This is a genomic window from Thalassospira xiamenensis M-5 = DSM 17429, from assembly GCF_000300235.2.
In the GTDB taxonomy this organism is placed as follows: Bacteria; Pseudomonadota; Alphaproteobacteria; order Rhodospirillales; family Thalassospiraceae; genus Thalassospira; species Thalassospira xiamenensis.
Genome location: NZ_CP004388.1, coordinates 225,172 through 337,883 on the forward strand (window position 1 = coordinate 225,172; position 112,712 = coordinate 337,883).

Annotated in this window: 108 protein-coding genes and 1 riboswitch (1 of these 109 running past the window's edge); of the genes, 46 read left to right on the forward strand and 62 right to left on the reverse strand. The window is 56.3% G+C overall.

Annotated features, from left to right (window positions below):
• Nucleotides 1-61 precede the first annotated feature (61 nt).
• Both TH3_RS01015 and TH3_RS01020 read right to left on the reverse strand, forming a co-directional pair.
• Nucleotides 62-1,207 carry an amidohydrolase family protein gene (locus TH3_RS01015; protein WP_007089268.1) on the reverse strand — a complete coding sequence of 382 codons (1,146 nt, stop codon included), beginning with the start codon at nt 1,205-1,207 and terminating at the stop codon, nt 62-64.
• A gap of 227 nt (nt 1,208-1,434) precedes the next feature.
• Entirely contained in the window at nt 1,435-2,118 is a 684-nt protein-coding gene (locus tag TH3_RS01020) for a methyltransferase family protein (protein ID WP_007089267.1), read from the reverse strand.
• A gap of 366 nt (nt 2,119-2,484) precedes the next feature.
• Here TH3_RS01020 and TH3_RS01025 point away from each other — a divergent pair, with 366 nt between their 5' ends.
• Genes TH3_RS01025 through TH3_RS01035 form a run of 3 tightly spaced genes read left to right on the forward strand, consistent with a single transcriptional unit; the run spans nt 2,485 to nt 6,451 of the window.
• Entirely contained in the window at nt 2,485-3,867 is a 1,383-nt protein-coding gene (locus tag TH3_RS01025; protein WP_007089266.1) for an SIR2 family protein, read from the forward strand.
• Nucleotides 3,864-4,397: a hypothetical protein gene (locus TH3_RS01030; protein WP_007089265.1), complete on the forward strand. Its 534-nt coding sequence runs from the start codon at nt 3,864-3,866 to the stop codon at nt 4,395-4,397. Before TH3_RS01025 ends, TH3_RS01030 begins: the two co-directional genes overlap by 4 nt.
• Nucleotides 4,394-6,451 carry an AAA family ATPase gene (locus TH3_RS01035; protein WP_007089264.1) on the forward strand — a complete coding sequence of 686 codons (2,058 nt, stop codon included), beginning with the start codon at nt 4,394-4,396 and terminating at the stop codon, nt 6,449-6,451. The genes TH3_RS01030 and TH3_RS01035 overlap by 4 nt, the downstream gene beginning before the upstream one ends.
• 105 nt (nt 6,452-6,556) lie before the next feature.
• Here the strand turns inward: TH3_RS01035 and katG are convergent, their stop codons facing one another.
• A complete protein-coding gene (katG, locus tag TH3_RS01040; RefSeq protein ID WP_007089263.1) occupies nt 6,557-8,743 on the reverse strand; it encodes a catalase/peroxidase HPI in 2,187 nt (728 codons plus the stop codon).
• A 397-nt stretch (nt 8,744-9,140) separates the two neighbouring features.
• On the opposite strand from katG, the gene TH3_RS01045 reads away from it, so the two are divergent.
• From TH3_RS01045 to TH3_RS01060, 4 genes are all read left to right on the forward strand, one after another.
• Nucleotides 9,141-10,073: an L-lactate dehydrogenase gene (locus TH3_RS01045; RefSeq protein ID WP_007089262.1), complete on the forward strand. Its 933-nt coding sequence runs from the start codon at nt 9,141-9,143 to the stop codon at nt 10,071-10,073.
• A 123-nt stretch (nt 10,074-10,196) separates the two neighbouring features.
• Nucleotides 10,197-11,138 carry an alpha/beta hydrolase gene (locus tag TH3_RS01050; protein ID WP_007089261.1) on the forward strand — a complete coding sequence of 314 codons (942 nt, stop codon included), beginning with the start codon at nt 10,197-10,199 and terminating at the stop codon, nt 11,136-11,138.
• A 165-nt stretch (nt 11,139-11,303) separates the two neighbouring features.
• Complete coding sequence (locus TH3_RS01055) at nt 11,304-11,717, forward strand: universal stress protein (RefSeq protein ID WP_007089260.1); 414 nt, start codon at nt 11,304-11,306, stop codon at nt 11,715-11,717.
• A gap of 66 nt (nt 11,718-11,783) precedes the next feature.
• Nucleotides 11,784-13,415 (forward strand): BCCT family transporter, encoded by a 1,632-nt coding sequence (locus TH3_RS01060; protein WP_007089259.1) that lies wholly within the window; start codon nt 11,784-11,786, stop codon nt 13,413-13,415.
• Between the two features lie 68 nt (nt 13,416-13,483).
• On the opposite strand, the gene TH3_RS22195 is transcribed toward TH3_RS01060, so the two are convergent.
• Both TH3_RS22195 and TH3_RS23395 read right to left on the reverse strand, forming a co-directional pair.
• Complete coding sequence (locus TH3_RS22195; RefSeq protein ID WP_007089258.1) at nt 13,484-13,948, reverse strand: META domain-containing protein; 465 nt, start codon at nt 13,946-13,948, stop codon at nt 13,484-13,486.
• 107 nt (nt 13,949-14,055) lie between these two features.
• Complete coding sequence (locus TH3_RS23395; protein ID WP_267958669.1) at nt 14,056-14,181, reverse strand: hypothetical protein; 126 nt, start codon at nt 14,179-14,181, stop codon at nt 14,056-14,058.
• Here TH3_RS23395 and TH3_RS01070 point away from each other — a divergent pair.
• The 6 genes from TH3_RS01070 to TH3_RS01095 all read left to right on the forward strand — a co-directional run bounded on the left by TH3_RS01070 (nt 14,180) and on the right by TH3_RS01095 (nt 19,653).
• A complete protein-coding gene (locus TH3_RS01070; protein ID WP_040060362.1) occupies nt 14,180-15,172 on the forward strand; it encodes an Ldh family oxidoreductase in 993 nt (330 codons plus the stop codon). The two genes, TH3_RS23395 and TH3_RS01070, sit on opposite strands and share 2 nt — an antisense overlap.
• Nucleotides 15,173-15,474: 302 nt before the next feature.
• Nucleotides 15,475-16,314, forward strand: coding sequence for a phosphonate ABC transporter ATP-binding protein (gene phnC, locus TH3_RS01075; protein WP_007089256.1), 840 nt, complete (start codon nt 15,475-15,477; stop codon nt 16,312-16,314).
• 74 nt (nt 16,315-16,388) lie between these two features.
• The gene (gene phnD, locus TH3_RS01080) at nt 16,389-17,405 is read left to right on the forward strand and encodes a phosphonate ABC transporter substrate-binding protein (protein WP_007089255.1); all 1,017 of its coding nucleotides are present in this window, start codon (nt 16,389-16,391) and stop codon (nt 17,403-17,405) included.
• Between the two features lie 66 nt (nt 17,406-17,471).
• Nucleotides 17,472-18,284 carry a phosphonate ABC transporter, permease protein PhnE gene (gene phnE, locus TH3_RS01085; RefSeq protein ID WP_007089254.1) on the forward strand — a complete coding sequence of 271 codons (813 nt, stop codon included), beginning with the start codon at nt 17,472-17,474 and terminating at the stop codon, nt 18,282-18,284.
• Nucleotides 18,285-18,287: 3 nt separating this feature from the next.
• Nucleotides 18,288-18,935 (forward strand): LbetaH domain-containing protein, encoded by a 648-nt coding sequence (locus TH3_RS01090; RefSeq protein WP_007089253.1) that lies wholly within the window; start codon nt 18,288-18,290, stop codon nt 18,933-18,935.
• Nucleotides 18,936-18,957: 22 nt separating this feature from the next.
• Entirely contained in the window at nt 18,958-19,653 is a 696-nt protein-coding gene (locus tag TH3_RS01095) for a DUF1045 domain-containing protein (protein ID WP_007089252.1), read from the forward strand.
• 60 nt (nt 19,654-19,713) lie between these two features.
• Here TH3_RS01095 and phnN read toward each other — a convergent pair whose 3' ends face one another.
• Genes phnN through phnG form a run of 8 tightly spaced genes read right to left on the reverse strand, consistent with a single transcriptional unit; the run spans nt 19,714 to nt 26,141 of the window.
• Nucleotides 19,714-20,340: a phosphonate metabolism protein/1,5-bisphosphokinase (PRPP-forming) PhnN gene (gene phnN, locus TH3_RS01100; RefSeq protein ID WP_007089251.1), complete on the reverse strand. Its 627-nt coding sequence runs from the start codon at nt 20,338-20,340 to the stop codon at nt 19,714-19,716.
• On the reverse strand, nt 20,337-21,479 hold the full coding sequence (locus tag TH3_RS01105; RefSeq protein ID WP_007089250.1) for an alpha-D-ribose 1-methylphosphonate 5-triphosphate diphosphatase: 1,143 nt from the start codon (nt 21,477-21,479) through the stop codon (nt 20,337-20,339). Before TH3_RS01105 ends, phnN begins: the two co-directional genes overlap by 4 nt.
• Nucleotides 21,472-22,176 (reverse strand): phosphonate C-P lyase system protein PhnL, encoded by a 705-nt coding sequence (gene phnL / locus TH3_RS01110; protein ID WP_007089249.1) that lies wholly within the window; start codon nt 22,174-22,176, stop codon nt 21,472-21,474. Before phnL ends, TH3_RS01105 begins: the two co-directional genes overlap by 8 nt.
• A 10-nt stretch (nt 22,177-22,186) precedes the next feature.
• On the reverse strand, nt 22,187-22,969 hold the full coding sequence (gene phnK / locus TH3_RS01115) for a phosphonate C-P lyase system protein PhnK (RefSeq protein ID WP_007089248.1): 783 nt from the start codon (nt 22,967-22,969) through the stop codon (nt 22,187-22,189).
• On the reverse strand, nt 22,969-23,898 hold the full coding sequence (locus TH3_RS01120; RefSeq protein ID WP_007089247.1) for an alpha-D-ribose 1-methylphosphonate 5-phosphate C-P-lyase PhnJ: 930 nt from the start codon (nt 23,896-23,898) through the stop codon (nt 22,969-22,971). The genes phnK and TH3_RS01120 overlap by 1 nt, the downstream gene beginning before the upstream one ends.
• A 5-nt stretch (nt 23,899-23,903) precedes the next feature.
• Entirely contained in the window at nt 23,904-25,046 is a 1,143-nt protein-coding gene (locus TH3_RS01125; protein ID WP_007089246.1) for a carbon-phosphorus lyase complex subunit, read from the reverse strand.
• 1 nt (nt 25,047) lies between these two features.
• Nucleotides 25,048-25,656: a phosphonate C-P lyase system protein PhnH gene (gene phnH, locus TH3_RS01130; protein WP_007089245.1), complete on the reverse strand. Its 609-nt coding sequence runs from the start codon at nt 25,654-25,656 to the stop codon at nt 25,048-25,050.
• Nucleotides 25,653-26,141 carry a phosphonate C-P lyase system protein PhnG gene (gene phnG / locus TH3_RS01135; RefSeq protein WP_007089244.1) on the reverse strand — a complete coding sequence of 163 codons (489 nt, stop codon included), beginning with the start codon at nt 26,139-26,141 and terminating at the stop codon, nt 25,653-25,655. Before phnG ends, phnH begins: the two co-directional genes overlap by 4 nt.
• 132 nt (nt 26,142-26,273) lie before the next feature.
• On the opposite strand from phnG, the gene phnF reads away from it, so the two are divergent.
• Nucleotides 26,274-26,987 carry a phosphonate metabolism transcriptional regulator PhnF gene (phnF, locus tag TH3_RS01140; RefSeq protein ID WP_114093873.1) on the forward strand — a complete coding sequence of 238 codons (714 nt, stop codon included), beginning with the start codon at nt 26,274-26,276 and terminating at the stop codon, nt 26,985-26,987.
• A gap of 9 nt (nt 26,988-26,996) precedes the next feature.
• Here the strand turns inward: phnF and TH3_RS01145 are convergent, their stop codons facing one another.
• Nucleotides 26,997-27,632, reverse strand: a complete 636-nt coding sequence (locus TH3_RS01145) for a trimeric intracellular cation channel family protein (RefSeq protein WP_007089242.1) — start codon at nt 27,630-27,632, stop codon at nt 26,997-26,999.
• 276 nt (nt 27,633-27,908) lie between these two features.
• Between TH3_RS01145 and TH3_RS01150 the strand changes: the two genes are divergently transcribed.
• Entirely contained in the window at nt 27,909-29,576 is a 1,668-nt protein-coding gene (locus TH3_RS01150; protein ID WP_007089241.1) for a GGDEF domain-containing protein, read from the forward strand.
• A gap of 65 nt (nt 29,577-29,641) precedes the next feature.
• On the forward strand, nt 29,642-30,391 hold the full coding sequence (gene map, locus TH3_RS01155) for a type I methionyl aminopeptidase (RefSeq protein ID WP_007089240.1): 750 nt from the start codon (nt 29,642-29,644) through the stop codon (nt 30,389-30,391).
• Between the two features lie 92 nt (nt 30,392-30,483).
• Here map and TH3_RS01160 read toward each other — a convergent pair whose 3' ends face one another.
• Together TH3_RS01160 and TH3_RS01165 are read right to left on the reverse strand one after the other, a co-directional pair.
• Entirely contained in the window at nt 30,484-32,676 is a 2,193-nt protein-coding gene (locus TH3_RS01160) for a malate synthase G (RefSeq protein WP_007089239.1), read from the reverse strand.
• A gap of 206 nt (nt 32,677-32,882) precedes the next feature.
• Nucleotides 32,883-34,259: an MFS transporter gene (locus tag TH3_RS01165; RefSeq protein WP_007089238.1), complete on the reverse strand. Its 1,377-nt coding sequence runs from the start codon at nt 34,257-34,259 to the stop codon at nt 32,883-32,885.
• A 446-nt stretch (nt 34,260-34,705) separates the two neighbouring features.
• Here TH3_RS01165 and TH3_RS01170 point away from each other — a divergent pair, with 446 nt between their 5' ends.
• Together TH3_RS01170 and TH3_RS01175 are read left to right on the forward strand one after the other, a co-directional pair.
• Nucleotides 34,706-35,668: a TAXI family TRAP transporter solute-binding subunit gene (locus TH3_RS01170; protein ID WP_114093872.1), complete on the forward strand. Its 963-nt coding sequence runs from the start codon at nt 34,706-34,708 to the stop codon at nt 35,666-35,668.
• A gap of 21 nt (nt 35,669-35,689) precedes the next feature.
• Nucleotides 35,690-37,513: a TRAP transporter permease gene (locus tag TH3_RS01175; RefSeq protein WP_233421824.1), complete on the forward strand. Its 1,824-nt coding sequence runs from the start codon at nt 35,690-35,692 to the stop codon at nt 37,511-37,513.
• Here TH3_RS01175 and TH3_RS01180 read toward each other — a convergent pair.
• The 4 genes from TH3_RS01180 to TH3_RS01195 all read right to left on the reverse strand — a co-directional run bounded on the left by TH3_RS01180 (nt 37,510) and on the right by TH3_RS01195 (nt 40,785).
• Nucleotides 37,510-37,989, reverse strand: coding sequence for a GFA family protein (locus tag TH3_RS01180; RefSeq protein WP_007089235.1), 480 nt, complete (start codon nt 37,987-37,989; stop codon nt 37,510-37,512). The genes TH3_RS01175 and TH3_RS01180 overlap by 4 nt on opposite strands.
• A 138-nt stretch (nt 37,990-38,127) precedes the next feature.
• Complete coding sequence (locus TH3_RS01185) at nt 38,128-38,310, reverse strand: PLD nuclease N-terminal domain-containing protein (RefSeq protein ID WP_007089234.1); 183 nt, start codon at nt 38,308-38,310, stop codon at nt 38,128-38,130.
• A 120-nt stretch (nt 38,311-38,430) separates the two neighbouring features.
• The gene (locus TH3_RS01190; RefSeq protein ID WP_007089233.1) at nt 38,431-39,615 is read right to left on the reverse strand and encodes a BaiN/RdsA family NAD(P)/FAD-dependent oxidoreductase; all 1,185 of its coding nucleotides are present in this window, start codon (nt 39,613-39,615) and stop codon (nt 38,431-38,433) included.
• Between the two features lie 69 nt (nt 39,616-39,684).
• Nucleotides 39,685-40,785 (reverse strand): GGDEF domain-containing protein, encoded by a 1,101-nt coding sequence (locus TH3_RS01195; protein WP_007089232.1) that lies wholly within the window; start codon nt 40,783-40,785, stop codon nt 39,685-39,687.
• A 159-nt stretch (nt 40,786-40,944) separates the two neighbouring features.
• Between TH3_RS01195 and TH3_RS01200 the strand changes: the two genes are divergently transcribed.
• Complete coding sequence (locus tag TH3_RS01200; RefSeq protein WP_007089231.1) at nt 40,945-41,895, forward strand: TPR end-of-group domain-containing protein; 951 nt, start codon at nt 40,945-40,947, stop codon at nt 41,893-41,895.
• Nucleotides 41,896-41,982: 87 nt separating this feature from the next.
• Here TH3_RS01200 and TH3_RS01205 read toward each other — a convergent pair whose 3' ends face one another.
• The gene (locus TH3_RS01205; RefSeq protein ID WP_007089230.1) at nt 41,983-42,657 is read right to left on the reverse strand and encodes a D-lyxose/D-mannose family sugar isomerase; all 675 of its coding nucleotides are present in this window, start codon (nt 42,655-42,657) and stop codon (nt 41,983-41,985) included.
• Here TH3_RS01205 and TH3_RS01210 point away from each other — a divergent pair.
• The 4 genes from TH3_RS01210 (at nt 42,631) to TH3_RS01225 (ending at nt 45,326) form a co-directional block, all read left to right on the forward strand.
• On the forward strand, nt 42,631-42,885 hold the full coding sequence (locus TH3_RS01210) for a hypothetical protein (protein WP_076519503.1): 255 nt from the start codon (nt 42,631-42,633) through the stop codon (nt 42,883-42,885). The genes TH3_RS01205 and TH3_RS01210 overlap by 27 nt on opposite strands.
• 16 nt (nt 42,886-42,901) lie before the next feature.
• Nucleotides 42,902-43,636, forward strand: coding sequence for an SIMPL domain-containing protein (locus tag TH3_RS01215; protein ID WP_007089228.1), 735 nt, complete (start codon nt 42,902-42,904; stop codon nt 43,634-43,636).
• An 80-nt stretch (nt 43,637-43,716) separates the two neighbouring features.
• Nucleotides 43,717-44,433: an rRNA large subunit pseudouridine synthase E gene (locus tag TH3_RS01220; protein WP_076519514.1), complete on the forward strand. Its 717-nt coding sequence runs from the start codon at nt 43,717-43,719 to the stop codon at nt 44,431-44,433.
• 5 nt (nt 44,434-44,438) lie between these two features.
• Entirely contained in the window at nt 44,439-45,326 is an 888-nt protein-coding gene (locus tag TH3_RS01225) for a 23S rRNA (adenine(2030)-N(6))-methyltransferase RlmJ (RefSeq protein ID WP_007089226.1), read from the forward strand.
• 89 nt (nt 45,327-45,415) lie between these two features.
• On the opposite strand, the gene TH3_RS01230 is transcribed toward TH3_RS01225, so the two are convergent.
• Both TH3_RS01230 and TH3_RS01235 read right to left on the reverse strand, forming a co-directional pair.
• Nucleotides 45,416-46,120: a ChrR family anti-sigma-E factor gene (locus TH3_RS01230; protein WP_007089225.1), complete on the reverse strand. Its 705-nt coding sequence runs from the start codon at nt 46,118-46,120 to the stop codon at nt 45,416-45,418.
• Complete coding sequence (locus tag TH3_RS01235; RefSeq protein ID WP_074624797.1) at nt 46,117-46,707, reverse strand: sigma-70 family RNA polymerase sigma factor; 591 nt, start codon at nt 46,705-46,707, stop codon at nt 46,117-46,119. The genes TH3_RS01230 and TH3_RS01235 overlap by 4 nt, the downstream gene beginning before the upstream one ends.
• A 211-nt stretch (nt 46,708-46,918) precedes the next feature.
• Here TH3_RS01235 and TH3_RS01240 point away from each other — a divergent pair, with 211 nt between their 5' ends.
• The 5 genes from TH3_RS01240 to TH3_RS01260 all read left to right on the forward strand — a co-directional run bounded on the left by TH3_RS01240 (nt 46,919) and on the right by TH3_RS01260 (nt 52,275).
• Nucleotides 46,919-48,262: an NAD(P)/FAD-dependent oxidoreductase gene (locus TH3_RS01240; RefSeq protein ID WP_007089223.1), complete on the forward strand. Its 1,344-nt coding sequence runs from the start codon at nt 46,919-46,921 to the stop codon at nt 48,260-48,262.
• The gene (locus tag TH3_RS01245; RefSeq protein WP_007089222.1) at nt 48,259-49,080 is read left to right on the forward strand and encodes a DUF1365 domain-containing protein; all 822 of its coding nucleotides are present in this window, start codon (nt 48,259-48,261) and stop codon (nt 49,078-49,080) included. The genes TH3_RS01240 and TH3_RS01245 overlap by 4 nt, the downstream gene beginning before the upstream one ends.
• A gap of 7 nt (nt 49,081-49,087) precedes the next feature.
• Complete coding sequence (locus TH3_RS01250) at nt 49,088-50,365, forward strand: SAM-dependent methyltransferase (RefSeq protein WP_007089221.1); 1,278 nt, start codon at nt 49,088-49,090, stop codon at nt 50,363-50,365.
• Nucleotides 50,352-51,698 (forward strand): MFS transporter, encoded by a 1,347-nt coding sequence (locus TH3_RS01255; protein WP_007089220.1) that lies wholly within the window; start codon nt 50,352-50,354, stop codon nt 51,696-51,698. The genes TH3_RS01250 and TH3_RS01255 overlap by 14 nt, the downstream gene beginning before the upstream one ends.
• Nucleotides 51,699-51,783: 85 nt before the next feature.
• Nucleotides 51,784-52,275 carry a DUF3833 domain-containing protein gene (locus TH3_RS01260; RefSeq protein ID WP_040059414.1) on the forward strand — a complete coding sequence of 164 codons (492 nt, stop codon included), beginning with the start codon at nt 51,784-51,786 and terminating at the stop codon, nt 52,273-52,275.
• On the opposite strand, the gene TH3_RS01265 is transcribed toward TH3_RS01260, so the two are convergent.
• The 3 genes from TH3_RS01265 to TH3_RS01275 are packed head-to-tail and all read right to left on the reverse strand — an operon-like array spanning nt 52,238 to nt 54,226.
• Nucleotides 52,238-52,684, reverse strand: coding sequence for a nuclear transport factor 2 family protein (locus TH3_RS01265; protein ID WP_007089218.1), 447 nt, complete (start codon nt 52,682-52,684; stop codon nt 52,238-52,240). The two genes, TH3_RS01260 and TH3_RS01265, sit on opposite strands and share 38 nt — an antisense overlap.
• Nucleotides 52,677-53,453: an SDR family NAD(P)-dependent oxidoreductase gene (locus tag TH3_RS01270; protein ID WP_007089217.1), complete on the reverse strand. Its 777-nt coding sequence runs from the start codon at nt 53,451-53,453 to the stop codon at nt 52,677-52,679. Before TH3_RS01270 ends, TH3_RS01265 begins: the two co-directional genes overlap by 8 nt.
• Nucleotides 53,450-54,226, reverse strand: coding sequence for a DUF6134 family protein (locus tag TH3_RS01275; RefSeq protein ID WP_007089216.1), 777 nt, complete (start codon nt 54,224-54,226; stop codon nt 53,450-53,452). The genes TH3_RS01270 and TH3_RS01275 overlap by 4 nt, the downstream gene beginning before the upstream one ends.
• 190 nt (nt 54,227-54,416) lie before the next feature.
• Between TH3_RS01275 and TH3_RS01285 the strand changes: the two genes are divergently transcribed.
• On the forward strand, nt 54,417-55,226 hold the full coding sequence (locus TH3_RS01285; RefSeq protein ID WP_007089215.1) for an RluA family pseudouridine synthase: 810 nt from the start codon (nt 54,417-54,419) through the stop codon (nt 55,224-55,226).
• Here the strand turns inward: TH3_RS01285 and TH3_RS01290 are convergent.
• Nucleotides 55,152-56,078, reverse strand: a complete 927-nt coding sequence (locus TH3_RS01290; protein WP_007089214.1) for an AEC family transporter — start codon at nt 56,076-56,078, stop codon at nt 55,152-55,154. The two genes, TH3_RS01285 and TH3_RS01290, sit on opposite strands and share 75 nt — an antisense overlap.
• A 24-nt stretch (nt 56,079-56,102) precedes the next feature.
• Here TH3_RS01290 and TH3_RS22200 point away from each other — a divergent pair, with 24 nt between their 5' ends.
• Both TH3_RS22200 and darG read left to right on the forward strand, forming a co-directional pair.
• Nucleotides 56,103-56,903 carry a DUF4433 domain-containing protein gene (locus tag TH3_RS22200; protein WP_007089213.1) on the forward strand — a complete coding sequence of 267 codons (801 nt, stop codon included), beginning with the start codon at nt 56,103-56,105 and terminating at the stop codon, nt 56,901-56,903.
• Nucleotides 56,900-57,940, forward strand: coding sequence for a type II toxin-antitoxin system antitoxin DNA ADP-ribosyl glycohydrolase DarG (darG, locus tag TH3_RS01300; RefSeq protein WP_007089212.1), 1,041 nt, complete (start codon nt 56,900-56,902; stop codon nt 57,938-57,940). The genes TH3_RS22200 and darG overlap by 4 nt, the downstream gene beginning before the upstream one ends.
• 4 nt (nt 57,941-57,944) lie before the next feature.
• On the opposite strand, the gene TH3_RS01305 is transcribed toward darG, so the two are convergent.
• The 12 genes from TH3_RS01305 to TH3_RS01360 all read right to left on the reverse strand — a co-directional run bounded on the left by TH3_RS01305 (nt 57,945) and on the right by TH3_RS01360 (nt 72,179).
• Nucleotides 57,945-58,391, reverse strand: a complete 447-nt coding sequence (locus TH3_RS01305; RefSeq protein ID WP_007089211.1) for a methylglyoxal synthase — start codon at nt 58,389-58,391, stop codon at nt 57,945-57,947.
• A 910-nt stretch (nt 58,392-59,301) separates the two neighbouring features.
• Entirely contained in the window at nt 59,302-59,673 is a 372-nt protein-coding gene (locus TH3_RS01310; RefSeq protein WP_007089210.1) for a type II toxin-antitoxin system RelE/ParE family toxin, read from the reverse strand.
• Between the two features lie 3 nt (nt 59,674-59,676).
• On the reverse strand, nt 59,677-59,985 hold the full coding sequence (locus TH3_RS01315) for a type II toxin-antitoxin system ParD family antitoxin (RefSeq protein ID WP_007089209.1): 309 nt from the start codon (nt 59,983-59,985) through the stop codon (nt 59,677-59,679).
• 363 nt (nt 59,986-60,348) lie between these two features.
• Entirely contained in the window at nt 60,349-61,755 is a 1,407-nt protein-coding gene (gene lpdA, locus TH3_RS01320) for a dihydrolipoyl dehydrogenase (protein WP_007089208.1), read from the reverse strand.
• A 24-nt stretch (nt 61,756-61,779) separates the two neighbouring features.
• Complete coding sequence (gene odhB, locus TH3_RS01325; RefSeq protein ID WP_007089207.1) at nt 61,780-63,072, reverse strand: 2-oxoglutarate dehydrogenase complex dihydrolipoyllysine-residue succinyltransferase; 1,293 nt, start codon at nt 63,070-63,072, stop codon at nt 61,780-61,782.
• Nucleotides 63,073-63,177: 105 nt separating this feature from the next.
• Nucleotides 63,178-66,090: a 2-oxoglutarate dehydrogenase E1 component gene (locus TH3_RS01330; protein WP_007089206.1), complete on the reverse strand. Its 2,913-nt coding sequence runs from the start codon at nt 66,088-66,090 to the stop codon at nt 63,178-63,180.
• Between the two features lie 69 nt (nt 66,091-66,159).
• Entirely contained in the window at nt 66,160-67,035 is an 876-nt protein-coding gene (gene sucD, locus TH3_RS01335) for a succinate--CoA ligase subunit alpha (RefSeq protein ID WP_007089205.1), read from the reverse strand.
• Nucleotides 67,036-67,037: 2 nt separating this feature from the next.
• A complete protein-coding gene (gene sucC, locus TH3_RS01340) occupies nt 67,038-68,267 on the reverse strand; it encodes an ADP-forming succinate--CoA ligase subunit beta (RefSeq protein WP_267958671.1) in 1,230 nt (409 codons plus the stop codon).
• A 138-nt stretch (nt 68,268-68,405) separates the two neighbouring features.
• A complete protein-coding gene (mdh, locus tag TH3_RS01345; protein WP_007089203.1) occupies nt 68,406-69,356 on the reverse strand; it encodes a malate dehydrogenase in 951 nt (316 codons plus the stop codon).
• Between the two features lie 207 nt (nt 69,357-69,563).
• Nucleotides 69,564-69,860, reverse strand: a complete 297-nt coding sequence (locus TH3_RS01350; RefSeq protein WP_040059426.1) for a hypothetical protein — start codon at nt 69,858-69,860, stop codon at nt 69,564-69,566.
• Nucleotides 69,861-69,953: 93 nt separating this feature from the next.
• On the reverse strand, nt 69,954-71,078 hold the full coding sequence (gene zapE / locus TH3_RS01355) for a cell division protein ZapE (protein WP_007089201.1): 1,125 nt from the start codon (nt 71,076-71,078) through the stop codon (nt 69,954-69,956).
• 111 nt (nt 71,079-71,189) lie between these two features.
• Nucleotides 71,190-72,179 (reverse strand): zinc transporter ZntB, encoded by a 990-nt coding sequence (locus TH3_RS01360; RefSeq protein ID WP_007089200.1) that lies wholly within the window; start codon nt 72,177-72,179, stop codon nt 71,190-71,192.
• Between the two features lie 154 nt (nt 72,180-72,333).
• Here TH3_RS01360 and TH3_RS01365 point away from each other — a divergent pair, with 154 nt between their 5' ends.
• Nucleotides 72,334-74,925, forward strand: coding sequence for a mechanosensitive ion channel domain-containing protein (locus tag TH3_RS01365; protein WP_139328120.1), 2,592 nt, complete (start codon nt 72,334-72,336; stop codon nt 74,923-74,925).
• A gap of 18 nt (nt 74,926-74,943) precedes the next feature.
• Here the strand turns inward: TH3_RS01365 and TH3_RS01370 are convergent, their stop codons facing one another.
• The 3 genes from TH3_RS01370 to nadA all read right to left on the reverse strand — a co-directional run bounded on the left by TH3_RS01370 (nt 74,944) and on the right by nadA (nt 77,312).
• Nucleotides 74,944-75,351 (reverse strand): NUDIX hydrolase, encoded by a 408-nt coding sequence (locus tag TH3_RS01370; protein ID WP_007089198.1) that lies wholly within the window; start codon nt 75,349-75,351, stop codon nt 74,944-74,946.
• 15 nt (nt 75,352-75,366) lie between these two features.
• Complete coding sequence (gene nadC / locus TH3_RS01375) at nt 75,367-76,218, reverse strand: carboxylating nicotinate-nucleotide diphosphorylase (protein WP_420823191.1); 852 nt, start codon at nt 76,216-76,218, stop codon at nt 75,367-75,369.
• Between the two features lie 71 nt (nt 76,219-76,289).
• On the reverse strand, nt 76,290-77,312 hold the full coding sequence (nadA, locus tag TH3_RS01380; RefSeq protein ID WP_007089196.1) for a quinolinate synthase NadA: 1,023 nt from the start codon (nt 77,310-77,312) through the stop codon (nt 76,290-76,292).
• A gap of 276 nt (nt 77,313-77,588) precedes the next feature.
• Between nadA and TH3_RS01385 the strand changes: the two genes are divergently transcribed.
• Nucleotides 77,589-77,828 (forward strand): hypothetical protein, encoded by a 240-nt coding sequence (locus tag TH3_RS01385; protein ID WP_233421825.1) that lies wholly within the window; start codon nt 77,589-77,591, stop codon nt 77,826-77,828.
• A gap of 418 nt (nt 77,829-78,246) precedes the next feature.
• Nucleotides 78,247-78,573: a hypothetical protein gene (locus TH3_RS01395; protein WP_007089193.1), complete on the forward strand. Its 327-nt coding sequence runs from the start codon at nt 78,247-78,249 to the stop codon at nt 78,571-78,573.
• 46 nt (nt 78,574-78,619) lie between these two features.
• Here TH3_RS01395 and TH3_RS01400 read toward each other — a convergent pair whose 3' ends face one another.
• The 7 genes from TH3_RS01400 to fsa all read right to left on the reverse strand — a co-directional run bounded on the left by TH3_RS01400 (nt 78,620) and on the right by fsa (nt 84,126).
• A complete protein-coding gene (locus tag TH3_RS01400; protein ID WP_139328119.1) occupies nt 78,620-80,017 on the reverse strand; it encodes a glutamine synthetase family protein in 1,398 nt (465 codons plus the stop codon).
• Between the two features lie 33 nt (nt 80,018-80,050).
• The gene (locus TH3_RS01405; RefSeq protein WP_007089191.1) at nt 80,051-80,542 is read right to left on the reverse strand and encodes a class I SAM-dependent methyltransferase; all 492 of its coding nucleotides are present in this window, start codon (nt 80,540-80,542) and stop codon (nt 80,051-80,053) included.
• Nucleotides 80,543-80,642: 100 nt separating this feature from the next.
• A complete protein-coding gene (locus TH3_RS01410) occupies nt 80,643-81,248 on the reverse strand; it encodes a glutathione S-transferase (protein WP_007089190.1) in 606 nt (201 codons plus the stop codon).
• Nucleotides 81,249-81,356: 108 nt separating this feature from the next.
• Nucleotides 81,357-81,650, reverse strand: coding sequence for a YrhK family protein (locus TH3_RS01415; protein WP_007089189.1), 294 nt, complete (start codon nt 81,648-81,650; stop codon nt 81,357-81,359).
• 73 nt (nt 81,651-81,723) lie between these two features.
• Nucleotides 81,724-82,686 (reverse strand): tyrosine recombinase XerC, encoded by a 963-nt coding sequence (locus TH3_RS01420; protein WP_007089188.1) that lies wholly within the window; start codon nt 82,684-82,686, stop codon nt 81,724-81,726.
• Nucleotides 82,665-83,354: a DUF484 family protein gene (locus TH3_RS01425; RefSeq protein ID WP_007089187.1), complete on the reverse strand. Its 690-nt coding sequence runs from the start codon at nt 83,352-83,354 to the stop codon at nt 82,665-82,667. Before TH3_RS01425 ends, TH3_RS01420 begins: the two co-directional genes overlap by 22 nt.
• Before the next feature lie 115 nt (nt 83,355-83,469).
• Entirely contained in the window at nt 83,470-84,126 is a 657-nt protein-coding gene (gene fsa, locus TH3_RS01430) for a fructose-6-phosphate aldolase (protein ID WP_007089186.1), read from the reverse strand.
• A 186-nt stretch (nt 84,127-84,312) separates the two neighbouring features.
• Here fsa and TH3_RS01435 point away from each other — a divergent pair, with 186 nt between their 5' ends.
• Nucleotides 84,313-86,559: a primosomal protein N' gene (locus TH3_RS01435; protein WP_007089185.1), complete on the forward strand. Its 2,247-nt coding sequence runs from the start codon at nt 84,313-84,315 to the stop codon at nt 86,557-86,559.
• 13 nt (nt 86,560-86,572) lie between these two features.
• Here TH3_RS01435 and TH3_RS01440 read toward each other — a convergent pair whose 3' ends face one another.
• Nucleotides 86,573-87,415: a substrate-binding periplasmic protein gene (locus TH3_RS01440; protein ID WP_007089184.1), complete on the reverse strand. Its 843-nt coding sequence runs from the start codon at nt 87,413-87,415 to the stop codon at nt 86,573-86,575.
• Between the two features lie 68 nt (nt 87,416-87,483).
• Here TH3_RS01440 and TH3_RS01445 point away from each other — a divergent pair, with 68 nt between their 5' ends.
• Nucleotides 87,484-87,804 (forward strand): pyrophosphohydrolase domain-containing protein, encoded by a 321-nt coding sequence (locus TH3_RS01445; protein WP_007089183.1) that lies wholly within the window; start codon nt 87,484-87,486, stop codon nt 87,802-87,804.
• Nucleotides 87,805-87,861: 57 nt separating this feature from the next.
• Here the strand turns inward: TH3_RS01445 and TH3_RS01450 are convergent, their stop codons facing one another.
• Entirely contained in the window at nt 87,862-88,347 is a 486-nt protein-coding gene (locus TH3_RS01450; RefSeq protein ID WP_007089182.1) for a hypothetical protein, read from the reverse strand.
• Between the two features lie 426 nt (nt 88,348-88,773).
• Here TH3_RS01450 and TH3_RS01455 point away from each other — a divergent pair, with 426 nt between their 5' ends.
• The 5 genes from TH3_RS01455 to atpC are packed head-to-tail and all read left to right on the forward strand — an operon-like array spanning nt 88,774 to nt 93,701.
• Nucleotides 88,774-89,331: a F0F1 ATP synthase subunit delta gene (locus tag TH3_RS01455; RefSeq protein ID WP_007089181.1), complete on the forward strand. Its 558-nt coding sequence runs from the start codon at nt 88,774-88,776 to the stop codon at nt 89,329-89,331.
• Entirely contained in the window at nt 89,331-90,863 is a 1,533-nt protein-coding gene (gene atpA, locus TH3_RS01460) for a F0F1 ATP synthase subunit alpha (RefSeq protein ID WP_007089180.1), read from the forward strand. Before TH3_RS01455 ends, atpA begins: the two co-directional genes overlap by 1 nt.
• Nucleotides 90,864-90,893: 30 nt before the next feature.
• Entirely contained in the window at nt 90,894-91,784 is an 891-nt protein-coding gene (locus TH3_RS01465) for a F0F1 ATP synthase subunit gamma (protein ID WP_007089179.1), read from the forward strand.
• 51 nt (nt 91,785-91,835) lie between these two features.
• Entirely contained in the window at nt 91,836-93,254 is a 1,419-nt protein-coding gene (gene atpD / locus TH3_RS01470; protein ID WP_007089178.1) for a F0F1 ATP synthase subunit beta, read from the forward strand.
• 42 nt (nt 93,255-93,296) lie between these two features.
• Entirely contained in the window at nt 93,297-93,701 is a 405-nt protein-coding gene (atpC, locus tag TH3_RS01475; RefSeq protein WP_007089177.1) for an ATP synthase F1 subunit epsilon, read from the forward strand.
• A gap of 122 nt (nt 93,702-93,823) precedes the next feature.
• On the opposite strand, the gene TH3_RS01480 is transcribed toward atpC, so the two are convergent.
• From TH3_RS01480 to TH3_RS01490, 3 genes are all read right to left on the reverse strand, one after another.
• Nucleotides 93,824-94,270: a response regulator gene (locus TH3_RS01480; protein ID WP_007089176.1), complete on the reverse strand. Its 447-nt coding sequence runs from the start codon at nt 94,268-94,270 to the stop codon at nt 93,824-93,826.
• Nucleotides 94,271-94,641: 371 nt separating this feature from the next.
• Nucleotides 94,642-95,901 (reverse strand): c-type cytochrome biogenesis protein CcmI, encoded by a 1,260-nt coding sequence (gene ccmI / locus TH3_RS01485; protein WP_007089175.1) that lies wholly within the window; start codon nt 95,899-95,901, stop codon nt 94,642-94,644.
• 8 nt (nt 95,902-95,909) lie between these two features.
• Nucleotides 95,910-97,889, reverse strand: a complete 1,980-nt coding sequence (locus tag TH3_RS01490) for a heme lyase CcmF/NrfE family subunit (protein ID WP_007089174.1) — start codon at nt 97,887-97,889, stop codon at nt 95,910-95,912.
• Nucleotides 97,890-98,097: 208 nt separating this feature from the next.
• On the opposite strand from TH3_RS01490, the gene TH3_RS01495 reads away from it, so the two are divergent.
• Together TH3_RS01495 and thiC are read left to right on the forward strand one after the other, a co-directional pair.
• Nucleotides 98,098-99,108: a cation diffusion facilitator family transporter gene (locus TH3_RS01495; protein ID WP_007089173.1), complete on the forward strand. Its 1,011-nt coding sequence runs from the start codon at nt 98,098-98,100 to the stop codon at nt 99,106-99,108.
• A gap of 53 nt (nt 99,109-99,161) precedes the next feature.
• A riboswitch (TPP riboswitch) is annotated at nt 99,162-99,277 on the forward strand.
• Nucleotides 99,278-99,407: 130 nt separating this feature from the next.
• Nucleotides 99,408-101,231, forward strand: a complete 1,824-nt coding sequence (gene thiC, locus TH3_RS01500; protein ID WP_007089172.1) for a phosphomethylpyrimidine synthase ThiC — start codon at nt 99,408-99,410, stop codon at nt 101,229-101,231.
• Between the two features lie 65 nt (nt 101,232-101,296).
• Here thiC and TH3_RS01505 read toward each other — a convergent pair whose 3' ends face one another.
• The 5 genes from TH3_RS01505 to TH3_RS01525 all read right to left on the reverse strand — a co-directional run bounded on the left by TH3_RS01505 (nt 101,297) and on the right by TH3_RS01525 (nt 105,613).
• Nucleotides 101,297-102,061, reverse strand: coding sequence for a PhoH family protein (locus TH3_RS01505; protein WP_007089171.1), 765 nt, complete (start codon nt 102,059-102,061; stop codon nt 101,297-101,299).
• Between the two features lie 337 nt (nt 102,062-102,398).
• Nucleotides 102,399-103,631 carry an organoarsenical effux MFS transporter ArsJ gene (gene arsJ / locus TH3_RS01510; RefSeq protein ID WP_007089170.1) on the reverse strand — a complete coding sequence of 411 codons (1,233 nt, stop codon included), beginning with the start codon at nt 103,629-103,631 and terminating at the stop codon, nt 102,399-102,401.
• A 10-nt stretch (nt 103,632-103,641) separates the two neighbouring features.
• Nucleotides 103,642-104,658 carry an ArsJ-associated glyceraldehyde-3-phosphate dehydrogenase gene (locus TH3_RS01515; RefSeq protein ID WP_007089169.1) on the reverse strand — a complete coding sequence of 339 codons (1,017 nt, stop codon included), beginning with the start codon at nt 104,656-104,658 and terminating at the stop codon, nt 103,642-103,644.
• A 58-nt stretch (nt 104,659-104,716) separates the two neighbouring features.
• A complete protein-coding gene (locus TH3_RS01520; protein WP_007089168.1) occupies nt 104,717-105,235 on the reverse strand; it encodes an arsenate reductase ArsC in 519 nt (172 codons plus the stop codon).
• Between the two features lie 36 nt (nt 105,236-105,271).
• Nucleotides 105,272-105,613, reverse strand: coding sequence for an ArsR/SmtB family transcription factor (locus tag TH3_RS01525; protein WP_007089167.1), 342 nt, complete (start codon nt 105,611-105,613; stop codon nt 105,272-105,274).
• A 156-nt stretch (nt 105,614-105,769) separates the two neighbouring features.
• Here TH3_RS01525 and TH3_RS01530 point away from each other — a divergent pair, with 156 nt between their 5' ends.
• Complete coding sequence (locus TH3_RS01530) at nt 105,770-107,365, forward strand: peptide chain release factor 3 (protein WP_007089166.1); 1,596 nt, start codon at nt 105,770-105,772, stop codon at nt 107,363-107,365.
• A gap of 80 nt (nt 107,366-107,445) precedes the next feature.
• Here TH3_RS01530 and TH3_RS01535 read toward each other — a convergent pair whose 3' ends face one another.
• The 3 genes from TH3_RS01535 to TH3_RS01545 all read right to left on the reverse strand — a co-directional run bounded on the left by TH3_RS01535 (nt 107,446) and on the right by TH3_RS01545 (nt 109,845).
• Nucleotides 107,446-107,772 (reverse strand): AzlD family protein, encoded by a 327-nt coding sequence (locus tag TH3_RS01535; RefSeq protein WP_007089165.1) that lies wholly within the window; start codon nt 107,770-107,772, stop codon nt 107,446-107,448.
• A complete protein-coding gene (locus TH3_RS01540) occupies nt 107,769-108,557 on the reverse strand; it encodes an AzlC family ABC transporter permease (RefSeq protein ID WP_007089164.1) in 789 nt (262 codons plus the stop codon). Before TH3_RS01540 ends, TH3_RS01535 begins: the two co-directional genes overlap by 4 nt.
• Nucleotides 108,558-108,711: 154 nt before the next feature.
• On the reverse strand, nt 108,712-109,845 hold the full coding sequence (locus tag TH3_RS01545) for an AraC family transcriptional regulator (RefSeq protein ID WP_007089163.1): 1,134 nt from the start codon (nt 109,843-109,845) through the stop codon (nt 108,712-108,714).
• A 115-nt stretch (nt 109,846-109,960) separates the two neighbouring features.
• Here TH3_RS01545 and TH3_RS01550 point away from each other — a divergent pair, with 115 nt between their 5' ends.
• A complete protein-coding gene (locus TH3_RS01550; RefSeq protein WP_007089162.1) occupies nt 109,961-112,078 on the forward strand; it encodes a methyl-accepting chemotaxis protein in 2,118 nt (705 codons plus the stop codon).
• A gap of 276 nt (nt 112,079-112,354) precedes the next feature.
• Nucleotides 112,355-112,712 carry the 5' portion of an efflux RND transporter periplasmic adaptor subunit gene (locus TH3_RS01555; RefSeq protein ID WP_040059432.1) on the forward strand. The gene runs 776 nt beyond the window's last position, so only the first 358 of its 1,134 coding nucleotides appear in the window; it begins with the start codon at nt 112,355-112,357; its stop codon lies beyond the right edge, outside the window.

Genomic DNA, 112,712 nt, shown 5'->3' on the forward strand with positions numbered 1-112,712 from the left:
GGTCGGGAATAAGAAACCAGCCTGCCTTAGGCGGTGTTATGCGTGATCCGGTGCGGATGCGTCAGACCTTTATGCGAAACAGTTTTTCCGCATTTCGGAACGCAATTTTTTCCTTGGCTTCACGGGGCAGATCGACTGCGCGAAACCAGTCGGTGCCCTGCTTCATGTCGGCAAACGGATAATCGGTTCCAAACATCACGCGGTCCACACTGATGTATTTCAGCAAAAGATGAAGCAGTTCATCCTGGAAAAATGCGCTGGTCGTGTACCAGAAATTGTCATTGAAGTACTGGCCGATAGGCTTGTTTAACGAGCCTTCGGTCACATCGCCCAAATCCCCGACGATACGCTCGTAATAGAACGGAAGGCCCTCTCCCATATGGCCGATGATCATCTGCAGTTTGGGGAATCTGTCGAACGTTCCGGTCATGATCAGTCGAAGGCATTGCGTAAGCACCTCCTGGTGCCAGCCATATCCCGAACCACTGAGAATGTAGTCCTGATACTCGTCATTATATCCCGGCCGCGCAATGCGGTAGTAAATGTCGAAGACTTCCTTGGGCGGGAAACCCGGATGCAGGTATATCGGCACCCCCAGTGCTTCGGCACGTGCCAGAAGGGGCTCGAAATCGGGATGGTCGAGAAACTTTTTGCCAATGAAGCCATTGGTCATGGCGCCGACAAAGCCATCCCTGCTAACGGCGCGTTCCAGTTCGTCTGCTGATGCCGCCGGGTCCTGTAGCGGCAGGGTTGCATAGGCCCGGAACCGCCCCGGATAGGTGACCATCGGGCCCGTGGCAATCATCCTGTTGAGGCGATAGGCAAAATCGATGCCTTCCTGACCCGCGAGATCCTGCACGCCCGGCGTATGTGCGGAGAGGATCTGAATATTGATCCCCGCCTGATCCATGGCCCCGATGCGGCCAGGGCCGAGTTCGGCAAGGCCGGTTTCCTTAAGGTATTCCACGTGATCATCGTTAATCGCGTTGAGCGCGATAAGCTCGTCGGTGGTATAGGTTTCTTCGGTGGCAATAAAGGGCAGGTCGTGGTCTCGTAACGCGATGATCGAGGACGCCTCTGTCGCGGCCGCGCGGGAGATCATGGCAGGTGCGGCCAATCCGGCACCAACACCAAGTGCCGCCGCGCCACCCAGAAAGCTGCGGCGTCCGATTGCGAGGCTATGTTGGGGTTTTTCGGTCGGTTTCATGTTAATTTCCAATCCGCTATTGTTGTGTGGGGCAGTTCGGGTGCTGTTTTCGTCATCATGTTGGCGTGAAGGGGGGCTGGCCGCCCGTGTGCGCACCAGACATCGGATCAACGGGCAAAAGAAATGCTCCTTCGGGGGATTGGCACAGGCCGCAAGACCGCAAGGCGGGATAAACAGGACATCTATCCGCGGCTATCAGCCGCCCAGTTGCTTCGGGCTAAACCCACCTAGGGCAGATGGATCAACGGTGTCAGCCATCCCTTTTCCTGCATCAGCTTGATGGCTTCAAATATCGGCCCCGCCGCCAGGAACCACATCGCATCGCGTGTTGTGGTTAAAAACAGTGCCGGTTTGCACAGCAGGTTTTCCTCATCGCGCCAGCGAAACCAGGTCGGGCGAAAGCGCGGGACGGTATTTTGATAGTACCGGAATGCCTTGCCAAAACGTTCCGATAGCAAGGCCTCTTCGTGCGCGACAACATTGCGAAACACCATCCAGCACAGGCCGGCAAACAAACAGCCAAGCACGATACTGCCGGTCTGTGCGCCGACACCGAATGCGCCGATCATGTTGAAAACGTAAAGTGGATTTCGGCAGCTCGAATAAGGCCCGGTGGTGACAAGCTCTGTTTTCTTGCGCCCGCCGATATAAATGGAGCACCAGCCACGCCCGAAGATGCATAGGCCAATCGCAAACAGCCCGGTGGCTTCGATCATGTCGTGAAGCTCGCTCTGGCGCTCCGCCATCGCCTGACTTCCGGCCACAAGAACCAGAAGCACGACAACGCCAATCCGAAGGATACGTTTTCGTCGGCGCTGTATGGTGCGCAGGGCCGTGCCTTCGGGAAGCACCCCCGGCGTCTGGTTTGATGGGTCTTTACGGGCGGAACCGAGTTCGGCCGAACGCGACATGAAATTTACTCCTGCAAGATCAAGCCGCAGAAGTCATATCGTCAGGGGCTGGTTCTGGCGTCCGATACTGCATATCCGGTCGTTCGGGTGGCCCTCCCGGACGTATCGCTGCCGAAATATGCCTTTACCGGGATTGAAGGCGCGTCGTCGGCGATCACTGAACTCGCCGACGAGATTCGGAAATCCATCCTGTAGAATTCCTGATTATTGGTCGGCTGGTGGTGGCCTTTCAGGCCTTTGGCTAACGCCCGAAGTTTGTCAGGGCTTTATCGGTTGCAGACTTGGCAGAGAAATGGACTAAGGCGTTTTTGCGGTTGCGACAGTTTCGAAAGTTGAGTTTTAGCTGAAGCTCAACAACTCTATTAGATGGAGTACGAAGGAGGTGCTACACTTAAAGCGATTAAAGCGTTAAGGGCATATTTGCGGGGGCAGATGGATCGAGAAGTTAAGGCGAAATTACTGGGATCAATTCGTGCTCAGCGCTTGGTTGTCGTCTGTGGAGCTGGTCTATCAATGGCTCCGCCAAGTAGCTTGCCTTCTGCCAATCGCGTATCAGAGGCGTGTTATGAGACTGTTCGGATCAGTATTGATTCAGAGATTCCAGAAAACTTGAAGTTTGATCTTGAAGCTCTTGCAGAACATTTCAAGCAGTCAGGGCAGTTGGAGAAAGTTTTTATCGAGGCGGTAGTGCCTTGGGCGATGTTCGAAACTCAATGGAATCCGGGTCATGCGGCCATCGCAGATTTTTTGATCACAAAAGCAATGGCATCGGGAATTTCTGCAAATTACGACTGCTTGGTCGAGCGTTATGCGCAGAGTTGCCATTACGATTTCAAAGTTGCACTAGATGGCGACGAAGCTAATCTTGCCAACCGTACCCAGTCACCGTTTTTGAAATTTCATGGATGCTCATATAGAGACCGCCCAGCAACTGTTTGGACTCCGTCACAGTTGGGAGATCACATAATCCAGTCACGAATTAACAAAAGCACTAACTGGATGAATGGGCATCTCCGTGAAAAGGACTTGTTGTTTGTCGGCTTCTGGTCGGATTGGGCTTACCTAAACACAATTCTGGAAAATGCGCTTGAAGGTGTATCGCCAAACTCGATAACCGTAATAGATCCAAGCGATATAGGGGAGCTGCAACGAAAGGCCCCCAAACTTTGGGAGCTCTCGCAAAGTCCTGGCGTGGGCTTTAGCCACGTTCAAGAGTCCGGTGCTGACGCGCTAGATGAGTTGCGGCGTGCCTATTCTAAAAGTTACTTGCAGCAGGTGCTAGATGCTGGGCGGGAGGCGTACGTAGATCAATTCGGTGATGAGGCACTCGATTTGAGCCTGCTAGAGCTCAACAGTGAAGAATATTATCACCTTAGAAGGGATGCAGAAGGTGTTGGTGTGTCTGGGCCTGCAAAGTGCTTCGTGCCTGAGCGGTGTGAACAATTAGGCTATTTTCATCTTATATTAAGAGCCGCGGGGGCAGAGCAAACTGCCTTTGGCTATGACTACAATGGAAATGCTATCCGCGTAGTCAATGGTTCAGGGATGATGATGGCTACCCTCAAAAAAAGATATCGTGAGCCTCCCGCTGCCAATCCGTCGGATATGGTAATTGCCGTTGGTGCTCAGGAAACAAGTCTCCCCAATAATGTCGTGCGTGCGGGGAGGGAACAGGATTTTATCAGGCCAGAAGAACCCGCAGGCAAGTGGTTTACAGTAGAGAGAGCCAGAGAGGTTTTGGAGATATGACAGACCTTTCAATAGAAGTTGCAAGAACTTTTCAGGATGCAGGGTATGATACTTGGGAAGTGACAAGTGATCGGGGTAAAATCGTTTGTTTTGAGAATGTTGTGCTGTGCGGTTTTGTTTATTTTTTTGATACTGTTGATGAATTGCTTGGTGAGTGGAAGGAGCGTGAGGAGAGAGTTATTCGGCGTTTTTCTCCCTCTCTTCGGCAGATTGGAGAAAAGGCATGGAATACATATTCTGTATTTCTGACTGCTGATTCAAACCCTTCAGCTTCTTGGGCTATCGGTGCAATTGAAGAAGACTTTCAGCTTACCCGAAAAATTACAAGAATGGGCTTAACTGATAGTGGGAGCGTGAAACAAGCCTTGCTTCCTCTGCTGCCGCTTAGTTCGGCATTAGAGTTGGGTTTAGTGGATTTTGAACAACGGCTTAAGGAACGTTTGAGAAATCTTCCAGATACGGCAGTTGATGCATTGTTCAGAGGAGCAGATGCCCGACGAGTCGCTGACCTGTTGAGGGGGCACAAATGAAACTGTCGTCAATTGAATTCTGCGGATTTCGCGGGTTCCGTGATTTAACTAAGCTAGAATTTGGGTCTGGATTCACGATCATAAATGGTCGCAACGGTGCGGGTAAAAGTACTATCTGCGACGCTGTGGAATTTGTTCTTACAGGTTCCATTAGCAAATATACAATTGAACAAGCAAACAAAGAAAATATCCAAGACTACCTTTGGTGGCGGGGCAAAGGGGAGCCTGATCAGTTCTATGTTAAATTGGAGCTAATAGATGATGGCGGAGAGATAGTCTCGATAACTAGGGACAGAGATCAAGGCTGTAGCAATACGGCTGAAGAGATTGAAAGGATGCTCTGCACTCCGTCTTGTCCAAAGAATGCAATAGAGCAGCTATGCAAAACATCTTTAATTCGCGATGAGCTAATTGCATCATTAAGCATCGATATTTCCGAAACCGAGCGATTTTCATTAGTGAAGTCGGCATTAGGAGTATCGGATGGTGTTAGATTGGCCGAGCACGCGAAAACTGTCATCACTCAAGCAGTTGCAGCTTTAGATCGTGTTAGAGGGACTTATGAAGCGCTTCACGAAAAGGTTTCACGCAAAGTTGCAGAAATAGCTAGCGCAAAAAATGCCTTAAGTAATAATGGAGATTTAGCTCAAGCTATCGAGTTTCTGACCGACAAGATCCAGAGTGAAGATGCCTTGAATCTAAACTCTTTGGTGCAATTAGGGCAGCGTTTAGCTGAGGAACTCAAAAAGAGAATATTCGCACTAGAGAATGTTATTGAACATGCATCTAGTGTTTTTGAGAGTGAGAGAGTTCTTCAATCTGAAGAGATTTTGAAAAGAAGGGCCGCAGTCTCTGAGGACCTAGCAAAAGTTCGAGCCGATACCGTTAAAAAGTCTGAAGTCTTAGAGCAACTACAACTGGCACTTAAACGTGAAGAAGCTGCCAATGCAATGGCGGCCTCACTGGCGCTGTTGGTTGAGCATGGTGAACGACTGGGTTTAAACGGTGAATGTTGTCCGCTTTGCGACGCCAAGCAAAATGAAGCACAATTTGAAGAAGGGGTTGCCGCCGCAAAACTAAGAATAGCAGAGCTTTCTGAGGGAATTCAGCCTGCCCGGACTGCGGTGATTGAAGCCAAAAGTGCGCTGGCGGAGGCTATTGCACAGGTGAATAGAACTGAAAACGCTTGGTCAGAATTGGAAGCAGAACTCAGCGAGTTCGGAAGACAAAAAAGTGAGCTTGATGATAGGCTTTCTGATCTTGGGTTTGCTGTAAGTTCAGAAGTTGAGATAGGTGATATTGTTGAAGCTACTGAAGCAGAGCGGATTAGTTTACATAAGTTAGAAAGTTCAATTGCGGCAATCAAGGTCTCGCAAACAGCAAGCAGTATCTCCAAATTGGAGGCTGAACTAGCTGATCTTATGGTCGAGCGTAATCAGGCCGGTGTATCTGTGGAAGAACATGATCGAGCCGTTACAAACGCGAAGCAAATTGAAAAAGGAATAAGGCGCGTCAGTGCGGAGATTATTGATGAGCGTTTATCTCAGATGAGTCCTTTGCTTAATGAGTTTTACCAGAGACTCAGACCGCACGTGGACTGGAAGAATATTGATTACAGCATTAGAGGCGATGTTCGAAGGTTCTTGTCGTTGCAGGTTGGAGAAGGTCTTAATCCTCAGTTTGTATTTAGCAGCGGCCAAAGGCGTGCAGCCGGTATAGCGTTTCTGCTCTCGGTCTACGTTGCAAGATCATGGGCGAGGTTCAATTCCTTAATTCTGGATGACCCCATCCAGCATATTGATGATTACCGTTCGTTACAGATTGCAGAGGTGCTGTCTGCGCTTAGGTTTGACGGTCATCAAATTGTATGCGCTTTAGAAGATAAAGCTTTGGCTGATTTATTTTGCCGCAGGCTGGTATCTGATGCTTGTTCTGTTGGTGTTCGATACGAAATAGCGGCAATGCCAGAAGGCGTTAGCCAGGTTGTCAAAAAGGAATACATTTATCCACATTCTGGTAGTACGCTAAAGACTGCGCTGAGAGTTGTCGGATAGAAGTAAATGTAGGAACTAAAAAACACCCCCAGCCTCACGACCGGGGGTGTTTCTCGTTCAGAGCCAAAAAGCTCCAATCCAGATCATTTCAAAGGTGTTAAGCCTTTACGCGGCCAGATCAAACCGGTCGGCGTTCATCACTTTGGTCCAGGCCGCGACGAAGTCCTTGACGAACTTCTCGTGGTTGTCGTCCTGGGCGTAGACTTCGGCATAGGCGCGCAGGATTGAGTTGGAGCCAAAGACGAGGTCAACGCGGGTGGCGGTCCATTTGGTTTCGCCGGTTTTGCGATCAACGATGTTGTAAAGGTTGTCGCCCGCCGGTTTCCAGCTATAGGCCATGTCGGTCAGATTGACGAAGAAGTCGGTCGTCAGTTTGCCGACACGGTCGGTAAAGACGCCGTGTTTGGTGCCGCCATGGTTGGTGCCAAGAACGCGCATGCCGCCGACCAGTGCGGTCATTTCCGGTGCGGTCAGGCCCATGAGCTGGGTGCGGTCCAGCATCATTTCTTCGGGCGAGACCACATAATCGTCTTTTTGCCAGTTGCGATAGCCATCGGCCAGCGGTTCGAGCGCATCGAAGCTTGCGGCATCGGTCATTTCGGCCGTCGCATCGCCGCGGCCCGGTGCGAACGGGACGGTGATGTTGACACCGGCATCCTTCGCGGCCTTTTCAACCGCCGCGGTGCCACCGAGCACGATCAGATCGGCAAGGCTTACTTTCTTGGCAAGGCCGGCCTGAATGCCTTCCAGGGTTTTGAGAACCTTGGCGAGGCGTTCGGGCTCGTTCCCGGCCCAGTCCTTTTGCGGGGCCAGACGGATGCGGGCGCCATTGGCACCGCCGCGCATGTCCGATCCGCGATAGGTGCGTGCACTATCCCAAGCGGTGTTGATCAGTTCTGCACTGGTGAGGCCGGATGACAGCAGTTTGGATTTCAGATCGGCGATTTCGGAATCCGAGAGGGTGTAATCGACGCTCGGAATCGGGTCCTGCCAGATCAGGTCTTCCTTGGGCACGTCCGGGCCGACATAGCGGACCTTCGGGCCCATGTCGCGATGGGTCAGTTTGAACCATGCGCGGGCAAAAGTTTCGGAGAAATATTCCGGGTCCTTCATGAATTTCTGGCAGATGGCGTTATAGGTCGGGTCGACCTTCATCGCCATATCGGCATCGGTCATGATCGGTTTGCAGCGGATCGAGGGATCCTCGACATCGACCGGCATGTCTTCTTCCTTGATGTCGGTCGGTTCCCACTGCCATGCGCCAGCCGGGCTTTTTTTCAGCTCCCACTCGTGACCGAACAGCATATCGAACCAGCCCATATCCCATTTGGTCGGGTTGGACGTCCATGCGCCTTCGATGCCCGAAACCATGGTATCGCGGCCAATGCCACGGCCATTGGTTTTCATCCAGCCGATGCCCTGATATTCGACGTCGGCGGCTTCGGGTTCGGGGCTGAGGTCCGAGGGCGAGCCATTGCCGTGCGATTTGCCGATGGTGTGACCGCCGGCGGTAAGGGCCGCGGTTTCCTCGTCATCCATCGCCATGCGGGCGAAGGTTTCGCGGACCTGTGCGGCGGTTTTCATCGGGTCGGGCTGCCCGTTCACGCCTTCGGGGTTTACATAGATCAGGCCCATCTGAACAGCGGCCAGCGGGTTTTGCATGGTGTCGGGGCGGGTGATGTCTTCATAACGGCTGTCGCTTGGTGCCAGCCATTCCTTTTCCGCACCCCAATAGGTGTCCTTTTCCGGGTGCCAGACATCTTCGCGGCCAAAGGCGAAGCCATAGGTTTTAAGACCAGCGACTTCATAGGCAATCGTGCCGGCCAGGATCATCAGATCGGCCCAGGAGATTTTGTTGCCATATTTGCGCTTGATCGGCCAGAGCAGACGGCGGCCCTTGTCGGTGTTGACGTTATCAGGCCAGGAGTTGAGCGGGGCGAAACGCTGGTTGCCGGTGCCACCACCCCCACGGCCATCGGCCAGACGGTAGGAACCGGCGGAATGCCATGCGACACGGGCGAACATGCCAACGTAGCTTCCCCAGTCGGCGGGCCACCATTCCTGGCTTTCATTCATCAGCGCGCGAAGGTCGTTTTTGAGGCCTTCGACGTCGAGCTTTTTAAGCTCCTCGCGGTAGTTGAAATCCTTGCCCAGCGGATTGGTTTTCATGTCGTGCTGATGCAGGATGTCGAAGTTAAGCGCGTTCGGCCACCAATCCATAACCGTGGTGCCCAGTGCGGTCATACCGCCATGCATGACCGGGCATTTCCCTGCTGTGTGTTTTCCGTCCATTTTTCTCTCTCCCGTAATGGCTGGCTGTTCTTGCTTTCCTGACCTGATCAGGTGTCTCTCTCCGGGCGGGTCGTGAGTCGGTCATATTGACCGCAGGAAATTTTGAACATTCTGGTGAACATTTCGGCGTGATGCTTTCCTGTTCAAGGTAATGTCTAAACTTGTGATCGCAACAAGACGAGATTGTTAAATCATTGGGCGTCATGTGAGGCGATGCTGTCAAGCAGGCTAACGCGGTTTGGGTGCATAGGTTAAATAGTTATTTATGAAATTTTCGATAGATTTTATCGATGGTATTGCGGGCTGATTTTGGGTGCCTCCGGTTTTTGCTTTTAATCGGCGGGGCGGGGCCGGATAATCGGCCCGCGAAATAATGCTGTTTTGACAGGGGTTTGTGATGAAGGTCGGGATTGTCGGGGCGGGAATGGTTGGCAGTTCGGCGGGTTATGCGCTTGCCCTGATGGGGATCGTCAGTTCCGTCGTTCTGGTCGATCATAATGCCGAACTTGCGATTGCACAGGCCGAGGACATTGCCCATGCGGTGCCGTTCATGTCGTCCTGCGTGGTGGAGGCCGGGGATTATGACCGGCTTTCAGGTGCGTCGGTCGTGATCCTTGCCGCCGGGGTCAGTCAGAAACCCGGCGAAACGCGTTTGGCGTTGCTTGAACGCAATGCGGCGGTGTTTCGCGATGTGGTGGGCAATGTGTTGCGGGTTGCACCCGATGCGATTTTGCTGATTGCATCGAACCCGGTTGATATCATGACCCAGATCACGGTGCGGCTCTCGGGGCTTCCGGCCGCCAAGGTGATCGGATCGGGCACGATCCTTGATACCGCACGGTTCAGGAGTTTGCTGGGGCGGCATCTGGGGATTTCGCCGCAATCAGTGCATGCCTATGTCCTTGGCGAACATGGCGATAGCGAGGTTCTGGCATGGTCGAATGCGCGGGCCGGGTCGCTTTCACTGGCCGGGTTTGCCGCCCAGGTCGGATCGGCGATTACCGCCGATGTGCGGGCCCGGATTGATGATGGGGTGCGCAATGCGGCCTATAAGATCATCAAGGGCAAGGGGGCGACCTATTACGGGATTGGCGCGGGGCTTGCGCGGATCGTCAAGGCGATTGCGCAGGATCAGCAGGAAGTCCTGACGGTGTCGATGGTCAATCGCGAGATCGAAGGGGTGGCCGATGTCGCGCTTTCGATTCCGCGTGTCATCGGGGCCACGGGCATCATGACCGATCTTTTCCCCGATCTGGATGGCGAAGAAAGGGCGGCCCTTCATCGCAGTGCGGCGTTGCTGAAAGCAACGGTCGAGGCGGTTTCGCTTTGATTCCGCTTTGATCTTGTGCGGGGCTGAATTTCAAAAGACATAATTGCCCGCTTTTCACGGCAGGGGCGAACGCGTTAGGCTTGCGGATAGATCAATCAAACATCATTGGGGAAGTTGTGCGACATGGACGGGTCCGATCAGGCGGTGCCGGATATCGCCTATAGCCCGATGCCCGACGAAGCAGGCATCCGTGACTTCATCGCCAGATGCGACCGGCTTTATCCGCCCGATGCGGTTGCCGCCGATATTGCGCAGCAACGCAGATGGTATGGCGCGCTTTGTGATGCGTTTGCCTATCCCCATCCGCCGGGGCTTCTGAGCCGTGATGATCATATTGCCGGGGTGGCGGTCAGGATGTATTACCCGGCGAAGATTCGCACAACGCGGAAGTTGCTTTACCTGCATGGCGGCGGGTTTATCGTCGGATCGCTTGATAGCCATGATGCGATCTGTGCCGAGATTGCCGAGGCGGCGGGGGCGGAAATGATTTCGGTCGATTACCGGCTGGCCCCCGAACATCTTTGGCCAGCGGCGCATCAGGATGCGTTTGCGGTTGCGCGCGATGTGCTGTCGCGCGGTGCGGAGATCGTCCTGATTGGCGATAGTGCCGGGGCGACATTGGCAGGTGGCCTTGCGATCCGGGCGCGCGACGAGGGGCTTGGCGCGGGTGTTGTCGGGCAGGTCCTGATTTATCCGGCCCTTGGCGGGGACCTTGGCTGGCCATCCTATGGGCAGATGGCGTCCGCCCCCGGATTAAGTACCGATGATGTGATTTATTATCGCGATGTCCTGAAGGCACCGATGGATGATCCGGTGGCCTATCCGCTTTCGGCGGAGGATTTGCGCGGGTTGCCGCCGACCTATATCACCGCGGCCTATTTTGATCCGCTGCGCGATGACGGGCGGGAATATGCCGCGCGGCTGGCCCGGGCCGGGATTGACGTGACGTACCGCGAAGAACCGCAGATGATCCATGGCTGGCTGCGTGCGCGGTATATGAGCGACGGGGCGGCGACCGGGTTCCGGTTTTTGTGTGACGCGATAAAGCGCATGGCCGCGGAATAATGTGCCCGATAGTGCTGCGAATTTGTTCGTGTCTTCACCGGTGACGTAAAATCCCTGCGCGATGGGGGTTTTGATCATTTCCTGTTCTGGTGATAGTCTTGGTCGCCTCATCTGTTTCGAAGGTGTGTTTTGCCCGTTAGGGCACCCGTAGAACGGAGGCAGGGAATGTATCGCAAGATCATGGTACCCGTGGATCTGACGCATATCGACAGGCTGGAAAAGGCGCTTTCGACGGCGGCGGATCTGGCAAAGCATTATGGTGCGGAAATCTGCTTTTTCGGGGTCGGGACAAATACCCCATCCCCCATTGCGCACAATCCGGCAGAATATGATCGCAAGATGGCCGCCTTTGCCGAGGAGCAGGGCAAGAAGACCGGTATCAGCTGTTCGGGCATGACCCGCATTTCACATGATCCGGCGATTGATCTGAGCGAAATCATTGTTGATGCGGCAACGGAGGCCAGGGCGGATGTGATCGTCATGGCATCCCATGTGCCGGGTATTGCCGATCATATTTTTGCATCCCACGGCGGATATGTTGCGTCGCATTGGGATCATTCCGTGTTCCTGGTGCGTTAATAGCAGGCAAATCGGAAAAATTGCGGCCGGGGGTGGCCGCAAATATGCTTTTCAAGGGAGATTTTCATGGGATCGAATGCCGAGACGGGCATCGAAAGCCCGGATGGTGCCGCCAATCCGATCGAGACCGATTATGAAATCGGGCAGGATAACTTCACCACACAGATCGGGCCGTTCGGGCTTGATGTGCACAATCCCGTCTTTCTGATATCGGGTTTGTCGATTGTGGCGTTCGTGTTTCTGACACTGGCGTTTCAGGACAGTGTGGGGCCGATGTTCAATGACATGCGGGGCTGGCTGACATCGACGCTTGACTGGTTTTTCCTGTCTGCGGCGAATGTGTTTGTTCTGTTGTGCCTGTTTCTGATCGTCTCCCCGCTGGGCAAGGTGCGGCTTGGCGGGCAGGATGCGACGCCCGATTATTCCTATAGCGGCTGGTTTGCCATGCTGTTTGCGGCCGGCATGGGCATCGGCCTTATGTTCTATGGCGTGTCAGAACCGATTTCGCATTTCACCACCTCGATGGGGGGTGCGGTTGTTGGTGATGGCGGGGCCCGGACGGACTGGGCACCGCTTGGCGGGGCGATGGGCGATGCGGATGCCGCCTTTGACCTTGGCATGGCGGCAACGATTTTCCATTGGGGCCTTCATCCGTGGGCGATTTATGCCACCGTTGCGCTCGCACTTGCGCTGTTTTCGTTTAACAAGGGCCTGCCATTGACCATGCGGTCGGTGTTTTATCCGATCTTTGGCGAGCGTGTCTGGGGCTGGACCGGGCATGTGATTGATATCATGGCGGTATTTGCCACCCTGTTCGGGCTTGCGACGTCGCTTGGTTTTGGGGCGGAACAGGCTAATGCCGGGCTTCAATTCCTGTTCGGGTTACCGGAATCCGACGGATCGAAGGTGTTCCTGATCATCGGGATTACCGGGATTGCGTTGATTTCGGTTCTTGCCGGGCTTGATGCCGGGGTCAAGCGGCTTTCGGAAATCAATATGGTTCTGGCCGCCCTGCTTTTGCTGTTTGTGGTTCTGGTCGGGCCGACCATGGATATCATCAAGGGCTTTTTCACAAGTCTTGTCGCCTATGTCGAATATCTGCCGGCGCTTTCGAACCCGGTCGGGCGCGAGGATGCCAATTTCAGCCAGGGCTGGACGTCGTTTTACTGGGCGTGGTGGATTTCCTGGTCACCGTTTGTCGGCATGTTCATTGCGCGCGTATCGCGGGGCCGGACGGTGCGGGAATTCATTACCTGTGTTCTGATCATTCCGTCGCTGGTGTGTGTTTTGTGGATGACCGCATTTGGCGGCACGGCGGTGCATATGGTCAATGAAGGTGTTCAGGCGATTGCCGATGCCGCCCTTCCGATCAAGCTTTTCACCATGCTTGAACAATTGCCGTTGCAGGCGATCACGTCGTTTATCGGGATTGTTCTGGTGATCGTGTTCTTTGTGACCTCGTCGGATTCCGGGTCTTTGGTGATTGATACGATTACGGCGGGCGGCAAGGTCGATGCACCGGTGCCCCAGCGCATATTCTGGTGCACGTTCGAGGGGCTGGTTGCGATTGCGCTGTTGCTTGGCGGGGGGCTTGGTTCCCTGCAGGCGATGGCGGTTTCGACCGGGTTCCCGTTTGCCATCGTGCTGTTGCTGGCGTGCTATTCCATCATTCAGGGATTGCGCAGCGAGCCCCGTTGAATGGCAAACCGATAGACGTAAAAAGGGGCGCAAAACATTGCGCCCCTTTTGTGCAGGTGTTGGCCGGTTTACGGTTTGATCTGCTCGAATGTCATGATTGACTTGTTGCTGGCGTCGACCAGCATCAGATCGCCTTCCTGCAATTTCCAGCCTTTGACATCTGCCATGGCGGCGATAAAGGCATCCTCGACCTCCATCGCATTTTCCATGCACATCATTTTGGTGCTGCCCAGCGGTGACACTTCAAGCGCGGTATCCTTGCGGGTGTAGCTGCCGAAATAGCGGTTGCAGCCTGTCGATCCGGCAATCTTTCCGTCATCGGTAAAGTTGACGCTGGCAAGGATCGGGCTCATCGGGGTCAGGCTTTTGTCTTTCGCCTCAATTCGCATCAGTTGCCAGTTGTGACCGGCAATTGCAGACCAGTCGGCGGGGGATTTTTCCTCGGCCGGTTTGGTCGTGGCTGCACAACCGGCAAGCCACAGGCTGCTGGCGATGCCAAATGCGGCGAAGGTTAAAGAGGTTGCTTTGCGCATTGGAAATATCCTGTGTTTGGAGGCTGTCCGGGTCTGAATGCCGTGTTTCGGGCAGCATGAACCATGCCGGGATACTCATACGACTTTGCGGCGAAATTTTAGCAGGGTTACAGCGCATTTTTATCGTTCTGTCGTAAGGGTTTGGCAGGGTTGCGGTACACAAGACCTTTGCGCTTGGCGGTGTCGGGGGCTATGGTATCCGGGCCCGCCACCATCTTTAAGGTCATCATCATGAAGCTTACCCTGTCTGACGCACATGCGCTTGTGTGTGATACCCTGCTGCGTTGCAAGGTTGACCCCGACAATGCCAGATCGGTGGCAACCGCCCTGATCACGGCCGAGGCCGCAGGCCAAGGCGGGCACGGTTTGCGCCGCGTTCCGGCCTATGCCGCGCAGGCCCGTGCAGGCAAGGTGGACGGGTTTGCCAAACCGGTTGCCGATCAGCCGTTTCCCGCCGTGTTGCGGATTGATGCGCAGTTCGGCTTTGCCTATCCGGCACTTGACCTGATGATCGAACGATTGCCCGATATCGCGCGTAGTCAGGGGATTGCGGTGGCGGCAATCCATAAATCCCACCATGCCGGGGTGATGGGGCTTACCGTGGAAAGACTGACTGAGGCGGGGCTGGCGGCGATGATGTTTGCCAATGCCCCGGCCGCGATGGCGCCCTGGGGTGGGCGTCGTCCGATGTTTGGCACCAACCCGATTGCCTTTGCCACCCCGATTGGCGATGGCGATCCGATCGTGATTGATCTGGCATTGTCCAAGGTGGCGCGCGGCAAGATCATGGCGGCCAAGCAGAAAGGGGTTCCGATCCCCGATGACTGGGCATTGGATGCAGACGGCAATCCGACCACCGATGCGGTCAAGGCGCTTGAAGGCACGATGGTTCCGGCAGGCGGGGTCAAGGGCGCGGCCCTTGCCATGATGGTCGAAATGCTGGCCGCCGGGTTGACCGGCGCGCAATTCGGGCATCAGTCATCGTCGCTGTTTGATGACAAGGGTGCGCCGCCCGCACTTGGCCAGATGGTTATTGCGATTGATCCGGTTGCGGTTGGCGGGGCGGGGATACTTGATCATTTGCGCTATATCGCAGATGAGATCGCGCTTGAGGAAACCGTGCGGTTGCCGGGGCGACGCGGACAGAATGCGCGGCGGGATGCGGAAATTCAGGGGCTTGATATCGAAGATGATGTCATCGCTGCGATTGAAGCCATCAAGTAAATCCAGACGCGATTATGCGAAATACGAGACCCCGGCAGTTTCTTTCTGTCGGGGTTTTTCGTGATTTGGCCCGCCTGTATCGCTATTTGTGAACGCGGTCACAAGTAATAATTGAATTATTACACTGCCATTTCTTGGGTGAGCATTTTTTTATTTGAATAATATCTTGATGTATAGACAAGTTTGATTGTTGTCGGTGAAATGAAGGCGTCGTAATCATCGAACTGTAACATCATCGTCACCATAGAGTCGCGGTTTGTGCGTAGCTTCTTGACCAGCGAAACACAAGCAGGCGGACTTTAATGCTGGTCGTAGATATTTCCGGACTGAACAAGAGCTTCTCGCGCGATAAACGGGCATTGAACAATGTCAGTTTACAGGTCCGCGAGGGCGAGATGGTCGCGCTGATCGGGGCGTCCGGTTCGGGTAAATCCACCCTGATCCGTCATATTGCCGGTTTGCTGCGCGGGGATCGCGATGGTGGCAAGATCGAAGTATTCGGTGAAGTCATCCAGCAGAACGGCCGCATTGCAAGGGGTGCGCGCAAGGTGCGCGCCGATATCGGCGTTGTGTTTCAGCAATTCAATCTGGTCAGCCGCCTGACGGTTCTGACCAATGTTCTGACCGGGATGCTGGGCCGTGTGCCGGCATGGCGCGGGTCGCTTTGCCTGTTTACCAAGGCTGAGCGCATTCGGGCGATGACCGCGTTAAAGCGGGTCGGCATTGACGGGCATGCGATGAAAAAGGCGCGCAACCTTTCGGGCGGGCAGCAGCAGCGTGCCGCGATTGCGCGCACGATCACGCAGGGTGCACGCCTTATTCTGGCCGATGAGCCGATTGCATCCCTTGATCCGGCGTCATCACGCAAGGTGATGAATACGCTTGATCGTGTGAACCGCGAAGACAATGTCACCGTGATCGTATCGCTGCATCAGGTCGATTATGCCCGTGATTATTGTGCGCGCACGATTGCGATGCGTGATGGCGAAGTCGTTTTTGACGGTCCATCCACCGAACTGACGCCGGAATTCCTGCGCGAACTTTACGGCGAATATTCTTCCGAGCTTTTCGCACCTGCCCCGGATGACGTTCCGGCCAAGAGCAGGGTCGCGGAGAAGGATCTGGCTTTCGTTTCAAGCTAGATCAGGACGATTTCTCTCTGCCTTACATCTCTTTTTATTTCACCTCTACCAACCAACCTGACGGGGGACTTCCCATGATCCGCAAGACAATTGCATCCGCAGCCCTTGCTGCCAGCATGCTCGTAACCGGCATGGCCTATGCCGATGTCGAATTCAAGCCGCTTGAAAAAGACCCGGAAACCATCGTGTTCGGTTTCATTTCGACTGAGTCGAGTGCCAACCTGAAGGCACAGTGGCAGCCGATGATCGACGATATGGAAGAAGCGCTTGGCAAAAAGGTCGAGGCATTCTTTGCCCCGGATTATGCCGGCATCATCGAAGGCATGCGTTTTGGCAAGGTTCACGTTGGCTGGTTTGGTAACAAGTCGGCGATGGAAGCCGTTGATCGTGCGGGCGGCGAAGTTTTCGTCCAGACGTCCAAAAGCGATGGTACGAACGGCTATTATTCCCACATCATCACCCAGGCCGATAACGACAAGCTCAACACGCTTGCCGATATGCTGAAATGCGACGGCACGCTTAACTTCGGTATCGGTGATCCGAACTCGACCTCTGGCTTCCTGGTTCCGACCTATTACGTCTTTGCGCAGAACGGCGTTGATCCGAAGAACTGCTTCAAGACCGTTCGCAACGCGAACCATGAAACCAACCTGATGGCGACTGCCAATCATCAGGTCGACGTTGCTGCCAACAACTCCGAACAGCTTGCGCGCACCCAGATGGTCAAGCCGGAAATCACCGACAAGGTCAAGGTTATCTGGACCTCGCCGCTGATCCCGTCTGATCCGATGGTTTATCGCAAGGATATGTCGCGCGAACTGAAATCCGAAATCAAGGCGTTCTTCCTTGGTTATGGTCGTCTGGGCAATGTTGAAGAAGCCAACAAGGTTCTTGGCGGCATTCAGGATGGCATGGGCAAATTCATGGAAAGCAGCAATGCGCAGCTTTACCCGATCCGTCAGCTTGAACTGTATAAAAACAAGCTGAAAATCGAGAACACCGCCGAACTGTCCGCCGACGAGAAAGCAAAACGCGTTTCTGAAATCGACAAGAAACTCGCAGAACTCGATATCCTGGTTTCTTACGAGTAACCGGCATCCGAACGGGGAGCCCCGCATAAGGGCTCCCCGTTTGTTTTTATTTCCCGGGAAAAGCACATGAACAGCAGCCTTTCGACATCGGCCGTAACCGCCGCAGAACTTCCGCCGCGCGATCTGAAACGTTCAGGCGCAAGTTTCCTTCTTTGGGCGTTCATTCTGGCCATTCTGGCCCTGTCCTGGGAGGGGGCCGACATGCGGCCCATGGCCCTGATTGAAAACAGTGGCAACATGGTCGATTTCGCGGACGGGTTTTTCCCGCCGGATTTTCTGATGTGGAAAACCTATGTCAGTGAAATGTGGATCACCATCCAGATTGCGATCTGGGGTACGGCGCTTGCGATTGTCTGTTCGATCCCGTTTGGCATTCTGTGTTCTGAAAACATCGTTCCGTTCTGGGTTTACCAGCCGGTACGCCGCCTGATGGATTCCTTCCGCGCGATCAATGAAATGGTTTTTGCCATGCTGTTTGTGGTTGCGGTTGGTCTTGGTCCGTTTGCCGGTGTGCTTGCGCTTTGGATCCATACCACCGGCGTTCTGGCAAAGCTGTTTTCAGAAGCCGTCGAGGCAATTGATCCTGAACCGGTCGAAGGTATCCGGGCCACGGGTGCCAACGGGTTGCAGGAGGTCATCTTTGGGGTGATCCCGCAGGTTCTTCCGCTTTGGATTTCCTATTCGCTGTACCGGTTTGAAAGCAATGTGCGGTCGGCAACCGTTCTTGGCATCGTTGGTGCGGGTGGTATTGGCATGGTTTTGTGGGAATATATCCGCGCATTTTATTACGCGGAAACCGCAGCGGTCATGATCATCATCATCATATCGGTTAGTCTGCTTGATGTGATTTCGCAGCGTCTGCGCAAACTGGTGACCTGATCCATGACGTTCAAGATTACGCAGGCCAAACCGGCAATGAAACAATTGTCGGAGGCCCCGACGATTGATCCGAGTGCGGTGGTGGTTGATTGCGAGTTTGGTGTCTGGACCGAAATTGGCCCGAGCACCAGCATCCGCGAAAGCGTGATGGGTGATTATTCCTATGTCGTCAATGACAGCGAGATCATCTATTCCGACATCGGCAAATTCGTAAATATCGCGGCCCATACACGGATCAATCCGGGGCAGCATCCGATGGACCGGGCATCGATGCATCATTTCCAGTACCGGTCGAGTGCCTATCAGCTTGGCGATGATGATCCGGCATTTTTTGACTGGCGGCGCGAAAAGCGCGTCAAGCTTGATCATGATGTCTGGATCGGGCATGGCGCGATTGTTCAGGGCGGGGTCACCATCGGGATCGGGTCGGTGGTTGGATCGGGTGCGGTGGTGACCAAGGATGTGCCGCCCTACACGATTGTGACCGGTATTCCGGCCACGCCATTGCGCCCGCGATTTGACGCGGAAATTGTCGATGCGCTGCTTCGCATTTGCTGGTGGGACTGGGATCATGCAACATTGGCAGACCGGCTTGACGATTTTCGTCGTTTGCCGGTACGGGATTTCTGTCTGAAATACGATCTGCGATAAATCGAAAGCCAGTCGAGGCCACATGACCGACTATCAGCGTTATGCTGTTTATTATGCACCGCAAGCCGACAGTGATCTGGCGGATTTTGGCAATGCCTGGCTGGGGCGTGATCCGGCAACCGGGCGGGAAATCGCGCGCCCGGATGTTGCAGGACTTGATCGGGACGAGATCGCATCGATCACCGTTTCCCCATCACGATACGGGTTTCATGGCACCCTGAAACCGCCCTTCGCCTTAAAGGACGGGCAGACACGCGCGCAGCTTGAAAGCGCGATTGCCGACGATTGCGCCGGGGCAAGCCCGGTTGCGTGTGGTCCCCTGATCCTGAAAGCCATCGGAAGTTTTATCGCACTTGTCCCGACCGAACCGGTCGGCGGGCTTGGCGATCTGGCATCCGGTCTTGTGAAGGTGCTTGACGGTTTCCGGCAGCCCGAAGACGAAGCCGCGATGAACAAACGCCGTGCATCGGGACTAAATGATCGACAGGAAGAATATCTGGTCCGGTGGGGGTATCCCTATGTGATGGAAGAATTCCGTTTTCACCTGACCCTGACCGGCAAGCTTGATCCGGATCGGATGATGCGGGTGCGCGATGCGGTGGCCCCGATTGTTGCACCGTTGTGCGATGCACCATTTACGATCAGCGATGTCTGTCTTTTTGGTGATCCGGGGGATGGAAAGCCGTTTGATTTGTTGCGGCGCTTTGCGCTTGGATGATGGGCGATTGCGCCCCGGAAGTTAAAAAATGCTGCAGTGTTTTGCTGCAGCATTTTTTGTTTAGACTGCCCGGTTTCCAGGCGCTTGGTCCGTGTGTGCCGTGCGGTGGAAAATGGCATCAATGAAACGGCCAATACCGGTTTCAAGGTCATTGTCATTTTCAACGGCGATCACGTTGGGACCATCGACCTGATAGGCCGATGCGCGCCGCAGGCGTTGTTCGATATCGTCGGAACTTTCGCGGCCACGGGCCACAAGGCGTTGGCGAAGGGCATCTTCGTGGGCCCGGATGCTGATGACCCGGACGTGATCGGGACCCAGAAGATCGCGGGCATCGTCAATCACGCTGCGTGATGCGTTGACGACAACGATTTTGCCGTTGGCGACGTCGTTTTGGACATGATTGGGAATGCCGTAACAAAGATTGTGCGCCCGCCAGCTCAGCAGGAAGGCACCCTGCTTTGCCATCGAAGCAAAATCCTCGGCCCGCACGGGAATATGGATTTCGCCAACCGATCCGGCCGGGCGGGTAATGCAGCGACGGGGAAACAGGATGGTTTCATCGTCGTGCAAACGTGTCCTTGCCGCATCCAATAGGGTATCCTTGCCAACCCCGCTGGGGCCGACGACAAGAATCAGCAATCCATTTTCCGAAACGCCATGAGGGGTGTCATGGCGCGCGATCATGACACGCGGATTCCCAGACGCCACACACCGCGCACAATCGGATGGTGCGGTGAATGATGGACCCGGATCAGATCGCCGCGTTTGCCAACCGCAATTTCGCCCCGGTCATCAAGGCCGACCTGTTTTGCCGGGGTCAATGTTGCGGTGCGGACCGCACGCGGCAGGTCATAGGCATCGAAATCATCAAACAGTTTCATGACGCCGTGCAGCAGGCTGTGCGGGACATAGTCACTTGAGATAATGTCGAGATAGCCGTGCTTTGCCAGATCGCCCGCGGCGACATTGCCGCTGTGGGAGCCGCCGCGCACAAGGTTCGGCCCGCCCATCATCACGCCAAGCCCGCCTTCGTGTGATGCCTTGGCCGCCGCCAGTGTCGTCGGGAATTCGGCGACAGTCATTTTATCGGCGACGGCTTCGGCAACGTGTTCCTCGGTCGCGTCATCGTGGCTTGCCAGTGCAAGGCCCCGGCTATGGGCGACGTCGACAACGTGGCGGCGGTGTTTGGCGGAATACAGTTCGGAATCACGTTTGCGGCTGGCGACGAATTTACGCATTTCCTCGTCCGAGAGGCCGTATTTGCCCTGATAATAGGTGTAATAGGCATCCAGACTGACGAATTGGCGTTGGCCCGGCGTGTGATCCATCACCGAGAGCATCTTGACCAGAGGCAGATCAACCAGATTATCGAGCGCCTCGACCAGCCCGCCATAGGATGTTTCGCAGCGCAGATGCAGTTTGTGATCTGCGCGCAAAAGGTTGTTCTCGAGCGCATGCTGAAGGGCGGTCACCGATTCAACCAGTCGTTCGATCCGTTCTGATCCGTCTGAGACGTCGCCGACAGAGATGGCATCAAAGACCGTTGTGATGCCGGCACTGGCGACCTGATTGTCGTGCGCAATCACCGCAGCGGTAGCGGGCCAGCGGGTTTTGGGACGCGGGGTCAGGTGTTTTTCGAGATTGTCGGTATGCAGTTCGACCAGTCCGGGCATCAGATAATCGCCACCCATGTCTTCGGCACCGGGCAGGTTGGACGGGCGGTCCGAGATATCGGTGATCAGGCCATCCCTGATCTGAACGGCACCTTCGATGACATCATTGGCCAGGACAATTTTGGCATTGGTAAAAATCTGTTCAGTCATTGGCCCCAACTTTAAACGAAGTCACATCAAACGATCCCGTGCAGACCGCATCGCGGGTGTCGTGATCATGGAAAATACCGGCAATGGCAGCGCCGCGTGCCTTGGCTTCTTCAATCAATGCCAGAACCGTGGCACGATTTTGGGTGTCAAGCGATGCGGTCGGTTCATCAAGCAGCATGATCGGATAATCGGCGATGAAACCGCGCGCGATATTCACGCGCTGCTGTTCGCCCCCGGAAAAGGTCAGGGGGGAAAGTTGCCACAGACGTTCGGGAATGCGCAAGCGGGTCAGAAGATCGCGGGCCTTTGCCAGTGCCGTTTCGCGGGCCGTACCCAGCGCGATCAGGGGCTCGGCGACGATTTCAAGCGTTGGCACACGCGGAATGACGCGCAGGAACTGGCTGACATAGCCCATGGTGCGTTTACGCATATCAAGGATCGCATGCGGGCTTGCGGTGGTGATATCAAGCCAGTCGCCATCGTGCAGCACGCTGATCGAGCCGCTTGAACAGGTGTAATTGGCATAAAGCATGCGCATGAAGGTGCTTTTCCCCGATCCGGATTCACCGGTCAGCGCAATGCATTCACCGGCATTCAGGCGGAATTCGACCCCTTCGAATACCGGGATCGTGACGCTGCCCTGAGTATGCAGGGTAAAGCCCTTGGCGACGTTTGTGGCGTGAAGCATTTCAGACATTTCAATCGCCCTAGTTTTGCAGGATGGAAGAAACAAGCAACTGGGTATAGGCGTGCTGTGGATCGTCGAGCACCTGATCGGTCAGGCCGCTTTCGATCACTTCGCCGTTCTGCATGACCATCAGGCGATGCGATAGCAGGCGGGCAACCGCCAGATCGTGGGTGACGATGATCACCGCCAGATTAAGGTCGTGAACCAGCCCGCGCAGCAGATCGAGCAGGCGGGCCTGAACCGAGACGTCCAGACCACCCGTGGGTTCGTCCATGAAAACGAGACGCGGGCTGGTTACGAGGTTGCGGGCAATCTGCAGGCGTTGCTGCATGCCACCCGAAAAGGTTGAGGGCAGATCATCAAGGCGTTCGGTGGCAATTTCGACCTTGCCAAGCCAGTTTTCGGCGGTGCTTCGGATATTGCCGTAATGACGATCACCGACCGCCATCAGGCGTTCGCCGATATTGGCCCCGGCACTGACATTCATGCGCAAACCATCGCGGGCATTCTGGTGAACAAACGCCCAGTCGGTGCGCATCAGCAATCGACGTTGCGCTTCGGACATCTGATAGACATCGCGGATGCCATCAATGCGGGTATGATATTCAACCATGCCCTTTGTCGGTTCCTGCCGGGCGGAAATGCTGCGCAGCAAAGTTGATTTTCCGGACCCGGATTCACCGACGATGCCAAGCACTTCGCCGGGGCGGAGTTCAAAACTGACATTGCGGCAACCGACCCGGTCGCCATACATCATGGTCAGGTCGGAAACGCGCAGAAGCGGTTCATGTGAGCGGGTCATTATTCTGCGGCCTTTCCGTTGCTGTGGCTGGTGCCAAGGGGCTGGTCATGATGTTGCGGGCCGCGATGGCCGGCGTCCTGCCGTTCGCTGCAATAATCGGTGTCCGAACAGACGAACATCCGGTTGCCCCTGTCATCGAGGATGACTTCGTCAAGGTAGCTGTCGGTTGCGCCGCACATGCCGCATTCGTCCTTCCAGCTTTGCACCTCGAACGGGTGATCTTCGAAATCGAGGCTTTTGACCTTGGTGTAGGGTGGCAGGGCATAGATGCGTTTTTCACGGCCGGCCCCGAAAAGTTGCAGGGCGGCCATCATGTCCATTTTTGGATTGTCGAATTTTGGCGTCGGCGACGGGTCCATGACATAGCGATCATCGACCATTACCGGATAGGCATAGGTGGTGGCGATATGGCCGTGACGCGAAATGTCTTCATAGAGCTTCACATGCATCAGGCCATATTCTTCGAGCGCGTGCATCTTGCGGGTTTCGGTTTCGCGCGGTTCAAGGAAGCGAAGCGGTTCGGGGATCGGCACCTGATAGACAAGGATCTGGTCTTCGCGCAGTTCCTTTTCGGGAATGCGGTGGCGGGTCTGGATGATCGATGCCTCGGCGGTTTTTTCGGTGGTGGCGACATTGGCGGTCTTGGCAAAGAACTGCCGGATCGACACGGCATTGGTGGTGTCGTCCGCGCCCTGATCGATGACTTTAAGGGTATCGTCCGGGCCGATGACGGCGGCCGTGACCTGCACCCCGCCGGTACCCCAGCCATAGGGCATCGGCATTTCGCGACCGGCAAACGGCACCTGATATCCGGGGATGGCAACGGCCTTTAGCAGTGCGCGCCGGATCATGCGTTTGGTTTGTTCGTCAAGATAGGCAAAATTATAGGCCGAAGATGCTTCTGGCGGATTATTTACGGTCTGTTCCATATTGGTTACTCCGCGGCTTCGGGTTGTGATCTGGCGTTTTTGGCATCGGCTGCATCCGCCTTTGCCAGACGTTCAAGCACTTCGGCACGCATGCGCCGGACAAGTTCAAGTTCGCCCTGGAAATCGACATAGTGCGGCAGCTTGATATGTTCGACAAAGCCGGTTGCCTGCACATTGTCGCTATGTTCCATGACGAATTCCTCGTCCTGGGCCGGGCCCATGACCTGTTCGCCCATTTCACGCGCACGCATGGCGCGATCCACCAGCGCCATTGATATGGCCTTGCGTTCGTTCTGACCGAAGACAAGCCCGTAACCACGGGTGAATTGCGGCAGCTTGGTTTTGGAACCCTTGAATTTGTTGACGGTTTCGCATTCGGTCAGCTCGATATCGCCGATGTCGATGGCAAAGCCGAGTTCTTCGGGTTCGATTTCGACCGCAACGCTGCCATAGCGGATTTCACCGACAAAGGCGTGGCTGTTGGCGTAGCCGCGCTGGGTGGAATAACCCAGTGCCAGCACAAAGCCCTCGTCCCCGCGGGCGAGGTTTTGCAGGCGCAGATCACGGTCGGCGGGGAATTTGACCGGCTCGCGCGTCAGATCGGCGACCGGGGCGTCATCATTGGTCGGGTTGGGTTCGTCTTGTATCAGGCCCTCGTAATTCAGAAGGTCGTCAAGAACGCGGGGCATGGTTTCATCCACCGGATGATCGGCGGTGTGGGCGGTTGCCGGTTCCTCGCCATTGGCCATCAGGGTGAAATCAAGCAGGCGGTGGGTGTAGTCAAATGTCGGGCCGAGAATCTGCCCACCCGGCAGATCCTTGAAGGTTGCCGAAATGCGGCGTGCGATATCCATTTCGGCGGTTTTGACCGGCTTGGAAAAGGCAAAACGCGGCAATGTGGTGCGATAGGCGCGCATCAGAAAGATTGCCTCGATCAGGTCCCCGCGACCCTGCTTGATGGCAAGGGCGGCGAGATCGCGGTCATAAAGCGATCCTTCGGCCATGACGCGGGTGACCGACAGCGACAATTGCTGTTCGATCTGGCTGGTTTCGATTTCGGCAACGTCCCTGTCGCCACGGCGTTTTTCGGCAAGAAGCCGGTGGGCATTGTTGATGGCGCGTTCGCCACCTTTGACGGCTACATACATTTTATCTGACCTCGATCCGGGTGGTGCGCGGAAGGGCGGCGATTTTGCGATCTGCGGCAAAGACGACATCGACACCGCAGGGGAACAGATGATGGTTTTCAGAACGCCATGCGTGGAAGGCGGCGGGCAGGCCGGGCACGGAAAGGTTCTGACTGTCCTTGATGCCGGGGCCCCGCAGGATCATGTCGGCCTTGTCCGATATGTCTTCGACCATCAGGATCAGGGTTGCCGACTGATCGGGATATTCGGCATTGCCAAGCGCCAGATCGGTGATGAAACCAAGATCTTCGCCAAGGTTGACCACGGCAAAATCGGCAGCGGATGGTGTTCCGGTGATCGGGCTGCCGCAATGGAATTTAAGATGGGTATTGGCAGCATTTGATGCGCAATCGGGGGAGAGCCAGATTGTCGTATCCATATCGGCCATCGCCAGCAGAAAGGCGGTTGCGGATTTGTTCAGCCCGGCCGGTGCCGGGAGATCAAGCGGCAGATCGTAAATCCGACCGGGATGCGCCATGGCATCCAGAAGGGTGCGAAACACGGCATTGGACTCAAAGGCGGCATTTTCAAAACCGCGCAGCAATTCGGGGGTCCGGGCTTGTGGGGTCATTCGTCTTCTCCGCGGACAAGGGTAAAGAAATCGACCTTGGTGGCCGCAGCCTTGCGGGCGGCTTCGCGTTTTGCCTCGGCCTGCTGGCGGGCGAGCATGTCGATGAAATCGGACGCGGCGTCGTCGCGTTGCATGATGGCATCAAACAGGGCGGCATATTGCGCCTGTATCTTGTCGCGTCCCTTGACATAGGCATGACCGACGGTGCCGTCGGACAAAGTGACCGCGCAGCGTGTGACGGTCATTTCGCCAAGGTTGAAGCGCTGCCCGGCCCCACCGGCGCGACCGCGCACCATGACCATGCCGATTTGCGGTTCGCGCAGGTGGCTCCATTGCACATCGGCAAAATGATCGTGCCATTCCTGTTCAAGAATTGTGCGGTCCGTGCGGGCCAGCACCGCCATCCAGCGTTGGCGTGCCTGTGTGGCGGGATCGATGTTCGATCCGTGGTCTGATCCGGATTGCGGGGCGGGTTGCGCCGTCATCTGTCTGATCCTTCTATGCGGGTGTCGACAAATTCAAAATTTGTCTAGACGTCTATACATATTCACGTTATAAGACGATTACGCGGGCTTGGCAAAGGCCTTGCGGTGAAAGTTTTGTGAATGGGGATTTCGATGGATTGGGAAGCAGGGCTATCTATCTGGAAGCAAATCGAAAAACAGCTTCTTGCCGATATTGCCAGCGGGGTGTTCGCACCCGGCGATAAAATGCCGACCGAGATGGAACTGGTCCGCCGATTCGGCGTGAATCGCCATACGGTGCGACGTGCGATGTCAGCCCTTGTCGATGCCAATGTCGTGCGTGTCGAACAGGGGCGGGGGGCATTTGTTCAGGAACAGATTCTGGATTATCCGCTTGGTGCCAAAACGCGGTTTTCCCAGATCGTATCGGGCCGTCATCGATTGCCCGACAAGAGATTGATTTCGTCTGAAATCCTGAAAGCCAGTGCAACCATCGCCCAGTTTCTGGATGTCAAACCGGGGACGCGGGTTGTCGAACTGTTTTCCGTGTCGGAGGCCGATGGCATTCCGCTGGCGGTGGCGACAAGCTATCTTCCGGTTGCCCGGTTCGAGGGGATTGTCGAGATATTTACCCAGACAAAATCCCTGACCGAAGCTTTCAAGCATTTCGGGATTGATGATTACAGCCGCAAAACCACCCGCATCAGTGCCCAGTTGCCATCATCACGTGTGGCAAGCCTGCTGAAACAGGCCAAAAACCGGCCGGTGATATCGACGGAAAGTGTTGATGTCGATTCTGCCGGTGTACCGATTGAATACGGGATTACCGCCTTTTCCAGTGACCGGGTGCAGTTGATTGTCGAGTAGCAGACAGGTTCAGTATTCCCGCCCCGGACGGGCCCTATAGACCGGGAAGCTCAGTTTAAACCATATGGCACTTGCGCGCAGGGCGAAGGAACACAGGAACGCGATCAGGGCGACCGGGGCACGGGGAAGCGACAGTATATCGGTGCCGATCACATAGATTGATGCGCCGAGAAGCGCGCAGGTGATGTAAATTTCAGGGCGCAGGATCAGCGGAATTTCGTTACACACCACATCACGGACCATGCCGCCAAATGTGGCCGTGATGGTGCCAAGGATGATGGCAACCAATGGCGATACGCCAAGGTTAAGGCCGATAGCCGCCCCCGTCACGCCAAACATCGCAAGACCAAGCGCATCAAGCCAGATCAGCGCGACATAACGCCGTTCAACCAGATGGGCGGTGAAATAGGTGAAGACGGCACTGCCGATACAGGTAATGACCCAGGCCGGGTCCCTGATCCAGAAAACCGGTGTGGCGCCGGTGATCACGTCGCGAACCGTCCCGCCGCCGATGCCGGTAAAGGTCGCGATCAAAACGAAGCCGACAATATCCATCTGGCGCCGCGATGCTTCCAGCGCGCCGGTCACGGCAAAAACGGCAACGCCGGTCAGTTCGAGCCAATAAATAATCTGGGTAATTGTCATAATGTCGCTTCAACACCGTTTCAGATATGCAGTCTTATCGGATCGATCTGACTTGCCGGATGGCATAGAATTTCAGTATCACCGATTTTTCAGTATGTTTGGTGCCATCATGCCAAACGTAAGATGGCTTTGGAAAATGTTTTCCCCGTTCGTCTTAAAAAGCCGAGAGCGCGGTCTTATATGCAGCACACGATAAGCCGCATGTCTTAAAAATGACGGCATATAAATCGGGCAATCGCAAATAAGGCTGTCCGTAGGGAAGTGAGAGGATTGACTGTGAAAAGCTTTTCGCAGGTGGGTGTCCGTGTCCAGATTGCGCTGGTCACTGCTGTGCTTGTTGCGGCACTTGCCGGCATCATGAGCTATGTCGTTGGTCAAAGGTCGGCCGACGTTCTGACAAGGCAGATCGGCACTGGTGTGGCCGATGTTGCCCTGCAAATGGCAGACGAGCTTGATCGCACGATGTGGACCCATCGCGGTGAAGTCGCGGTTCTTAGTACCTTGCGCGCGATCCGAAACCTGAATGACATTGATCAGGCCAGCGAACTGATCAACCGGTTGCAGCATGAATTGCCAATTTTCACATGGATCGGCGTGCTGGATGCGGATGGCACCGTTGTTGCCGCTACGGGGGATATTCTGGTCGGCACGGATGCTTCGGCACGGCCGGTTTTTGAGTTTGGCCGCAAGGAGATGTTCATTGGCGATGTCCATGACGCCAAATTGCTGGCCGAAAAATTTCCGGGCCCGACCGGCGAGCCGATCCAGTTTGTTGATATTGCCGTTCCGTTGCTAAACGATGCCGGTAACTTCAATGGTGTTCTGGCAACGCATCTGAGCTGGGAGTGGGCGAATACGGTAAGGCGCAACCTGTTCGCAGGCCAGGGTTTGCATCGGAGCGTTGATATCTTTGTCATCAGTGCCGATGGCACGGTCCTGCTTGCGCCGGATTTTGAAAGGGCGGGCCAGAAGCTTGATCTTGATCTGAAAAGTGCAAACGACACGCCGAATGCGGGCTGGCAGATCGCCCGCTGGCCCGATGGCAATGACTATCTTACGGGGGCTGCACCGGCCGATGGCCACCTTGATTATGCCGGGCTTGGCTGGACTGTGCTTGTGCGCCAGCCGGTAACCTCGGCATTGATGCCGGTCAACGATTTGCGTTCCGATATTCTGGCGCTGGGCCTTGGTCTTGCGGTGCTGTTTAGCATCATTGCCTGGTGGGGGGCTGGTTTCATCGTCGGCCCGCTGGTCAGGATCGCGAATGCCGCCGGGGAGCTTAAACGTGGTGAGATCGAAAACCTGCCACAGGTTGCAGGGGCGCGCGAAATCCGCACGCTTTCAAGCAGCCTGAACAGTCTGGTCGTTAAACTGACCGAGAAGGACAACGCCCTTGGCGAGATGAAGCATATTGCGCATCATGATCCCCTGACCGGGCTTGGCAACCGTCTGGCACTGGATGTTTATTTCGAACATGCCCTGGCACAGGCCAACCGCCAGCGCAGTCAGCTTGGCGTTCTTGTTCTTGATCTGGACGATTTCAAACCGATCAATGACCGGCTGGGGCATGCGGCAGGGGACGAGGTGCTGTGTGAAGTTGCCCGTCGGCTGCGTCGCTGTGTGCGCGGTGGGGATCTGGTTGCCCGCACCGGCGGCGACGAGATGGTCATTGTTTCGCATCTTGGCGAAAACGGTGTGACCGAAATACGCGCTTTGGCCGAACGAATCCTTAATGACATTCTTATGCCGTTCATTACCGGCGGAAACCGGATATCGATCAATATCAGCATCGGTATCGCTGTTTATCCCGATCATGCCACCCGCCCGGAGACGCTGCTGGAGCAGGCCGATCAGGCGCTTTATGTGGCCAAAAGCAAGGGCAAGCATCGCTATGTCATTCATGGCGATGAAAACCGCGCGCAGAATTCCGGCTCACGCACCTGAAATCGGGTCAGACATGACCATCCAATGGCTTGACTTGGTGGTGATTGCTAAGCATTAAGCAATCCATGACCATTTCATCAGAAACCGAACTTGAACATCTGCGCCGTATTGGACGCATCTGTGCGCGTGCGCGCGACGTGATGGGGGCCGCTGCCGTTGCAGGCATGACCACCGCCGAACTTGATGCCATTGGCCGCAAGGTCCTTGAGGATGCCGGGGCGGTTTCAGCACCCGAAAGCGAATATGATTTTCCCGGTGCGACCTGCATCAGTGTGAATGAGGAAGTCGCACACGGTATTCCGGGTGATCGGGTTCTGGCGGATGGCGATCTTGTGAATATCGATGTGTCGGCGTCGCTTGACGGCTATTTTTCCGATACCGGTGCCAGCTTTATCGTCGGAACGCCGCGCCCTGAAATCGTGAAGCTGTGCGATGATGGCAAAAAGGCAATGTGGGCGGGGATCAAGGTCGTGCGCGACAAGGCACCGATCCGTGAAATCGGTCTTCGGATCGAAAACTTTGCCCGAAAGGGCGGTTACAGCCTGATTAAAAATCTGGCCAGTCACGGGATCGGAAAATCATTGCACGAAGCGCCGGAAACCATCCCGACATGGGATGATCCGCGCGAACGCCGGTCGCTGAAAAAAGGTCAGGTCATCACCATCGAACCGTTCCTGTCGCGGGGGTCGAACTGGGCGCTTGACGGGGATGATGGCTGGACGCTGTATGCCGATACCGGCGCACCCACCGTACAATACGAACATACGCTGGTGGTGACACAGAATGGCTATGAAATCATGACATTGGCCGGATAAACCCGACCGGTTTATATTGCGCTGCATGATGGATATGAAAAAGGCCGCCCGGAACATGTCGGGCGGCCTTTTTAGTGCGGTATTGATGGCAGTTATGCGCCGTATTTTGCCTTGGCTTCGCGGCGACGCGCGTGCAGGACCGGTTCGGTATAGCCGTTTGGCTGTTCGCGGCCCTTGAACACCAGATCACAGGCGGCAGCAAAGGCAACACTGTCATCAAAGTTCGGTGCCATGTTGCGATATTCCGGGTCGCCTTCGTTCTGTTTGTCGACGACGGCGGCCATGCGTTTCATGGTTTCCATCACCTGATCCTTGGTGCAAAGCCCGTGATGGAGCCAGTTGGCGATATGCTGGCTGGAAATGCGCAATGTGGCGCGGTCTTCCATCAGGCCGACATTGTTGATATCGGGCACTTTGGAGCAGCCAACCCCGGCATCGATCCAGCGGACAACATAGCCAAGAATGCCTTGGGCGTTGTTATCAAGTTCTTCCTGGATTTCGCTTGGCATCGGGTTGATGTCGCCAAGACGCGGGATCGAGAGGATATCATCGAGGCTGGCGCGTTCGCGTTTGCCAACTTCGTCCTGTACGGCACGGACATCGACCTGATGGTAATGCATGGCATGCAGGGTGGCCGCAGTGGGGGATGGAACCCATGCGCAGTTGGCCCCGGCTTTGGGATGGCCGATTTTGGCGGTCATCATTTCGGCCATGCGATCCGGTTTGGCCCACATGCCCTTGCCAATCTGGGCGATGCCCTTCATGCCGCATTCAAGGCCGACATCGACATTCCAGTTTTCATAGGCCGAAATCCAGTACTGGTCTTTCATCGCTTCCTTGCGAACGACCGGGCCTGCTTCCATGCTGGTGTGGATTTCATCGCCGGTGCGGTCGAGGAACCCGGTATTGATGAAAACAACACGGTCCTGGGCAGCACGGATGCATTCCTTGAGGTTCACCGTCGTGCGGCGTTCCTCGTCCATGATGCCGACCTTAAGGGTATTTTCCGGCAGGCCAATTTCACGTTCGACAAAGGCAAACAGATCATTGGTCAGGGCGACTTCTTCGGGCCCGTGCATTTTCGGCTTCACGATATAGACGCTGCCGTGGCGCGAGTTTGAAACGCTGCTATTGCCGTCAATGTCGTGTTTGGCGATCAGGCTGGTCATCATCGCATCAAGGAAGCCTTCGGGGACTTCGTTGCCATTGGCATCCAGCACCGCGTCGCTTGTCATCAGGTGGCCAACATTGCGCACCAGCATCAGACTGCGCCCCGGCAGGACAACATTGTGGCCATCAAACCCCTGATAGGAACGGTCCGGGTTGAGGCGGCGGGTAACGGTTTTGTCGCCCTTTTCAAAGCTTTCTTCCAGCGTGCCTTTCATCAGGCCAAGCCAGTTGCGATACACCGCAACCTTGTCTTCGGCATCAACGGCGGCAACCGAATCCTCGCAATCCTGAATGGTGGTCAGGGCGGATTCCATGATCACATCGCAGACACCGGCCGCATGGGTTTTGCCAATCGGGTGCGTGGGATCAATGCGGATTTCCAGATGCAGGCCATGATTGCGCAGCAGGACTTCGGAAAGGGCACCGTCTTTTTCGTTGTAGCCAATAAATTGCGATGGCTGTGCCAGCGATGTTTCGCTGCCGTCTGACAGGGTCACCACCAATGTCCACCAGCCAGAACCGTCTTCGCGGACTTCGTATTTGGCGACATCGGCATGTTTGCCATTGGCCAGCGGCACCGCCTGATCAAGGAATTTTGCGGCATAGGCAACGACGGCTGCCCCGCGCTTGGGATTAAAGCCAGCGGTCTTTTCCTTGCCATCGGCATCGTCAATGACATCGGTGCCATAGAGCGCGTCATAAAGGCTGCCCCAGCGGGCATTGGCCGCATTAAGCGCGTAACGCGCATTCATCACCGGCACGACCAGCTGCGGGCCGGCAACACGGGCGATTTCCGGGTCAACATTGGTGGTCGAAATATAGAAATCGTCGCCTTCGGGCAGAAGATAGCCGATTTCCTTGAGGAATTCCTTATAGGCCAGCGGGTCACGGGCCTGATCCTGCCGAGACAGGTGCCATTCGTCGATTTTGTCCTGCAACTCGTCGCGCTTTGCCAGCAGCGAACGGTTCCGTGGGCCAAGTTCGTTCACGAGCTTTTCGAACGATGCCCAGAACTGGTCGGAGGAGACACCGGTGCCCGGGGTGATTTCGTTGGCAACCAGATCATGCAGAACGGTTGCGATCTGAAGGCCGCCTTTGGTGATACGTTGGGTCATGTTTCCTCTCGACAGGCTTGAAGTCTTTTGCAACGGCCCGATGTGACCGATGCATATCTTTGTCACAACATATGGGCTGGAAGCGGGCAGGGTCCACAGCCGGTTTCACTTTCGTGGGATGTTTTCCGTATTGTGGAAACGATACCGACGCCCGGCGGATGATTATTGCCGTTATATGCCGCTAAATTTTGCCCAAAGCGGGGGTGTTAAGGATTGTGTCTGTGTTGATTTGGGCCTTGATCCGGGGCTGAACCCGCCTGATCAGCAGTGTCATCTGTCGCGGGATGGCCGATATCGTCCGGTCGGTCGGCGGCATGTGACGCACTTCCGTCTTCTTCCTCGACGATGTCATCGGTGATGGGCGACATTTCAAGTGCCATGGGCGTGGTGCGCGGAACGGCGACAAACTGACCCTGTTCCTCGATCGTGATGCGGCGACCGAAACCGGCACGATAGATGGCAAAGCTTGCCACCAGCACGCCGACAATCGCAAACAGAACCGGCATGCCCCACGGACCAAAATGACCAATGGCAAGCGACCCGATGATCGGCCCGGTGGCAGCAGACCCGCCATAAATGATCAAGAGGCCACCCGATGCGGAAACAATCTGGTCCGGTTGCAGATAGTCATTCACATAGGCGACCGACAGGCCATAAACCGGCATGATGAAAATGCCGATGATCGCGCCCCACACAGTAAGATTGGCGCGCACGACTTCCGGCGCGACAAGCGGGAACAACCCGCAGATGGCAAGCCCGATCAGCACGGCGATCATGACATACTGGCGCGGGACAATGTCGGACAGGCGGCCAATCGGCCATTGCATGATCATGCCGCCCAGAATGACGAAGGCCATGAAGTTGGCGACCTCATTGGTTGCCAATCCAAGGTCGGAGGCAAAGATCGGACCGACGCCATAAATCGCACCGGACAGAACGCCACTGCCGGCGGCGGCGACAAAGCCGAGCGGCGAAATGGCGTATAGCTGGCGGAATTTCATGCGTGCGCCACTGACCGCGGCGGGCGGGGGCTGCCGGGTGAGTGCAATCGGCACCAGAGACAGCGACAAAAGGACCGATGCCACGGTAAACAGTTCGAAACTGCCAATCGGTGACACGTTCAGCAACAGCTGCCCGATGGCAAGACCCGCCAGCGACACGGTCATGTAGGCGGCAATCATGCCGCCGCGCGATGTATTGTCGACCTGTTCGTTGAGCCAGCTTTCAATCACCAGATACAGGGCCGAAATGCACAGGCCCGTCATGGCACGAAACAGCGACCAGGTAATCGGATCCACAAACACGGCATGCAAAAGCGTAATTGCCGATCCGGTCGATGCCAGTGCGGCAAAGGTCCGGATATGCCCCACACGGTTGACAAGCCCCGCCCCCCAGATGATCCCGCCGATAAACCCGGCATAATAGGATGCCATGATGATACCGGTATAGATCGGGGCAAATCCCTCCGACGAGGCGCGCAACGCCAGCAGCGAGGATTGCAGCGACGCCCCGGTATTGAGGGTGAAGGCTGCAAACAATGTCGCAGATAATGCGATGATCAGTGCGACCGGCGAACGGGGCATTGCTATCCTCTGGTGGTAAAGTCGCGGCAGGGTCTACCCTGCGCGAAGGTCGGGAACCCTGTCAATCTTTACAAGGTGCTGTTCTGAAAGGTCTTGTCAGCCTTGCGGGACATGTGACGGATCGAACGTTACGGCGCATAAGATGTTCCGCAGAATTTCAAGCATTGAATTAAAGTCGAAGCCCTGCCGCGAACAGTACCGGTTTTGCGCAACTGCCATGTTAAAAGTGCGATAAGGTTGAAACCGGTAAAGGGTGGGCTGAGCGAATAACCAGCTTGACCTTCGGCCCTTTGATGCGCTCTATGACTTGGAATTGGAAGCAATTTGCCAAAATCCGTTGCCGTAAAGACGGATTTTTGCGTTGATCGCCACTATTGGCCCGATCCGCACCCAAGTTCGGTATTTGCAAACCGACCGGTGCCCGGGTTCTGCAAGGGGAGGAAACCTTGAACATTCTTCGTACAATCGGCGCAATCGCGACCGGTATTGTTGTCCTGTCGGCCGTAAGTGCCGCCCAGGCAGAAACCCGCGTCACTTTCAAATCGGCCAAGGCGGCGTCATCCTATTATCAGATGGCAGCCCAGTTCGCAGAAGCGATCAAGACCGGTACGGACGGCGAAATCATCGTCACGGTCGAGGAAAGCCAGGGATCGGTCCAGAACGTGATGGAAGCATCGGTTCGCCCGGGCAATTATCTTTTCACAAGCCCGCCCGCACTTGTTGGCCTTGCGCAGGCAGGCAAGGGGGCGTTTGAAGGGCGTCCGACCGAAAAATTCAATGAAGTCCGGGCCCTGTTCCCGATCCCGTCGCTGACCATGCATTTCGTGATGCGTGCCGATGCCGGTGTGACCGACTTTGCCGGGCTTGAAGGGAAAACCATTCTGCTTGGCAAGGGGTCGTTTGGCGCGAATGAGGGTGAAAAATACCTCGATCTGTTCGGGCTTAAAGATAAGGTCACGTTGTCAGAAGCGGAGCTGTCCAACGCGGTTGCCGCCCTTAAAAACGGTCAGATTGACGGTTTTGTCACTGCCGGTTCCTGGCCCGCGCCGAACGTGATCGAGGCCGCGGCAGGCACGGATGTCAATATCCTGTCGCTTTCCGATGACCAGCTTGCGATGACCAAGCGCGATCTGACGGTGATCCCGGCCGGGACCTATAACGGTCAGAAGGATGATATCCGCACGTCTTCCCTGTCGGTGGTTGCCTATGCCACGACCGAGATGGATGATGAAACCGCCTATCAACTGACCAAAACTTACTGGGGCCAGAAATCCGCCATGAGCTCGAACGCGTCATGGTGGAAAGGTGTGACCCAGGAAATGCTGGCCAATATCAAGGGTAAAATTCACCCCGGCGCGCTTCGTTTTTACGCCGAGGCAGGTTTTCCGGTTCGCGACGATCAGAATTGATCGCCGATTGGCAATAATGTGATGACAGGCCCGGCCGCCACAGCCGGGCCGTTCTTTATCGGACGTATCAGGATTACGATGTCTGCTGTTTCCCGCCCTTTCTGGATTGCGCTTGGCGCGGTATCCATCTTTTTTCATCTCTGGCTGATTTTTTCGGGGCTGGTTCCCAATCTGGTCAGTCGGCCGTTGCATATGGCTTTGGCGTTGCCTTGGGCATTGGTGTTTGTTGCCAAAACACCGTGGCAGAAAATCAGCGGTCTGATCCTGACCGTGATCGGGCTTGCGGCGTGTTTGTGGGTGGCGTTCAATCACGGCATGCTGGGTGATCAATACGGGTTCCTGGTCGGGAATCTGCAAATTGCCATATCATTTGCCCTGCTGGGCATTGTTCTTGAAATGGCACGGCGCGCCATCGGATGGCCTTTGCCGAGTGTTGCGGCGATTGCGCTGCTTTATGGGTTTTTTGGCGAATATATTCCCGGTGAATTCGGCCATGGCGGGCTTCCGATTGAAAGCATGCTGGGTACGCTGACCATTGCCGAAGGCGGCCTTTGGGGAAGCCTGACCGGGGTTTCGGTCAGCATCGTTGCGATCTTTGTCATCTTTGGCGCGATCCTGAATGGCGGCGAAGCCGGGCAGGGCTTCATGAATGTTGCCGGTGCGGCCGCCGGACGGTTGCGCGGTGGCGCGGCCAAGGTTTCGGTGATTTCGTCGGCGTTGTTTGGCTCCATTTCCGGGTCTGCGTCGGCCAATGTGGCGTCCACCGGGGCGATTACCCTTCCGGCCATGACCAAGCTTGGCTATCCGAAAAAACTGGCCGCCGCGGTCGAGGCGGTGGCATCGTCGGGCGGGCAGATCATGCCGCCATTGATGGGGGCCGGGGCCTTTGTCATGGTCGAGCTGACCGGGCGGCCCTATGTCGAGATCATGGTTGCGGCCATTTTGCCGGCAATCCTTTATTTTCTGGCGGTGTGGGTCGGGATCAATGCCTTTGCGCTTCGCTATGACTTGCCCGGTGTGCCGGAAAAAGACCGGCCTGATACCCGCGCGGTCATTGTAACCTCCGCCTTCTTTCTTGTGCCATTTGCGATCCTGCTTTGGGGCATGTTTGGCGGTGGCTATACGCCGCAATATGCCGCCTGCCTTGCGATGATTGCCGGTGCGGCTTTGCTGTTTTTAGATGGCAATCTGCAATTCAGCCTGAGACGGACGGGCGAAAGATTTACCGAGGTCTGCCTGAGTGCCGGGCGGCAGGTATCGATGATTGCTGCGATCATTTTGTGTGCGTCCATCGTTATCGGTGTTTTGGGTCTGACCGGGCTTGGCGTGAAGATCACATCCCTTCTGCTGTCGGGGTCCGGCGGGATGTTGTGGCCTGCCTTGCTTCTGACCGCGATTGCATGTCTGATCCTTGGCATGGAAGTGCCGACCACGGCGGCCTATGTGATCTGTGTTTCGGTGGCCGGACCCGCCCTGACCGAGCTTGGGCTTGATCCGTTGCAGGCGCATCTGTTCGTGTTCTGGTTTGCCCTGCTGTCGACGATTACCCCGCCGGTTTGCGGCGCGGTGTTCATTGCCGCAGGTATGGTCGAGGAAAACTGGCTGAAGGTGGCCGGAACGGCCATGGCGCTTGGCGTCGGGCTTTACATCGTGCCGCTGGCGATGATCGCAAACGGGTCATTGATTGATCTTGCGGCCAATCCGGTTTGGGCGTTGGTTGCCGGGCTTAAGGTTGCGGTTGGTCTGACGGCGATTTCCTATGGCCTGATATCGCCGCGCCCGGTTCTGGTCCGCATCGCATCGGGCGTTCTGGGCGGGCTTGTCATTTTTGTTGCCGGGGTTTAACCCCGGCGGCTTCCCTGTTGGTCCTGCGTCTGCCTGAAATCATCAAGCAGCTTCATGAAATCATCGACATCCGGGAAGCCCGTGAAGCTGTGCTGTGCCGGGATGCTGACCCATGGCAGTTTTTCAGATGTCATGGTTTCAATGAAGGGTGTGGCAAGGGACTTCTGATCAAACAGGGTCGGGCGGACATTAACAAAATCATCCATGCCGGTGATCCGGGTAAACATCCATGTCTTGCAGTCCGGGCAGAAAAAATGATCCAGTTCGGGGCCTTGAGCGCCGCCTTTGACCGGTGTTCCGCGTACAACGCGAAAGCTGTCTGATTTGCACATCGCTGTTAGCGAAAAGGCGCTTGAGCTCATTTTCTGGCAACCGCGACAATGGCAGGCTGCGGTCAGGACCGGGGGTGCTGCCAGCGTGATTTCAAGTTTCCCGCAACGGCAGGATCCTTTGACGGGATAGGAAATCTTGTCCATCGACTGGCACCCGGTTGTAATTGCGCACAAAAAAGGTCAGGCATGCAAATTAATGCGTGCCTGACCGGAATGCCAACAGGTTCTTCGCCAGGGTGCTTTGTCCCTGGCGGCTATTGGGTGCTGTTAGTGATTTCTGCGTTAAGCGCGTCCGCTACGCGGACCGGCAAACAGCCATATGATCAGGCCGAGAACCGGCAACACGAGGATCAGAATCGTCCAGATGATTTTTGAACCGGTGCTGGCACCGCTGCCCATGACATTGATGATCGCCCAGATATCGGCAATCAGAATGATCAGTCCGAGAATTCCACCATATTCCATAACCCAACCTCATTTTTCTGTGTCAGCAGACAGGAAAGCTGTCGGCTGTTCTTGAAAGTCAAACGGCTTGGATGGGAAGTTGTTCCCGCGGGGTATTCTGCGACCAAATGGCGAACTTACCTAGACGACTTGTCCGGCCGACCAGCCTGATGACCAGGCCCACTGGAAATTGAAGCCGCCAAGATGGCCGGTAACGTCAACGACTTCACCGATGAAATAAAGGCCGGGGACATCGCGGCATTCCATGGTTTTCGATGACAGGGCGTTGGTGTCGACCCCGCCCAGCGTGACCTCGGCGGTGCGATAGCCTTCGGATCCCTGCGGCATGACCGACCACTGATTGACATCGGTTGCAAGCAGACGCAGCGCCTTGTCCCCGGTTTCACCAATCGGGCGATCAAGTCCGTGGCGGGCGGTGATCATCTGGGCCAGACGATTTGGCAGAATGCGCGAGAGCACATTATGCACGGCCTGTTTCGGGCTTTCGGCCTTGGCCGATTTCAGAAGATCAAACGCGTCTTCTTCGGGGTTCAGATTGACCGTGATGGCATCACCTTCATCCCAATAGGATGAAATCTGCAGGATGGACGGGCCGCTGAGCCCGCGATGGGTGAACAGCAATCCTTCGCGGAACTGCTTTTTGTGGCACTGGACAATCGCATCAACCGAAATGCCGGAAAGCTGGCCCAGATCGGCCCGCATATCCGGGTCAAAGGTCAGCGGGACAAGGGCGGCCCTGGTCGGAACGATGTCGATGCCAAACTGTCGGGCAATCTGATAGCCAAAGCCGGTTGCGCCGATTTTGGGAATGGAAAGGCCGCCACAGGCCACGACAAGCGATTGACAGGTCCATTGCGCGCCGGTGCGTGTGGTGACGTCGAACCCGGCATCATCACGGCGGATGATGTTGCTGATTTCGGTGTTCAGGCGCAGTTCGACATTGGCGGCATCACATTCATCGAGCAGCATGTCGATGATCTGGAACGAGGATTCATCGCAGAAAAGCTGCCCCAGTGTTTTTTCATGCCAGGCAATGTCATGGCGATTGACCAGATCGATGAAGTCAAACTGGGTGTAACGTTTGAGTGCCGAGACGCAGAAACGCTTGTTTTGCGAAATGAAATTTTCCGGGCTGGCATGCAGATTGGTGAAGTTGCAGCGACCGCCCCCGGAAATCCGGATTTTTTCAGCCGGTTTCGCCGAATGATCGACAATCACAACCGAACGGCCGCGTTTTCCGGCTTCGATTGCACACATAAGGCCGGCGGCACCGGCACCAATCACAAGGACATCAATCTTCTTCACGCAGCAGGCCAATCTTTCGGGGAAAACGACCTGCCTTATACGGATAAATTGGTGTTCTGTCAGTGCCTGTCAGGCGTAACGCTGCTTTTTGGGCTGGGGCGTTGTGATATCGGGTGTCTGGGCCGTCGGATAGGCATCTGCAATCTGGCGTTCGGTTGCAACCCGGTTACGGCCTTTGGCCTTGGCCAGATAAAGCGCCTGATCGGCGCGTTCGATAAAGCGGCCAAGCGGCTCGCCATAGGCAAAGGTGCTGACCCCGATTGAAACGGTGACCTTGCCCAGTTCTTCATGGCGGATGCGGCTGACCACCTTGCGGGTTTCGACATTGTGGCGGATATGTTCGGCCAACTGGCGGGCGCAGCCAAGACCGGTCATCGGCAGGATGACGGCAAATTCCTCCCCACCGTAACGGGCGGCGGTGTCGCGGCCCTTGACGTTCTGCTGAAGGGTCTGGGCCATCAGCCGAATGACCTGATCGCCGGCCTGATGGCCGTGAGTATCGTTGAAAGTTTTGAAATGGTCGATATCGATCAGAAGCAGGCTAAGCGGTTTGCCGGTTTCCATCGACTGCATCGCGCAATCGCGTAATCGCAGATCAAATGCCTTGCGGTTGGCAATGCCGGTCAGACAGTCGGTCATGGCCTCGCGCTTCATGTCTTCGAGGTCCCGGCGCAGTTTCGATATTTCGGTCGAGGTATTATCAAGCCGGGTTTCAAGAAGGCGGTTTACGCCTTCGATGTCGCGGGTCGCACCGAGCAGCGTTTTAAGCGCCTGTTCCAGATTGGTGAAATCCTTGTCTCCGATATATTCGCAGAAATGATCAAGGGCCTCGCCATAGGCACAGGTGTCAATTCCGGCATTGCGCACGGTTTCCAGAACCGATGTCAACTGATTGCGCAGATCTTCGGTGATGCGGGTGACGATTTCGCGTTCATTCACGGTGTCAAAAAACCGCGTGAAAAGGTCGCGGCACTGCAATTCGTCGAATTCGCGATTGTTGCTGCGCAGGATATCAATCGTCTGCGTAAGATCGGGTTCTTCGCCAGACAGGTAATTGAAAAAGATCGTAAAATTGTTCGGATGCGCGATAACGCCCAGTTCGGACATCATAGCGAGGGCTGCGTTTGACAATTGCTGTGCCCGATCCGGGCTGGTGCCGTATTCGATCATCGATACCTGCGCGACTTTCCAAAAAATGTATGTTTTGGCAGGGGCAATATATCGTTACAGTCCAATCATAACGTTGATTTGGATCATGGCCGAAGCCGGGTTACAAAAGCCCCGCCAATAAAACCAATCCATAAAAAAGAAACAGGGAAGCAGCAGGAAATGACGTTACGGTTTGAACGCATGGTCGCCGGTATCATCGTGATGATGGTGGTTCTGGTCTCATCACCGGTTCTGGCGCAGGATGGCATGGGGGCTGCCCCTGCCACATCTGGAACGTCATCGGGCGATACGTTGCCACCAGTCGATTTTCGTCCGATTGAAGCCGGTGAACGCACCAATATGCCGCCGCTTATGGAACGCTATGTACTTGACGAGTTAAAGGCATTGCGGACCGAAATGCAGGGCATGCGCGCCGAATTGCTGCGCGAGGTTGTTAACCGGCAGCTTGAGGCCATCGACAAGGCGATTTCCTATTCGTCGAACACGGTGACCTATTTCTTCTATTTCGTGGCCGCCGTCGGTGCACTTCTGACCATGCTGGGCTGGCAGTCGTTGCGGGAACTTAAATCAAGTGTGCGTAACCTTGCCGATACGGAATTGCGCCGCCTGTCCGAAGAATTTGAAACACGTCTGAGCGCGCTTGAAGACGAGCTGCGCCAGAAAAGCATGGTGATCAACGATCATCAGCAGGAAATCGAAAATACCCAGACCATTCATGCCTTCTGGCTGCAGGCCAACAAGGTGACCAATCCGCGGTCCAAGATCGAGATTTACGACAAGATTCTTGAACTGTCGCCGGGCGATCCGGAAGTCATGGCCTATAAGGCGGATGCCGCCCTTCAGCTTGGTGATCGTGACTGGGCGCTTAGCCTGTGTAACCGGCTTCTGGCCGAGGCGCCGGATAATGCCAATGGCTATTATCAGCGGGCGTGCGCCAATGCAGGGCTGGGTTATCCGGAAGCCGCCCTTGCCGATTTGCAGCGTGCGGTGGCCCTTTCGGATGCGATGCGTCAGCCTGCCTGGACCGAGGTTGAGTTTGAGCCGCTTTGCAATTTGCCGGAATTTGCCGAAATTCTTGGTAATCCCGAGAGTGCTGCGCCCGCGGAATAACGTCGAGGGCATTTCACGCCCCAAGCCAAAAACAAACCCCCGGCAGTGCGGACTGCCGGGGGTTTGCATATCAGTTGATCGGTGATCTTAACCGGCCAGTTCATTCCACAGCGGGTGGATCGGCGCGACATCGTTTTCGATTTCGCTGAACCGGGCGTCGCAGTCAAAGAAGTAGTTGTCGGCAAGGTCGTCATTGACCTGCGACACTTCGCCGACAATCACCGGTCCTTTGCCCTCTTCGCCATAGAAGCGATGCACAAGCGTGCGCGGCAGGGTGACACTTTGACCGGGTTCGAGCACGACCTTGCCACCGGCCGGAAGGATATTGAGCTTGCCATCGGTGCGGACATGCACGTCATTGACCATGTCCATTTTGCCGTCTTCGGTCAGGTTGGTCAGTTCGATCACCAGATTGCCGCCGCCACGCACAATGATGTCTTCCATTTTGACCTTGTGGTAATGCCACGGGCATTCCTGATTTTCGGCGACAATCATGATTTTTTCGGCATAGGGGACTTCGCCCGGCTGGCGCAGGATGCCATTGCGCAGGCAAAACAGGATCAGGCCGCGACGGGCGAAATCGCCTTCGCCGTAATCGGTTACGTCCCAGCCCATCTGATGGGCACGGCACCATTTCGCAAGATCAGGCTCGGCATCCCACTGCGCCGGGGAATAGTGGCCCCAGACGGGCAGTTTGAAGGAAATGGACTCGAACAGTTCCTTGGCATGCGTGATATGAGCATTGATATCGGAACGGCGCATGGACGACCTCGTAAAGCTTTTGCGTGTTTGAATGGTTGGCCGCGCGATGCGCAGGCTTTGCTGGCTTTTAGCATGTTCGAAAAAGGATTGCGACCCAATTTGAATGCATTCAAATGCCCGTTATCCGATTTCGCAAACCTGCAAAATGACTGCCCTGATTTTGTCGATTTTGTTCCGTCTGATAAGGTGTTCAAAACAAAAGCTATGCGTTTAGCGGAACAACAATAATCAAGGAAACACGGGCATGTCTTCTTCTTCGGGATTTGCGAAATTTGTTGCGGCGGTTGTGGTCAGTGCCGGTATTGCCGGTGCCGGATGGCTGGTCGGCAAGGGATTGTCCGACATGCGGTCGCTTGACCGGTTCGTGACCGTCAAGGGTTTGGCCGAACGCGATGTGGTGGCGGATCGTGCGGTGTGGCCGATTACCTATGTTGCGACCGATGATGTTTTGCAAAACGCACAGGCCAAGATCGAAAGCGATACAACCGCCCTTCTGGCGTTTCTTGAAACGCATGGCATCACCAAGGACATGACCGAACTGCAAAGCCTTCAGGTTACTGATCAGCTTGCGCAATCCTACCGTTCTGGCCCGATTGAAAGCCGTTATATCGTCAGTCAGACGATCCAGGTCCGGACCGACAAGATCGAGGCAGTCGTTGCGGCAACGCAGGATATTGGAAAATTGCTTCAGGGCGGGATTGTTCTGGGCGGGCAGGGTTATAACCCCGGTCCTAGTTTCATGTTCACCAAGCTTAATGACATCAAACCGGAAATGATTGCGGCGGCCACGGCCAATGCGCGTGAAAGTGCGCAGCAATTCGCAACCGATTCCGGTGGTCATCTGGGCGGTATTCGCCGCGCAACGCAAGGGTTGTTCCAGATCCTTCCGGCTGATGGTGCCCCCAATACGATGGAAAGCCAGCAGATCAATAAAACCGTGCGTGTTGTCACCACCATGGAATATCTGATCGAGGATTGATCACGTTCGGCCGGACTGGTTGACTTGTCCGGTTGACTTGCCCAGTTGACTTGTTTGGCAAAAATGGTTCTATGCGGCGCATGGCGCAGCTGATCCTTTTTAACAAGCCGTATGGCGTTCTGACCCAGTTTACCGACCGTGAAAACGGTCGGGCGACGCTGGCCGATTATATCGATCTGCCCGGTGTCTATGCCGCCGGGCGGCTGGATCGCGATAGCGAAGGACTGCTGCTGCTGACAGATAACGGGCCGCTGAATGCCCAGATCGCCCACCCGAAATTCAAAAAGCCGAAAACCTATTGGGTTCAGGTCGAGGGCGAGCCGACCGAAGAAGCCCTTTCGGCCCTTCGTAACGGGGTGGAGTTGAAAGACGGCATGACCCTACCGGCGCGCGCGCGCCTGATGGGGGAGCCCGAAAATCTTTGGCCGCGTGATCCGCCGGTGCGGTTTCGCAAATCGGTTCCGACAAGCTGGATTGAACTGAGCATCACCGAAGGTCGTAATCGGCAGGTCCGCAGGATGACGGCGGCTGTCGGATTTCCGACCCTGCGTCTGATCCGCTATGCTATCGGTGACTGGACGCTGGATAATCTGGCACCCGGTGACAGGCAGGTGATCGAGGTCAAAGCACCCGAACCCGGCCCGGTTCAGGTCAAACCCCTGCCCGGGAACATGCAGGCCAACCGGCGACCCCGTACTGAGGGTGAGGGTAAAAACGCATTCCGGTCCGGGCGGCCCCAAAAGTCGCGCAACCCCAAACAGTCACGCGGTGGCAAGCCACGCGCACCTAAAGGATAAAGGCAATGCTGAGCTATCTGCACGGCTTTCACGCGGGCAATTTTGCCGATATTCACAAGCATGCCGCGATGCGGATCATCCTTGATTATCTATGCAACAAAGAAAAACCGTTTTGCGTGATTGATACCCATGCCGGGTCAGGCTGGTACGATCTTGGCAGTGCGCAGTCGGCAAAAACCGGCGAATGGAAAAACGGTATTGCCGCTGCACAGCAAAAGGGAAATGCGCCCAAACAGATGCAGCCCTTCCTTGATCAGATCGCGGCCTTTGATCCGATTGCCAAGGGCCGCGATTACGGCGTGTTTGAGGATGACGACCTGAAGGGGCCGTTTTATCCCGGGTCGCCGTTTATCATGCGCGAATTGCTGCGCGAGCATGATGAAATGATTCTGATGGAATTGCATCCGCGCGAATATGACCTGCTGGAATACAGTGTTGAACGCGATCCGCGTATTCACCTGCACAAGCGCGACGGTTACGAAGGACTGGTTGGCATGATGCCGCCCGCCATCCGGCGCGGTCTGGTGCTGATGGATCCCAGTTACGACGTCAAACAGGATTATCAGAAGGCCGCGAGTTCGATCAAACGGGCCTGGGAGCGGTGGGAAAACGGCATCTTCATGTTGTGGTATCCGATCCTTGAGGCCGGATTTGATGCCGAACTGCGTGAAAACTTCACCCAGATCAAAGCCAAGGGCGGGGTGCTGTGTGCGGAGCTTTCGACCAATCAGGGCGGGGCAAAGGGGCGGATGCGCGGCACGGGTCTTCTGATCATCAATCCACCTTATGGATTTGATCAGGAGTTTGATGAAATCGGCCAGTGGCTTTGCGATGCCGTCAAACTGCCCGGCCCGGCAACGCACCGGACCCATTGGCTGGTGCCGTCGCAATAAGCCCGCGGGCGAGACGGGGCAGGATTCAAATTAAAAGGCCGCGGACATCGATATGTCCGCGGCCTTTCTGCGTTGGGACGCAGTTTGACTTATATGCCGATGAAGGGCTGCAACAGTTTGGGCAGCAGACGGTTGAACTTCATCGGGGCATCTGTCGCGATCAGGCAGATGCATTCCTCGGCGGTGTCGGCAATCGGCTGATGATCGACATCGTTGCCAAGATCGGCGACGTCACCGGCCCGGAACCGACCGATTTCATCGATATAGGACCCTTTAAGCAGCAGGGTCATTTCATGGCCGTGATGCCCGTGATCGGGGATCGACACACCCGGTGCGATTTTCATCAGTCGCACGGTGCCTTTGCTTTCGATCGATTTCAGCTGGTAATGCTTCACACCCGGTGCCAGCGACTTCCACGGAATGTCTTCAAGCGAAAGAACATCATCAGGCAAAAGATTTGCCAAGGGCCGCGGAACGGATGGAATGGCGCTTCCGGTAATGCTTTCCCCGACGGCAACCCGACGTATGGATGGTATTTCGCTGAAAACGACATTCTCGTTGGCGGTTTCGCGTTCGATCATGGCCATGACATGGTCAAGCGCATGGATATTCATGGACATGACGTTTGCCGTTTCCAGCGCCGCACCGCCAAGGGCCTCGAATTCGGCGACCTTTTCACGGCATTTCGGGCAAAGGGTCATATGCGTTGCCACAAGCAATTCCATCGCCTGAGACATCCTGCCGCTGGCGTATTCCATCAATGTCTGATCTGTCGGGTGGTGTTTGATATTCATGCTACACCCTCCAATCCACCACGAAGTTTGGTTAAGGCCAACCGCAACCGCGATTTGACAGTGCCCAGCGGGATATCAAGCTTTTCGGCAATTTCGCTGTGCGAGAGATCTTCAAAAAACGACAATTCAACAACCACTTTCTGATCGGCGGGCAATTCTTCCATGGCGGATTTGACGAGAACGGCATGTTCATCCCGGTCGACGATTTCGTCGGCAAGCGGGCTATCGTCAATAATCAGCGTCGGATCGGAATCGTCCACTTCGATATGTTTGCGTTGCCGGAAACGATCAATACGAAGGTTTCTGGCGATTGTAAAAATCCATGTACTGGCGGCAGCCTTGTGCGGATCAAACAGATGCGCCTTGCGCCAGACCTGCATCATGGCTTCCTGCGCAAGTTCCTCGGCGTTTTCGGAATTGCCGCCAAACCGGAACATGTAGGCTTTGACGCGGGGGGCAAAGTGGGCAAACAGTTGCGCAAATGCCTCACGGTCCTGCGTCGCCGCAACCGCCACAATCCAGCTGGCACATTTCCTGGCCTCGTCGGGGTCAGCCGGACCGGGCCTTGATCTTGTCGTGCCGCTCATTTTCGTTTCTGGTCCCCTTCGGGGCCGCGCCATGATCGTGTTCATGAACAATCATACGCCAGCCGGAAATTTTTGGATCAAACGAATTTGTACGTTTTCCACCAATTACTTAAAATTATCAGCATTCGTTGTAACGCAGTGATCTGCAAATTGCGGGCATTCGTAAATATATGTAACTTAGACATTGTCACTGCAAGCAGGCGCGCCACATATGACGCTTCGATCATCGGGGACACTCAATATAGCTGTTGTTGGTTCGGGTATTTCCGGCCTGTCGGCAGCCTGGTTGCTCAGCCAGTCTCACAACGTCACGCTTTATGAAAAGGATGACCGTCCTGGCGGGCATTCCAATACCGTCGATGCGGGTCAAACACCGGTCGATACCGGTTTCATTGTCTATAACACCCGTTGTTACCCCAATCTTTGTGCCCTGTTTGATCATCTTGGTGTGCAAACGGCTGCGACCGATATGTCCTTTGCCGCCTCGATGGACCGGGGCGGTCTGGAATATGGCGGATCTGATCTGGCATCTTTGATCGCGCAGAAACGCAATATTTTCCGTCCGCGTTTCTGGCGGATGGTGCGCGATATCCTGCGTTTCTATCGCGAGGCACCGCTTGCGCTTGAAACCGGGCAGGCCGAAACGCAAAGCCTTGGCGATTATCTGTCGGCCCATCGTTATTCGAAATCCTTTATCAATGATCATCTGTTGCCGATGGGGGCCGCGATCTGGTCAACGCCGGTCGATACCATGATGGAATACCCATTGGCGGCGTTTGTCCGGTTCTGTCAGAACCACGGGCTTTTGCAGATCAAGGATCGGCCGCAATGGCGCACTGTTGTTGGTGGCTCGCGCCAATATGTCGGCAGGATGATCAAGGAGATTTCCGGTGGTGTTATCCTTGATAGCGCCATTGCCCAGGTCGGGCCGAATGGCAAGGGTGGGGTGTTCATCGAAAATCGTTATGGCGAACGGACAGACTACGATCACGTTGTTCTGGCCTGCCATGGTGATCAGGCCCTTGCGCTTCAGGCCAATCCGGCACGCGCGGTGCGCGAATTGCTGTCGGCGTTCCAGTATGAGCGCAATCTGGCGATCCTGCATGATGATGAAAGCCTGATGCCGCAAACGCGCAAGGTCTGGTCAAGCTGGAATTACCTTGCCGAAGAGCATGACGGCGAACAGAAAGTCTGTGTGACCTATTGGATGAACCGGTTGCAGCATCTTGACGAAGGGCAGCCGCTTTTTGTTACCCTTAACCCGGCGCGCGCGCCGCGTGAGGGCAGTGTCATTCGATCCTTCCTGTATGATCATCCGGTTTTTGATGCGGCGGCAATGGACGCGCAGAAACGGCTCTGGTCGATTCAGGGAATGGATAACATCTGGTATTGCGGCAGCTATTTTGGCTATGGCTTCCACGAAGACGGCATTCAGTCGGGCCTTGCCGTGGCCGAGGCATTGGGTGGTGTTCGTCGCCCGTGGAATGTTGAAAATGAAAGCGGTCGTATTCATCTGGGCCCTGTTGATACAGTTCAAAAAGAAGTTGCCGCATGACAGGCACATGGACATCCGCCCTGTTTGAAGGATCGGTGATGCATCATCGCCTTCGCCCGCGTGATCACAAATTGCGCTATCGGGTGTTTTCCTTTTTGTTTGATCTTGATGAAATCGATAGTCTCGCCGGATCGCTGAAACTGTTCAGCCGCAACCGGTTCAACCTGTTTTCATTCCATGACCGTGATCATGCCGATCGTGAACACGGAGATATCCGCAAACGTATCGAAGATATCCTGAACAAGCACGATCTTGGCGATTGTGCGCATCGGATCGAATTGCTGTGTTATCCGCGCATTCTGGGCTTCGTTTTCAATCCGCTATCGGTTTATTTCTGCCATCGGTTGGACGGTTCGGTCGGCGCGGTCCTGTATGAGGTTTCCAATACTTTCGGCGACCGGCATAGCTATCTGATCCCGGTGGGCAGCGATGCGATTGATGAAAAAGGCGTGCTGCGGCAAAGCTGTGCCAAGGGATTTTACGTTTCGCCCTTTATCGATATGCAGGCCGATTATCATTTCCGCATTTGCATGCCGGGTGAAAAAGTCGCGGTTGCCATTCGTGAAACCGACAAGGACGGCGCATTTCTGAATGCGGCATTTGTCGGTGATCGAACCGCACTTTCTGACCGTAACCTGTTTATGGCCTTTGTTCGCTATCCGCTGATGACGCTTAAGGTGGTGGCGGGCATTCATTACGAGGCGCTGCATCTGTGGCGCAAAGGCATGAAGTTCCATAAACGTCCAACGCCGCCAGCACATGATGTGACTTATGTGTTTGCTGCCAATAGCCAGACGGCCGAAGCCGCAAAAAGGTAATCAGGAAATGCCGGAACGCAATCGATCCTCTTCGACAATAGTCCGCCCGTTTCGTGACAGGTTCCTGCCCGTCATCGGGGGCATGACCGGAAGTCGCAATCTGCTGAAAATCATGCTGAAACGCATTCTGGCACATTTGCATTACGGTCGATTGACGATTGTTTTGCCCGATGGGGACACGTTGCAGTTTACCGGGCAGGAGCAGACCGAAATCCGCGCGGTTCTTCATATTCATGACTGGAAGGCGATCCGCAGGCTTGCGACCGGTGGCGATGTTGCCTTTGCCGAGGCCTATATGGATGGGGCATGGACAAGCCCCGATCTGACCAATGTGATGCGGGTGGCGATGTTAAACGAAAATATCGTTCGCGCCCGACTGGCAGGCGGCATGATTTCCCGGCTGGTGGCCCGGATCGGGCATTTGCGAAATGCCAATACGGTCGAAGGATCAAAACGCAACATTGCCTATCACTACGACCTTGGAAACCGGTTCTATCAGGAATGGCTTGATCCGGGGATGACCTATTCATCCGGTCTTTATCGCCGCCAGGACATGACGCTTGAGGCCGCACAGGATGCGAAATACCGCCGGATTTGTGAACTTGCATCGCTGCAACCCGGCGAACGGGTTCTGGAAGTCGGCTGTGGCTGGGGCGGGTTTGCCGAAATGGCGGCAGGGCAGCATCGCTGCCATGTTACGGGGCTGACGCTTTCGCGCGAACAGCATGCGTTTGCGCATCATCGCCTTCTGACACTTGGCCTGTCGGATCGCACCAGTATCGAGCTTCGCGATTATCGCCATCAGGACGGGCAGTTCGACAAGATCGTTTCAATCGAGATGTTCGAGGCGGTTGGCGAGGAACATTGGCCGATCTATTTCGATATGATCCGCAAGCGGTTGAAACCGGGCGGCAAGGCGGTTTTGCAAATCATCACCATCGATCATGACCGGTTCGAGGATTACCGCAAGGGGGCGGATTTCATCCAACGCTATATCTTCCCGGGCGGGATGCTGCCCTCGCCGGAGGCGCTTGGTACGGCGATTGCCAATGCCGGTCTTTCGCTTTGTCATTCGGAATTTTTCGGCAAATCCTATGCCCGCACACTGGCCGAATGGCAGCGCCGTTTCCAGCATGGCTGGGACAGCATCGCCGAGCAGGGATTTGATATCCGTTTCAAGCGGATGTGGGAATATTACCTGTCCTATTGCGAAACCGGATTTGATGAAGGATCGATTGATGTCGGGTTCTTTGTGATCGAACATCGCGAAAATGCCGCAACCTGATCGGGCCCGCAAAACGGCGTTTTATTATGCGCTGCCAGCAATGGCGGCGGCGGTGCCGACGATTCCCGCCTATGTCCTGTTACCCAGTTATTATGGGGATGATCTTGGCCTTGGGCTTGCCCTTACGGGGGCGATCCTTCTGGCGGTGCGGATCATCGATATGCTGACTGATCCGCTGGCCGGGTGGCTTTCGGATTATACGGGACGGCGCAAAATCTGGGTCGGGTTTGGTGCGGTGATTGCCGGGATCGGGATCTGGATGCTTTTTGTGCCGCCCGATCAGCCCGGTGGCGGGCATCTTTTTGTTTCGGCAAGCATTCTTTTCCTTGGCTGGACGCTGTTTCAGGTGCCCTATCTGGCGTGGGGGGCAGACCTTTCGGGGGATTACCGGGAGCGGACATTGATCACGTCCCTTCGTGAAGGGGCGGGGCTGATTGGTATTGTCATTGCCGGGGCGATCCCGGTTGTGATGATGAATGCATCCCGGGCCGATGAAATCCGAACCCTTGCGATGATGACCATTGTTGCGGGGGCGGTTTTCGTTACGATTCTGATCATCAAGGTCCCAGATAGCGCAGCCCGCCCGGGGCGCGGCCGTACTGCCGATACCCAACAGGGGGGTGTTTCCCTTCGTGCCCGGTTTGCTCAGTCGCTTCGCAGTCTGCGCCAGAACCGGCTTTTTGTCCGGCTTTTGGCCGCATGGATGATCAATGGCCTTGCCGGTGGATTGCCTGCGGTCTGTTTCCCGCTTTTTGTGCGCTATTACCTGAAGCTTGATACGGATACTGAAAACGCCCTGATCCTTTTGTATTTTGTTGCGGCCATTGCGGCCATTCCGTTTTGGGTGTTTCTGGCCGGTAAAATCAGCAAACACCGGGTCTGGTGCGTGGCGATGATCATGGCGGTGTCGGCATTCGCGTTCGTGCCGTTTCTGTCAGCCGGGGACTGGGCGGGGTTTGCGGTGATCTGTGTCTTTACCGGTGCGGCCTTGGGGGCGGATCTGGCGCTGCCACCCGCCATTCAGGCAGATGTCGATGACTGGGACCGGTACCGGTTTCATGCCAGCCGGACCGGTGTTCTGTTTGCGCTTTGGAACATGACCAACAAGCTTGCGATGGCGTTGGCGGCGGGAATTGCCCTGCCAATTCTGGGGGCTTTTGGCCTGACGGACGGGGGGAATGAAAATTCCGCTGCTTTGATCGCACTTGTCATGATCTATGCGGTGCTGCCCATCGTACTGAAAGCAGGAGCAATCGGGATGATGTGGCGTTTTCCATTGGATCGCGTGCATCAGGTTGCAATTCGTCGGCGTCTGGCTCGCCGCACCTTCTGATCCTTGTATCCTTTGCGGGAGAAAGCTGATGCTGCGATCTTTTACGGCGCTTGTGATGGTTTTGATACTTACCGGGTGTGGGTCAATGAAACCGCAGGATTTTGCGCAAAAAGAACCCCGCTTCGATGTGTTTGAATACTTCGAAGGCAATAGTCGGGCGTGGGGTATTTTTGAGGACCGGTTCGGCAAGCTGCGGCGCCAGTTCACGGTTGATATCACTGGAACCGTCAATGATGGTGTTCTGACGCTGGAAGAAGATTTTCTGTATGACGATGGTGAACAGGACCGCCGTGTATGGACGATCCGCAAGACCGGTGAGCACAGCCTGAGCGGAGAGGCCGATGACATCATCGGCACGGCCGCGGGCGTGCAGTATGGCAATGCGTTGAACTGGAACTATGACATGGACCTGAAGGTCGGTGACGGTAGCTGGCGGGTGACGTTTGATGACTGGATGTTCTTGCAGGGCGACGGGGTTCTTGTGAACCGGGCGCGTGTGCGTAAATGGGGGTTCGAGATCGGCGAGGTCACCCTGTTCTTTACGAAACAGCCATCCGCGCTGCGAGCCGCCGAATAAACCAGCCCAGCAGCGGAATGCGGGCATAAAAGGCCATGCCGGAATCCCAGTGATCGACATGGGATGAAATGCGCGTGCCGTCATCGGAAAACGTCACCGCCGACATGCCGGTGACATCCCAATTCCCCAGAACCGAAATCCTGGCCGTAAAGCGCCAGCGCAGAAAACCGAGATCATCATCAATCGCGTGATGGGTGACGATGAATTGCGGATTTTCGGTGTCGCGAAACATCTTGTCGAGATAGGCACAGACCCGATCCGGGCCATTGATGGTGTTGAACGGATCGGTAAAGCTGTAATCCGGTGTGACGAGATGATGCAGGTTTTCAATGGTTTCCGGGCTTAGTTGCGCAAAATAATCGCCATAGGATTTCAGCGTTTCGAGCCTGGTTGCGTTCTGTTCATCCATTGGATTTTCCCATCACTTTGCGGATCAGTTTGAAGTAAAGCCGATAGGGCAGAATGCGGGCAAGTTTTAGCTGCCGGACAAAGGGCGGCGGGAAGGCGATTTCAAAACCGTTGCCGCCCGTCAGGCCGCGATAAACGTAGTCGGCTGCCTGCGCGGGCGTTTGCAGATAGGGCATATCGAAATCGTTTTTGTCGGTCAGGCGGGTTTTGACAAAGCCCGGATTGATCACCCGAAGACAGACACCCGTTTCCCCCAATTCGGCGCGCAGGGTTTCGCACAGATTGATCAGGGCGGCCTTGGTCGGGCCATAGGCCCCGGCCTTTGGCAACCCGCGATAACCGGCGACCGAGGCGACAACCGCGATCTCGCCCGAACCGCGTTTACGCATTTTCGGGATCAGGGTTTCAAGGCAATTGACCGTGCCGAAATAATTGACATCGAAATGGTCGCGGATGGTTTTGGCGGAAAATTCATCGACAGGCATCGGCGAATAGATTCCGGCGGCCAGAACCACGAGATCGGGCAGGCCAAACCGATCTTCTATCAGGGCAATCGCATCGCGAACCGCATCGGGTTTGGTCACATCAAGTGGCACGGCATGGATGTTTTCCGACGATGCCGCCAGATCGGACAGCGCATCGGCGGAGCGTGCCGATGCGATAATCGTCGTGTTTGCGCCCGCATCGGATTTTGCGAATTTTTCGACAAGTGCTGCCCCGATCCCGGCGGAGGCACCGACGATCCAGATGGTTTTGAAATGTTTGATCATCCGCGGATATCCTTTTGTGCCGTATCGGTCTGGCAGCTTGTGCAGCGATAGGTGATTTCAGAGCCATCGCGCGCCTTGAAGCGCAATCCAACCCACCGGCCATCGGCATCGTACCACGCATTGGTTTGCAATTGGCCATCATAGGTGAAGTGGGTGGCGTTGATCATGCCGTTGCCAACAGCCAGGCGTTCGCGGCCTGTCTGGGATATGGTGACCGCGTTGGGATTGCCGGTGAGCGTATTAAGAACCTGATCGGTTTGCAGAACACCGCAATGCCAGTGATCGGTCGGAAAAATACCGGGCGGCAGGGATTTCTGGCCATCGGGGCCATCGACGACAAGCTGATCGTTTTCGCGCCGGGCCGCGATGCTGGTTTGATCGCCATCATCATCGACCTTGACCGACAGGGTGGATAATTGACCCTCCTGCCAGATGCTTTCGGAGCGGTAGCGGAAGCTATAGGCGTTAAAGCCCAGAAACGAGATATCGATATTGCTTTGGGCGACGACCTGAAGACCGTCCTGACCGCGATTGAAGCGCACGATATGCTGCCCGACCGGGGCATCATTGCGGCGGATCTGAAACACCAGTTCATTGCCGTATCGCGCAATCGGATCGAAGTTGCGACAGGCCGCGTTGCGATCAAGGCCCGCGGACTGGGCGGGGGTAAGGGCTGAAAGGTCGCCATTTTGTGCCAGCGCAGAACCGGCATGATGGACCGAAAGAACGGCCAGCACCGCAACGAGATATTTAAGGGGTTTCGGGCGTGGCATGTGGTGGCGTACCCTGCTGTTGGCCCCGGCGATCAGGACGCGATCAAGCCGGATTTCGAAAATGGAATGCTGTTACTGTTACGCATGGAAATGCGGTTCAGATCAGGTTTGCCGTGCCCTGCCCGTGTGCCGGGTGATTGCGGTGCGCCCGGCTTTGAGGTAAAGCAGGGCCAACAATGAAAGGCCGACCATGCCCCATCCGATAGCCGAAGACCTGACCGCAAGCGTTCTGCATCGCGATTCCAACGTCATCGTTCTGAACAAGCCGCCGGGATTGGCATCGCATGGCGGGCCGAAAACCTATTTCCATGTCGATGCGTATCTGCCCGACCTTAAATTCGGCATTCAGCCCGAACCGACCCTGGCGCACAGGCTTGACCGCGATACGGCCGGGTGCCTGTTGCTGTGTCGGCATCCGAAATCATCGAAAAAGATCACCCGCCTGTTTACCGAAAAACTGATCGGGAAAACCTATTGGGCGGTGGTGCGCGGTGCGGTTGCCGATGATCACGGCTTTATCGATGCGCCGATTGGCAAGACCAATGATGAAAGCGGCTGGCGGATGCTGGTTCATGAGGACGGGCAGCCATCAAAGACCGAATATCGGGTGCTGGGGCGCGGCAAGGACGAAGCGGGCGATGATATCACCTGGCTTGCCTTGACGCCCCATACCGGTCGCACGCACCAGCTGCGTGTGCATCTGGACCATATCGGGCATCCGGTTCTGGGTGATCCATTTTATGGTCGGGGGGATGAACCGCCGATTTTTGGACAGCCGCCGACCCTGATGCTTTTGTCGCGCCAGATCGTGGTGCCGTTCCATGCCGACCGCGACCCGGTGGTGGTCGATGCGCCGCCGCCCGAATTGATGCGGCCGGGGCTTTCGGCCTGTGGCTATGCGGGCGACTATGCCCCGCATGCGGCGTCAGTTGATGCTCAGTATGGCGGCGATGGCAGCGATGCTGAAGGCGGACAGGAGGGTTTCGAGGGTGATGATTGAGGCCATGGCCTCGGGGTCGCCATTAAGCTGCCGGGCGAGGATATAGGCGTTGCCCGCGCACGGCATCCCGGCATAAAGCACCCCCATGGCAAGCACCATGCCCTCCACCCCGGCCAGATGCAGCGCAATGCCGGTGATCAGCGGCAGGAGGGCGAGCTTGATCGTGGTTGAAAGGGCAATCGCGCCCAATGCCTGTTTGCTCAGGATAAAGCGCAATCCGGCCCCGACCGACAGCAGGCTGAGCGGAAGGGCTGCGGTTTTGAAAAGGGCTGCGGTATTTTCAATCGGCAGCGGCACGTGAATGTTGCTGATATTCAGCACCGCCCCGGCCCCGGCGGCGATGATGATCGGGTTTTGTGCAAGGCCGAGCATGATGCGTTTGAAGCTGCCCTTGCCACCGGCAAAGGCATTCAGCACCACAACTGCTAGCATGTTGGTGGCAATCACCATCACGGCAATAAAGACAATCGCCAGTGCCAAGCCTTCGCTGCCATAAAGCGCATCGGCGATGGCAAGCAGGACATAGCTGTTATAGCGGACCGATCCCTGAAAGATCGAGGTAAACAGCGGTGTGTTGCGGGTGATGAGCGGGCGCAGAAGCAGCAAAACCGCCGCAAGGGCAAGGGTCGCGCCCAATGTGACCATGACCGCAGTGCCCGCGTGGCCGGAGCCAAAATCGGCACGGTAAATTTCGACAATCAGAAGCGACGGCAGCAACAGGTAATAGGTCAGCCGATCAATCCCGGCCCAGATGTCAGACCCGGTGATCAGGTAACGTTTAAGTGCTGCCCCGACCAGAATGGCGGCAAAGATCGGGAAAATGGCGGCGATCAGGTCATAGGCGAGATTCATATAGAGAATGACCTAGAAATTGCTATGGTTGGCTTTGCTGGGTTGCTTGATAATGTAATTGCAAGTTTCGATGTTATGTCATTTTTTGCTGAAGCTCTGGGGGCTAATTTGCCGGACAGATTTATTTTTCGCCAAGTGTATTACAAAGATATTGAAGTATTTTTGGTTGACGGAGAGGTGCGCTCAAAAAATCATGAGCATCCTCAGCTGTGTCATCAAGCTTCCTATCAGAGCATAGTTGACCGAAGAGGGAGTCCGCTGTTCCAGATGCCTGATGGTGGCGTTGTTAATGATTATGTACCATTCTATTTTTCTCCAATTACATCATTCACTTTTACAATTTTTAGGGGGACCGTAGATTTGATGTCCCCCGAAGGCGATAATTTAGGACCTGCTTGCGAAGAAGATAGAGTATTTCTGGTTGCAAAGGTTGAAAATTTCCGTGATAGCGGGCTAGATTTCTGTTTTAGCGACTTCGCCTTAAACTCAAATGCTCCATTGCCAGTTCTATGTGGTGATTTGGATTCTTTGGAAGAACATGTTCATTGGGATATGTTTGACGAATATCCTTACAAGGGTAGAATCGAAGAGCTTGGGTACAATGGTGTTTGCCAATACTTCAAAAGCATGGACGATCCGCCAGAACGTATGACTCGAAGCCAAAAGCGCATGGCTGAATTCCTGGTTCGTTCCGCAGTCCCACTTGGCCTAATAGATTGCTTGATTGTCAAATCAGAGACGATAAGAGATAAGCTCGAGCAGATGATGGATGCCTCAGTTTGGGATATCCCAATATATGTAAAACCCGGATGCTACTACCAATGACCCTCTCATTCAAAAAAGGCGACATGTTTTCCGAGGCGGTGGATGCTCTCGTGAATACGGTCAACTGCGTCGGGGTGATGGGGAAAGGTGTCGCTCTTGAGTTTAAAAAGCGTTGGCCGGACAACTATAAAGAATATAAAAAAATATGTTCTGCAAAGGGCTTAAGGCCTGGCAAAGTTTTTGTTTATGATACAAAGCAACTTTTCCCGACAGATGGCCCCAGGTTTTTGGTCAATTTCCCGACCAAAGATCATTGGAGAGCTAAATCCAAGCTGGATTATGTCGAGAGCGGTTTGGATGCTCTCGTCGAGGCGATTGAGAATTATGGCATCAAATCTATCGCGATTCCGCCGCTGGGATGTGGAAACGGTGGGCTGGATTGGTCTGATGTAAAACCGTTAATCATTGAGAAGCTCGAAAATCTCTCGAATGTTGACGTTCGGGTGTTTTATCCAAAAGAAGCGGTTGATGAACCGGAGTATAGTCACTCCAAGTTTGCGATGACATTTGAGCGGGCAGTGCTTCTTAAAAGTCTGGGTGACTTGGAGCGCTATTTTGACGGATCATTTGATCGAATTTCGCTGCAAAAAATAGTGTATTTTTTGCAGGCTTTTGGTGTGAATTTTAACCTCAGATTTTCACGGGATTTCCACGGACCTTACTCAGAATCTTTGAAGAAGGCTTTTGTCGCGCTTGAGTATCATAAGATGATTGCCGGTTTTCAAACTGGCGATAGACAGGCACATGTAACGCCAAGCGGATATGCTGCTGCAGATGAGTATCTGAATTCCAGCGATGCAGCAGATCGTATTATTGATCGTTTAGGTAAACTGGTGCAGGGCTATGAGAGCCCTTACGGTCTGGAGCTTCTATCTTCGGTTCATTGGTTGGCACATCATGAGAATTGCTATCCGCTTGAGATGGTAATCAAAGAGATGAACAGCTGGAACGAGAACAAAAGAAACATCTTCAGCGATGAAACAATACGTGTGGCGTACGGTCGCTTGCAGGAAGATGGTTTACTGAACTGCGCGTAAATCACTAAACCTTGCGGTTCTGGTATTCGGCAAAAACCTGTTCGGGGGAATGGCCGCGATATTGTTCGCAGATTTCCTCGAATTTCGGGTTGCTGATCAGAAGGTCGGCGGTGCTGCGGTTGCAGGCAATCGGCACTTCATACATGTTGGCCAGCCGGATCAGCGCGCGGACATCGACATCGTGGGGTTGGGGTGTCATCGGGTCGGTGAAGAAAAACATCGCCTGCAATTCGCCATGCGCAATCATCGAGCCAAGCTGCTGATCGCCGCCGAACGGGCCGCTTTTAAGCGCCACGATATCAAGGTCGGGAAAGCGTTCCTGAAGCACGCGCCCGGTGGTGCCGGTGGCGAAAATCCGGGTGCCGGAAAACTGTGATTTGTGGGTTTCCAGCCAATCGGCCATTTCGCGTTTGCGACGGTCGTGGGCGACAAGTCCGATCGAAAGCGTCATGGGTGGTTTCTCCTGCGTCTTGATCCGGGCGATCCCGGCGGGCGATCTTAGCGGACCGGTCCATCATAGGGCAATATGATGGCATAGTTTATTGAAAATAAATGAGAATTTTTGCCAGAACCGGACGGCGAAAATTTTTGCAAAATGTTCTTGATTTGTTCTTTTATTTGTGGCATAAAGATAAAGTCAACAGGACAAATGGGTCCGGAGACATAACCCGCCAAGCGTGATTCGCTTTGGCGGGTTTTTGCGTTTCGGGGCTGGGTAAGACCGGTAAATACAGGGGGAATCAGCGATGAAAAAGCGACGATGTTGAGTGGTTGAGTAACAGGCGATCACCGCCAAGCGCGGAAGATCCGTGTGGGGTAAAGTCATTACGGCAGGAGTGCATCCGGGCATTGAAACGGCCCGGGAAACGGCGGCGTAAAGTTTGACGAAACGGAAAGGCAGAACGGGAGAGGTGCGCCTGCCGGGAAGGGCGCGGGCCAGATTTGGGCCGATGCGGGGCCGGATGCGGATCGAGCCGACGATTGGGCAGATCAGCCGCGGAGCAGGGGTGGTTCGGATGCGATGTCATCACGCCCGTGCCGGAATTGGCAGCGTTGGTCAAGACGGGTGAGTTCCGTTCAGGCCGCACCATTTGGCGAAACTGGCGAGAGCGGAGCAAGCCGAGGCGAGGCGTTCGAGCCCGGCAACAGAACCCGCCTTTCGTCACACCCGCGAAAGCGGGTGTCCATGTTTCAGCAGGTTGGGTGTGTCAGGTCGAGCTAGGGGCCGTCTATCGGCAGGTGGTGCGTTGCCGAGCGGTTGTCTGGATTCCCGTTTTCACGGGAATGACGGTTGGGGGAGTTCGCGAGGGACGGTTAGGGGGGAGAGGGGGCGATCATGGAATGCCATGAGCAGGTCGGTATCAGTCCCCCTTGGTCTTGGTTTTTGGTTCGACGTGGCGGCTTGGTTCCATCCGGTCATGCAGGACCCGGATGATGTCGACCCTGCCGGGTTCGGTGGTGCGGTAGAAGATCACATGCACCGGATTACCGACCGGGGTGGTGTTGCTTTCGGTGCGGCTGTGGCGGATATGGAAGCTGCGCATATCGGGGTGTAATTCCGGGCGGGCGGCGGTGGCGCCGCCTTCGGGGTTTTGGGCGATGCGGCGGAGGGCGGCCAGAAGCAGGGCGGCGTAACGGTTGCGTGCGTCCTGCCCGTGCCGGTGCGTACTTTCATCAAGAAGGGCGTTGATATCGGCTTTGGCCGATGCCGTAAGCCGGTATTGTGCTGCCACGGATCAGGCTCCGACGGTTTTGCCATTGGTTTTGTCAGTGGTTTTGTCAGTAGTTTTCTCGGGGGGAGCGAGCCAGCCTTCGAGGCTTGCGTCGTCCATATCCTCGTAATCGCCGTTTTCAAGATCGGCAATGCCGGTATCGATGCTTTTGCGCAGCAGTTCGAGCTTCAGCTCGTCCTCTTTCCAGCGTTGCTGCAAGCCGCGCACGGCGTCGCGCATGGCTTCGCTGGCATTCTGGTATTTTCCGGCCCTGACCATCTTTTCAACGAAAGCGTCCTGATCATCGGTCAGATTGACATTTCGGGTTGGCATGTCGGAGCTCCTTCTGATCGGGGAATTCTATCGTCATTGGCAAAGATTGCCAATGGGTGTTTGCGCTCGTGTCGCGCGGATGATGGACCGGGCCGAAGAAGTTTCCTTTTTCGTCTTTCGGTGGGGTTGGGGGTGCCGGGTTCGCGTAGGGGGCGTCTATCGACGGACCGGGCTTGCCGCACGGTTGTCTGGATTCCCGCCTGCGCGGGAATGACGTTGGGGAAGTTGCGGGGGACGGTTAAGAGGGCGGGTTGGCAAAGGGGGGGTGCGGGTTTAGGCGGTGGGGAGCCGGAAAGCTGCGTAAAACAAAACGGCCGCCCCATTGGAGCGGCCGTTTCACGGATCGGGTTGCCCTGATCAGGATTACATGTGGATCGCGCGTTTGTCGGCGTCCAGGGCGGCTTCCTTGACGGATTCGCCAAGGGCCGGGTGGGCGTGGCAGGTGCGTGCGATGTCTTCGGCAGAGGCGCCGTATTCCATCGCAAGGACCACTTCGGCAATCAGATCGCCAGCCGCCGGGCCGACAATATGTGCGCCGACGACGCGGTGGGTTTTCTTGTCTTCGAGTATTTTGACAAAGCCCTCGGTGCTTTCCATTGCCTTGGCACGACCGTTGGCAGTGAAGGGGAATTTGCCGACCTTGTAGTCAACGCCTTCTTCCTTGAGCTGCTCTTCGGTTTTGCCAACGGCGGCGACTTCGGGCCAGGTGTAAACAACACCCGGGACCTTGCCGTAATCGACATGGCCTTCTTCGCCAGCGAGCATTTCGGCCAGCGCAACACCGTCTTCCTCGGCCTTGTGGGCCAGCATCGGACCGATGATGGCATCCCCAATGGCAAAGATGCCCTGCACGTTGGTCTGGAAATGTTCGTCGGTCTTGACGCGACCGCGATCATCAAGTTCGACGCCGACCTTATCAAGGCCAAGGCCCTTGACGAACGGACGGCGGCCAATGGCGACCAGAACGACGTCGGCCTTGACTTCCTCGGCATCGCCGCCCTTGGACGGTTCAACCGTGAGCGTCACGCCCGATTTGCCGGTTTTCGCACCGGTGACCTTGTGGCCCAGTTTGAATTCAAGGCCCTGTTTGGCAAAGATGCGCTGGGTCTGTTTGACCAGTTCGCCATCCATGCCCGGCAGGATACGATCAAGATATTCGATCACGGTGACTTCGGAACCAAGCCGACGCCAGACCGAACCGAGTTCGAGACCGATCACGCCCGCCCCGATGACAACCATCTTTTTCGGCACTTTCGGGAGCACCAGACCACCGGTCGAGGAGACGATGTTTTTCTCGTCGATCTCGACACCGGGCAGCGGGGTGACTTCCGAACCCGTGGCGATCACGATGTTCTTGGCATTCAGGGTTTCTTCGCCGCCGTCCAGAAGGGCAACCTTGACCGAGGTGGGCGAAGTGATTTCGCCAGCACCCTTGACATAGGTGACCTTGTTCTTCTTGAACAGGAATTCAATGCCCTTGACATTGCTGTCAACGACCTTGTCCTTGCGGGCCATCATCTTTTCGAGATTGACCTTCGGCTTGGAGACTTCGATGCCGTGGGTATCGAAATGCTCGGTCGCCTCTTCGAAGAGGTGGGACGAATGAAGCAGGGCCTTGGACGGGATGCAGCCCACATTGAGGCAGGTCCCGCCAAGGGTGCCGCGTTTTTCAACGCAGGCAACCTTGAGACCAAGCTGTGCGGCGCGGATGGCGCAAACATAACCGCCAGGACCGCCACCGATCACGACAACGTCGTAGTTCTCAGCCATGAGTTCTTTGATCCTTTTGTCTGATCAGATGTCGAGCAGGATGCGTTCCGGGTTCTCGATGCATTCCTTGACGCGTACCAGGAAGGAAACGGCTTCGCGGCCGTCAATGATACGGTGGTCATAGGACAGGGCGAGATACATCATCGGACGGATTTCGACTTTGCCGTCGATTGCGACCGGGCGCATCTGGGTTTTGTGCATGCCGAGGATACCGGACTGCGGCGCATTCAGGATCGGGGATGACAGAAGGGAGCCAAACACGCCACCATTCGAGATGGTGAACGAGCCGCCGGTCATTTCATCCATGCCCAGTTTGCCGTCACGTGCGCGTTTGCCGAAATCGACAATCGTGCTTTCGAGGTCGGCAAAGGTTTTCTTTTCAGCCGAACGGATGACCGGAACAACCAGACCCTGCGGGGTGCCAACGGCAACGCCGATATCGCAGTAGTTCTTGTAGATGAAGCTGTTGCCATCAATCTCGGCATTGACCGCCGGCCATTCATTAAGCGCCGTGGTGCAGGCCTTGATGAAGAAGGACATGAAGCCGAGCTTCACGCCGTGTTTCTTTTCAAAGCCGTCCTTGTACTGGTTACGGCAGGCCAGAAGGTTGGTCATGTCCACTTCGTTATAAGTGGTCAGCATGGCCGCGGTGTTCTGGGCTTCTTTCAGGCGGCGCGCGATGGTCTGGCGCAGCTTGGACATTTTGACGCGTTCTTCGCCTTCGCGCAGTTCGCGTTCCGGCTTCGGAGCAGCAGGGGCGCTCGGTGCGGCAGCCGCCGCGCGCGGCGCCGATCCACCATTTTCGAGGAAGTTCAGAACGTCGCCCTTGGTCAGACGGCCGTCTTTGCCCGATGCCGGAATTTTCGACGGATCGAGATTTTTGTCTTCGACCAGTTTGCGAACGGCAGGCGGCAGCGGATGATCGGCATTGGCCGAGGTCGAAGCAGCCGGAGCACTTGCTGCCGGGGCAGCAGCCGGTTTGGCTTCTTCTTTTTTCGGCTCTTCTTTCTTCGGTTCTTCTTTTTTAGATTCTTCTGGGGCTTCGGCTTTTTCTTCCTTGGCCGGAGCAGCGCCTTCGGCACCTTCCTTGATCATGGCGATCAGGGCGCCGACTTCGACTTCGTCACCTTCCTGGGCGACCAGTTCGGCAATCGCACCGGCGACCGGTGCGTTGACTTCGACGGTGACCTTGTCGGTTTCAAGTTCGACAATCGGTTCATCGGCTGCAACTGCATCACCGACTTTTTTGTACCATTTCGCAATTGTTGCTTCGGTAACAGACTCGCCCAGCGTGGGAACTTTAACTTCAGTCGCCATTTTTTCCTCGACCGTTTTTTCAATCAGACAGTTTGGGCCTGCCCGAATACGAATGAATTCTGAATGTGCGGGTCGAACGGGCGGTTTCCCGCCCGTCCGATAAAGTTATTTTACGCTCAGCGCGGCATCGACCAGTTCGGCCTGTTCGCGCAGGTGAGCCTTGAGCAAGCCCGTTGCCGGGGACGCGGCAGCCTTGCGACCGACATAGATCGGGCGGCTGGCCTTGTGTTTGATTTCAGACAGCACGCCTTCGATACGACGATCGACGAAGTACCAGGACCCCATGTTTTCGGGTTCTTCCTGACACCAGACCACGTCGGCATTGGGATATTTGGCAAGTTCTTCTGCCAGTTCCTTGGCCGGCCACGGATAGAGCTGTTCGACGCGCACCAGGGCAACATCGTCAATCCCGCGGTTTTCGCGTTCAGCGAGCAGATCGTAATAGACCTTGCCCGCCGACAGGACGACGCGTTTGACCTTTTTGGCATCGGTCAGTTTGCCGGTTTCGCTGATCACTGATTTGAAGACGGTCCCCGGTCCGAATTCGGACAGCGGCGAGACCGCCTGTTTGTGACGCAGAAGCGATTTCGGCGTCATCAGGATCAGAGGCTTGCGGAACGAACGGCGGATCTGGCGGCGCAGGATGTGGTAATAGTTTGCAGGGGTCGTGACGTTGGCCACCTGCATGTTGTTTTCACCACAAAGCTGCAAATACCGTTCCAGACGGGCGGAACTGTGTTCCGGGCCCTGACCTTCGTAACCGTGCGGCAACAGCATCACCAGACCCGACATGCGCAGCCATTTGGCTTCGCCCGAGCTGATGAACTGGTCAATGATGACCTGTGCACCGTTGGCAAAATCACCGAACTGGGCTTCCCAGAGAACCAGCGAATGCGGTTCGGCAAGGGTGATGCCATATTCGAAGCCCAGAACACCGGCTTCGGACAGGGGCGAGTTGAGGACTTCAAGCTCGGCCTGGCCGGTACGGATGTTGTTGAGCGGGGTGTATTTTGCCTCGTTGGTCTGATCGACCAGTTTTGCGTGACGCTGCGAGAAGGTGCCGCGCTGGCAATCCTGACCGGACAGACGCACCGGTGTGCCTTCGCACATCAGGGTGCCGAATGCGAGGGCTTCACCGGTTGCCCAGTCGATGCCTTCGCCGGTTTCGAACATCTTGGCCTTGGCCTTGAGCTGGCGCAGGATTTTCTTGTTGATGTCATAGTCGCTGGGCGGGGTCGAAAGTGCCCGGCCAACTTCCTGCAACAAGTCGTTTTCCACACCGGTCTGACCGGTCCAGTCCGCATCTTCGCCGTGCGAGGAGGCGAGGCCCGACCATTTGCCTTCGAGCCAGTCTGCCTTGTTCGGGCGATAGGCTTCGGAGGCCTTGAATTCGTCGTCAAGGTGGCTCTGGAATTTCTGATCCAGTTCCTTGACGCGTTCTTCGGTCAGAAGACCTTCCTTGACCAGCTTCTGGGCGTAGATGTCCTTGGTGGTCGGGTGTTTGCCGATCACGTCATACATCTTGGGCTGGGTGAAGGCCGGTTCGTCGCTTTCGTTGTGGCCAAAGCGGCGATAGCAGAACATGTCGATGACAACGTCCTGTTTGAATTCCTGACGGAATTCGGTCGCGATGCGTGCGGCGTGAACCACGGCTTCTGGGTCGTCACCATTGACATGGATGATCGGCGCCTGAACGACCTTGGCAATATCCGAGCAGTAAGGCGAAGAACGGCTATCGGACGGCTTGGTGGTGAAACCGATCTGGTTGTTGACGACAAAGTGGATCGTACCGCCGGTACGATAGCCTTTGAGGTGCGACAGATCGAAGGTTTCAGCGACAAGACCCTGACCGGCAAAGGCCGCATCCCCGTGAAGGAGGATACCCATGACCTGTTCGCGTGCGGTGTCCTTGCGCTGTGCCTGTTTGGCGCGGACCTTGCCCAGAACGACGGTGTTTACCGCTTCGAGGTGGGACGGGTTCGCGGTCAGCGACAGGTGAACAACGTTACCGTCAAATTCGCGGTCAGCGGACGTCCCAAGGTGATATTTGACGTCACCAGAGCCCATCACGTCGTCCGGCTTGGACGGGTTGCCCATGAATTCCGAGAAGATCGCCTGGAACGGTTTGTTGAGCACATTGGCCAGAACGTTCAGACGACCACGGTGCGGCATGCCGAACACGACCTCGCGGATGCCAAGCTGGCTGCCGCGTTTGAGGATCTGTTCAAGGGCCGGCATCAGGGCTTCGCCACCGTCGATGCCGAAACGCTTGGTGCCGACATATTTGGTGTGCAGATAGTTTTCGAAACCTTCGGCTTCGACCAGACGTTCAAGGATGGCTTCCTTGCCGCGTGCGGTAAACTGTGTCTGGTTGCCGATGCTTTCGACGCGCTGCTGAATCCAGGATTTCTGTTCGGGTTCCTGGATATGCATGAATTCGATGCCGATCGAGCCGCAATAGGTTTTGCGGGCCAACGATACGATCTGACGAACGGTCGCGGTTTCAAGGCCAAGAACATTGGCGATGTAGATCGGGCGATCCATGTCGGCTTCGGTGAAGCCATAGGTTTTCGGATCGAGTTCCGGGTGCGGATCGCGCGGGGCAAGGCCCAGCGGATCAAGATTCGCTTCGAGATGGCCGCGCACGCGATAGGAGCGGATCAGCATCAGGGCGCGAATCGAATCATGTGCCGCGGCACGGATGGCGTCGGAGCTGACCGGCGCGGTCTGTTGTGCGGCGTGGGCCGCCGGTGCGTAACCGCCATTGGCGGGACGTTCGGCGTGGCCCTGTGAGACGTCGTAACCTTCCATACCGCCAACAACCTTGGTTTCCCGCGGCTGCCAGCTGGGTCCCTGCATTTCGGCAAGGAGATCGGAGGCGTCGTCCTGCAACCCGTCAAAAAACTCGGCCCAGCTCTGATCAACCGCAGTTGGGTTGCTCTGATACCGGGCATAAAGTTCAGCGATGTAGGTTGCGTTCGACTCGTTCAGAATCGTGTCGATATCTTGAGGTTTCATTTGTGGTCTTGGAAGGCATGGTCCCGAAAGAGACCACGCCTCCCCCTGCCTTTCCTCTGACTACCCTGATTACCCGTTCAAAGCCTTGAGCATGGTCGAGCCAAGGCTTGCCGGGGAATCGGCAACAAGAATACCAGCGCTGCGCATTGCTTCCATTTTCGCATCCGCAGTGCCCTTACCGCCGGAGATGATAGCACCGGCATGGCCCATGCGTTTACCCGGAGGCGCGGTGACACCGGCAATGAAGCCGGCAACCGGCTTTTTGACTTTGGAAGCTTGCAGGAATTCACATGCTTCTTCTTCGGCGGAACCACCGATTTCACCGATCATGATGATGCCCTGGGTTTCAGGGTCATTCAGGAACAGTTCAAGGCAATCGATGAAGTTGGTGCCGTTGACCGGGTCACCACCGATACCGATACAGGTCGACTGACCCAGCCCTGCGGCGGTGGTCTGTGCGACTGCTTCGTAGGTCAGCGTACCGGAACGCGAAACGATACCGATTTTGCCACGACGGTGAATGTGGCCCGGCATGATGCCGATCTTGCATTCGTCCGGCGTGATGACACCCGGGCAGTTCGGACCGACCAGACGGGTTTTCGAACCCGAAAGGGCGCGCTTGACGCGAACCATGTCGGCAACCGGAATGCCTTCGGTGATGCAGACAGCCAGTTCGACCTTGGCGTCGATGGCCTCTAAGATCGCATCAGCGGCGAAGGGCGGCGGAACATAGATCACCGATGCATTGGCACCGGTCACATGGACCGCTTCGTCAACGGTGTTGAAGACCGGCAGGTCAAGGTGCTTGGTGCCGCCTTTACCCGGGGTCACGCCGCCAACCATTTTGGTGCCATAGGCAATTGCCTGTTCGCTGTGGAAGGTACCCTGCGAACCGGTGAAACCCTGGCAGATAACTTTGGTGTTTTTATCGACGAGAACAGCCATAGTTACGCGGCCTCCTTCACAGCTTTGACCACCTTTTCGGCGGCATCGGCAAGGTTATCGGCCGAAACAATCGGCAGACCCGATTCTTCGAGGATTTTCTTGCCAAGTTCGACATTCGTACCTTCGAGGCGAACGACCAGCGGAACGTTCAGGCTGACTTCGCGGGCTGCTGCCACAACGCCGTCTGCGATCACGTCACAGCGCATGATACCGCCAAAGATGTTGACCAGGATGCCTTCGACATTCGGGTCAGACAGGATCAGCTTGAAGGCCGTGGTCACGCGTTCCTTGGTGGCACCGCCGCCAACGTCAAGGAAGTTTGCCGGTGCACCGCCATAAAGCTTGATGATGTCCATGGTTGCCATGGCAAGGCCTGCGCCGTTGACCATGCAGCCGATGGTGCCGTCGAGCTTGATGTAGTTGAGGCTGTGTTTTGCAGCTTCGAGCTCGGCCGGGTTTTCTTCGTCTTCGTCGCGCAGTTCTTCGATGTCGGGATGACGGAACAGCGCGTTGTCGTCGAAGTTCATTTTGCAATCAAGCGCGATGATGTCGCCATCACCGGTAACGACCAGCGGGTTGATTTCAACCATGGCTGCATCGGTTTCGAGGAAGCAGTTATACATGGCGGTCATGAATTTGACGGCCTTGGAAACCTGTTTGCCTTCGAGGCCCAGTGCGAATGCGAGTTTACGGCCATGGAAGCCCGAGAAACCGGCAGCCGGATCGATGTCAACGGTGACGATCTTTTCCGGGGTTGCTTCGGCAACTTCTTCGATGTCCATGCCGCCTTCGGTGGAGGCCATGAAGATCACGCGCGAAGTGGCACGGTCAACAAGCAGCGAAAGATAAAGTTCGCGTGCGATGTCGCAGCCTTCTTCGATATAGACGCGTTTGACTTCCTTGCCATCCGGACCGGTCTGGTGGGTGACCAGGGTCGCGCCGAGCATCTGGCCGGCATTGGTGCCGACTTCCTCGACGCTTTTGACGACGCGAACGCCGCCCTTATCGCCAGCGGATGCTTCCTTGAAGGTGCCTTTACCGCGGCCGCCTGCATGGATCTGTGATTTCACCACGTAAACCGGGCCAGCCAGGGACTGGGCCGCTTCGGTGGCTTCCGCAGCGGTGTATGCAACCTTGCCGTTCGGCACGGTCACACCGTATTTGCGAAGAATTTCTTTCGCCTGGTACTCATGAATATTCATGTTCGGTCGCTTTCTTGCCTTCCGTACGATTTCCTGTGGGTCAGAAATCGTGGTTTCAATGTCCCTGCTTCATAACGGGACGTTGTTGCGAGGCCCGCGTTCATTGACGTTATAATAACGACAATGAATGAAAAACGGGCCGGTCACTGACCAGCCCGCTTCGCGATCTTAGAGCATGCCCTTGGCAGCTTCGACGAGGCCGCGAACTGCGTTCACGGAGTTGTCGAAGTTTGCCTTTTCGGACTCGTCGAGGTTGATTTCGACGATGCGTTCAACACCGCCAGCGCCCAGAACGACCGGGACGCCGACATACAGGCCGTCAACGCCGTATTCGCCGCTAAGGTAAGCAGCAACCGGCATGACGCGTTTCTGGTCTTTGAGGTAGCTTTCGGCCATCGCGATTGCCGAAGCAGCCGGGGCGTAGAAAGCGGAACCGGTTTTGAGAAGAGCGACGATTTCTGCGCCACCGTCACGGGTGCGCTGAACGATCTGGTCGATCTTTTCCTGGGTGGTCCAGCCCATTTTGATCAGGTCGGGAACCGGGATACCGGCAACGGTCGAATAACGGATCGACGGGACCATGGTATCGCCGTGACCGCCCAGAACGAAGGCGGTGACATCCTTGACCGATACATTGAATTCTTCGGCGAGGAAGTAACGGAAGCGGGCAGAGTCCAGAACGCCAGCCATGCCGACAACTTTCTTCGGATCGAAGCCGGTTGCCTGCTGCATCACCCAGACCATCGCATCAAGCGGGTTGGTGATGACGATGACGAATGCGTCCGGGGCATGTTCCTTGATGCCCTGACCAACCTGGGTCATGACCTTGGTATTGATGCCGATGAGGTCATCACGGCTCATACCGGGTTTGCGGGCCACACCGGCAGTCACGATAACGACATCAGCGCCTGCGATGTCCTTATAGTCACTGGTGCCCTTGAGGTCGGCATCAAACATGTCGACGGGGGAGGATTCAGCAATGTCGAGAGACTTGCCCTGTGGCATGCCATCAACGATGTCGAAAAGGACGACGTCGCCAAGCTCTTTCAGGCCGACGAGGTGGGCCAGAGTACCACCAATATTGCCGGCACCGACGAGCGCGATCTTGTTGCGGGCCATTCCGTTACCTTCTTCCCTATTGCGCTTCCGAGGCGTCGAAACTCAACTTGGGAGCGCGATTGAAAATTTAAACCTGCGAACGCGAAAGAATCGTTCGTAAACACCGAGTGTCGTAAACTGATTCGGCCGCTTTTACAAGGGGAAACGCCGCTGTTTTCACGAGGAAAACCGCCGGTTCCCGGTTTGTTGCAACTATTGTCTAAACGCTTAAAAACCAATCATGTTGCAGATGCGAATAAATGCAAATCGGCAGCAAAACCAAAGCCTGTTTGCGCCTTGGCGCTGCCTAAAGGAAAGGCAGGTCGCGCTTTTGCCGCGAATTGATGCGCATGATCTTATCTTTTGACGTCCAGCCTTGCAGGAAACGGCCATCTGCCATGCGGCAGGCGGTGCATGAGGAAATCGTGCTTCAGGCAGATTCTGCATTTTTGCAAAGACAAATGCACGCCAGACGCAAGAATCGGCATGCCAACCCGCACCTGCTGGTGATTTTTGTGCCATCATTGAACCCGTGCGGGTGGAGTCGTTTTTGAGGGGTTCAAATTCGCCCGGACCACAGGGGCATCAGATGGGGCGTCAGATGGGGCATCAGACCGATCAGGTCAGATGCGGCATGTCGAGATATTCCTGGCTGCGCATTTCGGTCATGCGCGACACGGTGCGCTGAAATTCAAACGAATAATCGCCGTCGGTATAGATTTCCGACGGATCGCATTCAATCGCACAGATCAGCTTGGTTTTATGTTCATACATCGCATCGATGAGGGTTCCGAACCGTTTGGCCCAATCACGGCGCGAGTCCGGCAGTTTCGGGATCAGGTCGATGACGATGGTGTGGAAATGGGTGGCAATCGCGATGTAATCGCCCGGTCCGAGCGGCTTGGTGCAAAGTTCGTCAAAGGTGAAGCGCGCCACACCGGCCCCGGCGGCGGAAATTTCGATCTTGCGGCCCTTGTTGGTCAGGCTGTCGGGGGCGACGCGCGCACCTTCGGTGACGGTTGCGAACATCTCGTCAATTTTCGCTTTCGCATCGGGACCTGCCGGGAACAGGAAGACATCGGCCGCGGTCAGATTGCGCATGCGGTAATCGGTGGGGCTTGCGAGTTCGAGCACATCAAGTTTCTGTTTGATCATGTCGATGAAGGGCAGGAAGTTCTGACGTTGCAGGCCGTCTTTGTAAAGATCATCGGGCATGCGGTTGGATGTGGTGACAATCACCACGCCATGATCAAAAAGCTGTTCGAACAGGCGGCCCAGAATCATCGCATCGGTGATGTCGGTGACCTGCATTTCATCAAAGCATAAAAGCCACGCATCATTGGCCAGATCCTTGGCAATTGGCGGGATCGGGTCGGCATCGTCCTTTGATTTGGTTTTGCGGAAACGGTGCATGCGATCATGCACGTCCTGCATGAAATCGTGGAAATGCACCCGGCGTTTGCGATCCACGGCAACGGTTTCGTAAAACAGGTCCATCAGCATCGATTTGCCGCGCCCGACTTCGCCGTAAATATAAAGGCCCTGCGGCGGTTCGGGTTCTTCGCGGCGGCGTGTCAGGCCAAACCGTTCGCGCCAGCCGCCCGACCCGGTGTGGGGTTCGTAATGGTTCAGCGCCTTGAACAGGCTTTGCAGTTTTTCGGCACAGAGTTCCTGCATGGGATCATGGGACAGTTCGCCCGCGGTGATTTTCGCGCGGTAACGTGAAAGCGGGCCGTCGGTCATCAAGGATCTCGTCATGCAGTGAAAAGGAATAAGGAGGCAATGTCATAGCGCCAAGCTGCTTTGCAATGCAACATGCTGATGTGACATAGGTGTTTATGCCGTGTTTTGGAATCAGATCAGGCGCATCTTTTTAAACAGCCAGATTTCAAACAGGACAATCCCGGCCAGAATGATCGAAACGCCCAGAAAGCCAAACGGGCTTTCGGCGGCGGGAATTCCGCCGACATTGATGCCCAGAAGCCCGGTGACGAAACTGATCGGCAGGAACAGACCGGCGATCACGGTCAGCCAGTACATGGTGCGGTTCATGCGTTCGGTTTCCAGCGCCATCATGTTTTCATTGACGATCTGGATGCGTTCGCGAAGGGAGTCAAATTCTTCGACCAGGCGGATGGTTTTATCGGTCAGCGTGCGTGCGCGGCGTTTATAGCGTTTATCAAGCCAGGCGGTTTTATGTTCGACATATTGCGCCAGCGCATCGCGTTGCGGGGACAGGTGGCGGCGCAGACGCAAAAGCTGATTGCGGACATCCGAACAGCGCCGACGCAGCGGCAGGGTTTTGTTTTCAGGCGTGCCTTCCTGATCGTCTTCGATGGTGTCGACTTCGTCTTCGAGGCCAAGCACGACATTGTCGACGCGAAATACCAGCCGTTCGGCGACGGTGAGGACGAAATCATCGGGATTGCGCGGCGCGTTATTCTGCGCAATCGCGGCCCGGATATCATCAAATGCCTTCAGCGACCGGTTGCGCAGCGTAATCACCAGATTGCCCGATACCCAGAAGCGGGCCGAAATCATATCGGCGGGATCATTTTCGGCGTTCAGATTGACGCCCCGCAAATTCATCGAATAGCCATGATCATAAAAGAAGACCGATGGCCGGGTGCCGCGCGTGGACAGGTTATCGGCGATGGTGGGGTCAAGTCCGACAATATCGATCAGCCAGCGCCGGACGCCATCGGCCATCCAGTCGAGATGCACCCAGAGAAATTCATGTTCACCGGTTTGGGGAAGGTTTTTGCTGATGTCCTGCCATTCAAGGGGCGTTCCGTTGCCGTCGCTATCGAGTTTAAAAGCATTGATCAGGGCGGATGAAGGCATGTGGGGCTCCGTCTGGTGCTTGAAGACAGGTTGGGGCCGGTCCGGGAACGAAACGGGACGTGATTCGTTATCGACGACAGTGTAACCTGTTTGCAAATCAGGAAAAACGGGTTTTGGGCATTCGCCCGCCAGAGGTCAGTATGGAATATCTATCATGACGACAGTTCGACCGATTGTAGTGTGGATCATGGCGACAATAATGTCCGCCATCCTGATCAGTGGCGGCGCATATGCGCAGGACAAGACACAGGAAAATCCCCAGAAGATCGAACTGGATCAAAGCCAGAAACTGATATCTGGCTGGAATGACGGTCTTGATGACATTGATGCGGCCCTGTCGGACGGCGAAGTCAGCGGGCGGCTGTTAAATGAAAGCCGGGCCCAGGTCGAAAAGATCACCGAGGGCAGTGCGACATTGCAGTCAAGTGCGGCGGAGCGTCTGAACCGCCTGAATGCCGCCCTTGGCAAACTGGGCGAACCGCCCGCCGAAGGCCAAAGTGAAGTCCCCGCGGTTGCCGCCGAACGATCCCGTCTTAACGATGCCATTGCCGAGATCAGCGGCGTGATCAAGCAGGTTGAACTGGTTGATTTCCGTGCGACCGAGGTTTCCGACCATCTGGCGCGGATTTCGCGCGAACGGTTTACGCGGCGTATTCTGGGCCGGGTTGACGTGCCGTGGGACGGCGAAACCTGGGGCCAGGTATGGTCGGGCGCGATTGAGCTGCCCGACATGGTGCGCAGCCGCTATGCCGATCTTGATCTTGAAGGCCAGATTGGCGACGAGCTGGCAGAGGTCGCGCCGGGGCTGGTGTTGCTGGCGTTTATCGTGATGGCCGCCCTGATCGGCGGCGAGGTCGCGGTGCTGCGCTGGTTGCCGGAAAGATGGCAGCATGTGCCAAAGGAAGACCGGGTTTCATTGATATCGGGGACGCGGTTCCTGTTTACGGCGATGGTGCCGGGTATCGCGCTTGTGATTGCCTATCAGATCGTTAATCGACAGCCCGACCTTCTGGCCGGAAGCATGGGCGATTTCATCTATCAGTGCTTTGCCGCCCTTTTGTTCCTGCTGTTTGTCGGGGCGGCGATCCGCAGTATTTATTCCCCGTTCCTGCCGGGGATGCGGCGCGCGGGCACGACCGCGACGGGGGCGCGGGTTGTCGGGCTTTTATCGTTGCTGGCGGCGGTGATTTACGCATCCGATCTGGTGCTGTTGCAGGGTGCGACCACGCTTGGCACGTCGCTTGAAATCGCGCTGGTGCAAAGTGTTTCCAACGTTTTCCTGATTTCGGTCATTCTGTTTGTCTGTTCGCTTGGCGTGTTCTGGGAACATGGCGAACCGGACCGGCACGAATTATGGGCCAAGGTCGAAAGACGGTCGCGCCGCGGATTGCGGATCGTGGCGGTCCTGCTGCCGGTGCTGACGCTTCTGGGCTATGTGGCACTCGCACGGTTCATCCTTGAAAACCTGATGACCGGGCTTGCGTTTATCACCAGTTACTGGCTTTTGCGCGGCTATGCGCGCGCCCTTGTGCATACCTATCTGGTGAAACCGTCATCGCCCGATGATGACGGGGCCAGTGATGCGGTGCATGGCACGCTTTATTTCTGGCTGCGTGTGACGATTGATGTCGTGATGTTTTCGGTTGCCGTGCCGCTGGCGGTGCTGATCTTTACCGACATTGCGTGGGCGGATTTGCTTGATGCCGCCGAAAAGGCGTTTATCGGGATACAGGTGGGCGGGATCAATTTCTCGCTCCGCGCCATTCTGATCGCGATTTTGCTGTTCCTTGCGGTTCTGGGCGTCATGCGGTTTTTCCAGCGGATGCTCAATACGCGCGTTCTGCCCAACACCAAGCTTGACGAAGGTTTGCAGCATTCGGTTTCGGCGATTTTCGGCTATGCCGGGATTTGCCTTGCGGTGTTGCTGGCGATTTCGGCGGCGGGGATGGATTTGTCCAACCTTGCGATCATTGCCGGTGCGATTTCGGTCGGTATCGGTTTTGGCATGCAAAGTATCGTCAGTAACTTTGTGTCGGGCCTGATCCTTCTGATCGAACGGCCGATCAAGGTGGGTGACTGGATCGTGGTCGGGGCCGATCAGGGGCTGGTCAAGGATATCCGGGTGCGCGCGACCGAGATCGAAACCTTTGACCGGTCATCGGTGGTGATCCCGAACTCCGAACTGATTTCGAACCGGGTGATGAACTGGACGCTGAAAGATCGCAGCGGGCGGGGGATTATCCGTATCGGGGTTTCGTATGGATCGGATGCCAACAAGGTGCGTGAAATCCTGCTGGAGATCGCCGATAAGCGCCGCGAAATCCTGAGCTATCCGGCACCACAGGTGGTGTTTATGGATTTCGGGGCCAGCTCGCTTGATTTCGAATTGCGCTACTTCCTGCGCGATATCGGTGATGTTCTGTCGGTGGGCAGTGCGGTGCGGTTCGAGATCCTTGAACGGTTCCGGGCCGAAGGTGTTGAAATTCCGTTCCCGCAGCAGGATGTGCATTTCCGCGATATCGACAGATTGGCGGCCGCCATCCGCGATGCCGGGCGGGGCAATGCCAAGCCGGTGATCGAGGCGAAGGATGATGTTCCTGAGGCGAATGCCGAAACAGGTGATGGCGAGGGAGCCGACCCGGCCACACCGCCATCGACGGCCAAGGATGAAAACCGCGACAAGGATGCGGCGGCGCGCAGTATCCCCGATGCCGGGGGGGATGCGGACGGGGATGGGCCACGTTAAGCGGGTAATCGGGCGGTATTAAATATCGAAAAGCGCAGCCGTGATCTTTTGGCCCATCGGGGCCATCAGGTGACGGTCGCGTTGCGTGAGCCAGCGCATTTCGGCGATTTCGCGTGATGGGGTCAATGTGCCGGTGAAGCGGGCGGCAAAGCATTGCATGCGGACAATAACCCCAGATGGCTGGTTATGGCCGCGACCGGCATGGATGCCCAGCGGGCGGATGGATTTTTCGATCAGCATCACGCCCAGTTCTTCACGGATTTCACGGATCAGGGCTTCGATGGCGGTTTCGTCCGCATCGATCTTGCCACCGGGCAGGTAAAAACGATCCCGCCCGTGGCTTCTTACCGACAGGACTTTGCCGCCGTCGCGGAAAATCCAGTTGGCGGTTTCGACAATCCTTGGGGCTGGTCTGATAGCGTTCATCGTGATCTGCCCCGATCAGAGAATGGCGACATCCAGCCCGATATCGACCGCCGGGGCCGATTGGGTGATGCGCCCGACCGAGACATAATCAACCCCGGTGGCGGCAATCGCGCCAATGGTTTGCAGGTTCACACCACCCGATGCCTCTGTCTTGCAGCGGCCCGCGACAATCGCGACGGCCTGACGGAGCATATCGGGGCCCATGTTATCAAGCAGGATGATGTCGGCACCGGCATCTGTGGCTTCACGGACCTGATCGAGCGTATCGCATTCGACTTCGATTTTCGGCAGGTTGGCCGCACGGGCGGATTTCACGCATTCGGTGATCGAGCCGACAACGCCGATATGGTTATCCTTGATCATCACCCCGTCATAAAGACCCATGCGGTGGTTCAGAGCACCCCCCATGCGGGTGGCGTATTTTTCCATCTTGCGCCAGCCCGGAAGGGTTTTGCGGGTATCAAGCAATCTGGCGGTCGTATCGCCCATCGCCGCGACATAGCTGCGTGTGGTGGTGGCAATGCCAGACAGATGTTGCAGGGTATTGAGGGCTGTGCGTTCCGCGGTCAGGATGCCGCGTGCATTGCCTTCGACCACGGCCAGCACGTCCTTGGCGGTAATCGCATCGCCGTCCTCGCAATGCTTGGTGATTTTGGCATCGGGGACCAGTTTGCGGAAACATTCAAGGGCGATATCCAGACCGGCGACCACGATATCCTCGCGCGTTTCAAGGGCGACGCGCAGGCGCGCATCGGCGGGGATGACATTGTCCGATGTGATGTCACCGGTGCCGATATCCTCGGCAAAGGCGCGGTCGATGAATTCGGAAATTTCAGCCTGGGTCAGGACGGTCATGGTGGGGCGCATCTTTTTGGGGGAGGGGGATGGAAAACAGCCCCGCAAAACAAGATTTCTGCGGGGCTGTTGATAAGGTCGAATTAGGCCGCGTTTTCTTTTTTCAGCGGAATGCCCTTTGACATTTCCAGCATCCGTTCAAGCGGTTTGACCGCCGCAACACGCAAATCTTCGGGCATGATGATCTGCGGGCCGTTATTGACCAGACACAGATAAAGCTTTTCAAGCGTGTTCAGTTCCATGAACGGGCAGTTGTTGCACGCGCACGATCCATCGGCACCGGGCACGGGAATGAATTCCTTGTGCGGGGCGGCTTTTTCCATCTGGTGGATGATGTGGGGTTCGGTCGCGATCAGGTATTTCTGATCCGGGCCGTTGATCACATATTCCAGAATGGCGCGGGTTGATCCGATGTGATCGGCATGTTTGAGAATGCCGTCATGGCATTCCGGGTGGGCCGCGATTTTGGCATCCGGGTTCTGGGTTTTAAGGCGGATCAGTTCGCGTTCGGAAAACTGTTCATGCACGATGCATGAGCCGTTCCACAGCGTCATGTCACGGCCGGTTTTTTTGGCCAGATACGTGCCAAGGTGACGGTCCGGTGCCCACAGGATCGGTTTATCAAGCGGGATCTGATCGATGATTTCAGCCGCGTTCGACGAGGTCACGATGATATCGGAGGCGGCCTTTACCTCGGCCGAGCAGTTGATATAGGTGACCGACACGTGATCGGGATGCTGTTCGCGGAATTTGCGGAACGGTTCGGGCTGACACGAATCTTCGAGAGAGCAGCCGGCCTTTGAATCGGGCAGCAGCACGGTTTTGTTCGGGCTGAGGATTTTGGCGACCTCGGCCATGAAACGCACACCGCAGAACACGATGACATCGGCATCGGTTTCGGCGGCCTTGCGCGACAGATCAAGGCTGTCACCGACAAAGTCGGCCAGATCCTGAATTTCTCCGTCCTGATAATAATGGGCCAGAATGATCGCGTTTTTCTCTTTCTTGAGGCGGGCGATTTCCGCTTCAAGATCAAGGGTCGGATCAATCTGCATTTCAGACATTGCGCCGGGCGCGGCCTCGGCGATGGTGGCAATCTGGTTCATGGCGTCGTCTCATCTCGCCTGTTGCAAGCCGGAGATAAGCAGCGGGTCCCGGCATTGCAAGTTAATGACAGTTTGAAACCTCAATATCGCCATTGGACCGGGATGGCAAGGAATTGGGGGATGACGGTGATCTTTGTTGAAGGGCACTTCACCGTAATATAACCGCCCGGCCTATAAACGCGGGGGTAGCCGCGACCTGCTGCTACATATCTGCGTTGCAGAACGCGAAGTGTGCATTTGCCCGGGATGGGGGCATAACACGCGCAGATGATGCAGATGAGAGTCTTTGATATGGATTGGGTCCCTATAGCCTTTGGTACGTTCAAGGGTGTCGCGTTGGGCACGGGCATGTTCTTTGCCATCAAGTGGCATTACGATCAGGGAAAGAAGATCGGCAGGCGGAAGGTGCTGATTGCGACTGCCAAGATGGCGGCAATCTTCGTGCTGGCGGTTCTGGTCCTTGGGCTCGTTACCTTCGGGCTTGGCAATATGCTTGGTCTGGATCTGAGTTACTGACAGCATCACCTGTCCGGTCCGAACAATGGCCCCGTCTGACGGTGATGGGGAATGCCAGATAAAGAACCGGACAAATAAATCGCAAAAGACTATCGGGGAACTGCGCGCCGGATCATTTTCGGGCGATGGTTTTCTGTGCCGATTCCATGATGATGTAAAAATAAAAATAAGTTCGTTGTAAAATATGGAAATCGATTCATATAAGTAAAAATCGGCGGGATATTTTCGCGATTTACCAGAATCGCAAATTTTATTTGTTCAAAAACGCATCGGATATTTTTGGGGCGTTGATTTTTTGAAGAATAAAGTCCGCTTCCGCGTGCCTGCATACACCTGAAATAAACTGTGGTTATTTGGCGACGGGATTGATTCCTGTCGTTTTTCTTAACCAATGCGCATCTGCGCGCTAGGAGCTATTTTGACAAACCGTACCACATCGAAAATCCTGAATTTCGCGCGGCCGTTCAGTCTGCGCGGTCTGGCAGAAGTACTGCCAGCCGGGGCCTATAAGGTGATTACCGAAGAATCGCTTCCGGAAAACGTGACCTATCCGACCTATCAGTGGGTTTCGACCAAGATGCACCTGCATGCCAATGCGGACCGTGCGGGCGACATCCGCATGATGAATGTTGATCCGCGTGATCTTGAAGTCGCCCATCTGCGCGATCAGAAAATGATGGATTCCCGCCCGCGGGTCGCGTTTTCAGCGCACAAATCAAACAACCGCGCCAAACGCGTCTTCTGATTCTGGTCCCCGGTCAGGAAAGCCTGACCGGTAAACCGGTCAAATTTCAGACCGAAAACCCGTAATATTCCCATTCCGCTGCACTGACCTTCAGCGCCATATGTTCGTATTCGGCCTGCTTTATTTTGGTGAAGGCGGTGTGGAAGCGGGTGCCCAGCGTGCGTTTGTTGAAATCGGAGGCACCGAAGCGGTCAATGGCGTCCAGCCAGTGGCGCGGCAGGTCGTTAGGGCCTTTGTCATGGCCGATTTCATCGGTACTTGGCTGGCCGGGATCGATTTTGTTTTCGATGCCGTCAAGGGCGGCCCCAAGGGTGACGGCGGCGACCAGATAGGGGTTGGCGTCAACGCCCGCGATGCGGTGTTCGAAATGCCGGGTTTTGCCCGGTGTGCCTGGCACACGAAGCGCCACGGTGCGGTTTTCAACACCCCAGTCATCGGATGCCGGGGAATACATGGCGGATGCAAATCTGCGCCATGAATTCATGAAGGGGGCGAGGATCAGCATGGTGTCGCCAATCGTGCCGCGAATGCCGCCAATGGCGTTGAGCATCAGGGGGCTCAAGCTCCCGTCCGGCTGATCGGCAAACAGGTTATTGCCGTTTTCATCGGCGAGTGACAGATGCAGGTGCATGCCAGAACCGGCTTCGTTGCCGAACGGTTTGGGCATAAAGACGGCTTCCATTCCGAAACGGCGCGCGCAGGTGCGGATCAGGCGTTTGGCGATGATGACATCATCGGCCGCGCGCATCAGATCGCGATAGCGGATCGTCATTTCATACTGGCCCGGCCCATATTCGGAAATCAGGGTTTCAAGCGTCAGATCAAGATGCTTCGCCCCTTCATAGACCGCATCAAAAAGCGGCGACATTTCATCGATTTCATCGACCGACATGGTGTTGCGCAGCAGTGAGCGGCGTTTGGTCATGGCATAGGATGCCGGGTGATAAAGCCGGCCCGCGTCGGCATCGCGGTCCACCAGATAGAATTCCAGTTCGAACGCGCCCATTGGGGCAAAGCCAAGGGCATTGGCGCGGTTGACCTGAGTGAAGAACACATTGCGCGGATCGACATCGTGCGGGGTTGTATCCTCGTTATACATGCTGATCAGAAGCTGCCCCCGGCCCGTGTGGGGCAGATAGCCAAGCGTTCCGGGTACTGGCCAGCAACGACCATCGCCGCCGCCGCCGGTCTGGACCAGCCCGCAATCATCGACATCCTCGCCCGTGACATCCTGCCCGAAGATCGAGGTCGGCAAACCGCGCCCGGATTTATAGATGCCTTCAAGCTCGTGACGGCGGATCATCTTGCCGCGCCCGATGCCGTGAAAATCGGTCAGGATGATGTCGATGGCCTCGACATCGGGGTATTTGGCAAGGAATGCCGCGGCCTCGGACATATTGGAGCCGCTGGGGGATGAGGGGGCAGGGGCGTTGGTGCTGGACACGGGTCGAATTCCTGATGGGGGGCGGTTTTGGTTTTAGCCCTGATAACGGCGGAAGAAATAGCGATCCTGCGGGACGCCTTCGGGGAGCGGTTCGGCGATGGTGCCGGGTACGTCGATTTTCTGATCGGAGGCGACAATCGCGCCCTTGATCAGGGACAGCGGCAGGGTTTTGCCGATGAAGGATGCGATTTTGGCGTTGAGCGCCTCGTCCCCCGTCCCGACATCGGAATGGACCAGTGCGACCTTGCCAGCAAAGCGTTCAACCGCCATTGGCAGGGTTTCGAAAATGTCGCCCAGAAACAGGTGATCGTCATCGGGGATGCATTTCGGGTGGGCAGCGATCTGGCGGTCAAAGACAAAGATTTCGCGATCCGGCATGATTTCACGCAAATGATCGAAGGTGCGGCCATTGCCAAGCCCGATTTCAAGAACAATACCGTCATGGTCCTTGATCATTTCGGCGGCGGCATTCAGGCAGTCGCGCTGGGCCTGCAGGCGGCGGATGACGCTGTTAAGGCGGGACATTTATTCTTGTTCTCCGGGCGGTGAGGGTGAAATCGCGATATCATCCGAAAGCGGCCCGGTGCAAGGTGGTTAACCCGCACCGGGGGCTTTGAACGGGGTGTCAGCCTTTGAAAATCGTGGCGTCAAAGGCCGGGACGCGGGCACGGAAGGTATCGAGCCATGTGACGAGGGCGGCGTAAGTTTCGCGCCATTTGCCATCAAAGCGCAGATCAAGATAACCGAGCGCACAGGCAACCGCGACATGGCCGATGGTCAGGTCGCCTGCCAGTGACGGCGGGCTGGCTTCGAGCTGATCAAGGGCGCGTTTGACCTTGTCGGACTGATAGGACAGCCAGTCGGCGTGGCGCTTTTCTTCGGGGCGCATGCGGTTTTCGTAGACCTGCAGGATTGCGGCATCGACGATGCCATCGCCCAGCGCCTGAAGGGTCAATGCTTCCCACCGGGCGTCGCCTTCGGTCGGATGCAGGGTGACGCCATCGACCTGCGCGTCGAGATATTCGCAGATCACGCGGCTATCATAAATCTTGCGGCCATCATCAAGGATCAGGATCGGGATTTTACCCAGCGGGTTCTGTTTGCGCAGGGTGTCTTCCTGATCGTTGGTATTGGACATTTCGATGGTGAGCTGATCGTAAATGCCAAGAATTTTGGCGACGATTTTGACCTTGCGGCCGAAGGGTGACGGGTCGCTGGAGCGCAGGATCATGGGGTTCCTCCGATGAATTTCAACAAGTTGCCCGCAGTGTAAGGGGGAAATGCCGTTTCGAAGAACCCCAAATTTCGCGATTGTGGAAATCCTGCAGGGAAAGAGAGATCAGCCCCGGCGGTAATCAGGGGAATTGCCGGGCTCAATGACGGCCTCGCCCAGCCGGGCAAGGTGCAGTTCACGGGCCAGGCGGATGGAGGGCCGCAGGGCAAAACACACCGACCCGATGATGAAAAGCCACGTTCCGGTGTGCATCAGATCATCATAAAGGAACATGATGCTGCCGATGACGAACAGAACCGCGGCCAGCCAGTCGACGGTGGTATAGGCGATTTCATAGGCGCTATAGACCTGTCGGTGGCGTGAGGATGCGTCAAAGCGGCGGCTTTGGAAAAGCTTCATGCGTGGCTCCCGTTTTGGGGTGGGTTGTTTTTCCGTAACGCATGATGGCGGCAAACGTTCTTGAATATGTGGCCTATCGCCGCGCACGGGGATGGGTCCCCTGATAGACAGCCATCAGGCGTTCGGTATCGACCGAGGTATAGCGTTGGGTGGTCGAGAGCGAGGCGTGGCCCAGCAGATCCTGAATGGTGCGCAGATCACCGCCGCCAGCAAGAAGGTGGGTGGCAAAGGAATGGCGCATGGCGTGCGGGGTGGCGGTATCGGGCAGGTTCAGCAAGCCCCGGATTTTGCGCATTTCGCGTTGGGCGACCTGTGCGACCAGCCGACCGCCGCGCGCGCCAACAAAAAGCGGTTCATTGCCGTTCGGCGCATAGGGGCAGGTGTGGACATAATCATCAATCGCATCGCGGACGATTTGCAGGACGGGGACAAGGCGCTGTTTGTTGCCCTTGCCGGTGATGACCATCGAATCGCCCGTCGGGCGTTGATTGGCATTAAGGTCGAGTGCCTCGGATATACGCAACCCGCAGCCATAAAGCAGGGTGAACAGGGCGAGGTTGCGTTTGGCAAGCCACGGTTCATCCTGCCACGCGCCGGCATTATCAAGGACGGCCATTGCATCGGCGGGGCTTAACGGTTTGGGGACCGATTGCGGCAGTTTCGGATTGCGGATCGAATTGACCGCAGCATTTTGCCCGCGCCCGGTACGATCCAGGAAGCGATAGAAATTGCGCAGCGACGATAGGGCGCGCGCGGTGGAGCTTTTGGCCATGCCATCCATGCTGCGCCGGGCAAGCCAGCTTCGGAAATCGCGCGGGTTTAATTGCAGAAGAACGGCGATATCGGGTGTGTCACCCTTATGCCCCCGGACAAAACCAAGGAAGGCATACAGATCGGCGAGATAATTTTCGGTCGTGTGGTTTGATGCGCGGCGTTCGGCGGAAAGCCATTGCCGCCAGTCGGCAATGGCATCGCGCACGTCTTCGGGCAGGGTCAGGGCCAGAAGCCCCTTATTCATTGCGCCGGTGTCAGCCATCGGCGCACACCAAATTCAATCACGGAGGCGAGGAACATGATCAGGTCATGGGCCTGTGCCGGGCTGAAATAATCGGGTTCGGCGACGCCAAACGCCACCAGCCCGACCGGATCGCCATAAAAGGGTGCGACGCGGACAATGGCGGCGGAGCGGATATTATCGGCCTGCGGGCCAAAAATCGCCTCGTCCCCGGCATTGTCGGGCAGAAGCCAGACATCGTTTTCCTCGCCCAGAACCTGATCAACCGCACCGGCGGTTAGGCGACGGACGCGGCCGCCGCACCGGGGCACGGGGGCATCTTCGCTTTCTTCAAAGCACAATGCGATGGCGTCGAGATCAAGCAGTTCGGGCACAAGGTCCTGCAGGGCTTCGACGAAGACATCAAAGCCGCGTGCATTGAGCAGGGCCAGAACCGCGCGATGGATGCGGCTTTGGGTTTCGAGGTTGGATTTGGAGATATTGATCAGTTCGCTGGTGGCACCGCGCAGCTTTTCGCGTTCATCACGAAGGCGGGTGACGACATATTGCTGCATGTCGGCAATGCCTGAGCCCAGTTCGCGCACCGGCATGTCAAGGCTGTCAAGCAGGTCCGGCCGGTTGGCAAAAAAGTCGGGATGTTCGGCGAGGTAGGCCGCGACGTCGTCGGCGCGCAATGCTGTCTTTTCCATCTGATCCGGTAATTTGCAGTGAAACGAAAAACCCGGCAGCCACAATGCGGGCTGCCGGGTTAAATGCGTGTTAAGGACCGGTGATAAACCTGATCCTTGGCCGAATTTGTCGGTCTTAGAGGATCGACTGGCCGGTTTTTGCCCAATCGGCGACAAAGGTTTCAAGGCCCTTGTCGGTCAGCGGGTGTTTGAACAGCTGGCCAAGAACCTGCGGCGGGATCGTGACGACGTCGGCACCCAGACGGGCCGAATCGACAACATGCTGCGGGCCGCGTGCGGACGCGACGAGGATTTCGGTCTGCCAGTTCGGGTAGTTGTTGTAAACATCGGCGATGTCGGCAATCAGCTGCATGCCATCGGACGAAATATCGTCAAGGCGGCCAACGAACGGCGAGACATAGGTCGCACCGGCCTTGGCGGCCAGAATGGCCTGACCGACCGAGAAGCAAAGGGTGACGTTGGTCTGGATGCCTTCGTCGGTGAAGGTGCGGCAGGCTTTCAGCCCATCCGGGGTCAGCGGCAGCTTGACGACGACATTGTCGGCGATTTTCGCAAGTTTGCGGCCTTCGGCAACCATGGTTTCATAGTCGGTCGCGGCAACTTCGGCGCTGACCGGGCCGTCAACCACGTCACAGATTTCCTTGATCAGATCAAGGAACGAACGGCCGGTTTTGGCAACCAGCGACGGGTTGGTGGTCACGCCATCAACGAGGCCGGATTTGGCGATTTCGCGGATTGCGTCGATGTCGGCGGTGTCGATGAAAAACTTCATTGGATTTCCTGCTCAGGAGCTTTTGAAGATCGTTGTTCGATGATGCGGTTAGCTGATAGGGTCCGGTTCCATTCAAATGACGGTACCAGACGCCCAGTGCTGTGGGACCGTTTTCTTTTGTGCCACAAGCCGGTTATGCATAATCATGCGACCAACCCAGAGGCATCCTGACGGGGTTTATAATATATGAGCGCCGCAAAGGCCATATCGGGAAATCTGTTTGGTGATGATCCGGCCTTTCAGGTGACGGGTGAAACGATCAGTGTCCTGCCGCCGCTGCCCTTGGCGGGCCCGTATGATTATCTTGTCCCCGAGGGGTTGAGCGTTCAGCCCGGCGACTTTGTCGAAATTCCACTGGGCCGTCAGACCCAGCGCGGCGTCGTCTGGGGTAAGGCCAGGGGCGACGTCGATCCGGCCAAGCTGCGCGAAATTTATGGCGTTTTGCAGGCACCGCCAATGGCCGATGTGACGCGAAAGTTCGTCGATTGGGTGTCGGCCTATACCATGGCACCGCAGGGGGCGGTGTTGCGCATGGCGATGAGTGTTGCCGACGCGCTTGAGCCGCCAAAGCCGATTTTCAGATTTACCCTTGCCGATCCGGCAGAAGGGGAAGGCGATGGCGAAAGCAGCCTTCGCATGACGCCGCCGCGCAAGCGGGTGATGGCGTTCTTGCGTGACCATCCGCCGATGGAACAGGCCGATATCATGCGCGAAACCGGTGCCGGGGCCAGCGTGATCAAGGGGCTGGTCGAAGCAGGCGTCGTCCGGCGTTTGATGGTCACCCCGCCATCGCCGTTTGACGACCCCGACCTTGATATTGCGCGCCCGCATTTGTCGGAGGCACAGGAACGCGCGGCAGACATGCTGTGTGCCAAGGTGGCGGGGGATGGGTTTTCGGTCACGTTGCTTGATGGCGTGACCGGTTCGGGCAAGACCGAGGTATATTTCGAAGCAATCCGAACCGCGTTGGAGGCGGGACGGCAGGTGGTGGTCCTGTTGCCGGAAATCGCCCTTTCGGCGCAATGGTTGCAGCGGTTCCGTGACCGATTCGGGGTTGAGCCGGCCCTTTGGCATTCCGAAGTCGGGCAGGCGCGGCGACGCGATACATGGCGGGCGGTGGCCGATGGATCGGCAAAGCTTGTGGTCGGGGCAAGGTCCGCACTGTTTCTGCCCTATGCCAATCTGGGGCTGATCGTGGTGGATGAAGAACACGAACATGCGTTCAAGCAGGAAGACGGCGTGATTTATCATGCGCGTGACATGGCGGTTGCGCGCGCGCATCTGGGCGGGATACCGGCGATTCTGGCGTCCGCCACCCCGTCGCTTGAGACCCTGGCGAATGTCGAAGCCGGGCGGTATGAGCGGGTCGAGCTTTCGGAACGCCACGGCATGGCGGTTTTGCCAAGTGTCGAGATTGTCGATATCCGGCAGGACAGGCCGGAGCGGCAACGCTGGATCACGCCGACCTTGAAAAAGCGGCTGGCGGAGACATTTGCCGCCGGGGAGCAGGCGATGCTGTTCTTAAACCGGCGGGGTTATGCGCCGCTGACGCTTTGCCGGGCCTGCGGGCACCGGTTCCAGTGCCCGAATTGTACGGCGTGGCTGGTGGAACACCGGGCATGGGGCAAATTGCAATGCCATCATTGCGGCTATCAGGCCAAGGCCCCCGATAGCTGCCCGGCCTGTGGGGCGGAGGAAAAGCTTGCGGCGTGCGGGCCGGGGGTGGAACGGCTTTATGAGGAAGCGGTCGAGACATTCCCGCAAATCCGCATCGAGGTCGCGACATCGGACAATATCGCCGGGCCAAAGGCGGCGGCGGAGCTTGTCAATCGGGTGCATAATCACGAGGTTGATTTGCTGATCGGCACACAGATCTTGGCCAAGGGCTATCATTTCCCGATGCTGACCCTTGTGGGGGTGGTCGATGCCGATCTTGGCCTTGCGGGTGGGGATCTGCGCGCGGCCGAACGCAGTTATCAGTTGATGACCCAGGTGGCGGGGCGGGCCGGACGCGGGGATCGGCCCGGCATGGTGTTGTTGCAGACCGCCGACCCGTCCAACCGGGTGATCAAGGCGATTGCCGCGGGGGATCGCGATGCGTTTAACGAGGTTGAATTATCGCAGCGCATGACGCATGGCATGCCGCCGCATGGAAGGTTGGCGGCCCTGATCATTTCGGGGAAAAAGGAAAACGAGGTCGACGAAGCCGCATGGCGGATTGGCCGGGCGGCACCGCGCGGTGATGGCATTGTCGTTCTGGGACCGGCCCCGGCCCCGTTATCGTTGCTGCGCGGGCGGTATCGCCGCCGTTTCCTGATCCGGGCGGATAAACAGGTGCGGTTGCAGGCGATGATCCATGACTGGTTATCAAAGGTGAAAACACCGGGCAGTGTCCGGGTGCAGATCGATATCGATCCTTACAGCTTTATGTAGGGTCGGTTCGGATTCAGTTCTGATATTTGGACTGCCACCAGTCGAGCCCGTCCGGGCCGAGGTAATCCTGAAAGATGGTGGCAAGGCGGCCATCATTGCGCATTTCGCGGATGATCTGGTCATAGCGTTTGAGAAACGCGTCCTTGTCCGGGTAATCCGACGCCTTTGAAAACACGTTATAATAGGGCGCGCGGCGAAGCGGCGGATAGATGAAGGCGATTTTTTCGCGTTGCCCGTTGCGCAGGGTTTCGTAAAGCGTGCTGAGGTAATTGACCGGCACGACATCAAAACGGTTTTCCAGCAGCATCGGGATCAGCAGATCGTTTTTGGCGACGATTTCGATATCAAGCCCGGATTGCCAGAAGGTATCGGTATAGGAATATTCCGCTGCCGCCCCGACGCGGTGGCGCGCCAGATCGGAAAAATTATCGAAGGTGATCCGGTCCCGGTCTTCAATCCGCACGGCAAAGCGCCAATCGAGCAGAAGATGGGCTTCGTCGGGATAGTGCAGATACTGGCTGCGTTCGGCGTTTTGCGACAGGGTCAGGATAATGTCGCTGCTGCCGGTCTGGGCATTGTGCAAAAGGCGGCGGCCATTATCGACAAGCTGAAAGCGGTAATCGGTGATGCCCATATCGTTGAGCACTTCGGTCATGATGTCGATATCAATGCCACGCGGATCACGGTCGACCATCCATTTCAGCGGGGCTTCGGACAGGCCTTCGATGATCAGGGTGCGGGCAGGGGCGGTGGTTGAAAAGACCGCAATCAACAATGCCGCGATCAGGGTACATTTACCCGGCAGGTGATATCGGAACGACCCCGCCAAAAGCACGAAATCCCGGCATCGCGCCATATATTGTCTCCCGTCATGCTTGCGGGTTATGGATAGCCCAGATTTTTAAATTCCATGGATAAGATTTGATGACGAATGTTAAAAATTCAACAAGCGTGAGCGAAAGCCAGCAAAGCATATGTGACTGGGCCGAAAAGATTTTTGGCCCGGTGGCCGATCCCCGTGCGCTTGTTACGCGTGCGATGACGGAGATGAAGGAACTTGATGAGGCGGTTGTTGACCGCGATCTTTCGGAAATCGGGCGCGAAGCGGCGGATGTGATGATTTTGCTGTATCGGCTGGTCGATCAGTTCGGTCTGGACCTTGATCACGAAGTGCAGGCGAAAATGGCGATCAACCGGGCGCGGCAATGGTCGGCCAAGGGCGATGGCACCGGGTCGCATATCTAGGGTCCTGACCCTGATTGGCGGATCGGGCCACCGGTAGGGTGACCCGAGGTGATGATATCAGTTGGCGCTGTAGACCTTGCTGGACTTGCTGGTGAGCCAGGCCGGGATGGATTGCTTTTTGGTGCCGACGGTGGCGCTGTTGAAATTGTCGGCTTCGAGATAGACGTGGATGGGGCTGATGCCCTCGGCACTCATCCAGCTATCGGATGGTACGTCTTCGGCCGGGGTTTCGGACAGCGGGGCGGTCACGGCATCGCAGGCGATTTTGTAAACCGTGGTTTTACCGCCGAATGCATTGAGGCGGCTATCAGCCATGGCCCTGTAATCCGCCGATGTCAGATCGACAAAAACGGAAATTGCGGTTCCGGCCTGATCCTGATCATCGTAATAGGCGCGCGAGGCGGATGGCACGAAGGGGTTGGCGGTGCCGGTTTCGACAAAACGGAAATAGCCGGTGCTACACGCGAAGGCGTTGATCGGAAGCAGCAGGGCAAGGCCTGCAATCAGCAGGCCGGCCAGAGGGGACATCGAGGGCAGTTTCATTTGAACCTCCTTGGGGATGACATGGGTGTCCCGAATTGACGCCGGGAAGGTTCGAATGTGATGTCGATTACACTTTTTGATCGGAAAAAGCGGTTATCGATCAGGGGTTGTACGGACGGCATCGTCGAAAAAATCGGGGATTCGTTCCTTAAAGGTGATTTCCCAAAGACAGAATCCGCCGATGGCGGGAGAGGCGGCATTATAAAATAGTTGTAAAAAGCCTCGAAACGCGAGCGATCCGGGGCTGTTTTGCCCCAACTTCAGTAAAGAATGAAAAAGACCGCCCAAATGGCGTTGCGCGGGGGTTGCCCCTGTCATGGACATGTGATACCAAACGCTCGCTTCTCGGCGGGAACACCTTCCGAGAGACCATTTTTTTATACGTATCCGAGTCGTTCTCATAACCAGAATTGAGGGCTTTCACCGGTGTCCCAAAATACTGCCGCGACCGGGCTTCAAGGGCGTTACGCCACAGCATTATTCGAATTGGCCCAGTCGGCCGATGCGCTTGATGCTGTCAAAAGCGATCTTGAATTGCTCGACCAGGCCATCGTCGAAAGCGATGACCTGCGGAATGTGCTCCGTAGTCCCGTGATTTCCCGGGATGTGCAGGCCAAGGCAATGGCGGCCCTTCTGGACAAGCTTGGCGTTTCCGAGTTGACCAAGAAGACCGTTGGCGTTCTGTGTCAGAAACGCCGCCTTTTCGTTCTGCCGGATGTTATCAGTTCCTACCTTTCCATGCTCTCAGCTTTCAAAGGCGAAGTGACCGCACAGGTGACGTCGGCTTCCGAGCTGAAGAAAGAGCAAATCGAAGCCGTTACCGGCGCTCTTAAAGAAGTTGTCGGTGCCACTGTCAAAGTGGACCTGAATGTCGATCCGGCGGTTCTTGGCGGCCTTGTCGTCAAGGTCGGTTCCCGGGTTTTTGATGCCTCGCTTCGTACCAAATTGCAGAAGCTCGAGCTCGCTATGAAAGGGGTTGCGTGATGGAAATCCGCGCCGCGGAAATCTCCGCTATTCTTAAGGATCAGATCGCCAATTTTGGCGCTGAAGCCGAAGTTGCCGAAGTCGGTCAGGTTCTGTCTGTCGGTGACGGTATCGCCCGTGTTCATGGTCTTGACAATGTTCAGGCCGGTGAACTGGTCGACTTCCCGGGTGGCATCAAGGGCATGGCCCTGAACCTTGAGGAAGACAATGTCGGTATCGTTATTTTCGGTTCCGACCGTACCATCAAGGAAGGCGACCAGGTCAAGCGTACCGGTGCCATCGTTGACGTGCCGGTTGGCAAGGAGCTGCTGGGCCGCGTTGTTGACGCGCTTGGCAACCCGATCGACGGTAAAGGTGAACTGGGTGCGAAAGAGCGTCGCCTTGCCGACGTCAAGGCACCGGGCATCATCCCGCGCAAATCGGTTCATGAGCCGGTCCAGACCGGTATCAAGTCGATTGACTCGCTGATCCCGATTGGCCGTGGCCAGCGCGAGCTGATCATTGGTGACCGTCAGACCGGTAAAACCGCGATCATCATCGACACCATCCTGAACCAGAAGCCGGTGAACGATGCAGCGAAATCCGACAGCGACAAGATGTTCTGCATCTATGTTGCGGTTGGTCAGAAACGTTCGACCGTTGCTCAGGTTGTGAAGGTTCTTGAAGAACGTGGTGCGATGGAAAACACCATCGTTGTTGCCGCGACAGCTTCTGATCCGGCGCCGATGCAGTTCCTGGCACCGTTCGTTGCCTGCGCAATGGGTGAATATTTCCGCGACAATGGCATGCATGCCACCATCTTCTATGATGATCTGTCGAAACAGGCTGTTGCCTATCGCCAGATGTCGCTGCTTCTTCGCCGCCCGCCGGGACGTGAAGCTTTCCCGGGCGACGTTTTCTATCTGCACTCCCGTCTGCTGGAACGTGCTGCGAAAATGAATGACGAAAACGGCGCTGGCTCGCTGACCGCACTGCCGGTTATCGAAACCCAGGGTAACGACGTTTCGGCGTTTATTCCGACCAACGTGATTTCGATCACCGACGGTCAGATCTTCCTTGAAACCGACCTGTTCTATAAGGGTGTTCGCCCGGCTGTGAACGTTGGTCTGTCGGTTTCGCGTGTGGGTTCGTCCGCTCAGATCAAGGCAATGAAACAGGTTGCCGGTTCGATCAAGCTGGAACTTGCCCAGTATCGTGAAATGGAAGCTTTCGCACAGTTCGCATCGGATCTTGATCCGGCGACCCAGAAACTGCTGGCACGTGGCGCACGTCTGACGGAACTGCTCAAGCAGCCGCAGTATTCGCCGCTTAAAGTGGAAGAACAGGTTGTTGTGATCTATGCCGGTGTTAAGGGTTACCTTGACGGTGTGGAAGTTGGCAAAATTCGTGCTTTCGAAGAACAGTTCCTGAACGATATCCGTTCGACCGGTTCTGACATTCTTGATGCGATCCGCACCGAGAAGGTTCTTTCGGAAGCCACCGAAACGAAGCTCAAAGCGTTCCTCGACAAGTTCGCGAAAACCTTCGCGTAAGTCTGAAATTTAGGCGAAGGAGGAAACGCAATGGCTAGTTTGAAGGATCTGCGCTCGCGCATTGCCAGCGTCAAATCGACGAAGAAAATTACTTCGGCGATGAAGATGGTGGCGGCCTCCAAGCTCCGCCGTTCGCAGGATGCAGCAGAAGCAGCCCGTCCCTATGCGGATCGCATGGGGACGATGCTGGGACGGCTTGCAGCCGCGGTTGGTGGCGCACAGGGGGCACCGAAGCTTCTGGCAGGTACCGGCAAGGATGATGTGCATCTGCTCGTCGTCTTTACCGCGGACCGTGGCCTTTGCGGTGGTTTCAACGCATCGATCATCAAAGCGACCCGTATCAAGGTCCGCGCCCTTCGCGCGGCTGGCAAAACGGTGAAGCTGATCTGTGTTGGCCGCAAGGGTGCCGATGCGCTCAAGCGTGAATTTGGTGACGCGATTGTCGCCCGGTATACTGGCGTCGAAGGCAAGAAGGGGATTGATTTCTCTGCTGCTACCGACGTTGCTGACAAAGTTCTGGCGCTGTACGAAGAAGGCGAATTTGACGTCTGCTCGATCTTCTATAACAAGTTCGTGTCAGCAATTTCGCAAGTTGTGACCGAACAGCAGCTGGTACCGTTCGCGGTGCCGGAAGCCGACGGGCAGGAAGAAGCTACCGGTTCTTCTGCGGTTTATGAATATGAACCGTCCGAAGAAGCCATTCTGGCTGATCTGCTGCCGCGTAATGTCGGGGTCCAGATTTTCGGTGCGATGCTGGAAAGCAGTGCATCCGAGCACGGTGCGCGTATGTCCGCGATGGATAACGCAACCCGCAATGCCGGCGATATGATCGACCGACTGAGCATCCAGTACAACCGCTCACGTCAGGCCCAGATCACCAACGAACTGATTGAAATCATTTCCGGCGCCGAGGCTTTGTAAGCGGGTCGCAGGAACTAACGGATAGTTTTGTCCGAGCAGGAGACAATACCTATGGCGAACAAGAAGGCGGGGAAAATTTCCCAGGTTATGGGCGCCGTCGTCGACGTTAAATTCGACGGCGATCTGCCTCCCATTCTGAACGCGCTGCATGTTGACAACAACGGCCAGCGTCTGGTTCTTGAAGTTGCACAGCATCTTGGTGAGAATGCCGTCCGTACCATCGCGATGGACACCACCGAAGGTCTGCGTCGCGGTCAGGAAGTCATTGATACCGGTGACGCGATCCTGGTTCCGGTTGGTCCGGAAACCCTTGGTCGTATCCTGAACGTCATCGGCGAGCCGGTCGACGAACGTGGTCCGGTCAACGCGAAAATGACCTCCCCGATCCACCGTGAAGCACCGTCGTTTACCGATCAGTCAACCGACACCGAAATCCTGGTTACCGGCATCAAGGTCATCGACCTGATCGCGCCGTACACCAAGGGTGGTAAAATCGGTCTGTTCGGCGGTGCGGGCGTGGGTAAAACCGTTCTCATCATGGAACTGATCAACAACGTGGCAAAAGGCCACGGCGGTTATTCGGTTTTCGCAGGTGTTGGTGAACGTACCCGTGAAGGTAACGACCTCTATCACGAGATGATGGATTCGGGCGTTATCAACCCGGAAGGTGCATCCAAAGCCGCACTGGTTTATGGCCAGATGAACGAACCCCCGGGAGCCCGTGCACGTGTTGCTCTGACCGGTCTGACGATTGCGGAATATTTCCGTGATGAAGAAGGCCAGGACGTTCTGTTCTTCGTCGATAACATCTTCCGCTTTACCCAGGCGGGTTCGGAAGTGTCGGCACTTCTGGGTCGTATCCCGTCTGCCGTGGGTTATCAGCCCACACTGGCAACCGACATGGGTGCACTTCAGGAACGTATTACCTCGACCAAAAAAGGTTCCATTACCTCGGTCCAGGCCATTTACGTCCCTGCCGATGACTTGACCGACCCGGCACCGGCAACCTCGTTTGCCCACCTTGATGCGACCACGACGCTCAACCGTCAGATTGCCGAGCTTGGCATCTATCCGGCTGTTGATCCGCTCGACAGTACCTCGCGTGCGCTTGATCCGGGCGTTATCGGCAAGGAACACTACGAGACCGCCCGTGAAGTGCAGCGTATCCTTCAGACCTATAAGGGTCTTCAGGACATCATCGCAATTCTCGGCATGGACGAGCTTTCGGAAGAAGACAAACTGGTCGTGGCCCGTGCCCGTAAGATCCAGCGTTTCCTTTCGCAGCCGTTCCACGTTGCAGAAGTCTTTACCGGTACTCCGGGCGTGTTCGTTCAGCTCGAAGACACCATCAAGGCATTCAAGGCCATCTGCGCTGGTGAATATGACCACATGCCTGAACAGGCATTCTACATGGTCGGCACCATCGAAGAAGCCATCGAGAAAGCCAAGAAGATGGCCGAAGCTGCCTAAGGCAGCTTCGGTCCCCCTTCCCATACGGGAGAGAGGACTGTCATGACTGATACGACTGTATTGGAACTTGTTTCGCCGTCTGCCCTGCTCAAATCCGAGCCGGTCGAGATGGTCGTTGTTCCGGGCACGGACGGGAATTTTGGCGTGCTGCCGAAGCATTCGCCGATGATCTCGACCATTCGCCCCGGTGTCATCGACATCTATGCAGGTGGCAAGGTTTCCGAACGTATCTTCGTTGCCGGTGGCGTCGCCGAGGTTAACCCCGAGCGTTGCACCATTCTGGCCGAAGAAGCGGTTCCGGTTTCCGATATCAAGGCCGATGAAGCCCAGGCACGTCTTGAGACCGCGCAGGCGGACCTGAAGGCGGCAACCACGGCGCATGACAAGGCGAATGCCGAGCGTGCGCTTGAGGTTGCCCGTGCGCAGATTGCCGCACTGTCCAACTGATCATCGATCTTCGACTTTGTTAAAAAGGCCGCTGTTGTGCAGACAGCGGCCTTTCTGCTTTTGGCATGTCAGAAGGGCTGATCGGGAAAGTATGATGGGGGTAGCCGCAACCGGCGGCGGGATCAGGGGGACGGGGTCAGGGCAAGACCGAGCCAGAAAGATTCGATCATCTTCATCAGTTCGATGAATTCCGTGACATCGACCGGTTTGCGCAGATAGCAGTTCGCCCCCGCCGCATAGCACAGATCCACATCATGTTCGGCCCCCGACGTGGTCAGTACGATCACAGGGATCGAGGCGGATGACGGATCATTCCGGATTTCGCGCAGCATTTCGCGGCCATCCTTGCGGGGCATGTTCAGGTCCAGCAGGATCAGGCGGGGCCTTGGCGCATTGCGATAAGGGCCATCCTGTTGCAGGAACTGGCGCGCGGTCATCGCATCCTTGACGTGATGCAGCGTAACCGGGTGGGTGAATTCACGGAGCGCTTCCTGAACCAATCGGGCGTCGCCCGGATTGTCTTCTATCAGCAGCAAATTGCTTACGGCCCCGCTTGCACCGGCGATCATGCGACGTCCTTATTCTTTTGGATGGGGAATGTCGGAAACTCCCCCTTTTGATAGATGAGAATTATAGTCAATCTTTTAGGGGAATTGAAGAAAAAGACAGAATAAATTCAATCTTTTAGGGGGAAAGTTTGAAATTTCTGAATCCGGTTCACTTTTTCAACGGGTCAAATTTGAGGAAACAGAACGCCAAATCAATAGGATACAGGCGAAAGTTTGATCAAAATACTATCCTTGCGTATTGTTTGGCTGGCTGCATTCGTATGGGTGTAAACAGAAAAAACGCACCGCGATTTTTCACGGTGCGTTCGATTCTGGGTGATGAATGATGGTGGCCGTTTGGGGCCGGTCATGCCGCACGGGGCGGCACGTGGTCAATTCGCAGGGATGCCCAGTTCATCGGCCAACCCGGCAAAGCGGGTCAGAAGATCGGTATCATCGGAAAATACCTGTCGGGCATTGTCATAGGCCTGCTTTGCCTGATCGGGTTGGCCGATCACCATATAGGCGCGGATCAGACGGGCCCAGCCTTCGGGGTTTTCCGGGTTTTCCGCCAGCTTGTCGGCCAGCTGGGACACCATGCCAAGGATCATTTCCTGACGTTCTTCGGGCGACATTTCGGCGGCTGCTTCCATGTCTTCGCGCGAGGGTCCCCCAGGCCCGGCAGGGGCGTTTGAGGCCATTGGCGGGGTGATCTTGATCCGGCCGGTAATGTCGATCCCCTGGGCGAGGGCGGCTTCGTCGATCCGGGCCAGCACCATCGGAAGCCATCCGGCATCGGACGGCGCACCATTCACCAGCACGATCCAGCGATCAATCGCGGCAGCGACATTGCCGTTCTGCGCATCGGCAAGACCGAGGAAATACTGGATGCGGGGGTCCTCGCTGCCGGATTGGGCGGCTTCTTCGAGTGCGCCGCGGGCGATTGTGTTGACCTGGCCGTTATTCGCCCGGATGACGCTTTCGGCATACATCGCCAGATAATCACCATCGCGACCGGATTGCTTGACCGCTTCGAGGAAGGCGGTCTGGGCTTCTTCGGCGCGCCCAAGCGCCATCAGACTGGCACCAAGCAGTTCCCAGCCCTTGAGGTCATCGGGATTTTCAAGCAGGCGGTTTGACAGGTCCTGTACGGCGCGGTTCAGCGCGTCATTGCGGCTGGCGTCATTTTCGCTGGCCTGCCGGGCGGCCATGATTTCGTCAGTACGGCTGGCCATGGGGCGATCACGAAGGTCGGGGCGGCCAAGATCCAGATAAAGGCCGATACCGCCGACAAACAGAAGCAGGGTAAAGATCGCAACAGCCGGGCGCAGGCGGGAGATGCGCGTTGCGGCCTCGCCGGATTGCTGGCGGGTGCTGATGCGCTGATCGGTGGCAAGGATGCGGCGCTGGACTTCGGTGCGGGCGGCGTCGGCCTGTTCGCCGGTCAGAACGCCGCGTTCGATGTCGCGGCCGATTTCGGCAAGCTGGTCGCGGTAAACCGCAAGATCGCGTTGCAGTTCGTCTTCGTCCATGTCGGCAAGGTGATCATCACCCGCATCGGCACTGGCGGAACGCGCATTTCGCAAGATCGGCCAGAGGACGTAACCCGCCACCAGAGCCGTCAAGGCGCCAAGAACAATCCAGATGGTCATTGAGAATCCTATTCGGCGGGTACGGTGTGAACCGTTTTGGTGGAGCGGGCAGGGGCACCGACGCGATAACGACGATCGGAGAGCGACATCAGACCACCCAGCACCATGATGATGCCACCGGCCCACATCCACGGGATCATCGGTTTGACATAGAAGCGCGTCACCCATTTGCCGCTGGCGTCTTCATCGCCGATGACAGCATAGATATCGCCGGTGAAACCGGACCGGATTCCGGCCTCGGTCGTGGGCATGCCTTCGACGGTGTAGACGCGCTTTTCCGGGGTAAGCGTTATGGTGCGTTCGCCCGGGGTTGCGATGGTGATGGTGGCCTCGCGGGCGAAGAAGTTCGGCCCCTGATATTCGCGAAGGCTGCTGAGTGTGAAGGTATGGCCCGAAACAACCGTGCTTTCACCGATGGCAAGCGATTGAACCGATTCTTCTGTCCATGCCTGTGATCCGGTGATCCCGGCAATGACAATCGCCATCCCGGCATGAGCCAGCATGGTGCCGTGTGCCGAGCGTGGCAGATTGCGCATCCGGCGGAAGCTGGTCGAGAGCGGTTCGCGGAAAAGCTTGATCCGTCCGGCCCATTCCAGCATCGTTCCAACAAACAGCCAGATCGCCAGCCCCATGCCAAACAGGGCAAAGGCCGGACCACCGGCAAGCCAGTAGGTGACGATCAGAACGAGGATCACGGCGGCAATGGCGATTTTGAGCTTGCCCAGAACCGCAAACAGATCGGCGCGTTTCCACGGCATCATCGGCCCGAATGCCATGGCAATGATCAGGGGCGTCATGATCGGAACGAAGGTGGAATTGAAGAACGGCGCGCCGACCGAAATCTTTTCACCGGTCAGGGTTTCAAGCAGCAGCGGATAAAGGGTGCCGAGCAGCACCATGGCCGCGGCAATCGAGAGCAGCACGTTGTTGAAAACAAGTGCGCCTTCGCGCGAGATCGGCTGAAACAGACCGCCGCCCTTCAGGGTTGGGGCGCGCCACGCATAAAGGGCGAGAGACCCGCCCACCGTCAGGCACAGCAGGAACAGGATAAACACCCCGCGCGTCGGATCGGTGGCAAAGGCATGAACCGATGTCAGCGCGCCCGACCGCACCAGGAAGGTGCCCAGCAGCGAGAAGGAAAAGGCCAGGATTGAGAGGAAGATCGTCCAGCTTTTGAGCGCGTCGCGTTTTTCAACGACAATCGCCGAATGCAAAAGCGCGGTTCCCGCCAGCCACGGCATGAAGGATGCGTTTTCCACCGGGTCCCAGAACCACCAGCCGCCCCAGCCGAGTTCGTAATAGGCCCACCAGGAGCCAAGCCCGATCCCGGCGGTCAGGAACATCCATGCGGCCAGCGTCCAGGGACGGACCCAGCGTGCCCATGCCGGATCAACCCGGCCTTCGATGAGTGCGGCAACCGCAAAGGCAAAGGCCACCGAGAAACCGACATAGCCGAGATAAAGGAACGGCGGATGAATGGCGATGCCAGGGTCCTGAAGCAGCGGGTTCATGCCTTCGCCGTTGAGCGGCGGATTAATCACGCGCTCGAACGGGTTAGACGTCAGAAGGATGAACAGCAGAAAGCCGAGCGCAATCAGCCCCATGACGCCAACGACGCGCGCCAGAAGGCTTGGCGGCAGATTCTGGCCAAAGCCAGCGACCGCGGCCGAAAACAGGGTCAGGATCATCACCCAGAGCAGCATCGAGCCTTCGTGGTTGGCCCAGACCCCAGTGATTTTATAGATCAGCGGTTTGGAGGTGTGGCTGTTGGCGACCACATTGACGACCGAGAAATCGGATGTGACATAGGCATATGTCAGGGCGGCAAAGCTTGTACCGACAAGGGCAAAGCAGGCAATCGCCAGACGTGGCGCAATTTTCAGAAGTGCGGCATCACGCCGGGACGCAGCCAGAAACGGGATGGTCGACTGTGCCATTGCCACCACCAGTGACAGCACCAAGGCATAATGTCCGATTTCAACAATCATAAGTGGGCCTGTTGTTTGCTCTTATCCGCCTGCCGGGCTGATATAGTCGCTTCGGTCTGGTTTGAAAACCTTGCGGAATATCAAATATGCGCTATTTGCTGCACAGGCGAAGGTCAAAATATGGCAATAGTCATTACATATTACGCCAATTCACGATATAAAACCGCAATCAGCGAGCGGAAAATTGAAGACCAAGGGTCTGTAGAACATGAGTCAATGTCCTGTCATTGACATCGCGCAAAGGGAAATATGGGCACGTCGGGCAACCACGGCCTCTATTGTCATTGCTGCGACGCTGATTGCCATCAAGGCCGCCGGTTGGTTCATGACCGATTCCGTCAGCCTTCTATCTTCGATGATTGATAGCATGCTTGATGTCGGGACGTCTGTGATCAACTTCATGGCGGTCCGAAGCGCATGGCGCCCGGCCGATCACGATCACCGTTTTGGCCATGGCAAGGCCGAACCGCTGGCGGGGCTTTTCCAGTCTGCCTTCATGATCGGGGCGGCCATTCTGGTTCTGGCGGAGGCCGGATCGCGGCTTGCGGAACCACAGCCGATCCGGTTTGCGGTTGAAGGCGTGTGGATCATGTCGATCTCGCTTGTCATGACCGTCGGGCTTGTGTTGCTGCAACGAAAAGCGGTGCGGATGTCCGGGTCGTTGGCGGTTGACGCCGATTCGATGCATTACACCAGCGACATCCTGTCCAATCTGGCGGTGATTGTTGCCCTTGTTGCCGGTTTTTCCGGCCTTAACTGGGCCGATCCGGCGATTGGCGGCATGGTGGCGCTTTTCCTGCTTTATTCCGCGGTCAAGGTCGGGCGCAATTCGGTTTCGGTCCTGATGGATCAGGAATTGCCGGAATCGGACAGCCAGCGGATCATCGAACTGACGATGAAAAACGCGTCCGTGATCGGCATTCACCGTCTGCGCACCCGGTCATCGGGCGTGCATCGCTTTGCCGAGATCGAACTGATCATGGATGGCGGGATGCTGATGCGGGAATCGCACACCATCTGCCATCAGGTGATGGACAGCATCCGGGCGGAATATCCCGATCTAGATATCACGATCCATCCCGAACCGCCCGAAGACATCCATCTCGACGAGTTCAGCGGTTATACCGAAGACCCGGAATTCTGGCATACGGGCCGGGCGCGCAAGGCCGGTCAGGACAGTATTCCGGCGTCAAATGGCGAGCTGGCGACGGGTCGCTAGGTTTTGGGTGTTTTCCACCAATTGACATTACCCGCATAACTTGTAACCCTGCAATCGATCACCTGGGGAGCCCCGACAAGGGGCTGAGAAACTGCTGGCTTTGCAGCGCAGTGACCCTTTGAACCTGATCCAGTTCATACTGGCGTAGGGATGGTGCGGATGCTGGCATATTTACCTGTTTTGATACTGTGGGTACGCCCCGTTTGTCATGGCAGGTTTCCCATTACCGGTCGGCATTTTTCATCAGCAGCCTCTCGCAGAACTGGGTCTCCATTGCCTTGATTGCAAAGGGGCCTTTTATGTCTGTTCCATCTACCAAAACCGATATCACTAGCGATGTCACAACCGGGCCGTTGCCCGCATCGCGCAAAATCCACATTACGGGATCGCACTTTTCCGATATTCGCGTACCGATGCGTGAAATTGCGGTTCATCCCACGGCGGGCGAACCGCCGATCAGGGTTTATGACCCGTCGGGGCCCTATACCGACCCGGATGTCACGATTGACATTGCCAAGGGACTGCCACGACTGCGCCGAAGCTGGATCGCGGCGCGTGCTGATACCGAACGATATGCCGGGCGCGACATCAAACCCGAAGATAACGGCTTTGTCGAAAGTGAAAGCCATGCGGTTCCGGCATTTCCGCAAAGCCATGCGCCGTTGCGCGCAACTGGCGGGCGGGCCGTGACGCAGCTTGCCTATGCCCGGGCCGGAATCATTACCGCCGAAATGGAATATGTCGCGATCCGTGAAAATCTGGGCCGGGCGGAAATGCGCGCCAATGCCAAGCGTGATGGCGAGGCATTCGGGGCGGTGATCCCCGATCATGTGACGCCCGAATTCGTCCGTGAAGAAATTGCACGGGGGCGCGCGATCATCCCGGCCAATATCAACCATCCGGAAGCCGAACCGATGATCATCGGGCGGAATTTTTTGGTGAAGATCAACGCCAATATCGGCAATTCGGCGGTGACATCATCAATGGCGGAAGAGGTTGAAAAGATGGTCTGGGCGACGCGATGGGGGGCGGATACGGTGATGGACCTGTCGACCGGGCGCAATATCCACAATATCCGCGACTGGATCATCCGCAATTCGCCGGTGCCCATCGGGACGGTACCGATCTATCAGGCCTTGGAAAAGGTTGGCGGTATTGCCGAGGACCTGACATGGGAAATATTCCGCGACACATTGATCGAGCAGGCCGAACAGGGCGTGGATTATTTCACCATCCATGCCGGATTGCGGTTGCATCACATCCCGTTAACCGTGGACCGGGTGACCGGCATCGTATCGCGGGGTGGGTCGATCATGGCGAAATGGTGCCTGCATCATCATCGCGAAAGTTTCCTGTATGATCATTTCGCCGAGATCTGCGACATCTGCCGGGCGTATGACGTTTCCTTTTCGCTGGGCGATGGGTTGCGGCCCGGATCGATTGCCGATGCCAATGATGCCGCCCAGTTTGCCGAACTGGAAACACTGGGCGAATTGACCCGCATTGCATGGGATCGTGATTGCCAGGTGATGATCGAGGGGCCGGGCCATGTGCCGATGCATAAAATCCGCGAAAACATGGACAAGCAATTGTCGATTTGCGGCGAAGCACCGTTTTACACGCTGGGGCCGCTAACCACCGATATTGCGCCCGGCTATGATCACATTACATCGGGGATCGGGGCAGCGATGATCGGCTGGTTCGGGACCGCAATGCTGTGTTACGTGACGCCCAAGGAACATCTGGGCCTGCCGGACCGGGATGATGTGAAGACCGGGGTGATCACCTATAAGATTGCTGCCCATGCTGCCGATCTTGCCAAGGGGCACCCGGCGGCCAAGGCGCGCGATGATGCGCTTTCGCGTGCACGGTTTGAATTTCGCTGGGAAGATCAGTTCAACCTGTCGCTGGACCCGGAAACCGCACGGGCATTTCATGATCAGACCCTACCGAAAGAGGCGCACAAGGTCGCGCATTTCTGTTCGATGTGCGGGCCGAAATTCTGTTCGATGCGAATTTCGCATGAAATCCGGGCCGATGTGCAGAAGGAAGGCATGGCGGCGATGGCGGAAAAATACCGTGATGGCGGGGATTTATACATGCCCCGAAACATCGGGAAATAAGCCTGTGAAAATGGCGGGCCCGGTGACGGACCCGCCTTCTTCTTTTGGTTTGCCGTGCCGAAAGGTTAAAGGACGGTCAGCATGCTGGCGACCAGCGGATGACGGACGATGTCCCGATCAGCCAGTTTGACGCAGGCGATGTCTTCGACATTTTCAAGACGGTCGGACATTTCCGACAGGCCCGACATTTCCGGCAGAAGGTCTGTCTGGTCCGGGTCGCCGGTCAGGATCATGGTTGAATTCCAGCCAAGGCGGGTGACCAGCATCTTGAGCTGTCCGTAGGTGCAGTTCTGGGCCTCGTCAATCACGACGAAGGCATTGTTGAGCGTACGGCCACGCATATAACCGATGGGCGCGATTTCAATCGTGCCGTCCGAAAGGTACTGCCGCAGGCGTTTGGCACCGAGACGGTCATTCAGTGCATCGTAAAGCGGGCGAAGATAGGGAGCCATTTTGGCTTCGACGTCGCCGGGCAGGAAGCCGATATTTTCGCCCGCCTCGACCGCGGGGCGGGCCAGAACGATGCGGCCGATTTCGCCCTTGTCCAGCGCTTCGACGGCCTTGGAAACAGCGATGAAGGTTTTCCCGGTTCCCGCCGGGCCAAGTGCAAGGATGAGGTTGAAGGCATCGATTGCTTCCATCAGGGCCGCCTGATTTTCGCTTTTCGGGCGAATGTGGCGGCGGAAGCTTTGATCGCGTTGGCCGTTCTGAGGGACGTCACCCTGACCGTTCAGGGGATGCCAGTTTGACTTGTCACCGTCAAACAGCTCGTGAACGTTGGTGTCTGCCTGTTGCGGACGGCTACGACGGCGTGCTGCGCGCTTACCCATAAGTCACCTCATCAATTGTGCCAATAAAGCAAAACGCGCCATTCCATCATGGAAAGGCGCGCATTCAATTTTCATCTTGCGATGGAAGTGGCGGGTGGGTTCACCGCCGTTCGCAGCAACATGTTGCATCTGCGATCCGGGGGGCGAAAAATTCCGTTTTACAACGTGCTCTCGCGTCACTCGGGAACCCCTCCTGCGGTCCAGTTATTGACCGTACAACAGAATCGTACCCCTACATCCTGTGTTTTGTCACTGTTTTTTATCTGATTAAATTTAAATGAAATCGGAAAGTGAATCTTTTCATAGATTTATGCCGCATCTGCGAGATAACTTTTTTCTAATGCAGTGCTTCGGGCGTCCCGGATTGGTGTTTTGGCAGGCCAAAACTGATTATCCAGCCGATCAGAAGGAAGGCGGCCGAGACGGCCAGACAGCCAACCAGACCGCCATACATATAGGCCAGTCCTGACAGGATGGTGCCAGTCAGTCGCCCGACGGCATTGGACATGTAATAGAACCCGACATTCATCGCGACCCTGTCACCATCGGCATAGGCAAGGATCAGATAGGAATGCAGCGATGAATTGACCGCAAAGACCAGCCCGAAGACCATCAAGCCGCCCAGAACGGCGATTTCGGGCGAGATATCAAACTGCACGGCGGCCGCAATGCCCGCGGTGACGATGATCAGGGCGAAAATCCACAGGCGCGCACTTTGGCCATCCGGGGTGCGCGTGCCCGCGCGTAGGATTTTGGGCGCAATCGTCTGGATGAAGCCATAGCCGATCACCCACAGCGCCATATAGGTACCGACCTCGATATGGCCCCAGCCAAGATGGGTTGCCAGAAAGACCGGCAATCCGACGACAAACCAGATATCGCGCGATCCGAACAGGAACATGCGGGCGGCTGACAGGATATTGATCTTGCGATCCCTGGAAAAGACTTCGCGGAATTTGGGTTTCGGTTTGTTGGTCGGGGCGGCCATTTCGGGACCGATGGACAGGGCCACTGCAATCAGGATGACGGTCAGCCCGGTTGCCATCGCGAGCAACGCCCCGTCAAAACCAAGCCAGGCCAGAAGCGCACCGCCCATGAAAAAACCGGCCCCTTTGAGCGCGTTTTTCGATCCGGTCAGAAGGGCGACCCAGCGAAACAATGCCCCGTTGGCATTTTCGGGCACCAGAACCTTGATGGCCGATTTGCTCGACATTTTGGTCAGGTCCTTGGCGATACCCGATGCGGCCTGCAGGCCCATGACATAGGCAACCGATATCCACGGCAGCCAGTTTTCATTGGTCAGAGACAGGGCGGAAAGGGCGGCGATCTGGGTGATCAGCCCGGCAAACAGGGTAAAGCGCAATCCGCGCGCCTGTGCCAGCCAGCCACCGACCAGATTGGTGATGACCCCGGCACATTCATAAAGGACAAACAGAAGGGCGATTTCAAAGGCCGAGTATCCAAGGTCATTGAAATGCAGCAGAACCAGCATGCGCAAAGCCCCGTCCGTCAGGGTAAATCCCCAATAGGCGGATGTGACAAGGGCATAATTGCGAATGGCCGATGACATGAAAATGATCCTAAAGGCTTTGGGCGACTTTGGCGGCCAGATCAACCATCCGGCAGACATAGCCCCATTCATTGTCATACCAGGCGAATATTTTGACCTGCCGTTTGTCGATCACCATGGTTGATCCGGCATCAATGATCGAGGAGCGTGGATCGTTGAGATAATCGCAACTGACCAGCGGGCGTTCCTCGTATCCGAGAATCCCGGCAAGATAGGTTTCCGAGGCGGTGCGCAGCAGGTTATTGACCGTTTCGAAATCGGTATCGCAGGCGACTTCGAACACGCAATCGGTCAGGGATGCGTTCAGCAGCGGCACGCGCACGGCAATGCCGTTCAGCTTTCCGGCCAGTTCCGGGTAGATCATGGTGATGGCGGTGGCCGAGCCGGTGCTGGTGGGGATCAGCGATTGCAGGCTGGACCGGGCGCGGCGCAGATCCTTGTGCGGCAGGTCAACCACGGTTTGGGTGTTGGTCACATCATGGATGGTGGTGATGGCACCATGCACGATACCCAGTTTTTCGTGGATGACCTTGACCACCGGGGCCAGGCAGTTTGTCGTGCAGCTTGCCGCGGTCAGAAGGTGATGGATTGCCGGATCATAGAGATCGTCATTGACGCCATAAACGATGTTAAGCGCGCCTTCCTTGACCGGGGCGGCGACGATGACTTTTTTCACCCCCTGATCAAAATAGGACTGAAGCGTTTCGGGGGTTTTGAATTTGCCGGTACATTCGAAAACGATATCGCAGCCCAGCCCGATCCAGTCGGTATCGCCCGGTGTGGCATTTTCCGAAAAGGTCAGGGCGGCTTGGCCATCAATGACAACCGTATCATCGATGCAGGTTACCGGATGGTCCCAGCGCCCATGCACGGAATCGAATTCCAGCAGATGGGCGGCGGTTTTCGCCCCGCCGCTGATTTCGTTGATATGGACGAATTCAAGGCCGGGATGGCCCCAGCCCGCGCGCAAGGCAAGACGCCCCATGCGGCCAAAGCCGTTGATGCCGATACGGATTTTGCGGCTCATTTCGAGGACTCCTGAATATCAGGTCACTAACGGGGGCCGTTAGTGACCGTTTCGCGTTTTATGCGCTTTCGTTCGCGGGCATTCCGGTTTTGCCAATGTCGTCGAGCTTCTGTTGCAGCGACATCCGGTCAAGGGAGGCGAAAGGCAGGCTCATGAAAATTGAAATCCGGTTGCGCAGCATGCGGTAGGCATCGGCGAAGGCAAGGCGGATTTCGGCCTCGGTTCCGGTGGCACTTGCCGGATCGGGTACGCCCCAATGCGCGGTCATCGGGGAGCCGGGGAAAATCGGGCAGCTTTCCTTTGCCGTCTGGTCACAGACCGTAAAGATGAAGTCGAATTTGATTTCGTCCTGCGCGGAATAGACTTCCATCGGCTTGGAGGAAAAGACAGACGGATCATCGCCCAGACTTTTGAGAAGGTCGATTGTATAGGGATGCAGATTGCCGCGCGGATGTGCCCCGGCGCTATAGGCATGAAAATGCCCTGCGCCTTCACGGTTCATGATGGCCTCGGCCATGATGGAACGTGCGGAATTCCCCTGACACAGGAACAGGATGTTATAGGTACCGCCAGTCATGATGATGTCTCCGTCCGGTTATGCCGGTTTGGCGTTTCAACAGCAGGTCGAGGTCGATGTTTCGCCGGAAACCGCGATGCCGCAAAGTTCCGGGCGGCCCTGACAGCAATCATCGGCAAGAAATCCCAAAAGATCACGCATAACATCGGGGACGATCCGATAGATGATCGACCGGCCGTTGCGTTGCGATGTGATCAGTCCGGCCTGGCTTAGAACCGACAGATGGGTGGACATGGTGTTGTGCGGGACCGCAATGCTGCGTGCGAGGTCGCCTGCGGCCATGCCGTCTTCGCCCACGCGCACCAGAATCCTGAATGCTGCCAGACGGTGTTCCTGTGCCAGTGCGCCAAGGGCGCTGATTGCTGTATTTATTTCCATATGTCGGGAAATATTGACATATTATGCAGAAGTCAAATGACGAATTTGTTTCAGCGATGGATGCGATCATGCCCGATATGACGATTTCACGGTGGCACGCGCGCCAAAAATCAGTACAGTGCGCGCCAACCCGAAATCATGATCAATGGATGAACCATGCCGACGATCGACGAGCAGGTATCGCGCCGCCGTACCTTTGCCATCATTGCCCACCCGGATGCGGGTAAAACGACACTGACTGAAAAGCTGCTGCTTTTCGGGGGTGCCATTCAGATGGCCGGTGCGGTGAAGGCGAAAAAGGAACAGCGTGGCGCACGTTCGGACTTCATGAAGATCGAACAGGACCGCGGTATTTCGGTTTCGTCCGCCGTCATGACGTTCGAGTTTGAAAAGAACATCTTCAACCTGCTCGATACGCCGGGCCACGAAGACTTTTCCGAAGATACATACCGCGTTCTGACCGCAGTTGATTCTGCCGTCATGGTGATTGATGGTGCCAAGGGGATCGAGGCCCAGACGCGCAAGCTGTTTGAGGTCTGCCGTCTGCGCGATGTGCCGATCACGACCTTTGTTAACAAGCTTGACCGTGAATCGCGTGATTTCTTTGAACTGATTGATCAGATCGAACGTGACCTTGCGCTTGATGTGTCGCCGGTGACATGGCCGATTGGATCGGGCCGGGATTTCCATGGCTGTTACGATCTGGTCAATGATCAGCTTCTGTTCATGGAAAAAGGCGGCAATGTCGTCAAGGAAGCCATTCCGATCAAGGGGCTTGATGATCCGAAGCTTGATGAACTGATCCCCGATTACCTTCTGGAGAAGCTGCGCGAAGAAGTCGAAATGGTGCGCGAAATCTGCCCGCCATTTGATTTGCAAAGCTACCGCGAGGGGCATCTGACGCCGGTCTTCTTTGGCTCGGCGGTCAATAACTTTGGTGTGCGTGAATTGCTGCGCGGACTTGGCGATATCGCACCGACCCCGCGCCCGCAGGAAGCGGCAACGCGCCTTGTCGAAGCCAACGAGACAAAGGTTTCGGGCTTTGTGTTCAAGGTGCAGGCCAATATCGACCCGAACCATCGTGACCGCATTGCGTTCATTCGCCTGTGTTCCGGCCATTTCAAACGCGGCATGAAATTGAAGCACGTGCGCGCGGGCAAACAGATGGCGGTGCATAACCCGATGCTGTTCTTTGCCAATGAACGCGACATTGCCGAAGAAGCTTGGCCGGGCGATATCATCGGCATTCCGAACCACGGCACATTGCGCATCGGCGATACCCTGACCGAGGGCGAAGACCTTCGTTTCCGGGGTGTTCCGGCCTTTGCCCCGGAATTGTTGCAGAAGGTGCGCCTTGATGACCCGCTGAAGGGCAAACATCTTCAGCGTGCGCTTGAACAGCTTGCCGAAGAAGGCGCATCACAGGTGTTCAAGCCGATGATGGGGGCGGACTGGATCGTTGGTGTGGTCGGGCAGCTTCAGTTCGAGGTTCTGAAAGAACGTATTGCCGCCGAATACGGCATCAAGGTGCATTTCGAACCAACCCCGGCCTATGCCGCGCGCTGGGTGATGGGCAGCGATCCGCTGGAAATCAAGAAATTCCGCGATGCCAACCAGTCGGCCCTGTTCGAGGATCACGACGAAACGCTGGTGTTTATCGCGCGCAATGCCTGGCATCTTGAAACCACGCAACGCGATTGGCCGAACCTGAAATTCGAAGCCACGCGCGAGCAGAATATGGTTGCGGCGTAAAACGGGACGCAATCGGGATAGCAAAAAGGCCGCCCTTAAAATTTCGGGGGGCCTTTTTGTTTGTCTATTGTTGTGTGTGGTCAGCCGAGGAAATACCGCCCCGCCGCGACAAGAACCATGCCCGCGACCATCGCGGCAAACAGGTTGCGCACGACAATCATCGTAATCACGGTGGCGGCGGCACCGGCGATGCCGATGGGCCCGGCGGACAGGGCGCTTGGCACCCAGACGGAAATCAGGACCGCACCCGGAAGGCGTTCAAGTACATGTGCCCAGCGACCGTGTTGCGGCAGGCGGTCGGCCATCAGAAGGCCGCCAAGGCGCATGCCGTAAGTCACGGCGGCCATGCCAAGGATGGTCAGGACCGAGGCGGTGCTGAAGGTGGTCAGATCAGGGAAACTCATCATTTGCCGGCCTCCGTCGAATAGGTGCCTTCGGGGGCGCCATAAGCATCTGCTGCTATTTCAGTTTCGGGTGCTGTATCGTCCATGTCCTCGCGCCATGTCAGGGCGGCGACAATCACCCCGGCCCCGGCCCCGGCAAGGATCGACCATGTGCCGGGCAAGGTGTAATGCCCGATCAAAGATCCGATAGCGGCGGCCAGCCACGGCAGAAGATCAACCCGGCCCTTCCACATGCCGACCGTGAGTGCGGCAAAGACCGCGGTAAAGGCGAAATCAAGCGCATAGACATTCGGGTCGGGTATGCCCCCGCCCAGCAGATATCCGATGGTGTTGCCCGCCGCCCAGACAACGCCAAGAAAAATCCCGCCGCCCAGCAGGAAGCCCGGATTGGCAAGGTTTTCCTGGGTCATGGTGACGGCCCAGTTTTCATCGGCGACCATATGCATGCCGCAGATTTTGACCCAGAGCGGACGGCCACGAAACACCGGGCGCAGCGACGCGCCAATCAGGACATAGCGCAGATTGATCACCGCGGTGGCGACAATGATCGTCACACTGGGGATGGTTTCGCGCCACAGATCGACCGAAACGAATTGCGCCGATCCGGCAAAGACCGTGAGGCTCATGAACAGAAGTTCACCCAGCGACAGACCGCGCTGGGTGGCGAGCACGCCAAGCACCGCACCAAAGATCATGGTGCTGGGCAGCAGGGGCAGACAGGCGATGGCACCGCGTCTTATGGTGTCGGCATCGAAATGCCGGGTCGGGGCAGATCCGGGGCGAGACATCTTGTGCGTTTCCGTTTTTTATCGCTGGTGGCGACTTATGACTATTGGTGGTGGGCGAGGAGCCTGCCCTTAATCTAGGGAAGTTCCAAACAGGAATATTGGACGATATTGCTGTTTCGCAATCTTGGCCGAGGGCGATGCGGCACAAAACGCTTTAGCGGGATTTTTTGGCTGTGGGGGGAAGTCCCGCGATGAAGGCACCGGGGCTGACACCCCACATGGTTTTGAAATGACGGTTGAGGTGGCTTTGATCGGCATAGCCGGTGGCCGCCGCGACATCGGCGATGCCAAATCCGTCAAACAGCATCCGTTTTGCCCGGCGCAGACGCATGTGATTGAAATAGGTGTGGGGTGGCAAGCCGGTGGCATGGCGGAAGACGCGGAGCAGGTGAAAGCGGCTGAGCCCGGTCAGGCTTGCCAGTTCATCAAGCGATATGTTGGCATCAAGGTGGTCGGCCATATAGTCGATGACCGCACGCACACGTTTGTCTTCGGAGCCCGGTTGATAGGAAAAGGGCGGCGCATCGGCATGGCGAAGGGCGAGGCGGGCGGCACTGTATAAAAGCTGGCTGTCACGTTCGAGCAGGGTTGCTGACTGATCAAGGTCGGGGCGGAACATGCGGTGCAGGGATTGCAGTTGCAGATGCAGTTCCGGGTCATCGACCACATGATTGCCAAAAAACGGCAGCCCGGTACTGTTGGGGGAGAGTTCGGCCACCAGATCGCCAAAGATTTCAGGCGCGATAAACATGATCTGATACTGGTAACCGTCATCGGATGCCGGGCCGCCGTCATGGACCTGCATCGGGTTCATCATCAGCAATTGACCACGTTTGGCGACATAGTTGGTGCCGCCGGTCATGAATTGTTCGGCCCCGTTCAGGATGGTGCCGAACGCATAATAATCATGACTGTGTTTGGGAAAGGAAAACCGTTTGTAATCGGCTTCGAACAAATCAATGCCGTCTGCCGCCCGCCAGTGACGGGCGACTTCGCGGGAAGGGTTTGATTTCCGTGCGCCGCGCGACGGATCATGTCGAAGTGAATGCGCCATGGCGCAAGTATAAACATCCGATGGCCTTTCGGCTTGGACAATATTGTCACCGATACATTTGCCGGTTTTGCCGGTTTGATCGACCAGAAACGAATCGGTAAACAGAGTGTAAATTTTGCCCGAAAGGGCCGCGGACATACGGATATGGTGCGCCTGAACGATGGTATAGAGTGCTTTCGTGTCGGGGATTTTGCGGCGCGGCAAATGTTCGAATGAACATTCAAAAGTCCCCATCTGTCCGTGTTGGCATAGACAAATGCGGATTTCATCTAACTGTTACAAAAACGACGGGAAACTCGGGTTAGAGACACGGGAAATATGTCCCCCATTCCGGATCATTGGAGATCCCATGTTTCTTGACCGTATTCGTATCGGTTACCGCATTTTTGCGGGGTTTCTTGCGCTTGTCATCATGCTGATCGGGTTAAGCGCCCTTTCATCATGGTATCTGCTGGGTTTTGGTGGTCATGCGGACCGTATTGCCAAAAGCACCCAGCTTGTCGGGCTTGCAAACGAATATGCGTTGAAGCTTGAACGGTTGTCGAACCAGGTTCTGCTGTTTGCCCAGACGGTTGACCCGCTGGACCGCGAAGGTATTGCGACAATTCGTGAAAGTGCAGAAGCCAGTGGTGCCGCGCTGATTGGTCAGCTTCGCGCCGAGGGCGATACCGAAAAAGCCGACGCGCTTGAAAGCCTGAATGCGGAATATATCGCAACCCTGGAGCCGCTTGTCCTGCGTGCCGAGAATTTGACGGCGGCGTCCGATACCATGCTGCTTGGTGCGCATCAGCTTGGCAAGTCGGCAGGCGAGCTGGTGGATTTCATCAGCAAACGTGATCCGGCATTGGCGGAAAAATATGCTGATAAACTTGGTGCCGCCAACCTGAGCGCAATTGTGAACAATCTGCAATATGCGATCCTGCGGACACCTGAATCGCTTGATACGGCTCGTACGCAAACCTCGGCGTTGACCGATCTTCAGGAAGAAATCAAAGGCTCGGTCGATGGGTTGAAACGCGCGGATAAAAAGCTGTTTTCCTATGCGATCCGCGATAATGACCTTTTAAAGCAGGGTGCGAACCAGCTTGAAGGGTCGATCGCGGGGTTCCGTCAGTCGATGGATGACTTCAAATCCGCCGTTCGCGAAGTTCAGGCAATTACCCAGAATATCCGCGAGGAAGCGGTTGCCGGTCAGAACATGCTGGTCGAGGCGGCGCATAGCGAGTCCGAAAGCAAGGCGATCACCAATATGGTGGTGGCCGGGATCGGGGCGCTGATTGCCTTTGGTCTGGCGATTGGCATCGCACTTAGCATTCTGCGTCCATTGGGACGTGTGAATGGCGATATGACGCGGTTGAGCGAAAACAATACCGATATCGATCTGGTTGATTTCAATCGCGGTGATGAATTTGGCGCGATGTCACGCACGGTGGCGATTTTCCGCGAAAATGCCCTTAAGATCGAACAGATGGCCGAGGAACGCATCGCCCTTCAGCGCGAGGAAGAGGAAAAACGCCGGGCGTCGCTGGGCGCGATGGCCGAAACCATCGAAGGCGAAACCGCCGGGCTTGTCCAATCCGTCACCCATCAGGTCACAAGGATGCGGGACGCGGTTGGCGAAGTGGCCGCCGCCGCAGAACGTGTGACAGGCCAGACCGAAATGGCAACCAGTGCGGCCACGCAAAGCCAGTCGCACGCCCATTCGATCAGCGAGGCGGCGACACGGTTGTCCGATGCCATCGGATCGATTGCCAACCGGGTGGATCGGCAGCGCGCCATTGCGCAGAATGCGGTTAGTTCGACCAAGCAATCCGCCGAGGCGGTCGATGACCTTCGCGAAGTGGCAACCAGTATCGAGCAGATTGTCGATCTGATCCGCGGGATTGCCGGGCAGACCAACCTTCTGGCGCTGAACGCGACCATCGAGGCCGCACGCGCGGGCGAAGCGGGCAAAGGATTTGCCGTGGTGGCCGCCGAGGTCAAGAACCTTGCAGGCCAGACGGCACAGGCAACCGAACAGATCACCGCCCATGTCAGTGCGATGGGCAATGTGACGGATCGTTGTGTGCGGTCGATGGAAGAGGTCGGTGTGACCGTGCGCGACATGATGTCGATTTCCGAAGAAGTGGCAGGTGACGTCGAACATCAGCGCCGCGAGACAGAGGAAATCAGCCTTGCGATTGCATCAGCGAGCGATGCGGCCCTTCATGTCAGCAACGCCATCCAGGAGGTATCGCGCGATATCGAGGTCACGCGGAAACTGAGCGTTGATCTGACCCGTCGCGCCGATGAGGTTGACCGTAATGTGACGGAACTTTCGGGGTCCCTTGACCGGGCGGTGGAATCGGCCGCCAGCGACGAAAGCCGCGATGATGGCAGCGATGCCAATGATGCCGACATCGTCGAAAAGGACGCGCAATCCAATCTTGTTGATTTTCCGGCGCAGTATATGCGCGGGGCGGCCTGAACCAGACGGTTTTCGCCGTTTTTGACAACGGATTTCATGGTTGATGAGCCAAAAGCCTGTGCAGATCATGCACGGGCTTTTGTGCTTTTGGGACGGCGGGAGTGATCCGGATCGGTTGAAGGAGCCTATTACCTGATGAGTACAAGTTGCGACATTTCTGATACAATTTTACGGTCGCTGCCCCTGGGGAACTAAAGTAAGTTCTATAGTCTTGAATTCAAGACATATTCAGCGATGTCTTTGTATCTTTCCAGAACACACAAGAACGGGCATTTGATGTCACGCACAGGTAGGCTAGCCGTATTTCTGTTGATTATTGCCGCAGTCGGGGGCGGCTGGTTTGCCTATGACAAAGGGATGCTGCCCTTTGTTGCATCAAAAAGCCAAACCGAAGGCGATGCTGCAAAGCGCACCGGCAACCCGGCGCTGCCGGTGATTGCCGAATATGCCAGCATCATGGAAGAAAAGACGGTTGTTGAAGCCGTTGGAACCGGCCGGTCAACATTGGGTGTTTCGATTTATCCGGCGGTTTCGGGCGAAGTCAGTGATGTTCTGTTTCATGCCGGTGAAAATGTATCGCGCGGGCAGGTTTTGCTGATCCTTGATTCGGATCGCGAACGGCTGGCGCGGGATC

What these genes read in the sequence shown, in the direction of transcription:
- fsa (WP_007089186.1), bottom strand. Translation starts at nt 84,126, where the DNA reads ATGAAGTTTTTCATCGACACCGCCGACATCGACGCAATCCGCGAAATC.
- TH3_RS01550 (WP_007089162.1), top strand. Translation starts at nt 109,961, where the DNA reads ATGTTTCTTGACCGTATTCGTATCGGTTACCGCATTTTTGCGGGGTTT.
- arsJ (WP_007089170.1), bottom strand. Translation starts at nt 103,631, where the DNA reads ATGTCATCGGCCATTCGCAATTATGCCCTTGTCACATCCGCCTATTGG.
- TH3_RS01450 (WP_007089182.1), bottom strand. Translation starts at nt 88,347, where the DNA reads ATGAAACTGCCCTCGATGTCCCCTCTGGCCGGCCTGCTGATTGCAGGC.
- TH3_RS01445 (WP_007089183.1), top strand. Translation starts at nt 87,484, where the DNA reads ATGACGAATGTTAAAAATTCAACAAGCGTGAGCGAAAGCCAGCAAAGC.
- TH3_RS01530 (WP_007089166.1), top strand. Translation starts at nt 105,770, where the DNA reads ATGCCGACGATCGACGAGCAGGTATCGCGCCGCCGTACCTTTGCCATC.
- TH3_RS01055 (WP_007089260.1), top strand. Translation starts at nt 11,304, where the DNA reads ATGTATCGCAAGATCATGGTACCCGTGGATCTGACGCATATCGACAGG.
- TH3_RS01220 (WP_076519514.1), top strand. Translation starts at nt 43,717, where the DNA reads ATGGCGCAGCTGATCCTTTTTAACAAGCCGTATGGCGTTCTGACCCAG.
- phnD (WP_007089255.1), top strand. Translation starts at nt 16,389, where the DNA reads ATGATCCGCAAGACAATTGCATCCGCAGCCCTTGCTGCCAGCATGCTC.
- TH3_RS01270 (WP_007089217.1), bottom strand. Translation starts at nt 53,453, where the DNA reads ATGATCAAACATTTCAAAACCATCTGGATCGTCGGTGCCTCCGCCGGG.
- TH3_RS01465 (WP_007089179.1), top strand. Translation starts at nt 90,894, where the DNA reads ATGGCTAGTTTGAAGGATCTGCGCTCGCGCATTGCCAGCGTCAAATCG.
- TH3_RS01175 (WP_233421824.1), top strand. Translation starts at nt 35,690, where the DNA reads ATGACAGGCCCGGCCGCCACAGCCGGGCCGTTCTTTATCGGACGTATC.
- TH3_RS01225 (WP_007089226.1), top strand. Translation starts at nt 44,439, where the DNA reads ATGCTGAGCTATCTGCACGGCTTTCACGCGGGCAATTTTGCCGATATT.
- TH3_RS01535 (WP_007089165.1), bottom strand. Translation starts at nt 107,772, where the DNA reads ATGATGAGTTTCCCTGATCTGACCACCTTCAGCACCGCCTCGGTCCTG.
- TH3_RS01545 (WP_007089163.1), bottom strand. Translation starts at nt 109,845, where the DNA reads ATGGGGACTTTTGAATGTTCATTCGAACATTTGCCGCGCCGCAAAATC.
- TH3_RS01260 (WP_040059414.1), top strand. Translation starts at nt 51,784, where the DNA reads ATGAAACCGCAGGATTTTGCGCAAAAAGAACCCCGCTTCGATGTGTTT.
- thiC (WP_007089172.1), top strand. Translation starts at nt 99,408, where the DNA reads ATGTCTGTTCCATCTACCAAAACCGATATCACTAGCGATGTCACAACC.
- nadA (WP_007089196.1), bottom strand. Translation starts at nt 77,312, where the DNA reads ATGAACCAGATTGCCACCATCGCCGAGGCCGCGCCCGGCGCAATGTCT.
- TH3_RS01070 (WP_040060362.1), top strand. Translation starts at nt 14,180, where the DNA reads ATGAAGCTTACCCTGTCTGACGCACATGCGCTTGTGTGTGATACCCTG.
- phnF (WP_114093873.1), top strand. Translation starts at nt 26,274, where the DNA reads ATGGATTGGGAAGCAGGGCTATCTATCTGGAAGCAAATCGAAAAACAG.
- TH3_RS01050 (WP_007089261.1), top strand. Translation starts at nt 10,197, where the DNA reads ATGGACGGGTCCGATCAGGCGGTGCCGGATATCGCCTATAGCCCGATG.
- TH3_RS01520 (WP_007089168.1), bottom strand. Translation starts at nt 105,235, where the DNA reads ATGACTGGCGGTACCTATAACATCCTGTTCCTGTGTCAGGGGAATTCC.
- TH3_RS01245 (WP_007089222.1), top strand. Translation starts at nt 48,259, where the DNA reads ATGACAGGCACATGGACATCCGCCCTGTTTGAAGGATCGGTGATGCAT.
- TH3_RS01525 (WP_007089167.1), bottom strand. Translation starts at nt 105,613, where the DNA reads ATGGAAATAAATACAGCAATCAGCGCCCTTGGCGCACTGGCACAGGAA.
- TH3_RS01440 (WP_007089184.1), bottom strand. Translation starts at nt 87,415, where the DNA reads ATGGCGCGATGCCGGGATTTCGTGCTTTTGGCGGGGTCGTTCCGATAT.
- TH3_RS01235 (WP_074624797.1), bottom strand. Translation starts at nt 46,707, where the DNA reads ATGAGCGGCACGACAAGATCAAGGCCCGGTCCGGCTGACCCCGACGAG.
- TH3_RS01180 (WP_007089235.1), bottom strand. Translation starts at nt 37,989, where the DNA reads ATGGACAAGATTTCCTATCCCGTCAAAGGATCCTGCCGTTGCGGGAAA.
- atpC (WP_007089177.1), top strand. Translation starts at nt 93,297, where the DNA reads ATGACTGATACGACTGTATTGGAACTTGTTTCGCCGTCTGCCCTGCTC.
- phnG (WP_007089244.1), bottom strand. Translation starts at nt 26,141, where the DNA reads ATGACGGCGCAACCCGCCCCGCAATCCGGATCAGACCACGGATCGAAC.
- lpdA (WP_007089208.1), bottom strand. Translation starts at nt 61,755, where the DNA reads ATGGCTGAGAACTACGACGTTGTCGTGATCGGTGGCGGTCCTGGCGGT.
- TH3_RS01240 (WP_007089223.1), top strand. Translation starts at nt 46,919, where the DNA reads ATGACGCTTCGATCATCGGGGACACTCAATATAGCTGTTGTTGGTTCG.
- TH3_RS01060 (WP_007089259.1), top strand. Translation starts at nt 11,784, where the DNA reads ATGGGATCGAATGCCGAGACGGGCATCGAAAGCCCGGATGGTGCCGCC.
- TH3_RS01360 (WP_007089200.1), bottom strand. Translation starts at nt 72,179, where the DNA reads ATGCCTTCATCCGCCCTGATCAATGCTTTTAAACTCGATAGCGACGGC.
- TH3_RS01250 (WP_007089221.1), top strand. Translation starts at nt 49,088, where the DNA reads ATGCCGGAACGCAATCGATCCTCTTCGACAATAGTCCGCCCGTTTCGT.
- TH3_RS01205 (WP_007089230.1), bottom strand. Translation starts at nt 42,657, where the DNA reads ATGCGCCGTTCCGATATCAATGCTCATATCACGCATGCCAAGGAACTG.
- TH3_RS01105 (WP_007089250.1), bottom strand. Translation starts at nt 21,479, where the DNA reads ATGACTGAACAGATTTTTACCAATGCCAAAATTGTCCTGGCCAATGAT.
- TH3_RS01210 (WP_076519503.1), top strand. Translation starts at nt 42,631, where the DNA reads ATGAGCATTGATATCGGAACGGCGCATGGACGACCTCGTAAAGCTTTT.
- TH3_RS01515 (WP_007089169.1), bottom strand. Translation starts at nt 104,658, where the DNA reads ATGAGCCGCAAAATCCGTATCGGCATCAACGGCTTTGGCCGCATGGGG.
- TH3_RS01420 (WP_007089188.1), bottom strand. Translation starts at nt 82,686, where the DNA reads ATGGCTGACACCGGCGCAATGAATAAGGGGCTTCTGGCCCTGACCCTG.
- TH3_RS01410 (WP_007089190.1), bottom strand. Translation starts at nt 81,248, where the DNA reads ATGATCCTGCGCTCCAGCGACCCGTCACCCTTCGGCCGCAAGGTCAAA.
- TH3_RS01480 (WP_007089176.1), bottom strand. Translation starts at nt 94,270, where the DNA reads ATGATCGCCGGTGCAAGCGGGGCCGTAAGCAATTTGCTGCTGATAGAA.
- TH3_RS01165 (WP_007089238.1), bottom strand. Translation starts at nt 34,259, where the DNA reads ATGCCCCGTTCGCCGGTCGCACTGATCATCGCATTATCTGCGACATTG.
- phnK (WP_007089248.1), bottom strand. Translation starts at nt 22,969, where the DNA reads ATGACCCGCTCACATGAACCGCTTCTGCGCGTTTCCGACCTGACCATG.
- TH3_RS01330 (WP_007089206.1), bottom strand. Translation starts at nt 66,090, where the DNA reads ATGAAACCTCAAGATATCGACACGATTCTGAACGAGTCGAACGCAACC.
- TH3_RS22195 (WP_007089258.1), bottom strand. Translation starts at nt 13,948, where the DNA reads ATGCGCAAAGCAACCTCTTTAACCTTCGCCGCATTTGGCATCGCCAGC.
- TH3_RS01265 (WP_007089218.1), bottom strand. Translation starts at nt 52,684, where the DNA reads ATGGATGAACAGAACGCAACCAGGCTCGAAACGCTGAAATCCTATGGC.
- TH3_RS01425 (WP_007089187.1), bottom strand. Translation starts at nt 83,354, where the DNA reads ATGGAAAAGACAGCATTGCGCGCCGACGACGTCGCGGCCTACCTCGCC.
- phnH (WP_007089245.1), bottom strand. Translation starts at nt 25,656, where the DNA reads ATGACCCCACAAGCCCGGACCCCCGAATTGCTGCGCGGTTTTGAAAAT.
- TH3_RS01495 (WP_007089173.1), top strand. Translation starts at nt 98,098, where the DNA reads ATGAGTCAATGTCCTGTCATTGACATCGCGCAAAGGGAAATATGGGCA.
- phnN (WP_007089251.1), bottom strand. Translation starts at nt 20,340, where the DNA reads ATGATCGCGCGCCATGACACCCCTCATGGCGTTTCGGAAAATGGATTG.
- TH3_RS01195 (WP_007089232.1), bottom strand. Translation starts at nt 40,785, where the DNA reads ATGATCGAATACGGCACCAGCCCGGATCGGGCACAGCAATTGTCAAAC.
- nadC (WP_420823191.1), bottom strand. Translation starts at nt 76,218, where the DNA reads ATGCGCCCCACCATGACCGTCCTGACCCAGGCTGAAATTTCCGAATTC.
- TH3_RS01285 (WP_007089215.1), top strand. Translation starts at nt 54,417, where the DNA reads ATGCCCCATCCGATAGCCGAAGACCTGACCGCAAGCGTTCTGCATCGC.
- TH3_RS01095 (WP_007089252.1), top strand. Translation starts at nt 18,958, where the DNA reads ATGACCGACTATCAGCGTTATGCTGTTTATTATGCACCGCAAGCCGAC.
- katG (WP_007089263.1), bottom strand. Translation starts at nt 8,743, where the DNA reads ATGGACGGAAAACACACAGCAGGGAAATGCCCGGTCATGCATGGCGGT.
- TH3_RS01540 (WP_007089164.1), bottom strand. Translation starts at nt 108,557, where the DNA reads ATGTCTCGCCCCGGATCTGCCCCGACCCGGCATTTCGATGCCGACACC.
- TH3_RS01030 (WP_007089265.1), top strand. Translation starts at nt 3,864, where the DNA reads ATGACAGACCTTTCAATAGAAGTTGCAAGAACTTTTCAGGATGCAGGG.
- TH3_RS01490 (WP_007089174.1), bottom strand. Translation starts at nt 97,889, where the DNA reads ATGATTGTTGAAATCGGACATTATGCCTTGGTGCTGTCACTGGTGGTG.
- atpA (WP_007089180.1), top strand. Translation starts at nt 89,331, where the DNA reads ATGGAAATCCGCGCCGCGGAAATCTCCGCTATTCTTAAGGATCAGATC.
- zapE (WP_007089201.1), bottom strand. Translation starts at nt 71,078, where the DNA reads ATGACCGACGGCCCGCTTTCACGTTACCGCGCGAAAATCACCGCGGGC.
- map (WP_007089240.1), top strand. Translation starts at nt 29,642, where the DNA reads ATGACCATTTCATCAGAAACCGAACTTGAACATCTGCGCCGTATTGGA.
- TH3_RS01255 (WP_007089220.1), top strand. Translation starts at nt 50,352, where the DNA reads ATGCCGCAACCTGATCGGGCCCGCAAAACGGCGTTTTATTATGCGCTG.
- atpD (WP_007089178.1), top strand. Translation starts at nt 91,836, where the DNA reads ATGGCGAACAAGAAGGCGGGGAAAATTTCCCAGGTTATGGGCGCCGTC.
- TH3_RS01435 (WP_007089185.1), top strand. Translation starts at nt 84,313, where the DNA reads ATGAGCGCCGCAAAGGCCATATCGGGAAATCTGTTTGGTGATGATCCG.
- TH3_RS01215 (WP_007089228.1), top strand. Translation starts at nt 42,902, where the DNA reads ATGTCTTCTTCTTCGGGATTTGCGAAATTTGTTGCGGCGGTTGTGGTC.
- TH3_RS01015 (WP_007089268.1), bottom strand. Translation starts at nt 1,207, where the DNA reads ATGAAACCGACCGAAAAACCCCAACATAGCCTCGCAATCGGACGCCGC.
- TH3_RS01125 (WP_007089246.1), bottom strand. Translation starts at nt 25,046, where the DNA reads ATGTATGTAGCCGTCAAAGGTGGCGAACGCGCCATCAACAATGCCCAC.
- TH3_RS01370 (WP_007089198.1), bottom strand. Translation starts at nt 75,351, where the DNA reads ATGAACGCTATCAGACCAGCCCCAAGGATTGTCGAAACCGCCAACTGG.
- TH3_RS01290 (WP_007089214.1), bottom strand. Translation starts at nt 56,078, where the DNA reads ATGAATCTCGCCTATGACCTGATCGCCGCCATTTTCCCGATCTTTGCC.
- ccmI (WP_007089175.1), bottom strand. Translation starts at nt 95,901, where the DNA reads ATGACCATCTGGATTGTTCTTGGCGCCTTGACGGCTCTGGTGGCGGGT.
- TH3_RS01160 (WP_007089239.1), bottom strand. Translation starts at nt 32,676, where the DNA reads ATGACCCAACGTATCACCAAAGGCGGCCTTCAGATCGCAACCGTTCTG.
- TH3_RS01315 (WP_007089209.1), bottom strand. Translation starts at nt 59,985, where the DNA reads ATGCCAACCCGAAATGTCAATCTGACCGATGATCAGGACGCTTTCGTT.
- TH3_RS01090 (WP_007089253.1), top strand. Translation starts at nt 18,288, where the DNA reads ATGACGTTCAAGATTACGCAGGCCAAACCGGCAATGAAACAATTGTCG.
- TH3_RS01035 (WP_007089264.1), top strand. Translation starts at nt 4,394, where the DNA reads ATGAAACTGTCGTCAATTGAATTCTGCGGATTTCGCGGGTTCCGTGAT.
- TH3_RS01350 (WP_040059426.1), bottom strand. Translation starts at nt 69,860, where the DNA reads ATGATGGCACAAAAATCACCAGCAGGTGCGGGTTGGCATGCCGATTCT.
- phnL (WP_007089249.1), bottom strand. Translation starts at nt 22,176, where the DNA reads ATGTCTGAAATGCTTCACGCCACAAACGTCGCCAAGGGCTTTACCCTG.
- TH3_RS01305 (WP_007089211.1), bottom strand. Translation starts at nt 58,391, where the DNA reads ATGACGCTTTCGATCGGACTTGTCGCCCACGACCGTCGCAAACGCGAA.
- sucD (WP_007089205.1), bottom strand. Translation starts at nt 67,035, where the DNA reads ATGGCTGTTCTCGTCGATAAAAACACCAAAGTTATCTGCCAGGGTTTC.
- TH3_RS01120 (WP_007089247.1), bottom strand. Translation starts at nt 23,898, where the DNA reads ATGGAACAGACCGTAAATAATCCGCCAGAAGCATCTTCGGCCTATAAT.
- TH3_RS01385 (WP_233421825.1), top strand. Translation starts at nt 77,589, where the DNA reads ATGAGAGTCTTTGATATGGATTGGGTCCCTATAGCCTTTGGTACGTTC.
- TH3_RS01275 (WP_007089216.1), bottom strand. Translation starts at nt 54,226, where the DNA reads ATGCCACGCCCGAAACCCCTTAAATATCTCGTTGCGGTGCTGGCCGTT.
- TH3_RS22200 (WP_007089213.1), top strand. Translation starts at nt 56,103, where the DNA reads ATGGTTGGCTTTGCTGGGTTGCTTGATAATGTAATTGCAAGTTTCGAT.
- TH3_RS23395 (WP_267958669.1), bottom strand. Translation starts at nt 14,181, where the DNA reads ATGATGATGACCTTAAAGATGGTGGCGGGCCCGGATACCATAGCCCCC.
- mdh (WP_007089203.1), bottom strand. Translation starts at nt 69,356, where the DNA reads ATGGCCCGCAACAAGATCGCGCTCGTCGGTGCCGGCAATATTGGTGGT.
- TH3_RS01505 (WP_007089171.1), bottom strand. Translation starts at nt 102,061, where the DNA reads ATGGGTAAGCGCGCAGCACGCCGTCGTAGCCGTCCGCAACAGGCAGAC.
- phnE (WP_007089254.1), top strand. Translation starts at nt 17,472, where the DNA reads ATGAACAGCAGCCTTTCGACATCGGCCGTAACCGCCGCAGAACTTCCG.
- TH3_RS01045 (WP_007089262.1), top strand. Translation starts at nt 9,141, where the DNA reads ATGAAGGTCGGGATTGTCGGGGCGGGAATGGTTGGCAGTTCGGCGGGT.
- odhB (WP_007089207.1), bottom strand. Translation starts at nt 63,072, where the DNA reads ATGGCGACTGAAGTTAAAGTTCCCACGCTGGGCGAGTCTGTTACCGAA.
- TH3_RS01230 (WP_007089225.1), bottom strand. Translation starts at nt 46,120, where the DNA reads ATGAATATCAAACACCACCCGACAGATCAGACATTGATGGAATACGCC.
- TH3_RS01145 (WP_007089242.1), bottom strand. Translation starts at nt 27,632, where the DNA reads ATGACAATTACCCAGATTATTTATTGGCTCGAACTGACCGGCGTTGCC.
- TH3_RS01200 (WP_007089231.1), top strand. Translation starts at nt 40,945, where the DNA reads ATGACGTTACGGTTTGAACGCATGGTCGCCGGTATCATCGTGATGATG.
- TH3_RS01025 (WP_007089266.1), top strand. Translation starts at nt 2,485, where the DNA reads ATGGAGTACGAAGGAGGTGCTACACTTAAAGCGATTAAAGCGTTAAGG.
- TH3_RS01365 (WP_139328120.1), top strand. Translation starts at nt 72,334, where the DNA reads ATGACGACAGTTCGACCGATTGTAGTGTGGATCATGGCGACAATAATG.
- TH3_RS01415 (WP_007089189.1), bottom strand. Translation starts at nt 81,650, where the DNA reads ATGAAGCTTTTCCAAAGCCGCCGCTTTGACGCATCCTCACGCCACCGA.
- TH3_RS01185 (WP_007089234.1), bottom strand. Translation starts at nt 38,310, where the DNA reads ATGGAATATGGTGGAATTCTCGGACTGATCATTCTGATTGCCGATATC.
- TH3_RS01405 (WP_007089191.1), bottom strand. Translation starts at nt 80,542, where the DNA reads ATGTCCCGCCTTAACAGCGTCATCCGCCGCCTGCAGGCCCAGCGCGAC.
- TH3_RS01020 (WP_007089267.1), bottom strand. Translation starts at nt 2,118, where the DNA reads ATGTCGCGTTCGGCCGAACTCGGTTCCGCCCGTAAAGACCCATCAAAC.
- darG (WP_007089212.1), top strand. Translation starts at nt 56,900, where the DNA reads ATGACCCTCTCATTCAAAAAAGGCGACATGTTTTCCGAGGCGGTGGAT.
- phnC (WP_007089256.1), top strand. Translation starts at nt 15,475, where the DNA reads ATGCTGGTCGTAGATATTTCCGGACTGAACAAGAGCTTCTCGCGCGAT.